This is a genomic window from Aliiroseovarius sp. Z3, assembly GCF_029105185.1.
In the GTDB taxonomy this organism is placed as follows: Bacteria; Pseudomonadota; Alphaproteobacteria; order Rhodobacterales; family Rhodobacteraceae; genus Aliiroseovarius.
The window spans coordinates 1-110,152 of the sequence record NZ_JAFMZK010000002.1 but is presented as its reverse complement, the minus strand read 5'-3'; the positions used below and the strand labels follow the sequence as shown (position 1 = coordinate 110,152).

The window sequence follows — 110,152 nt, the reverse complement described above, 5'->3', positions numbered from 1 at the left end:
GGCGGGGATGCTGGCGCAAGTGGTGGTGGCGACGAACGCTATCTGGGTGCGCGTGGACTACCGCCTGAGTTCATTGCTGAGTTGGAGAAAGAATTTGGCTTCGACAAACCGCCCGTCGAACGGTTCTTCAACATGCTTTGGAACTATATCCGGTTCGACTTCGGTGAAAGCTATTTCCGATCTATCGGTGTGTTCGAGCTGGTGGCAGAGAAGCTGCCCGTGTCGATCACGCTGGGGCTTTGGTCCACAGTGATCGCCTATATCATCTCGATCCCGCTGGGGGTGCGCAAAGCGGTGCGTGACGGATCAAAATTCGACACCTGGACCTCGGGCGTGATCATCGTGGCCTATGCGATACCGGGCTTCCTGTTCGCCATCCTTCTGTTGGTGGTGTTCGCGGGCGGGTCATACCTGCAATGGTTCCCGCTGCGCGGCCTGACGTCAGACAATTGGAGCGAGCTGAGCCTTTGGGGCAAGATCATCGACTATTTCTGGCACATCACTCTGCCAGTTTTCGCTTCAACCATCGCCAGCTTTGCGACGCTGACCCTTTTGACCAAGAACAGCTTTCTGGACGAGATCAAGAAGCAATATGTCGTCACTGCCCGCGCCAAGGGGTTGGCCGAGCACCGCGTCTTGTATGGTCACGTCTTCCGCAACGCGATGTTGATCGTGATCGCGGGCTTTCCCGCCGTGTTCCTTGGCGTCTTCTTTGGCGGCTCCGTGATCATCGAAACGCTGTTCTCGCTGGACGGTTTGGGCCGTCTGGGGTTCGAGGCTGCATTGCAGCGCGACTACCCCGTCATTTTCGGCACCCTGTTCGTCTTTGGCCTGATCGGCCTTCTGATCGGCATCCTGTCTGACCTCATGTATGTCTTTGTCGATCCGCGCATCGACTTTGAAGGGCGCGAGGTCTGATCATGGCGCTTTCCCCCCTGAACCAGCGCCGCTGGCGCAACTTCCGCCGCAACGGCCGGGCGTTCTGGTCGCTGATCCTGTTCTGCATCCTGTTTGGCCTGTCGCTTCTGGCCGAGTTCATCGCCAACGACAAACCTATCCTCGTCAGCTATCAGGGCGAACTCTATGCGCCTATTTTTAAGTTCTACCCAGAAACCACCTTCGGCGGCGATTTCAGAACCGAGGCGAATTACAACGATATCGAGGTCCAATGCCTGATCACATCCGGCGGGCTCGAGGATTGCTGGGACGAACCAGAGGACGTGATCGCGCAGGCTGGAACGGGCATGGTGAACGGGACCGAAATCGACAAAGGCTGGCTGCTCTGGCCACCGATCCCCTATAGCTACACCACCATTGTGGACACGGGCGGGGCCGTGCCATCCGCCCCCACCAGCCAGAACATTCTGGGCACTGACGACACGTCGCGTGATGTAGCCGCACGGGTCATCTACGGTTTTCGGTTGTCGGTGTTCTTCACCATCGTCGTCACCGTCCTGACCTCGCTGATCGGCATTGCCGCCGGGGCGGTGCAAGGCTATTTCGGCGGTTGGGTGGATCTTATTTTCCAACGGATACTGGAAATCTGGAGCTCAACGCCCTCGCTCTACGTGATCATCATCCTGTTCGCGATCCTCGGGCGAAGTTTCTGGCTTTTGGTCTTTGTGACCGTTCTGTTCGGCTGGCCCGCGCTGGTGGGCGTGGTGCGCGCCGAATTCCTGCGCGCCCGGAACTTCGAATATGTCCGTGCTGCCCGCGCGCTGGGTGTGTCGAACCGGGTGATCATGTTCCGGCATGTGCTGCCCAACGCGATGGTCGCCACGCTGACCATGCTGCCGTTCATCATCACCGGCACGATCTCGACCCTTGCCACGCTGGACTTTCTGGGCTTCGGCCTGCCATCGTCGGCCCCGTCATTGGGCGAGCTGACCCGGCAGGCCAAGGCCAACCTGCAAGCGCCGTGGTTGGGCTTTACCGCCTTCCTGACCTTCTCGATCCTGTTGTCGCTGCTTGTCTTCATCTTCGAAGGCGTGCGCGATGCGTTTGACCCGCGAAAGACTTTCCAATGAGCGTTCTGCACGTCAAAGACCTGAATGTCGGCTTTCGTCAGGATGGCAAGCTCCACCCTGCCGTGCGGGGCGTGAGCTTTGAGGTTGGCAAGGGCGAAACCGTCGCCATCGTGGGTGAAAGCGGGTCCGGTAAGTCGGTCACGGCTTTGTCCACAGTCTCGCTTCTGCCAGACAGCGCCCAGATCAGTGGGTCGATCACCTATGACGGGCGCGAGATGATCGGCGCATCGCCCTCAGAACTTCGCGACGTGCGTGGCAATGACATCAGCTTCATTTTTCAAGAGCCTATGACGTCGCTGAACCCACTGCACACGATCGAAAAACAATTGACCGAGTCGATTGAATTGCATCAGGGGCTGAAAGGCGACGCGGTGCGCGCCCGTATTCTTGAGCTTCTGAACAAGGTCGGCATCCGCGACGCGGAAACACGCTTGGCACATTATCCGCACCAGCTGTCTGGTGGGCAGCGCCAACGCGTGATGATCGCCATGGCGCTGGCCAACGGGCCGGAGCTTCTGATCGCAGATGAACCCACCACCGCGCTGGATGTGACCATTCAGGCGCAGATTCTTGACCTGCTGTCGGATCTGAAAGACAGCGAGGGGATGAGCCTTCTGTTCATCACCCACGACCTGGGGATCGTGCGCAAAATCGCCGATCGGGTTTGCGTGATGAAGGACGGCGTGATCGTCGAGGAAGGGCCGACAGCTGACCTGTTCGCCAATCCCCGCCACGACTATACCCGCACCCTGATCAATGCCGAGGCACAGGGCCGCCCCGATCCCGTTCCCGAGGACGCGCCCGAGATCGCCCACACCAAGGACCTGCGTATCTGGTTCCCCATTCAACGTGGTCTGCTACGCCGCACGGTCGGGCATGTGAAGGCGGTGAATGCGGCCAGTTTTGCGGTTCGGGCGGGGGAAACCGTCGGGATCGTTGGCGAAAGCGGGTCTGGCAAGACCACTTTGGCGCTGGCCGTGATGCGGCTGATCAGCTCGGACGGACCCGTGGTGTTTCTGGGCGAGGATATTCAGGGCCGCAAATCACGCCAGTTACAGCCTTTGCGTCGCGATATGCAGATCGTTTTTCAGGATCCGTATGGCTCGCTTTCTCCGCGCATGACCGCTGAGGAAATCATCGCGGAAGGCCTGTCCGTTCATGGGCTGGAGCCAGGACGTGATCGGCGCGAGATGGTCGCCGAGATCATGATCGAGGTTGGGTTGGACCCCGCCACGATGGACCGCTACCCGCACGAGTTTTCGGGCGGGCAACGTCAGCGCATCGCGATTGCACGGGCGATGATCCTGCGCCCCAAACTTCTGGTTCTGGACGAGCCGACATCAGCGCTGGATATGACCGTGCAGGTGCAGATTGTCGATTTGCTGCGCGAGTTGCAGAAGAAGCACGGGCTGGCCTATCTGTTTATCTCGCACGATCTGCGCGTGGTGCGCGCGCTTTCGCACAAGGTGCTGGTCATGCGCGCAGGTGATGTGGTGGAAAGCGGGCCGGCAGATCAAATCTTTGACGCCCCGCAAACCGACTATACCCGCGCCCTGATGGCCGCAGCCTTCGACATCGAAGCAGTGGCAGGAGCGTCGGACTAGCGCCGAAGCCGCAATTTAGGACGGCCCCAGAACTTTGCAGCGCGTGTTGCGGGCGTTCAACCGACGACAGGCCAGATCAGCCTGAGCCTCGGACATGCCCACGAAGTTTGCGTGCCAACCGTTGGACCGGCGCACAACTTTACGCAGGGCTTCGTCCAGCGTGTCGATCTCTTTCAACGCGGTTTTCAGCAATGTGCGCTCGGCCTGATAGCGGGAACCAAGAACACCCACATTGATTGCCCAGTGGCGACCGCCCGAGGTGGACATCCGGGTGACAACTTCCGGCTCGGCAGCCGTATCGGTCTGGGGTTGCAGCGACGTCAGAACAATTGCCGCCGGACGCGCAGGCGGCGGCGCAACTGTTACCGGAGCAGCGACAGACACAGCTTGCGCGGTCACAGGTGCAGCAGTCGACGTGATCACGGGCTGCGTGGTCACTGGTTTGACTGGCGGCGCTGGTACGGCGGCCACAACGATTTCGGCAGCAGGCTCAGATGTCTCGGTCGGCTGTTCGGGGGTCACTTCCGCCACCACTGCCGGCTCTTCCTCTGGCTCGGCGATTGCGGTTACAACGGCGTCCTTGATGCTTTCGGTCAAAGCCGCAAGCTGCGCCTGCGCTGCGGGATCCTGTGTGATCGGGCGCGGCGTCGGGCGTGGGCTGTGCTTGACCGCCCTAACCAGACGAATGGTTTTGCCTGCCCCGCCTGGTTCGGCGGTTTCTGGATCGACACTGGCGTAAACAGGCAAGGACGGTTTGCGTATCGGCGCACGGCTCGGTGCACGCCGGAAACCAAGATCCATCAGTTCAGCGACTTTCGCATTGCGCGATGCTGTGGAACTGCCCCCAAACACTGTTGTGATGATCCGCTCGGACCCGCGTTCGGCAGATGCGACAAGGTTGAACCCTGCCGCACGAGTATAGCCGGTCTTGATCCCGTCAGCGCCCTTGTAGCTGCTCAGAAAACGGCGGTTGGTGTTCGACACCGCCCGCATCCCCGCATCGGTCGTGATGCGTGAGAACAGGTTGTAGTATTGAGGGTGATCGAAAAACAGGTGACGCCCCAGCGTGGTCATGTCACGCGCGGTGGACAGGTGGCCGCTTTCGGTCAGACCATGGGCGTTCTTGAAATGCGTCCGCGTCATGCCCAGTGCTTTTGCGGTCCGGTTCATCCGACGGGCAAATGCTGCTTCGGACCCTGAAATCGCGATGCCAATGGCGGTGGCCGCGTCATTGGCCGACTTCACTGCCGCCGCACGGATCAGGTACCGGAACTTGATTTTCTGGCCTGTACGCAATCCCAGTTTTGACGGTGGCTCGGCAGCCGCTTTACCGGTGATCGTCACCACCGTGTCGGGCGAGATCTCACCGCGCTTGATCGCTTCGAACGCGATGTAAAGCGTCATCATCTTGGTCAGGGATGCGGGATGAAGCTGTGTATCTGCATTGCGCGAATGAAGCACCTCGCCGGTGCGCGCATCAATTACCATCGCCGCATAGGGCGCGGCTTGCGCACGACTGGGCGCAAATTGCACGATACAGATAGTCACTGCAAGAAACAGCCCATAACGGGCCCACTGCCACGGACGTAGTTGCACGTCGTCCACCTTTTCTGCCTCAATCGCCTGGATCTTTTGTCCGGCTGATTTGTTTTTTTCAGCGTAACACGAAGATCGCGCGCGAGAAAACACCTTATTTTCAATGCGCTACTTCGTGGCTCATGGGACACGGACCGCAGATGTTGTGTCGGGCACTGATTTCGCGCCTATATCTGGGATCAGACAGCCCAATGCGAACCAGAACCCCTGTGTGTTTTTTCTTGCAACGCAGCGTTGTGTCACAGTGCATCGTCGACATCGAAACCAATTGTTGTGACTTTGCCGTCCATTTTGTATGTGGCTTTACCTAGACCCGGCGCCTTGCCCCTTTTCTTTGGCGGTAACGGCAATATATTCTGTGTGCCAAGCGGCCCAATCATAGCAATCGGAGCAACGCCCACATGGCCAAACTGCCCTTCATCATGTCTCAAGGCGACGATGCCGATGACGGCGATGCAGGCCTTGCGGTGGTCACGAAACCGAAGACCAAGCGGCCACCGATGTATAAGGTTTTGATTTTGAACGACGACTTCACGCCGATGGAGTTTGTCGTCATGATACTTGAACGGTTCTTCGGGATGAACCACGCACAAGCGTTCGAGCTTATGTTGACCGTGCATAAGAAAGGGCTGGCGGTGGTCGGTGTTTTCTCGCACGAGGTTGCGGAAACCAAGGTAACGCAGGTGATGCATCTGGCCCGCGAACATCAACACCCGCTTCAGTGCACCATGGAAAAGGAGTAGCCGCGCCAGCGGCAACCGCCATGCTTCACACAAGATTGACCCTTGCCCTGCGCGATGGCGCTATGTCGCTACCGCAGGATGGCCGGCTTCTGGTGATTGGCCCCGGCGCGCAACATGATCTGTCGGCTTTGCCGAAGGACCGCGTGACCGTCTACAGCCACTTTTTTCCGGATCATGCCCACTGGACATCTCGGGGATTCGATACGGTTTCCCTCATGCCCAACCACGGATTTGCCGCCGCACTGGTCTGCGCCCCACGATCAAAACCACAGGCCCAAGCGTGGATCGCTGCGGCTTCGAAAGCGACGGGCGACGGGTTGGTTCTGCTTGACGGGCAAAAGACCGACGGCATGGACAGCCTGCTAAAAGCGATCAGGAAAAAGGCAAACCTGCTTGGGACGCTGTCCAAGGCACATGGCAAACTGGTCTGGTTCGACGCCGCCGACGTCACCGATTGGACCGCCGCCGACACGCGGCTGGAGGGCGGCTTCATCACCCGTCCCGGTGTGTTTTCCGCCGATGGGATCGACAAGGGTTCGGCTGCTCTGGCCGAAGCCATGCCGGAGACCATTTCGGGACGTGTGGCCGATCTGGGCGCTGGCTGGGGATATCTGTCGCGACATATTCTTCAACGATCAGGCGTCACATCGCTTGATCTGATCGAAGCGGATCTGGTCGCGCTGGACTGCGCCAGACTGAACCTTGACGATGCGCGCGCCAATTTTGTCTGGGGTGATGCCACGCAGTTTCAACCGCCTCAACCCTATGACGTGGTTATTTCGAACCCGCCATTTCACACCGGACGCGCTGGCGACCCGAACCTCGGGCGGGCTTTCATCCGATCCGCTGCCACGATGCTGACCCCATCAGGGCGCTTCGTCATGGTTGCCAACCGCCACCTGCCCTATGAAGACACGCTGGCCGAACAATTCAACACCGTCGAAGATCTGGGCGGCACGCCGGGGTTCAAGCTGCTCAGCGGCGTAAAGCCCCGTCGCACACGGCGCTAGGATCAGTTAGGTTCACCGGGAATCAGGAGGCACATATGTCCTTTTCCATCGCTGGCAAGACTGCCATCATCACAGGTGCCGCCAATGGCATCGGCTTGTCGATCGCTCGCCATTTTGCCGACAACGGCGCCAATGTCATCTGCGCCGACATCGACGAGGCGCGGCTGCTGGACGAATGGGGGCCGAACCCCGACAGTGACACGGACGAACCGTCGAACACGCGTATCTTCGCGGGTGATTTGCGCGAGAAACTGACCATCGCCAATCTTCTTTCGGCCACCATCGACGCGTTCGAACGCGTCGACATCTTGGTGAATGCCTCGCGGCAGGTCATGTTGACCGATCCGCTGGACGCCGACAACAAGGCGGTGCAAATCCTGTTGGATCAGAACCTGATGACCAGCCTGAGGTTAAGTCAACTGGTCGCCAAACGGATGATACAGCAGGGTGACGATCTGGGGGATAGCGAACAGGGTGCACCGCTTGGGGCGATTGTGAACCTTTCGTCCATCGCCGCCAGCCGCACGCAGCCGGGGCTGATGGCCTATTCGATTGCCAGCGCCGCGCTGGATCAGATGACCCGTTCGCTTGCGGTCGCGCTGGCCTCTAATCGCATACGCGTGAACGCCGTTGCCTTCGGTTCGGTGATGAGCGCCAGTTTGCGCGACACGATCCGCGAAGCGGGTGAGACGCGTGCGGATATCATCGAAGGCACGCCCCTGGGCCGGATCGCATCGGCAAACGAAGTGGCAGAAGCGGTGCAATTCCTGTCCTCCGAAGGGGCCGGGTTCATGACCGGACACATCCTGACCGTCGATGGCGGGCGCAGCCTGCTGGACGCCGTCGGCAACCCGGCCCACTAAGTCCAGATCACTTGGCGCAGGCCGACAGCGCCGCCTTGCGTGACTTCAGGGTTTTCATCTCTTTTTTCATAGCCTGATGTTCCTGATAGGTCGGCAGCGTGGATTTCGGCTTGGGTGTGGGCAGGCAAACCGACACAAGCGGCACGACGCCTTTACACAGTTTCAACGGGTTGGCGACGCGGACGACGGTTGAACTGGTGCGATATCCACGCGCCGTTTGCCGGTTCAGAACAGCAATTCTCTGATCAATCTGTGCATATTCCCTTGCCTCGCTTTCAGAACAACCGGCCTGAGGCAAGGCTTTGGCGGGTCCAGCCTGCGTCACCGGTGCCGTGGTGGTCTGGCACGCGGTCACAAGCACTATCACAGCAGCAATGGGAAACAGGCGCATGGTCCCTCGTTCTTAGCGGCGAAACATCGGCATGGTCCGTATCATAGCAAAAACGCGACTTTGCGGCAGGGGGAATTCCTGATAGCCCCTCCCCAGATGAAGATCACTAGGAAAGGCCTTCAATATGACCGACAAGATGGAAGATCAAAAAGCCCGCGCCAGTGCCTGGTTTCGCGACCTTCGCGACCAGATCGTCACCGCCTTCGAAGGTCTGGAAGACACGCAAACCACCGGGCCTTTTGCCAACCAGCCTGCCGGACGGTTCGAGGTCAGCGAAACAACCCGCAACTCGGACGATGGTGCCGATGCCGGCGGCGGGTTGATGAGCGTCCTGCGCGGCGGTCGCGTCTTTGAAAAGGTCGGCGTCAACATTTCGACCGTCTATGGCACCTTGGGCAAATCAGCCCAGAAAGCCATGGCAGCCCGTGGCGTGCCGGGAATGGAGGACGATCCGCGGTTCTGGGCCTCTGGCATCAGTCTTGTGGCGCATATGCAAAACCCCCACACCCCTGCCGTTCACATGAATACCCGCATGTTCTGGACGCCGAACGCCTGGTGGTTCGGGGGTGGGGCAGACCTGAACCCCTGCATTGAATATGCCGAAGACACCGCACATTTTCACAGCCAGTTGGAAGCTGCCTGTCAGCGCCATGACCTGAGCTATTACGACAAGTTCAAAGCCTGGGCGGACGAATATTTCTTTATCCCGCACCGGGGCCGCGCGCGCGGTGTTGGTGGGATATTCTACGACGATCTGAACACCGGCGACTGGGAGGCCGACTTTGCCTTTACCAAGGATGTTGGCCGCGCCTTCCTGCCCGCCTTCGTGCCGGTGACGGAAGCCCGCTGTGACACGCCATGGAACAATGCTGACAAGGACAAGCAGTTGATCCATCGCGGCCTCTATGCCGAATATAATCTGGTGTATGACCGGGGCACAAAGTTCGGCCTGACCACTGGACACGACGCCAATGCCGTCTTGATGAGCCTTCCACCCCTGGCGAAATGGACCTGATCTGCGTGACTTGCCTTGCGTTGCAGATAAGGGCAACCTGCTGGGAACAAGACGAAAGGTGCGCGCGTGACCTCATTTAAACTTGACGATTTCCTGCCTTATCAGTTGGCGGTACTGTCCAGCCGGGTCAGTGCCGGATTTTCCAGCCATTACCGGAAAGCCTATGGGATTTCTGTATCGGAATGGCGTGTGGTGGCCCATCTTAGCCAGGCTGACAGCGTCAGCGTGCGCGAAATTCACGAACGCGTGGACATGGACAAACCGAAGGTCAGCCGCGCCGCTTCGCGGCTTGAGGCGGCGGGTTACGTCACCAAAACGGTCAATCCGCAGGATCGGCGCTTGGTTGAACTAAGCCTGACCCCCAAAGGGCGCGAGATGATCGAGGTGCTGACACCGATAGCCCATGCCTATGAGGCACAATTGTCGGCGCTTCTGGGCGACGATGATACAGCATTTCGCCAGCGCGTCGTCGCGCTGATTGCCAAATTGGAGCGCGAGACGCCCGGGAACGATCCCGAGCACACCGACTAACACGCCCGTCTGACGGTCTGACGGAGCGTCAGAGGCGACAATAGCGTCCCAACCGTGCGATCCTTACCCCGGAACCAATCAATCAGGGGGATTCTCATGTCCGATATCGTAATTCTTGGCGGCGCACGCACAGCCATCGGCACGTTTGGCGGTAGCCTTGCCGCCACCCCGCCCAGCGCCCTTGGCGCGCATGTGACACGCGAGGCAATGACTCGCGCAGGCGTCGAACCCGGTCAGATCGGCCATGTTGCCTTTGGGCATGTGATCAATACTGAACCACGCGACATGTATCTGTCGCGGGTCGCGATGATCGAAGCGGGCATTCCCGACACCACGCCTGCAATGAACGTGAACCGGCTGTGCGGGTCGGGGCTGCAAGCCGTGGTCTCGGTCGCGCAATCCCTGATGCTGGGTGATGCCGATTACGGGGTGGCCGGTGGTGCCGAAAGCATGAGCCGCGCCCCTTATATCCTGCCGCAAGCACGCTGGGGGCAGAAGATGGGCGACACCGGCGCGCAGGACATGATGCTGGGCGCGCTGAACTGCCCATTTGGCACTGGACACATGGGTGTGACTGCGGAAAACGTCGCGGCCGAACATGGCGTCAGCCGCGCCGATCAGGATGCCTTCGCTCTTGAAAGCCAGAAACGCGCTGCTGCTGCCATCGAGGCTGGCCATTTCGACAGCCAGATCGTCCCGATCGAGGTCAAGCAGCGCCGCGAAACGGTCGAATTTGCCCGTGACGAACATCCGAAACCCACAACTGCCGAAGCCCTGGCCGGTCTGCGCACCGTGTTCCAGAAGGATGGCACCGTCACTGCAGGCAACGCGTCAGGCATCAATGACGGGGCGGGTGCGCTGGTACTGGCCCGTGCCGACGCCGCAGAGAAAGCGGGGCTGAAACCCATGGCACGGATCATCGGCTATGGCCATGCAGGCGTGCGGCCCGAGGTGATGGGCATCGGCCCCGTCCCGGCGGTTGAAAACCTGTTGGCAAAAACCGGGCTGACGGTGGCGGATTTCGACGTGATCGAATCGAACGAGGCCTTCGCCGCGCAAGCAATCGCCGTGAACAAGGGGTTGGGACTGGACCCGGCCCGCGTGAACCCGAACGGTGGCGCGATTGCCCTTGGGCACCCGGTGGGGGCGACCGGCGCGATCATCACCATTAAGGCGCTGTATGAACTGGAGCGGATCGGCGGATCGAAAGCCCTGATCACCATGTGCATTGGCGGCGGTCAGGGTATCGCGCTGGCCATCGAACGCCTTTGAAGCAGGACTGAAACAGGCCCGGTCAATCGGCCGGGCCTTTTCTTATCTCCAGTCGAAGAAATCGTCACCGACACGCGACAGCAAATCCTCGGCCAGTTTGCGGCCCAGCGCCGGACCCTCCGCGATCGGACCGGAAATCTGATCCGATACGGCCTCGGACCCATCGGTGCGCAGGATTTCCCCACGCAGGGTCAGCGTGCCATTCTCCAGCGTGGCAAGCGCGGCAATCGGGGTTTCGCACGACCCATCCAACGCCCCAAGGAACGCACGCTCGGCCGCCAGCCGTTGTCCCGTTTCGACGTCGTGGATCGCATCCAGCATGTCTTTGACGCGCATATCATCCGCACGCCGTTCGATGCCAATCGCACCTTGGGCGACCGCGTTCAGCATCTCGTCCGTCGGAATAGCTGTCTTCGGCACACCATCCATCCCCAGCCGGTTCAGGCCCGCCATGGCAAGAAATGTCGCCTCGGCCACGCCGTCTTCCAGTTTTTTCAGGCGGGTCTGAACGTTCCCACGAAATTCGACAATCTCAAGATCGGGACGACGGTTCAGCAACTGGGCTTTGCGGCGCAAGGACGAGGTACCGACCACGGCCCCCTTCGGAAGGTCGCTGATCGCCCGGTAATTGAGCGATACGAAAGCATCGCGCGTATCCTCGCGCGGCAGGTTGCAGTCCAGAACAAGCCCCTCGGGCTGTTCGGTGGGCATGTCCTTCATCGAATGCACCGCGATGTCGATACGACCATCCAGCATCGCCTCTTCGATTTCCTTGGTGAACAGACCCTTGTTGCCCACTTCTTTCAACGGACGGTCGGCGTCGATCAGCGCACGGTCATCGCCAGTGGTATGAATCACCACCACCTCAAACGCAGCTTCGGGCAGGTCAAAGGCAGCCATCAAACGGCGGCGGGTCTCATGCGCCTGCGCCAGCGCAAGCGGGCTGCCACGTGTGCCGATTTTCAGGGGGGCGTCGGGGGTCGGATAAGCATGTGTCATGCCCCTCGTTTACGATGGAAGATGGGGGCTGTCCATGCCTGCGGCACCCGTGCGCTTGACATCCTGCCGCCTGTGAGGGACCACGCTTGAAACGCCGACAGGAAAGGCCCGCACACATGACCCAGCAAAAGACCATTCTACGCGCACTTGCGGGCGAAACCTTGCCCACACCACCCATCTGGATGATGCGCCAGGCGGGACGGTATCTGCCTGAGTATCGCGCCACACGGGCCGAGGCCGGGGATTTTCTGAAGCTGTGCTATAACCCCGAACTGGCCGCCGAAGTGACCTTGCAACCCATCCGCCGTTACGGGTTTGACGCTGCTATCCTGTTTGCTGACATCCTGCTTGTCCCACAGGCCCTTGGGGCGGATCTGTGGTTTGTCACCGGTGAAGGTCCGCGCCTGTCGACGATCAGCAGCCAGTCGGATTTCGACAAGCTGGTGGGCAAGGATGATATTCACGAAACGCTGAACCCGATTTACGAGACCGTGCGCATTCTGCGCCGCGAATTGCCGGACGAAACCACGCTGATCGGATTTGCCGGAATGCCGTGGACGGTGGCGACCTATATGATCGCGGGGCAAGGCACCAAGGATCAGGGGCCGGCCCATGCGCTGAAGACTGAGAACCGGCCGCTGTTCGAGGCGGTGATGGACCGGCTGACCGAGGCGACCATTGAATACCTGTCCAAGCAGATCGAAGCGGGCGCCGAGGTGGTCAAGCTGTTCGACAGCTGGGCGGGGTCGCTAAACGGCGAGGATTTCCAAAAATACGCGGTCGAACCGGCGCGCGTGATCACACAGGCGTTGAAAAAGCGTCACCCTGGCATTCCGGTGATCGGCTTCCCGCGCGAGGCAGGCGACGGCTATACCGGCTTTGCCAAGGCCACGGGTGTGGATTGTGTGGCGCTGGACAATTCGGTCAGCCCGGATTGGGCGGCCAAACATGTTCAGGTCGACGGATGCGTGCAGGGCAATCTGGCCTCCAGCCACATGGTGACGGGCGGTCAGGCGTTGGTTGATGAGACCCGCAAGGTGGTCGAAGCGTTCAAGAACGGCCCGCACATCTTCAACCTGGGTCACGGGATCACGCCGGATGCGGACCCGGAAAACGTGCAGTTGATGATCGACACGGTTCGGGGCGGTTAAGTCGGATGGGGGCGTTGCCCCCGTGCGAAAGCCTAACGGCTTTCACCCTCCCCCAGGATATTTTCAGCCAGAAGAAGCGGGTGGGCTTGCCAAGTCTGCTGGCCCCGTGTCTTCTGCGCGGGTTGTCGAAAGGATGCCGGAATGCGGCTTGGTATTGCCACCCTGATCATCGCCTATGTGCTCAGCCAGTTCTATCGCGCTTTTCTGGCGGTGATGACGCCTGCGTTGAAAGCTGATCTGGGCGCGACTCCCGAGGATTTGGCGCGCGCCTCTGGCGCTTGGTTTCTGGTGTTTGCGCTGATGCAAATTCCGGTCGGTTGGGGATTGGATAATATCGGCCCGCGTAAGGTGGCCGCTGGGTTGTTGGCGCTTGGCGGGGCTGGAGGGGCCGCGTTATTTGCTGTCGCCAGCACGCCAGATCACATTCTTTATGCGATGGTTCTGATCGGGATCGGGTGTTCTCCGGTCCTGATGGCCAGTTATTTCATCTTCGCGCGCATGTATTCACCGGCAGTCTTTGGCACTTTGGCCGGGATGGTGATCGGCTTTGGGTCGCTGGGCAATATCGCGGGTGCATTGCCCATGGCGCTGGCCGTCGAGCAGTTTGGCTGGCGCGCGTGCCTGTGGGCCTTGGCGGCTGTGACGCTGGTGGTCGCGGCGCTGATCATGGTGACGGTCGATAATCCGCCCAAGGTCACAGCAGAAGACGGCGCAAAGAAAGGGTCTGTGCTTGACCTTTTGAAGATGCCCGCGCTTTGGGCGATCTTTCCGATCATGTTCGTGAACTACACCGCTGCCGCAGGCCTGCGCGGCAGTTGGGCCGGACCTTATTTGCGCGATGTCTACGGGCTGGACACGACCGGGATTGGCTGGGCCACAATGGCCATTGCCTTGGCGATGGTGATCGGCAGCTTTGCCTATGGCCCTCTGGATCGAATTTTCAAAACACGTAAATGGGTGATCTTTCCGGGCAACCTGATTGCCGTGGCATTGGTCTTCCTGCTTTGGGCGGCCCCGGATGCAGGCGTTTGGCGCGTATCACTGACCATGGCAGCCATTGGCCTTTTTGCGGCAAGCTTCCCATTGATCATGGCGCATGGGCGCAGCTTCTATCCGCCCCATCTTGTCGGGCGGGGCGTCACGCTGATGAATATGTTCGGGATCGGCGGCGTGGGAATATTCCAGTACGCTTCGGCCAGCGTCTTCAAATCCGCGCAAGGCCCCGATGTGTCGGTCACGGCCCCCTATCAGGCCGTGTTCCTGTTCTTCGCGGTGCCGGGATTGATCGGCTGTCTGCTGTATCTGTTCAGCCAGGACCGCACAGACTAGGCGGATTTGCGAGGCCGGCGACGGCGGCGCTTTCCGGCGCCTGCGTTCGGATTGGCCGAGGGCTTCGGCCCCTGCTGCGAAGCGCCGCGCGGTTTGCGACCGCCGCCAGCACCGCGACGTCCTCCGCCTTGACTGCGCTGCGGGCGTTTCTCTTCGGCGGGGCGTTTGCCGCCAAGGACCGGAATCTCGATCTTCATGACTTTCTCGATGTCACGCAGCAATCCAAGTTCGACGCCCGAAACGAAGGAAATCGCATCCCCATCCGCGCCAGCACGCGCGGTACGGCCAATGCGGTGCACATAGTTATCGGCGACCTCGGGCAGGTCGAAATTGTAGACGTGGCTGACGCCCGGAATGTCGATGCCACGGGCGGCCACATCGGTGGCGACCAGAATACGCGCCTCGCCCGACCGGAAGGCGGCAAGAGCGCGGTCACGTTGGCCCTGGCTTTTGTTGCCGTGAATGGACACGGCCTTGAACCCTTCGGCCACCAACTGTTTCATCAACTTCTCGGCCCCGTGCTTGGTGCGTGAAAACACCAATGACAACGCGTCCTTATCATGGCCCAGCAGATCAATCAGAAGCGAGATCTTTTCGTTGCGACCGGGGACATAATATAGTCCTTGTGTCACCTTGTCGGCCGCCTTGCCCGGAGGCGAAACCTGCACCTTGGCCGGGTCGGTCAGATAGGCGCGCGACAACTCCTCCATCTGCTTCGGCATGGTGGCGGAAAACAGCATAGTCTGGCGCGGCGTGCCCAGTTCGGGCGCAATCCGGCGCAGCGCATGAATGAACCCCATGTCGAGCATCTGGTCCGCTTCATCGAGCACGAGGAAGGTCGCGGTGTCCAAGCGGATCGCCCTACGATCCAACAAGTCGATCAAGCGGCCCGGCGTCGCCACCAGAATGTCGATCCCCGGCGCCAACATGCTGATCTGTTTGTTGATCGACATGCCGCCGACAACGGTGCGCACCTTCAGATGTGTGCCCTGCACATAGGCGCGCAAGTTTTCGGCGATCTGGTTCACCAGCTCGCGGGTTGGCGCAAGGATCAGCGCCTTGACCGATTTGGGTTGCCGCTTGTCATGGTTGCGCAAAAGCTGATGGATCAGGGGAAGCCCGAAGGCGGCGGTCTTGCCGGTGCCGGTTTGGGCAAGACCCATCACGTCCCGGCCCTCAAGCACCAGCGGGATGGCTTTGATCTGGATCGGGGTCGGTGTTTGATAACCGGCGTCGGTCACGGTCGTGACCAGCTTCGGGTCAAGCCCGAGCTCTGCAAATTTTGTCATAATCGTCTTTCTGGCGCGCATAGCCGCACGCCGCTGTCACACGGGTCGGGGCTTGATGCCCATCGCATTGGTTGCGGCAAGTGCTCGCGCCGGACCGATTGCCCACTGCGCCGACTGGCCGTCAGAACCCCGCGTGATTTGGGAACTTGTGGAAAGGGGCATATCGCCCGAACTCTGCCTGCCTCACTACTCTGGGGCGGGTCGCTCACGCGTCGACCGGACAGATTGCGCCCGTATCACAGCGAAAAGCACACAAGTCAACGACAAAACATGGCAGATCGCGCGTATGACGCTTTCGCGCACGCGGCAATTGCGCTATGGACGCCCTCGGTCTGACCAGACTCACAAGGGGTTTGGCGGGGCCGAATGACATATAGGAGGCCGTGATGGGCTATAAAATCGCTGTCGTTGGTGCCACGGGGAACGTGGGCCGCGAGATGCTGAACATTCTGGCAGAACGCCAGTTTCCTGTGGACGAGATTGTTGCGCTTGCGTCGCGCCGGTCGCTCGGCACCGAGGTCAGCTTTGGCGATACCACCCTGACCACCAAGGACCTGGACGCGTTCGATTTCACGGGCTGGGACATGGCGCTGTTCGCCGTAGGGTCCGAGGCCACCAAGAAATACGCCCCCAAGGCGGCCGCTGCAGGGTGTGTCGTGATCGACAACTCGTCGCTCTATCGCTACGATCCCGACATCCCGCTGATCGTGCCCGAGGTGAACCCGCAGGCGATCCACGACTACAAGAACAAGAACATCATCGCGAACCCCAACTGCTCGACCGCACAGATGGTTGTGGCGCTGAAGCCCCTGCATGACCGCGCGAAGATCAAGCGCGTTGTCGTGTCGACCTATCAGTCGGTGTCGGGCTCGGGCAAGGACGCGATTGATGAGCTGTGGAACCAGACCAAGGGCATGTACGTGCCGGGTCAGGAAGTCGAGCCGAAGGTTTACCCCAAGCAGATCGCCTTCAACGTGATCCCGCATATCGACGTCTTCATGGATTCGGGTGACACCAAGGAAGAATGGAAGATGATCGCCGAGACGAAGAAAATCGTCGATCCGTCGATCAAGGTCACCGCGACCTGTGTGCGGGTGCCGGTGTTCGTGGGCCATTCGGAATCGGTGAACATCGAAACCGAGGAGTTTCTGGACGAGGATGAAGCCCGCGACATCCTGCGCGAAGCGCCCGGTATCCTGGTCGTCGACAAGCGTGAAAGCGGCGGCTATGTGACGCCTGTGGAATGCGTTGGCGATTTCGCCACCTTCATCAGCCGCATCCGTCAGGACGTGACCGTCGACAACGGTCTGAACTTCTGGTGCGTGTCGGACAACCTGCGCAAAGGCGCGGCCCTGAACGCCGTGCAGATCGCCGAACTTCTGGGCCGTGAGGTCCTGAAAAAGGGCTGAATGCTCATAACGAGGTTACTGTGAAAGCCCTGCCTTTGGTGGGGCTTTCTTATGTTGGGGTACGGCTGCTCTGAGGCCAAAGGGGCTGCCACGATTACTTTCTCTCTGCGTTTTCAGATCTTGATAATATGAGTGGCGTTTTCTTCATCTGTACGACTGAATCCTAGCGCTTCATAAAACTTGTCTGCGTTCCGATCAGATGTGCGAAGCCTGATGCTGCTAAATGCGGGTTTGCTGCGCTCCAAGAGGTTATGAACAAGCGCGCTGGCTACTCCTGCTCTCCTGTTGCGCTTCAAAATATAAACGTGCCTAAGACGTCCAACCTTTTGATCTATGTAAGGATCGACGTTGATCCCCCCGCATCCCACAAGCTCTCCGTCAAGAAATACACCACAAAAACATTCACCTTTTTCATTGAAGCCATTTTCACCAGATTTGGCTTCTTGAATCAGTCGATCAACGAACGCATAGCCCTGCTCTTCAGCTTCTACAGCAAGCTTCACAAGCTGTTTCGCTTCTGGGTCGATAGGAATAATTCTTCTCTTACTAGGCATGACTTGATCATATCGTTGACAACTGGCGACTGTCAGCTAACTGCCGCCAAGCAGTCTTAGACACCCTTCTCTCACCCGCCCTCGACCAAGCCCTTCAGATTGGCCAAGCCTTTTTCGTAATCGGCACCGATCCACCCGTCGAACATCAACCCCATCCAACGCGCAAGCGGGTTCATGCCCAGTTTCGTATGGAACCCCCATGTCACCGCCGTCCCGCCTTCGGCGGGTTCCAAATCGAAATAGGCGTTTGCGAGTCCTTGAGGGCCAAAATCAAGCGCGGTTTCAACCCGTTCGTTGGGAATGCTGGCGGTGATGACCTGCATACCTTTTCCCACGCTCGGTTCATCAGAAGCCCAACGCAGTGTATTGCCCACGCCTTCTTCTGGCCCGTCATAGCTCAGCTCGACGTTTGGATCGCGCGACAACCAAGGCGACCATGCCTCGGTGGCTTGCATCGAGTTGACATGCGGGAACACATCTTCTGCCGGGGCCGATATGACCGTTGAACGACTGACCGTCACCTCGGACGGCAGCAGATATGCAATCGCGATAAGGGCGACCACAACAATGGCGAACCCTTTCAACAAGCCAATTACGAGTTTCATGGGCAATCCTCTCCATACAATGGGTGAAGGATAGCACGGTTTGAGGTTTAACGCGATTTCAGCTCAGCAATCATGCGTTTGCCACGCCGAAGTGCTGTAAACGCGGTGCCCAGAAAAATGACCCATAGCGCAAGCTCCAGAGTATTTAATCCGAAAACAACAGGTGCAAACACCGCGATGATCGCGGCCAGCGTCGCCAGCGCCATCCGGTGCTGTTTCGCCATCGGCCCCGCGAAATCCGCTTCCAACCCCTGCGCAACACCCGCCTCGCGGGTATAGGCCGTCAGCACAGCCATCGTGGCGGCCGCCCAGCCCAGCGCAGGCGCTCCAACGCCAAGCCCGATGCCCACAAGGATCAGAATGTCTGCATAGCGGTCCGGTGCCTCGTTCCAAAATGGACCATCTGGTTCAGCACGCCCCCCTTCGACGGCAACCATCCCGTCAAACAGGTTGCACAACAGGCGCCCCTGCACCGACAGCGCGGCGATGATCAGCCAGACTGCCGATGCCCCGCCCGACAGCCAGAAGGCCACCCCTGCAAACATCGCGCACAGGATAGACGCCTGGCTGATCTGGTTCGGCGTGATATCTTTCTGCGCAAGCCAGGCGGCGGCGCGTTGCGCCCATTTGCGGTCGCGGGTTGCGATGGGACGACGTTGTGCCATGAGACCTCGAACTAACTCAGACGACGGACCAGAAATAGCGCGTCAGGTGGAAAAAGATGGGGGCGGAAAAGACAACGCTGTCCAATCGGTCGATGAAGCCGCCATGACCTGCGATCAGATGCCCCCAGTCCTTCACCCCTTTGTCGCGCTTGATCGCGGACATCACAAGACCTCCGAAAAAGCCCATCAGCGTGATGATCAGCGACAGGCCTGCTGCCTCAAGCGGGGTGAACGGCGTCATCCACCAAAGTCCGGCACCAACCAACGAGGCGCTGAGGACGCCGCCCACAAACCCCTCCCACGTCTTCGAGGGCGACAAGCGCGGCGCGATCTTGTGACGTCCAATCAGCTTGCCCCAGACATATTGCAGCACATCCGACAACTGAACCACGACCACAAGAAACGCGACCAGCAGCACATTCTTGCCCTCGTATCCGGGGATGTTCAGCGACAGAAGTGCCGGAACATGGCTGGCGGCAAAGACGCAGATCATCAGGCCCCACTGGGTTTCTGCAACGCGGGTTAGAAACCCATCCGTGTCGCCATGAACAGCCATGATTATCGGCAACAAAAGGAAGGCATAGACCGGGATGAACACCGAAAACATGCCATACCAGTCCGCCCAGATCAGGATGTACTGCACCGGCAGGATCACGAAAAAGCTGACCACCAAAGCCCAATGGTCGGCGCGTCGCTTGGCGGTCAGGGTCAGAAACTCGCGCAGTCCCGCGAAGCTGAGCAGCGCGAACAGGATAACGACACCCGCCTGTCCCCCCAGCATCGCCAGCGCCAGCAAGACAACCATGCCCCACCAAGCGTTGATCCGCGCCACAAGGTTGTCGATCACCTCGTTATCCGGCCCCATCCGTGCTTTCAGCACCTGCCCAATGACCGAGGCAATGATCAAGATGGCAAGCACCCCACCGATCAGGGTGGTAAATTCAGCCGGAGCACTCATCGGGCGACCTCTTCTGCAACAGCGATCAGGGCAGCTTCGGCGCGCGCCAGAAAGGCTGCCTTGTCCTCATTCTCGATAACGGAAAGCGGCTCACCAAATGTGACCGAGCACAAAAGCGGCACCGGGATCACCTTGCCCTTCGGCATGACCGAGGTCAGGTTATCAATCCATGTCGGCACAAGCTCCACATCGGGTCGCGCTTGGGACAGGTGGTAAAGCCCCGGTTTGAAAGGCAAAAGCGTGTCATCCGTCATGTTACGCGTGCCTTCGGGAAACAGGATCAGGCTGGCGTTGTCATCCAATGCAGCAACCATTTGGCTGATGGGGTCTTCGCGGCGGGTGTTCGGGTTGCGATCGATCAGAACCGCATTGAAAACTTCGCGCCCGATAAAGGTCTTCGACCGACCCTTCAGCCAGTAATCCGCTGCCGCGACCGGTCGCGTGCGCGCGCGGAGCGCGGGCGGCAGCACCGTCCAGATCAGCACGAAATCACCGTTCGAGCTGTGATTGGCAAAATAGATGCGCTGGCGTGGCGCGGGTTCGACCCCCTGCCACACCCCGCGAACAGCCGTTACCAGACGCGCAAAAAGCGCGATGGCATTGCCGACCAGCAGGGGGAAAGCATCACGAAGCATCGGCCCGGTAGGCGGATCAGACGGGTCGGAAAGACTTGGCCTTGGCGTCGTAATACTCCAACCCGCCTTCGCCAATGTCATTCCACAACCCGTGCAGCGTCAGCTTGCCCTCGGCCACCGCGTCCTGAACGAATGGGAAGGTCAGCAGGTTCTCCAACGAGACGAGCACGGCTTCTTTTTCAAGTGTCGCACTGTCAATCTCGGCGTCATTGCCCCCAAGGCGTTCATATCCGGGCTTCAGAATATCGATCCAGCGCCCGACAAAGGACGTTTTCTCGGCCAATTCCGGCGCGCGCCCATGACAACGTTCGTGAAACCCTTTCACGCCGCCGCAGCTGGAATGACCAAGCACGATCAGGTGGGCGACCTTCAGGGCGGTCACGGCATATTCGATCGCCGCCGATGTGCCGTGATAATCGCCATCCGGCGCATAAGGTGGAACAAGGTTGGCGATGTTGCGGTGAATGAAGAACTCACCCTGATCCGCGCCGAAAATGGCAGTGACGTGAACCCGGGAATCACAGCAGGAAATCACCATGGCGCGTGGATGCTGCCCTTGGTCGGCCAGTTGACGATACCAGGATTGATTATCGGCATAACCCGTGGCTTTCCAGCCTTGATAGCGTTGCACAAGGTATGATGGCAGTGGTTGCGCGCGTTCCATGGTGTCCTCCGATTTCAGTTGCCCAGTGTTTAAGTGGCAATCGTATGTAATTCGAGGAAATTTTGCAGCATCCATATACGATTTCTTGAGGCCGTTACGTCACAATCGCCACGAGAGGGAACTATTATCAGGGGTGAACAGGTGACTGTCGTTGTTAAGTTATGCCATCGGGAAACCGTGCGGCTGGATCGCGCGCAATTGGAACGCATGTATGTGCAATGGGGTCCGGTGCGGGCCGACAAAGAAGTCAATCAGGCGCTTGAGGATCTGGCGATCGGCATGGCCGATGTGCAAAAAGCGCACCGGCAGGGGCGCCTTGAGGATTTGCGCGAACAGGTGCGCAACCTGATCGGGATTGCCAACAAAATCGGCATGACAAGCCTTGGCCGGGTCGCCCGCGATGTGCTCGATCTGTCCGCGACATCGGACGTCGCGGCGTTCAATGCAACGATCGCCCGGCTGGGCAGGATCAGCGAACGAAGTCTGATCGCCGTATGGGATATTCAGGACATGTCGCTCTAAGCGGTTCCCAGCCGGCGTGCGGCTTTGCCTTGCGGTGCGGTACAGGGGCGTTAAGTTGGCGTCGCAACAACATCGCCGAGGCAAAGATGACGCTTACATTCGCCCCCGAAACCCCTGACGCCATCCCTTTGATTGCAATCGAAAAAGGCGATGAAACCGTTCTGAGCGCCCTGCCGGAACCCGCACGGGTCTGGGCCCGTGCAAATGGCTTTCAGGGTGCATTGGGTGAGGTTCTTGTCGTCCCGGACGAGGAAGGCGTACCTGCACTGGCCCTGGTCGGGAACGGAGACGAAGCGTCGCGCGCGCGCAGCCGCTTTGGCATGGCGGCGGCGCGCGCCAAGCTGCCCAAAGGCACCTATCGCCTGCAACACGCACTGGAGCCAACGGCACTGGAAGAAGCGGCGCTTGGTTGGCTTCTTGAAGGGTATCGGTTCGATAAATATGCCGATCAGAAACGACCCGAGGCAATGATCGTCGCGCCTGATGGGATCGACGCAAAGCGACTGGAGGTGATCGCCGCAGGTGAAGCGTTAACCCGCGACCTGATCAACACCCCGACCGAGGATATGGGGCCGGATCAACTGGAACAGGCCATCGCTACGCTTGCCAGGGATCACGGTGCCAAGGTGGCTGTTACCAAGGGTGACGCACTGCTGACCGACAATTTCCCGATGATCCACGCCGTGGGCCGCGCGGCGGAGCGTGCACCGCGGTTGATTGATTTGCGCTGGGGGGACGCTGGCCCAAATCTGACCCTCGTTGGCAAGGGCGTGTGTTTCGACACGGGTGGCCTGAACTTGAAACCCGGCGCATCCATGGGCCTGATGAAGAAGGACATGGGCGGCGCAGCCACCGTGTTGGGTCTGGCACAGATGATCATGGCGCTTGGGCTGAAGATACAGCTTCGGGTTTTGATCCCGGCGGTTGAAAACGCCGTCGCGGGCAATGCGTTTCGCCCGGGGGACATCCTGACCTCGCGCAAGGGCCTGACGGTTGAGGTGAACAACACGGACGCCGAAGGGCGTCTGGTTCTGGCTGACGCGTTGGCGCTGGCGGATGAAGAAACACCTGATCTGATCATCTCGATGGCGACCTTGACCGGCGCTGCGCGGGTCGCCGTTGGCCCGGACCTGTCGCCCTTTTATGCGACCCGACCAGAGGATGCTGATGCGTTGCGCAAAGGGGCCGCTGCTGCCGCTGACCCGGTGTGGGAGATGCCTTTCTGGAAGCCCTATGAGGCCATGATCGAACCCGGCATCGCCGATCTGGACAACGCACCCAAGGGGGGATTTGCAGGCTCGATCACCGCGGCACTGTTTCTGAACCGGTTTGTCACCGACACCCAGCGTTATATGCATTTCGACATTTATGGCTGGAACCCGACCGCCGCCCCTGCCCGCCCGAAAGGCGGGGTGGGAATGGGCGCCCGCGCGCTTTTGGCGGCCTTACCTGATATGTTGGAGCTGTAATGGACCCGCGTCTGACCCCCGCCAATTCCCGCATCGCGCATGAAAGCCTGCGCGGTCAAATCGATGCCCCCGCATATACGCAAGGCAAATGGCGACGTGTGGCCGCTGGTGTCGTCGATATCCTGAAAGCCCCCAACGGCCCGCGCAACCGTCAGACTTTGTGGGGCGAACGTGTGCTGGAGCTGGAAAACCACGACGGGTTCGCTTTCGTTCAGGCCGAAAAGGATGGCTATGTCGGGTATATCGCCTCGGCCTGCCTGATGGACGACGCACAGGCAACGCATTGGGTCAGCAGTCTTGGCACGCACCTGTATCCCGCCCCCGATATGAAGCAACACGAGGTTGATACGTTGTCGTTCGGTGCGCGCCTGACGATCGTGGGCGCGGTCAACCGGTTCTTGGAAACCGACACCGGGCAATTCGTTCCGACATCGCATCTCAGCCCCGTAGGGGCGCGTTGTGAGGACACGGTCGCGAACGCGGAGTTATTTTTAGGCACGCCCTACTTATGGGGGGGCAACTCGCGCGCAGGCATCGACTGTTCGGGGCTGGTTCAGGCCGCGCTTTTGGCAGTTGGCCATGATTGCCCCGGCGACAGCGATATGCAGGAAGGTCTGGGCAGCGCGATTGCTGATGACACGCCGCTTGAGCGCGGGGATCTGCTGTTTTGGAAAGGTCATGTTGCTCTGGTGGTCGATCAGGCCCGAATGATCCACGCCAACGCCTTTCACATGGCCGTTGCCTATGAAGAGATTGACGCCGGTATCGCCCGGATTGAGACCCAGGGCGACGGGCCGGTTACAGCACGCCGACGGCTTTGACGCCTTTAGTCGACAGCGCGGATCAGCTTGCGTTCCAGCACCCTAAGGACGGCCTGTAAATCGCTGCCACGTTTCAGGATGCGCCCATCCATGCCGATCACCGCATATTGCCCCTGCCGGTTGCGCAGCTTGGGGCGCTTTTCGATCCGGTACAGGGGGGTTTCTGCTGTGCGCCGAAAGACCGAGAAAACTGCGACCTCGCGCAGAAAGCTCATTCCATAGTCGCGCCATTCACCAGCGGCGACCATGCGACCATACAGGCCCATGATGATGCCAAGTTCCCTACGGTGAAAGACAACTTGGTCGGCTGGCTGGCCTTGCCCGGGAAAGGGCGTCAGGTTTTGCATGTTCATACGCTCAGCTTGCCGATCAATGGTAAACAAATCAATCCCTGCCCAGATTTGGTCGCGTTTTCGTGCGGAAGAAACCACAACGCTTCCTTTTTGACGCCGCGTTAACCCGCGATAACAAAACCCGTAGAGAGAGCGAAAGCTCAACCCGGTGCCGTGGTAACAGCCCCCACCCAGTTTGCGGCACCGGGCCTACGTTTCAGGTCTTCCCGATTTGTCGTAGCGTGTTGCCGTGCATATTCATGTGTCCGGCTGCCTCACAACACTATTGACCGAACGGTCGGCTTTGTGCATCCTCAGGCAAGCAGACCCGGGGGGAACATGACACCACAAGACCGTGCAGAACGCGCCGCCAAGGTGATGTGGGATGATGATCCCGCTTCGCAAGGTCTGGGCATGTCATTGGACCAGATTGGCCCCGGCACCGCCGTGATCTCGATGACGGTGCGCGCTGATATGGCCAATGGGCATGGGATTTGCCATGGCGGGTTCATTTTCGCCCTGGCCGACAGCGCCTTTGCCTTTGCCTGCAACAGCTATAACCATCGCGTGGTCGCCCAGCACAATTCGATCACTTATCTGGCACCGGGAAAACTGGGCGAACGTCTGGTGGCCACGGCTCGCGAAGCAAGCCGCGCCGGTCGATCCGGCATCTATGACGTGACCGTGACCGGAGAAGACGGGCGCAACGTGGCCCTGTTCCGCGGCCACTCGCGCCAGATCAGCGGCACACATTTCGACGAGAACGATTGACATGACGCGGGACACCGTCCCGCCGGAGGAGAGATATGAAAGACCTGACGCCCCGCAAGGAAGATCTGGATCCGATCGAAATCGCATCCCGAGACGAGATCGCCGCCACCCAACTTGAGCGCATGAAATGGTCATTGAAACACGCCTATGACAATGTGCCGTTCTATCGCAAAAGTTTCGATGACGCGGGTGTGCATCCTGACGATCTGAAGACGCTGGCGGATCTGGCCAAGTTCCCCTTCACCGTCAAGCAGGACCTGCGCGACAACTATCCCTTTGGCCTGTTCGCTGTCCCACGCCAGCAAATCGCACGCGTTCATGCAAGCTCGGGCACCACGGGGCAGCCAACCGTTGTGGGCTACACCGCGAATGACCTGAAAATGTGGTCGGGCGTGGTTGCCCGCTGCATGCGCGCCTCGGGCCTGCGTCCGGGGGATGTGCTGCACAACGCCTATGGCTATGGGTTGTTCACCGGCGGTCTGGGCGTGCATGGCGGTGCGGAAGCGGCTGGCCTGACCGTTGTGCCCGTGTCTGGCGGTATGACTCAGCGCCAGGTACGTCTGATTGAGGACTTCCGCGCCGATGGCATCACCGTGACGCCATCCTACGCGCTGTCCATTCTGGACGAATATGCCAAACAAGGACTGGATCCGCGCAAAAGCCCGCTGAAGGTCGGCATATTTGGCGCTGAACCCTGGACCAACAACATGCGCCGCGAGATCGAAGACGCGTTCGACATGCACGCGGTCGACATTTACGGCCTGTCGGAAGTCATCGGGCCGGGCGTGGCCAATGAATGTGTGGAGACCAAAGACGGGTTGCACATCTGGGAAGACCACTTCTATCCTGAGATCATCAACCCCGAGACCGGCGAGGTCTGCGAGGATGGTGAACTGGGCGAGCTGGTGTTCACCTCGTTGACCAAAGAAGGTTTCCCGATCATCCGCTATCGCACCCGCGACCTGACGCGTCTGTTGCCGGGCACCGCGCGCTCGATGCGCCGGATGGAGAAGATCACCGGCCGCTCGGATGACATGATCATCCTGCGCGGCGTCAATGTCTTCCCGACACAGATCGAAGAACAGCTGATGGACGTGCCTGCGCTCAGCCCGCATTTCCAGATCGAACTGACCCGCCCGGGCCGCATGGACGAGATGCATGTCCATGTCGAAATGGCCGAAGGTATGCCGCAAGAAGGGGCCGAAGCTGCCGCCCGCGCATTGTCGGCCAAGATCAAATCCAACGTTGGCGTCAGTGCCAAGGTGCATGTCGCCGAGGGCGGCAAGGTTGCACGAAGCGAGGGTAAGGCTGTAAGGGTCGTTGATAAACGCCCGAAGGAGTAATCCATGCCACGTGGGATCGCCCGTGATCACGAAGAAAAGCGCGCTGCCATTCGCAAGGGGGCAGCGGCCTATTTCGCCGAGCATGGGTTCGACCGGGCCTCTATGACGGCCGCCGCAAAGCACTGTGGGGTCTCGAAGGCGCTGATCTATCACTACTACGACAGCAAAGAGGCGCTGCTTTTCGATATTCTTGACACCCATCTATCCGGTCTTGTGGCCAAGGTTGAAGCTGCCCCCCGGACCGACGGGTTGCGCGGGCTTGTGCGGGCCATCCTTCACGCTTATCGCGGCGCCGATGCCGAACACAAACTGCAACTGGACAGTCTTTCGGTTTTGGAACCGGATCAGCAGGCTCCTTTGATCGACCTTCAGCGCCGTTTGATCGACATGATGGGTGCCGCCCTGCAAAACGAAGCACCCGATGCGTTTATCGGCAACGGTAATCTGCGCGCCGTGACGATGTCGGTTTTTGGTATTCTGAACTGGTATTACATGTGGAACCGACCCGGAAAAGGATTGGACCGCGACGAATATGCCGACCTTGTCACCGACTTGGTTATGGGTGGCATCCACGCGTTGTAACGCGAAGCATGATCCAGAAAGCCGCGTTCACGACCCTGTCATTTTCCTTTTTCAATTCAGGGCATAAGATTGCCGCACACTGACAACCCGAAAGGCCTTCCATGACGTTTCTCAAGCCCGCTTTACTTGCCCTGACAATCAGCATTCCGTTCTCGTCCCCGCTGTTTGCCCATTCCGATGTTAAGAACCCGGTCGTGATGGAGCGTATGAAAACGATGGAGGCCATCAGAGACGGGATGAAAACGCTGGGCGACATGGCAAAGGGCAAGGTCATGTTTGATGCCGACAAGGCCACCGCCGCAGCAGCCACGATAGCCGAGCATGGCGAACTGGTTCCCGGGAAGTTTGAAGCCGAAGAGATGGATCCGGCCTCGGAAGCTCTGCCTGCGATCTGGGACAACTTCGATGATTTCGTGCAAAGATCCGAAGATATGGTGCAGGCCGCAAAATCCGTCGGCACGATTGGCGACGAGGCCGCCCTAGGGGCTGCACTGGGGCAGATCGGTGGCACCTGCCAGGCCTGTCATCGTGACTATCGTCAGCAAAATTGAACGCGCGGCGCTCGGCATACCGGCGCCTTTGAGTTTATGAACACCAGACCCGATTGATGATCCCATCCTCATCAATCGAGATGTTCAGCCGATCGGGCCGATAGTCCTGCGTCAGGGCCATACCCGGTTTCACCACACGGGTCGCAGCCGGCAGATTCACTGTGCGCAGTGTTGCGGCATCCTGACCAACCAGCTCGCGGAATTGGTCCTGGCCACAGCTGGGAATAAACGTGTCCGGCGCTGGGGCTGGCGGGGCTGCCGCCAGACATCCAGCCAACGCCAAGGTTACAGTGAAGATCGCGACTAACTTCATATGCCTATTTGCGCCGCAATGTCGTGACATGGCAAGAGGGGGTCGCACCAAGGTTGAAAAACCCGCGCCGTTCCCGCAACCTGCCACCAACACAAAACAGGAGAGACGCCATGCGCACCCGTGCCGCCGTAGCCGTTGAAGCCGGCAAACCGCTTGAGATCATGGAGGTGAACCTTGACGGCCCGAAAGCGGGCGAGGTTCTGGTCGAGATCAAGGCAACAGGCATTTGCCATACTGACGAGTTTACCTTGTCCGGCGCGGATCCCGAAGGGTTGTTCCCCGCGATCCTGGGCCATGAAGGCGCAGGCGTGGTGGTCGAGGTCGGTCCCGGTGTCACCTCGCTTGAGGTCGGCGATCACGTGATTCCGCTTTACACCCCCGAATGTCGTGAATGCGAATACTGTCTGAACCCCAAGACCAACCTGTGTCAGTCGATCCGCTCGACCCAGGGTCAGGGGCTGATGCCTGACGGGACCAGCCGTTTCTCGATGCTGGATGGCACACCGATCCTGCATTACATGGGTTGCTCGACCTTCGCCAATCACACGGTCCTGCCCGAGATTGCACTGGCCAAAGTGCGCAAGGACGCGCCCTTCGACAAGATTTGTTATATCGGTTGCGGCGTGACCACAGGCATTGGCGCGGTGATCAACACCGCAAAGGTCGAGATCGGATCAACAGCGATCGTGTTCGGTCTGGGCGGCATTGGTCTGAACGTGTTGCAGGGCTTGCGTCTGGCCGGGGCGGACCAGATCGTCGGTGTGGACCTGAACGATTCCAAGGTCGATATGGCCAAACGGTTTGGCATGACCCATTTCGTGAACCCATCGAAGGTCGACGGTGATCTGGTTGCCCACTTGGTCGAGCTGACCGGCGGCGGCGCGGATTACACCTTTGACGCCACCGGCAATGTGGGCGTGATGCGCACTGCACTTGAAAGCGCACATAAGGGTTGGGGCGAAAGCGTCATCATCGGCGTGGCCCCAGCAGGCGCCGAGATTTCCACCCGCCCCTTCCAGCTGGTCACAGGGCGCGTCTGGCGCGGAACCGCCTTTGGTGGCGCGCGCGGGCGCACCGACGTGCCGCAGATCGTCGACTGGTACATGGACGGCAAGATCGAGATCGACCCGATGATCACCCACACCATGGGGTTGGACGACATCAACAAAGGGTTCGACCTGATGCATGAGGGCAAAAGCATCCGCAGCGTTGTTCTTTACTGACGCGCGTTTTCCCCACACGGTGAACAGCGGGGCAGGTGGTGCAAAATCACCTGCCCCGCGCCAATTTGCAGGCTTGCGCTGACATCGAAAATCCCTAGATTAGAACCATTCTAAAACAGGAGCTTTCCATGCTGTCCGGCACCCTTAACCGTCGTCGCTTCTCGGATTTGTCCGAACAGGAGATACTTGCCCTTGCGATTTCGAACGAGGAAGACGATGCGCGCATTTATCGCCAGTATGCCGAAATTCTGCGAATAGACTTCCCTGCCTCGGCCAAGGTGTTCGATGGCATGGCAGAAGAAGAAGACGGGCATCGAAGGTTGCTGATCGACGCGCACAAGGCACGGTTCGGGGATGTGATCCCGTTGATCCGCCGCGAACATGTCGCGGGGTTCTATGCCCGCCGCCCGGTCTGGCTGGTCGAGAACCTTGGCCTTGAAACCATCCGTGGTGAGGCGCGCGAAATGGAGCGTCAGGCCGAGCAGTTCTATCGCAAGGCCGCCGATCGCACCGCTGACGCGAACATCCGAAAGCTCTTGGGTGATCTGGCCGCCGCCGAGGCCGATCACGGCAATGCTGCGGGTCAGCTGGAAGCAGATCACCTGAGCGGTGACGCCCGGTCGGAAGAGGATGCAGACGCACACCGCCAGTTTGTTCTGACATGGGTGCAACCGGGCCTTGCGGGCCTGATGGACGGATCGGTCTCGACCCTGGCGCCGATCTTTGCCACCGCCTTTGCCACGCAGGACACGCATACGACCTTCCTTGTCGGTCTGGCCGCCAGCGTCGGCGCAGGCATCTCGATGGGCTTTACAGAAGCCGCATCAGATGATGGTGAATTGTCAGGGCGCGGCAGCCCGGTCAAACGCGGTTTTGCCTCGGGCATCATGACCATGCTGGGCGGGTTGGGGCACGCCCTGCCCTATCTGATCACCGATTTCTGGACCGCGACCACCATCGCCATTCTGGTCGTCTTCGTCGAGCTTTGGGCGATTGTCTGGATACAGAACCGCTTTATGCAAACCCCGTTCATGCGGGCGACTTTGCAGGTGGTCGTTGGCGGCGCGCTGGTCTTTGCCGCAGGCGCCATCATCGGCGGCGGATAAGCTGGCCTGACCCGGGCCGCGCGTCTGGAGATACGCAAACCGCAAAGCCCCGGGCAGTCTGCCACCCAAAAAAAAGAGGCCGACATGTGCAGCACATCAAGCGGAACTGCGACCGGAACCGTTCTTCTGGAAAACGCCCGGATGCGGGTCACCGAATGGCGTTTTGCAGCACGCGGCGACAATACTGGATGGCATCGGCACGCGTATGACTATCTTGTCATCCCGCTGTTTGACGGTGTGCTGGACATCGACCTGCCCGATGGAACACGGGTGCAGGCAAACCTGAAAAACGGCATCCCCTATGACAGGCAAGCAGGCGTCGAACATGACGTGATCAGCGCCAATGATTTCGAATGCGCGTTTATCGAGGTCGAGTTGCTGGAGCCTGCCCAAACGCTTTAAGCAACGCATGGTCATGGCAAAACCCGCGTGCTAAAGCGTTTGCAAAACGCTTTGGGGATTGGCGCATGATCGACGTTCTGTTGCAGACACTGCCCTTCTTTGCCGTCATCGGATTGGGGTTCGGGGCAGCGGCGCGCGGCTTTTTCCCGCCCGAGGCCACGGCCTATCTGACGCGTTTTGTGTTCTACTTCGCGCTTTCCGCCATGCTCTTCCGGTTCTCGGCCAATCTTGGTCTGTCCGAAGTCGTCAGTTGGCCGTTCATCTGGGCCTACGCAATAGGCGGCGGGGTGGTTTATCTGCTTGCAACCGCCGTTGCTTTGTTTCGCAAGCGCGGGTTGGAGGAGGCTGCCGTCGAAGCGCAATGCGCCGTCATTGGCAATACGGGGTTTCTGGGGGTGCCAATGCTGGCGCTTCTGATGGGCGAAGCGGCTGTAGGGCCGGTAATGCTGGTCTTGGCGGTCGATCTATTCCTGTTCGGCAGCCTGATCGTCATCCTGATCACCGGATCGCGTGATGGGCGGATCAGCCCGGCGGTATTGGGCACGGTGGGCAAGGGGTTGATCACCAACCCGATGATTGTCTCGATGGCGCTTGGATTTGCGTGGGCGGCATCTGGCTGGCCCCTACCCGAGCCGTTTAGCCGGTTTCTGGACCTTTTGGCGGGTGCTTCGACCCCCGGCGCCCTGTTCGCCATTGGCGCCTCGCTTGCCGCCAAATCCGCCGAACGGATCAGCGTCGCAACGTGGTTGTCATTCGCAAAGCTGATCCTGCACCCGCTTGCGGTCGGCGTTCTGGCATTTCTTGTGTTTCCCGTTGACCGGTTCTCGGCCAGTGTGATGGTCGCCGCTGCGGGGCTTCCGGTTGCGGGCAATGTCTATATTCTGGCCCAGCACTACGGCGTTGCGCCGCAGCGCGTCTCGGCAGCAATCCTGATATCGACAAGCGCATCGATTCTGACCGTTTCTGCCATTCTCGCCTGGTTGTCCCCATGATCCTTCTTACCGGCGCTTATCGCCCTTTCTTTCCCTTCGCGGCGCTGTTCGCCGGAACCGCCATTCCGATCTGGCTGATCTATCATGCCGGAGTGGTTGACCGCATGAACGATCCGCTCTTGTGGCACCAGCACGAGATGCTGTGGGGCTATGTGCCAGCCGCAATCGCGGGGTTCCTGTTTACCGCGATCCCGAACTGGACGGGTCGTCCGGCCTTGGGGCCGAAATCCGTGGCCGGGCTGTTTGCCCTGTGGCTGACCGCGCGGATTGCCTTGTTCGCCGCGCCAGAAGGCGCGTTGTCGCACACCGTGGCCTTAGCGTTTCTGCCGATTGTTGCGCTGCTGGCACTGCGTGATCTGATTGCCGCACGAAATCGGCGCAACTATGTCGTTGCTGGTGTCGTGCTTGCCCTTGGCTTGGCACAAGCCGTGTTTCTGATGTCAGATGCTCAGCTTGGTCTGACCATGGGATTTGCGTTGACCTTTGTCCTGATGGTTCATATCGGCGGGCGCGTGACCCCGGCGTTCAGCCGCAATTGGCTGAAAAAACGTGGGGACGCGAACCTGCCCGCTCCATTCGGCCCTGTTGATCAAGCCGCGATCGGCCTTGGGGTGATAACGGCGGCCAGCTGGATCGTGTTCGACACGGGTGCAGTCACCGGCCTATTGGCGGCCTTGGCTGCTGTTGCTCTTGGGGTGCGCCTGTCGCGCTGGCGGGGCTTTGCCGTCACGCAGGAGCCGCTTTTGTTCGCGCAACATGCCGGATACGCATGGCTTCCACTGTCGATGGCTTTGCTGGCGCTGACCTCGCTGACCGATCTTGCCAATATCGGTCAGGTGCATCACGCGCTCGGGGCCGGAGCCATCGGCTCGATCACCATGATCGTAATGCTGCGCGCCATATTGGGCCATTCGGGCCGCCCGATCGAAGGCACCCGCTTTGACCGCACCTACCTGAACTTTGTGCATATCGGCGCGGTGCTTCGTGTCACCGCCGACTGGACCGGCGATCCCACACATTTCTATCATCTAGGGGGCGTATTCTGGTCGGTTGCAATGATCTGCTTTTTCATCCGCGTATTCCCCATTGCGCTGGCACCGCGTGTCTAGTTAGCTCGGACCACAGATCAGGAAGGAGAGACAGATGGAAACGTTATCGGAAAACGCTTGTTTCGGAGGGACGCAAGGCGTCTACAAACATGCGTCGAAGGCGACCGGCACGGATATGACCTTTGGTCTGTTCACTCCCGTTGAGGCGCAGGATGGCCCTGTCCCCATCCTGTGGTATCTGTCGGGCCTGACCTGCACCCACGAAAACGCCATGACCAAGGCGGGCGCGCAATGCTGGGCGGCTGAGCATGGGATCGCCCTGATCTTTCCCGACACCAGCCCGCGTGGCGATCATGTGGCGGATGACGACGCTTATGATCTGGGCAAGGGCGCAGGCTTCTACCTGAACGCCACGCAAGACCCTTGGGCCGCGAACTTCCAGATGTGGGATTACATCACCGAAGACCTGCCCGGGCTGGTCTTCGATCACTTCGCGCTGGACCCGGAACGTCAGGGCATCACCGGGCATTCGATGGGCGGGCATGGAGCATTGACCATCGCAATGACCCTGCCCGAGCAGTTTCGGTCTGTCTCGGCTTTCTCGCCGATCTGCAATCCAACCGCGTCCGACTGGGGCCGCAAGCAGCTTGAGGCCTATTTGGGCGACGAAGAAGATGCCGGTTGGCTGGCCCATGACGCAAGTCACTTGATGAGCCAGCGCGGATTTGACGGACCGATGCTGATCGACACCGGCACGAAGGATCAGTTCATCGACCTTCTGCGCCCCGAAACGCTGGCCTATGCCATTGCCAGTCAGCGCCAACAGGCCGTGTTCCGTATGCAGCCGGGATATGACCACAGCTATTTCTTCGTGTCGACATTCATGGAAGAGCATATCGGTTTCCACGCCGAAGCGCTCTGGGCCTGATCTGGCATGGTGGTCTATGTCGATGCCGACGCCTGTCCGGTGAAAGCCGAAGCAGAAGCCGTGGCGACCCGGCACAAGACCAAGATTCTTTTTGTCTCCAATGGTGGTTTGCGCCCGTCGCAGAACCCACTGGTTGAGATGATCTATGTCCCCGATGGCCCCGACGTGGCCGATATGTGGATCGCCGAGCGCGCGGGGCCATCGGATGTGGTCGTGACAGACGACATCCCCCTTGCCGCCAAATGTGTCGAAGCCGGGGCGCAGGTCTTGCGTCATTCCGGCGAAAGGTTCACCGAAAGCAATGTCCGAGAACAACTGGCGATGCGGGACCTGATGTCAGACCTGCGCGCTGCCGATCCGTTTCGACAAGGTGGCGGGAAAGCCTTCTCAAAAACTGATCGCGCACGGTTTCGCGAGGCTTTGGACATGGCGTTGCGCCGCGTTTCTTCTACTTAGGCGATAGACGAATTTAGAAACAATACCAGACGGTAAGGGGAGTCGCAGACTGCGTTTCCCCTTATGTCCCCCCCACAAGTGATGTTTCATGAACATGACCAAAGGCGCTGTCCGATGGGGCGATCCAACGCACCCCGCCGGCACATTTGCCAACTGGCCTGACTAGAACGCGAGATAAGGCAAGAAGACATTTTGTATAACGAGTGACAGGGAAGGCTTCGGCCTTCCCTTTTTTCATATGCTTCCACCATGTTTGCGCGCTCAGTCTTGCGTATCCACGCCCTGCACACTAGGCAGTTATGGCAAACTGACCGGAGGGAAAGTCATGCCGCATAGCGACCCGAAAACGCTGGTTTCAACCGACTGGCTTGCCAGGCATCTAAAAGACCCGGACCTGCGCGTCATCGACGCCAGCTGGTATATGCCGGATATGAACCGCGACGCGCGGGCCGAATATGATGCGGCCCACATCCCCGGCGCACGTTACTTCGACATCGACGAAATCGCAGACCTGCGGTCCGACCTGCCACACATGATGCCCCCCGTTGAAAAATTCATGTCCCGCGTCCGCGCCATGGGCATTGGCGATGGCCACCAGATTGTCGTTTATGACGGGATGGGACTGTTCTCTGCGGCGCGCGTCTGGTGGATGTTCCGGCTGATGGGACACAAAGATATTGCCGTTTTGGACGGTGGTTTCCCGAAATGGCAGGCCGAGGGACACCCGATCGAAGATCTGCCCCCGGTCGTCCGTGACCGCCACATGACCGTTACGCGGCAGGCGCATATGGTGAAAGATGTCACGCAGGTCGCCGCTGCGTCGAAATTGGGCGATCACCAGATCATCGACGCCCGGTCTGCCGAACGGTTCCGCGGTGACGCGCCAGAACCGCGCGAAGGGCTGCGGTCGGGCCATATCCCGAACTCCAGGAACGTGCCGTTCGGCACCTTGCTGAACGATGACGGAACCATGAAATCCCCGGATGAGATGCGCAGCATCTTTGAAACATCGGGGGTGGATTTGCAAAAGCCCGCAATCCTGAGCTGTGGATCAGGGGTAACCGCTGCGATCCTTGCGCTGGCGCTGGAGCGAATGGGCCATGACCGCCATGCCGTTTACGACGGCAGCTGGGCCGAATGGGGCATGTATAACGACCTGAAAGTCGAAACCGGAGAGTAAAAGATGTTCAACAATTTGAACCCTCAGCCCAAAGACAAGATCATCGCATTGATGAGCCAATTCCGCGAAGACCCGCGGGAAGGTAAAATCGACCTTGGTGTGGGTGTTTACAAAAATGCGCAAGGCGTCACACCAGTCATGCGCGCTGTGAAAGCGGCGGAAAAGGTCTTGTGGGATCTTGAAAGCACGAAATCCTATACGGGGCTGGCCGGTGATCCGGCCTATGGTCGCGCCCTGTCCAGTTTGGTGTTGGGCGACAGCGTTGCAACGGACCGGCTTGCCATGGCCGCCCAACCCGGCGGCACCGGCGCGATCCACCAGGCGGTCGAGCTGATCAAGATGGCCTCGCCCGACGCGACGATCTGGCTGTCGGCACCCACGTGGCCAAACCACCCGTCGATCATCAAGCATTTTGGCATGAACATGGCCGAGTACCGCTATTTCGACAACGAAAGCCGAGCGGTCGATTTCGACGGGATGATGGAAGACCTGAAGGGCATCAAGGCGGGCGACGCGGTGCTGCTGCACGGCTGCTGCCACAACCCGACCGGCGCGAACCTGACCCTGCCGCAGTGGAAAGAGGTCGCCGCCCTGATCGTTGAGAAAGGCGCGACCCCACTGATCGACATCGCCTATCAGGGCTTTGGCGACGGTCTGGAAGAAGACGCCGCGGGCGTGCGCCTGATCGCGCAATCTGTGCCCGAGGCGCTGATCGCCGCAAGTTGTTCGAAAAACTTCGGCATCTACCGCGAACGCACGGGCCTTCTGGTGGGTATCTCGGAAACAGCCGAACAGGCGGACATCACCCAGCAGAACCTGACCCACCTGAACCGCCAGAACTTCAGCTTCCCGCCCGATCACGGCGCGCGTCTTGTGACCATGATCCTTGAGGATGAAGGCTTGAAGGCCGACTGGATGGCCGAGTTGGAAGAGGTCCGGTCAGGCATGTTGAACCTGCGTGAACAACTGGCTGGAGAGCTACGCGCCCGCACGGGCTCGGACCGCTTCGGCTTCATCGCCGACCATCGCGGCATGTTCTCGCGCCTCGGCGCCACGCCCGAACAGGTCGAGGCCCTGCGCGTGGATCACGGCATCTACATGGTCGGAGACTCGCGCATGAACATCGCAGGTCTGAACGAAGAGACCGTGCCGATCTTGGCAAAAGCGATTGCGAAGGTTGGGGTTTAGGCCCTCAAAAGGCCCCGGCCTGAGCGCCGGGGCGTCTAGTGCTCAGACGCTTCAACGAAGCGTTTAAAATTATCCAGAATCGCCTGCCAACCGGCGCGCTGCATATCGACAGAATTGGACTCTTCAGCCTCGAACGTTTCGCGTATATGGGTGTTCTGACCATTCTGGGAAAACTCTACACGCAGTTTGCGCCCACCAAATTCCGCCTCTAGCAATGTCGGTTTTTCGACGCATGTGTAGACGCCGGCGAAGTCGAAACCCATCGATCCATCTTTGGCTTCCATCCGGCTGCTAAACTCTCCGCCCTCGCGTAAGTCGACACGGGAGGTTGTAGTGTGCCAATCCTCCGATGCGGTGTTCCACTGCATAATCGCATCCGGTGTGGTCCAGGCCACCCAGACTACGTCGATGGGAGCGTTGATCGTAGTTTCAATGGTGATGTCCATTGTGGACCTCTCCTTGGCAGACGTCGCATATCGGCCCGGCTAGACCAATCGCTCCAACCGCCCCTTTCGCCTCACGATGTTTTTGTAATCCCATTGGATCGCCCGCGACTCGGTCAGCCAATTTTCCAGCAATGCGTCATCTATTTGATCTGGGGCCGTGTATCGCATTTCTGCAGCCTTGAACGAGCCTTCCGGGTGCAGTCCAGCCGTGTCAAATGACTGACCGCTCCAGAACAGCAAGCGCACACAATTCTTCAGCTTGCTATAGCCAACAATTGGGTTGCTGTTTAGAAACCATACGGGATGGGCGTGCCAAATTTTGCTTTCTGCTTCAGGCAGATACCGGTCAATTGCATCGCGAAGCACTGTACAGATCCGGGCATCTGTTTCATCGAACGGGCTGCTATAAGCTTCAATTGGATCTTGTTCCATTTGTTTCAGGATATCACAGGTCCTCCCCCAGACAAACATCCGCCACCAATGCAAAGAAAAAGGGAGCCTTCCAGCCCCCTTTTCCACCCTGTTGGCCTTGGCATTTGCGCGGCCAGCGTGTGCCGGGGGTTTGTCCCCCGGCGGTTATTTTCTTACCCGTTGGTGAATTCGGGATAGGCTTCCATCCCCAGTTCAGCCATGTCGAGGCCGTTGACTTCTTCCTCTTCGCCGACCCGCAGGCCCATAGTGGCCTTGATGACCGAGAAGACGATGAAGCTGACCACGAAGACGAAGATGCCGATGGCCAGGAAGCCCATGATCTGGGTGCCAAAGCTGGCGTCAGTGTTGGTCCATGCGACGATGAACGTCCCCCAGAAGCCTGCAACCAAGTGAACCGGGATGGCACCAACCACGTCGTCGATCTTCAGCTTGTCCAGCAGCGGAACCACGAAGACCACGATTGCGCCACCGATGCCGCCGATGATCAGCGATTGGAACAGCGAGGGTGCCAGCGGTTCAGCAGTGATCGAGACCAGACCAGCCAGTGCGCCGTTCAGGGTCATCGTCAGGTCGACCTTTTTGAACATCAGCTGCGTCATGATCATCGCAACAACGGCACCTGCAGCAGCAGCCATGTTGGTGTTGGCGAAGATACGTGCCACGTCCGAAACGTCCGAGATGGTGCCCATAGCCAGCTGCGATCCGCCATTGAAGCCGAACCAACCCAGCCACAGGATGAACGTACCCAGCGTCGCCAGCGGCAGGTTCGAACCCGGCATGGGAACGGTGCGGCCGTCTTTATACTTGCCGATACGCGGTCCCAGGATCAGAGCACCCGCCAGGGCAGCGAAGCCACCCGCAGCGTGCACCAGCGTCGAACCCGCAAAGTCCGAGAAGCCAGCTTCCGACAACCAGCCGCCGCCCCACTGCCAGCTTGCCTCAATGGGATAAATGAAGCCGGTCAGGACAACAACGAAGGCCAGGAAGGGCCACAGTTTGATACGTTCAGCCAGCGTACCCGATACGATCGAGGCGGTGGTGGCACAGAACATCAGCTGGAAGAAAAAGTCCGATGCGCCCGAGGCATAGCCGACGTCTACGGCATCAGCAGCAACGCCAACCGGATCAAGCGAGGTCACGGCGAAGAACGGACCCAGCCAACCTTCGATCAGCCAGTCGCTGGGATACATTATCCCGTAGCCTGCCAACCAGTACATGATCGCGGCGATGGAAAACAGCGCGATGTTCTTGGTCAGCTGCATGGTCACGTTCTTGGAACGTACAAGACCAGCTTCCAGCATGGCAAAGCCTGCGGCCATCCAGAACACCAGGAAGCCACCCACAAGGAACAGAACCGAGGTCAGAATAAAGCCCGTGTGCGGCGCAGCTTCGCCGGTTGCTTCTTGCGCCAGGGCCAGCCCCGGCAATGCGGCCAACAGGGCCGTCGAAATCAACAGTTTGCGTGTCATCATCTGTCCTTTCACGCTTATACGGCGTCTGCGCCGGTTTCGCCGGTGCGCACGCGCATGGCGTCCGACACGTCGAGGGTGAAGATCTTGCCGTCCCCGATTTTCCCGGTATGCGCAGCCTTCGCGATGGTCTCGACGACATCTGCCGCCAGATCATCTGCGACAACGACTTCGATTTTTACTTTCGGCAGGAAGTTCACGGCGTATTCCGCGCCACGGTAAATCTCGGTATGGCCTGACTGCGCGCCGAAGCCCTTGATTTCGGAAACCATCATGCCGGTCACCCCCACCGAGGTCAGCGCCTCGCGGACCTCTTCGAGCTTGAACGGCTTGATCGCTGCTATGATCAGTTTCACGATCTTGTCCTTTCTTAATCGCTGCGGAACCTTGCGTGGTGCAAATCCGCTCGACTCAATTCAAAGAAGGAACAGCACCGGAAGGACAGGTGTGGCAGAGCTCCGCCGACCTTCAAAACAGCGGTTGCGCAAAAATTGCTGCACTTGCACAATGATGTGCCTAAATTTTGGACATTGCGAAAAGTCGCAGGCGCCGGAGGAACCGGCTACACTCTAGGAAAACGATTCGTTAAGTTGGATCGACCGAGCAGACGCGGAACCAGTATCATGAGCCCAACCGGACCAAAGCGCCCCAAACTGGTGGCAGACAAGCGGTATTCGAAAACAAAGCCCGCGGCCAAGAAGCCGGCGCGGCGCAAATCCCGCAAACCCGCGACCAAACGCACTGCGCGAACCAACCGGCCCAAGGGCATTCTTGGCTGGCCTATGTTCCTGATCGGTTGGGTTGTTCGGCTTATCTGGCGGCTGACTTGGAAAAGCGCGGCAGTTGTCACGCTGATTGTTGCGGCTGCGGTGTTTTACTTCGCTTCGACCATCCCGGATCTGAATGCCCTTTTGGATGGTCGGGCAAAGGGATCGGTCACAATTCTGGACCGTTACAGCGCCGTCTACGCGTGGCGCGGCGATCAACGTGGTCGCACCATCACCACCGAAACCGTCAGCCCCTATCTTCGCGATGCGGTGGTTGCCAGTGAAGACAAACGCTTTTACGGCCACTTGGGCCTGAGCCCGCGCGGCATCGCCAGCGCCATCCGTATCAACCTGAGCGAAGGGCGTGGTCCCTTGTCCGGTCACGGCGGGTCGACCCTGACCCAACAGGTGGCGAAACTGCTGTGTTTGGGCGTTCCGTTCGATCCGGATCAGTGGAAGAACGAAGCCGCTTACGAGGCAGATTGCCGCCAAGGCTCGCTGCGCCGGAAAATCAAGGAAGCGGTCTATGCCCTGGCGCTTGAGACCAAGTTCTCGAAAGATGAAATTCTGACCATCTATCTGAACCGTGCCTATCTTGGCGCCGGTTCACACGGATTTGATGCTGCTGCGCAGCGATACTTTGCGATCCCGGCATCGGATCTGAACCCCGCTCAGGCAGCGATGCTGGCTGGCATGTTGCCGAAACCGTCGGTCTATGCCCCCACCGCCAACCTGGAACGATCACAAGATCGAGCGGCAACAGTGCTGCGCCTGATGAACGAGCAGGGCTATCTGAGCGACGCAGAAACAGCAAAATACCAATCTAATCCCGCGACATTGTCCAACGCCGCCAAGGCCCAGGCGGGTGGATACTTTGCCGACTGGATCATGGGCGACCTGCCCGCCTTCCTGACGCGTAAGACGACCGAAGACGTGATCATCAAAACCACGCTGGACCCACGCATTCAGACCGCCGCAGAAGAGGCCATGGCAGAAATCTTCGCCACCAAGGTCTCAGACGGGTCCAAAGCCGAAGCCGCAATTGTGGTCATGAGCTCGGACGGTGCGGTGCGTGGCATGGTTGGCGGGCGCGAAACCAAGGTAACGGGTGCGTTCAACCGGGCCACGCAGGCGAAACGGCAAACCGGATCCGCCTTCAAACCCTTTGTCTATGCCGCCGCGCTGGATATGGGCTATCGCTGGGACGACTTCATCGTCGATGAACCCTATTGCGTGAACATCGCAGGCTCGGGCGAGTGGTGCCCGAAGAACTATACCCGCAAACATTACGGCACCGTCAGCCTGACCGAGGCTCTGGCCCGATCGCTGAACATCCCGGCGGTGAAAGTCGCCGAAGATGTGGGGCTTGAGGCGGTGCGCAGCGTTGCTTCCATGTTCGGCATTGAAAGCGATCTTGCGGCGGGCCCTGCATTGGCATTGGGCGCGTCGGAAAGCACGTTGCTGGAAACCACCGGGGCCTTTGCCGGCATCCTGAACGGCGGGTCGGCGGTGATCCCCTATGGTTTGACAGAACTGAGCCTTGTTGGTGAAAGCGATCCCCTGATGACGCAAACGGGTGGAATCGGCGAGCGCGTGATCTCACAGCAAGCGGCCCAACAGCTTGTCTATATGATGAGCCGCGTCATCGAAGCGGGCACCGGCAGTCGTGCCAAAATTGATGGGCTTGAAATCGCAGGCAAGACCGGCACCACAAACTCGGCGCGCGATGCGTGGTTCATCGGGTTCACCGCTGAATATGTGATGGGTGTCTGGATGGGCTATGACGACAACACACCCCTGAAGGGTGTCACCGGTGGCGGCCTTCCCGCCGAGATGTGGCGCGAAGCCATGGTGCGCATCCAGTCAGAGCTTGTTCCCACACCACTTCCGATGATCCGACCGGGCAGCGCCCCGCAGTTCAATGGGCAGGTCATTACGTCAGATGGCCGCGTCATTCAGGGTCAGGGGAATCGGCCACAAGGCGGGCAAAATGTCGGCCAAGCGGTCGAAGATGCGTTGATTGGTGTGCTTCGGTCCATTTTCGGCAAGAACTAAGGTCTTGGCGGAACCTTCAGGCTTGGTCCGTCACGGACAGTATCCGTTGCAGCATATCGATCAGCACGACCCGCTCATCCTGCGACAAAGCACTAAGAAAGCCATCATTCAACTGGTGGATCAACGGCGGCAGCGTTTGAGCCAGTTCGCGACCTTTCGCCGTCAGAAACACCAGCGTCGTGCGTCGGCTGGACGGGTCGGTCTGCCGTTCGATCAGTCCATCTGCAGCCATAGCGTCCAGATTTCGGCTCACCTGATATTCCCGCAAAGACAGCCTGGACCCCAGTTCACGCTGGCTTTGACCGTCCTCGGCAAGCAGCTGCATCAGGGTCATGAAGAACCGGAAGTCCAGGTTTCGATCAGCCAGTTGCTTTTTCATGGCTTCATCCACGCGACGTGCCAACACCTGCGACAGGAAGCCAAAGCTCTCGTTCTGCGTTCCTTTGGGCCAGTTTGCACCGGTCATTGCATGTCTCCCTTCACGCGACTTTCCCGAGATACTTGCGATTGCAATCTTTTTCAACCCGCCGGGCGAAGGGCGCCAGCAACGAAAAACGCCTTCGCGACGATGCGAAGGCGTTTCTATTCGGAACGGTTAGGCGGCCGGATCAGCCTGCCTTCAGGTCCGCAATCAGCTTGTTCAGATCACCGCCGCGGCGATCCAGCATTGCGCCGATTTCCTTGCGTTCAGATTTAACGATGGAGATGCCTTCAACAACCATGTCAATGAACTTGCCATCGCGTTTCGCAACGATGAAAATGACGTCAAAAGGTGACTTTCCTTTCAACGTTGTCTGCGTCAGCACTTCATAGACATTCTTGCTCTCGGATGTGCCGACAACATCAATGCGACCGCCCTGAAACTCGCGGAAACGGCTTCCGTATCGCTGGGCGATATACCCCTGAAAGGCTTTCGAAAACTCGCGTTTCTGCGATGCGCTGGCGGATCGACCGTCCACACCAAGAGCACTCTGAGCGATGTAGTCCACCGCAGCGTATTTCGTGAAGACACGTTCAAACCGCTTGATCATCGTCGATTCAGACGCCCCGGAATTGATGATTCCGTTGATGTCGCTGACAACCTGGCCAATCAGGCTTTCCGCCTTCGCGGCGCTGATTGCAGCCATGGCTCGACCCGGCAGCAGCGCCAGGACGCCCAAGCCGGCCAGTCCGCCCAGAACGGCGCGGCGTGTCAGTGAGGTTTCGTTACCCATCATACGCATCATAAATATCCTCAAGTTCATCGTCCTCGACCTCGATCCCAAGCTCGTATCGGCGCGAATCGAGATAATAGAGCCGCATCAGCTCATATCCCTCTTCACTATTATAGAACTCTTCAATCGTATCTCCGAACGTGTAGCGATCACCGAATTTTGACAGAACCCATGTGGCTTTGGGAAGGTGTTTTACTTCGGTCGGCAAAGCCAAGCTCAATGGGTTCAAAACGAAATCGACAAGGATGCCGAATCCGTCACGCTCGGTTGACGGTCCGAAGAACGGCAGCACGACATAATCGCCTTCCGGTGCGCCCCAGACGTGAAGTGTTTCGCCGAAATCACTGTCCCGTTCTTCCAGACCGATGTCGGTTGCAACATCTACCATACCCAGAAGCCCGAAGGTCGAGTTGAACAGGAACCGAACGGTATTGTGAACCGCGTCCTCGACATTGCCTTGCAGGATGTTGTTGACCACGACGCCCGGCAGACCGGCATTGTCTGAAAACAGCGCAATCGTGTCACGTACACCGCGCGGCAGAACCTCGCCATAGGCGGTCGAGGCTGGCGATACGAACACCTGATCCAGCTTGATGTTGGCCCCATGGGTGCGACGGTTCTGAACCTCATGTGGGTCATCATAACCCGACGGGACTGGTGCCTTCGCACACGCCCCAAGCGCCAGAAGCAGCAGGCCAGCCATCGCCGGTAAGGTCTTCGAAATGGGTTTGGTCACAGTGATATCTTTATTTTGGCAGCAATCTGAAGTGTTGGCGTCACACATAGTGCGAAGCGTTTCATTGCAAAGCCGTTAAGGGATTTGCAGCTTTTTATGTGTCTATTTGGCGACAGTTTACAAGCCGAATCCCGCCAACACCAGCGCGCCCTGCCTGCGCGCCGCATCAGGCGGCCATTTTCAGGTCCGATTGTTATGAGGCACCATGAACACTCTTACGGCCATGAGGAACTGCGCAAAATTTGCGGCAGAATGCGGGGGACACTGATCAGTGCTGCGATCTTTTCCTTTTTTGTGAATCTTCTGATGCTGACCGCGCCGATCTACATGTTGCAGATCTATGATCGCGTCCTGACCAGCGGGTCAGAGGCAACTCTCGTCACGCTGTCGCTGCTGATGGCGTTCCTGTTTCTTATGATGGGTAGCCTCGATTATGCGCGCGGGCGGTTGCTGGCCCGCGTCGGTGCCCGGTTTCAGACCGATTTGGATGAGCATGTTTTTCTGCTGGATCTGAACATGGATCAGATACATCGGAACCGCCCAACCACCGCAAGTGCCGTGCGCGATGTTGACGCCATACGACGACTGTTTTCCAGCCCGGTTGTGACCGCCGTTTTTGACCTTCCCTGGACGCCGGTTTTTCTGCTCGCAATCACGGTTTTTCATCCATGGTTGGGGATATTGGCGGTGACGGGCGGCGCTGCCTTGGTGACGGTGGCGTTACTTGCCCAGTGGCTCACCCGTGGCCCGATGGCGACGTTAAGGGCGCAGATCACACACACCGACAAGGTCGCAGGGCGCTTGCAGACCGAAAGACAGTTGGTTCAGGCGCTCGGCCTGGCAGAAACGACAACGCAACAATGGAAGCAGCTTCGTAACACCGCGTTGAGCACTGGGTTGTGGATGTCGGACCGGCAAAGCCTGTTTGCCGTGACGAGCAAGACATTTCGACAGTTCCTTCAGTCGGCAATGCTGGGTCTGGGGGCTTACCTGGCATTGCAGGGTGCAATGTCGCCGGGGGCCATGATTGCCGGTTCCATCCTGCTGTCCCGTGCGCTTGGACCAGTCGACATTGTTGTTAGCCATTGGCCTACCGTCCAACAGGCAAAGGCAGCATGGCATTCTCTGTCTCAACGCCTGTCCGAGGCTCCGCCCGAGGTCAAAAGAACAACATTACCCACCCCCGAAGCCGATGTGACAGTCAGCAACGTTACCGTAATACCCACCGGCCAGAGCTTCGCGGTCTTGCAGAACATATCCTTTGCCCTGTCGCCAGGCACCGCGCTGGGGGTGATTGGTCCGTCAGGTGCCGGAAAATCCACACTCGCTCAGGTTATGACAGGTGCGCTGCCCCCGACAGCTGGAGTGGTGAGGCTGGGCGGCGCGGCGCTCCACCATTACATGCCAGAGGTTCTTGGCAGGCATATTGGCTATCTGCCACAACGTGTGGCGCTGTTTGATGGCACGATCGCCGAAAACATCGCGGGATTTCAAACCGATGCTGATGATACAGATATCGTGAATGCGGCCTTAGCTGCCGGTGCGCATGAGGTGATCCTGTCTCTGCCAGACGGCTATGACACAGTTGTCGCGCCGGGCGGCGGCCCAATGTCCGGCGGCCAAATGCAGCGCATCTGCCTGGCACGCGCGCTGTTTGGTGCACCGCCATTGGTGGTGCTGGACGAACCGAACTCCAATCTGGACCATGATGGCTCGGTCGCGCTGAGTGCGGCCATACAAGGGGTAAAAGCGCGCGGCGGCGCGGTCGTGATCATGGCGCACCGACCATCGGTCATTCAGCATTGCGACCAGTTGATGGTTCTGGATCGTGGCCACATCACCGACATTGGACCGCGCGAAGACATCCTTCGCAAGACCGTTCGAAGCGCGCATCAACCACACCCACTGCACAGCGTCGAGCGAGGTGGCGATGGCCAATCCTGACCTGTCTTCCCGCGGTATTACGCTGTTCGGCTTCCTGGCACTGACCGTTCTACTCGTCGGATTTGGCACATGGTCTGTCAAAGCACGAATTGCCGGGGCTGTGGTGGCCGATGGCATCATCCGTCCGGATGGCGCACACCATATCGTCCGCCACCCGGACGGCGGCGTGGTAAAATCGATCAAGGTGAACAACGGCGCGCGGGTAAACGAAGGCGATGATCTTCTGAACCTTGATGATACGCGCCTCAGATCACGGCGCATGGTGCTGGAGGGTCAGCTGGCCGAGATTCTGGCCCGGATTGCACGTTTGGAAGCGGAACGGGACAGTGCGGCAAACCTTATCTTTCCGGCCAAGCTCCATCTGTTGATACAAGATCGCCCGGATCTTGCTGAGGTCATAGAAGGGCAAACACGCTATTTTCTATCGCGCCGAGAGCTGGTTCAATCACGGTCGGCCCAGTTGGATCAGCGCGCTTTGCAGATTAGCCAGCAAAGAAGCGGGCTGGATGCGCAGGCAGCGGCTTTGACCCGTCAGATCGTGCTGCTGCGGGATGATTTGCAAAGGCAACGCGAATTGCTGACGCAAGGTTTGGCGCAATATCCGCGGGTCGCCGCCCTTGAACGTGAAGAGGCTGTGCTTGCGGGCCGTTTGGCCGAAATCTCGGCCGCTAAAGCCGAGGCGGATGTTCGACTGACTGAAACTCATCTGCAAAAACTGTCGATCGCTGCTGAGAACCGCGAACAGGTCATCGCGGAACTGCGGGATGTTCAGCCAACAGCAACCGAGTTGACCGAGAACCTTCGCGCCATTGACTTCGAGCTTGAGCAACTGATCCTTCGTGCACCCGTTTCCGGTTTGGTTCATCAGATGATGATCCACACACCGCGATCCGTGGTCCAGCCCGGCCAACCCATTCTGACAATCATCCCCCAAGACGACGCACTGCGTGTCGAGGCGCGGATTAGCCCGCAGGATGTTGACCAGTTGTTTATCGGCCAAAAGGTCACGTTGGCCTTCCCTGCCCTTGCCCGCAAGAATGACCCGGATGTGATCGCGCGGATCGACAATATATCAGCGGATGCCGTGACAGATGAACAAACCGGGCAACGCTTTTACGCGGTCGAGATGGGCATGAATCGCACGCAACGCGCCCGCTTGCCGGACGATATCGTTCTGCTTCCGGGGATGCCGGTCACCGCATTCATCCAGACGGCAGATCGCAGCCCGATATCCTATCTGTTGCAGCCTTTTGCGGAATTCTTCCGCACCGCCCTGCGGGAAAAATGACGCGCTCAAAGCGATCGGCCCGAGCTTATGATCGCTTTCACCCTTTTCAGCAACCAGATGGCAAGCTAGCGTCCCCGCACCCGCCCCGCGCAATGCGTAGGACCAATCAAGAAGGACGCAAAATGAGCAAATTTGAAACCCGACTTGCAGAATTGGGTGTCACACTGCCCGACGCACCGGCGCCGGCTGCAAACTATGTACCCTATGTCAGAATTGGCGATCTGGTACATGTCTCTGGTCAGATCTCGATGAAAGATGGCGCGTTTTTGACGGGCAAGCTGGGGCAGACCATGACCGCCGAAGAAGGTGCCTTGGCAGCGCGCAGCTGCGCTATCGCTTTGTTGGCGCAGGTTAAAGCAGCCTGTGACGGTGATCTGGACCGTCTTCAACGGGTGGTCAAATTGGTGGGCTTCGTCAACTCGACCGACGCTTTTGGCGATCAGCCGAAGGTGATCAACGGGGCGTCGGATTTTATGGTCGAAGCATTGGGAGAGGCCGGACGGCACGCGCGTTCTGCCGTCTCGGCAGCCAGCCTGCCTTTTGGCGTTGCGGTTGAAATCGAAGGCATATTCCAGATCAAATGACACGGTCCCCGATTCCTTTGCCGGAAAGTTTTCTGACCCGCCCGATTGCCCACCGTGCGCTGCACGACCTGACGGCGGGTCGCCCTGAAAACTCGCGCGCCGCCATTTATGCCGCCATGGAGGCAGGTTATGGCATCGAAGTTGATCTGCAGCTGTCGAAAGATGCGCAGGCGATGGTGTTTCACGACTATGACTTGCGACGTTTGACCGATCAGAAAGGGCCAATCCAGCAACGCACGTCGGTCGAACTGGGCGGGATTGCGTTGGCGCATGGTGACGAAGGCATTCCAACCTTTGAAGAGGTGCTTCAGATCGTGTCGGGCCGTGTGCCATTGCTGGTCGAGATGAAGGATCAGGATGGCGCGATGGGGCCACGCACCGGGCCGCTTGAAAAGGCGGTGGCCAAAGCCCTGTCGGGCTACCAGGGCGACGTGGCTATCATGTCGTTCAATCCGCATTCGGTCGCAACGCTTGGCACGCTTGTTTCCGACCGCACCCTTGGCCTGACCACCGAAGCATTCCTTGAAAAGGACAATCCGCTTCTTCCCGCTGCCACGCGCCGTTACCTTCGCGACATCCCTGATTTTGACCGCGTGAACGCAAGTTTCATCAGCCATGACATCCATGATCTTCGAAGCCCGGCGGTTGCGAAACTCAAGGCAAGGAACGTGCCCGTTCTGTGCTGGACCGTGAAATCGAAAGCGGACGAGATCGAAGCGCGCAAGATTGCCGACAACATCACGTTTGAAGGCTATGCGGCTTGACCGCATTGGTCGGGTTGGGCCCAATGTCACGGTGACAGATACTCAGATCGAAATCCGCACCCATCAGCATCTTTCCAGTATTGCGGCGAGCGACTGGGACGCCTGCGCTTGCCCTGAAACGGCGGATGGTGGACGCGCCATCGACCCATTCACCACCCATCGTTTTCTGACCGCGCTTGAGGTTTCTGGCAGTGTCGGCGAGGGAACCGGCTGGCAGCCACATTACCTTAGCGTTCATGCTGATGGGCAGGTCATCGCCGTGGCGCCGGTCTATGCGAAAACCCACAGTCAGGGCGAATATGTATTCGACTACAGCTGGGCGGATGCCTATGAGCGCGCGGGCGGGCGATACTATCCGAAGCTACAGGTCGCTGTTCCATTTACACCCGTCACGGGCCGCCGTTTCCTGACACGCCCCGGATACGAAACCGTTGGTCAGGCCGGATTGGTGCAAGGGCTTGTACAAATTGCCGCAAATAACGGTCTGAGTTCGGCACATGTCACTTTCTGCACAAGCGAAGAGGCCCGGGTGGGCGAGCAAATGGGCCTTCTGCACCGGATCGGGCAACAGTTTCATTGGGAAAACGACGACTATCAGACCTTCGATGCGTTTCTGGAAAGCCTGAGCTCGCGCAAGCGCAAACAAATCCGGAAAGAACGACGGCAGGCGCAGGGTTTTGGCGGAAAGATCGTCGCGCTGACCGGAGACGCGATCGAAACACATCACTGGGACACGTTCTGGCAATTTTATCAGGATACGGGCGCACGCAAATGGGGCCGCCCCTATCTGACACGCGCCTTCTTTGACGAGTTACATCAAACGATGCGCGATGACGTTCTGTTGGTCTTGGCCATGGACAATCAGCACCCTGTTGCCGGGGCGTTGAACATGATCGGGCGCGACACGCTATTCGGACGCTATTGGGGGGCGTTGGAACACCACCCCTGTCTTCATTTCGAGCTTTGCTATTATCAGGCCATCGACTTTGCAATTTCGCACCGCATGCGCCGGGTTGAAGCCGGGGCGCAAGGCGAACACAAGCTGGCGCGTGGCTATCTGCCCGTGGCAACCCATTCGTTGCATTGGATCGCCGAACCCGGATTTCGCGACGCCGTCGAACAATTCGTGACGGCCGAGAAAGAGGCCGTTGAGGGGGACATTGATATCCTCACCTCATACGGCCCCTTTCGAAAAACGAATATGCGCGAGCGTGATTAGCCTGACATGTCCGCCAGCAGCGCCTCACCGCCCGATGTTTCACAAACGCCGGGGTTTTCTTCGGCGTTCAGCACTTTGACCACACCGTCTTCGGCATAAAGCGCATAGCGGCGCGAACGGTTGATCAGCCCCGCGGGTGGGGCGTCAAAGCTCATCCCGACGGCCCTTGTGAATGTGCCTTCGGCATCGCCCAGCATGGTGATGCCCGCCGCAGCTGCACCTGTGCTTTCGCCCCAAGCGTCCATGACAAACGGGTCGTTGACGGAAATGCAAACAACAGAATCGACACCCTTTTTATCGAACTCTGGCTTGGTCCGCATGAAGCTGGGCACGTGCGCTGTGGTACAAGTGCCGGTATAGGCACCCGGCAACGCAAAGATCACAGCCTTCTTCCCCTTCGTCAGTGACGAAAGTTCAACCGATTCCGGTCCGTCCGCGCCCATCCGCAGTAAGGTTGCATCTGGCAGTTTGTCACCTACTGAAAGAGTCATTTTTCAACATCCCTGATTGTGTTTCTGGTTCCTCTAGTCATAGTCTGCAAACCGCGTCAGGTCAGCAAGAATGGAAACCCCGTATGTCTCACATTGTTGTCATCGGTGCCGGACAAGCCGGTGCGTCATTGGTTGCGAAGCTGCGAAACTCTGGATTTGACGGCGACATCACATTGATCGGGGCCGAACCGGCACCGCCCTATCAACGCCCACCTCTGTCTAAGGCGTATCTGTTGGGCGAGATGGAGTTGGAACGCCTGTATCTGCGCCCGGAAAGCTTCTATTCGGATAATAACATCACCCTGCGGCTGAACACGCATGTGGACGCAATTGATGCCAGCGCGCGTGAGGTGGTGATCGGTGACGAACGCATATCTTATGACCAGCTCGCCCTGACCACCGGGTCGGTGCCGCGACGCTTGCCAGCCGCAATAGGCGGAACGCTTGAGGGCGTGCATGTGGTACGCACACTTGAAGATGTCGACCAGATGGCCACCGAAATTGAAAAAGACCGCCGTGTCTTGATCATCGGTGGCGGCTATATCGGGTTAGAGGCCGCCGCTGTTGCGGCCAAGAAGGGGCTGAACGTCACCTTGGTTGAAATGGCCGACCGTATCCTGCAACGGGTCGCCGCCCCCGAGACTTCGGATTACTTTCGTGCACTGCATCACGCCCACGGCGTTGATATTCGTGAAGGGGTCGGGTTGGACCGTCTGACAGGTGAGGGCCGCGTGACCGGGGCCGTCCTGTCGGATGGCAGCACGCTTGACGTGGACTTTGCGGTTATCGGTGTCGGGATCGCCCCGGACACCGGGCTGGCTGAAGCCGCCGGGCTTGAGATCGAGAACGGTATCAAGACCGATGCCCATGGGCGCACATCGGACTCGGCGATCTGGGCGGCGGGCGATTGTGCGTCTTTCCCCTATCGCGGCACCCGGATCCGGCTGGAAAGCGTGCCAAACGCCATTGATCAGGCCGAGATCGTCGCCCGCAACATGATGGGCGAAAATGTCGATTATATCGCCAAACCGTGGTTCTGGTCAGATCAATATGACGTAAAACTGCAAATCGCGGGCCTGAACGCCGGGTATGACAACGTCGTGGCGCGACCGGGCGAACATGACGGCAGCATGAGCTTCTGGTATTATCAGGGCGATACCCTGCTGGCGGTGGACGCGATGAACGACCCCCGCGCCTATATGATCGGCAAGCGGCTGATCGAAGCGGGAAAATCCGCTGACAAGACGGTCATTTCAGACCCATCGGCGGACCTGAAACCGCTCTTGAAATGAGGATTATCGCAGGTCGGTTTCGTGGGTTAGCTTTGGCCAATGTCGGCAAAGGGGATGCCGGTGCACATCTGCGCCCCACCACCGACCGCGTGCGCGAAAGCCTGTTTTCGATGCTGACCGGAGGTCGGTTCGGCGATCCCGTTACCGGTGCGCGGGTGCTCGACCTGTTTGCAGGCACCGGCGCCTTGGGGCTTGAGGCCCTGTCGCGTGGGGCGGCGCATGTGACATTTATCGACGATGGTCGCAAAGCACAGGCCCTGATCCGCGAAAACATCGCCAAATGCCGCTGCACTGGCGAAACCACCATCATCAAGCGCGACGCTACACGTTTGGGCGACGGCCAGCCACATGACCTGATCTTCCTCGACCCGCCCTATGGCAAGGGTTTGGGGGAAAAGGCGTTGGCCGCAGCCATCAAAGGCGGCTGGGTGGCTGACGACGCGCTGATCGTGTGGGAGGACGACACCGCCCTGACCCTGCCCGACGGTGTGACGCAGCTGGACGCCCGCCGTTACGGCGCGACGACCATCACGATCTGCATCTTCTCGGCGGGTCAGCCCCAGGTCGGGTGAAACTTGCCCGCGGGCGACAGGGTGAAGATATCGCACCCGTCTGCCGTCACCCCGACCGAGTGTTCGAACTGCGCCGACAGCGACTTGTCGCGGGTGATTGCCGTCCAGTCATCGGCAAGGATCTTTGTCTCGGGGCGACCCAGATTGACCATCGGTTCGATGGTGAAGAACATACCTTCTTCCAGCACCGGGCCGGTGCCGGGGCGGCCATAATGCAGCACGTTGGGCGGGGCGTGAAACACCTGGCCAAGGCCATGACCGCAAAAATCGCGGACAACCGACATGCGCTGACTTTCCACATAGGTTTGAATGGCGTGGCCAATATCGCCGAAGGTGTTTCCGGGGCGCACGGCCTCGATCCCTTTCATCAGCGCATCGTGAGTCACCTGGATCAAGCGGTCGGCAAAGGGCTTGATCGTGCCAGCTTTGTACATGCGACTCGTGTCGCCGTACCAGCCGTCCACGATCACCGTCACATCAACATTCAGAATGTCACCGTCGATCAGTTCATCATGTTTGCGCGCCGATTTCTCGTTCTTGCCCTTGGGGGTTTTCGATCCGGGGATGCCGTGACACACCACGTGGTTCAACGATATGCAGGACGCATGCCGATAACCCTTGTATCCGATCGTGGCCGATACGGCGCCAGCTTCGTCGATCATCGCCTCGATCGCGGCGTCAAGTTCTGCCGTCGTCACGCCCGGCTTCACCATCGGCGCAATCCGGTCCAGAATATCGGCCGCCAAACGGCCTGCCGCTTGCATCCCGGCGAAATCGGAAGTGTCGTAAAGGCGGATGCCCTCTTTGGTCACGCGCATGGTGTCGTCCATGGATTTATCCTCTTGCTTCGCCTCTAAATAGGGTGTTCAGGCCAAAGACTCCAGAGGGCCTGCAATTTCGATGCCCTCGGGGCTGATGCGAGTGCCAAGCACGATGGCCTCTACCCCCGCCGCGCGGGCTGCATCGAATGCCGCGCCATAGGCCGGATCGATGTCCCGCGCCAGATCGAACCGATCGCAATCGGTGCGTTGCACCAAGTATATCATCACCGCGCGATGACCTTGTGCAACCATTTGTACAAGTTCGCCCAAATGCTTGGTGCCGCGCGCCGTCACACTGTCAGGAAACTCGGCCAGACCGGGTTGACGGCTCAGGGTCACGGATTTCACCTCGACATAGGTCAGCCCGTCACCTTCCAGCAGGAAATCAATACGGCTGTTTTCGCCATATTTCACCTCGGAACGGACGGCGTGATAATGGGGCAGCCCCGGCACGGACTGGGCCTGAAGCGCCGCGCGCAAGGCCCGGTTCGGCACCGAGGTATCGACCCCCGTCAAATGCCCGTTCTCGTGATCCACCAACCGCCAGCCAAACTTTAACTTCTTCTTGGGGTCGTCATTCGGCTCCAGCCAGATCTTTGTGCCCGGTTCGGCCAGACCCATCATCGAGCCGGGGTTGGCACAATGGGCCACAACTTCGCGACCGTCCTCCAACAGGCAATCGGCCAAAAACCGTTTGTAGCGTCGAATAAGTCTGGCAGGCACAAGAGGGCTGGGAAATTGCATAGAGCGGGCCTATACCGGAAGTAGGATAGGAGCAAGCTATGCCAAACCCAACCGCTGCCATGTTGGTCATTGGTGACGAGATTTTGTCAGGCCGGACAAGGGATGCGAACATGCATCACCTGGCGGGCAAACTGACCGAGCATGGCATTGATCTGAAAGAAGTGCGCGTTGTATCCGACGATGCCGCCGCGATCGAAGCGGCGGTGAAAACCCTTTCCGACAGCTTTGACCATGTGTTCACTTCGGGCGGCATCGGCCCCACCCATGACGACATCACAGCCGATTGCATCGCGCGCGCTTTCGATGATCACATCGACATCCGCGACGATGCGTATGCCCTTCTGGCCGCCCACTATGCACGGCAAGGGCATGAGTTCAACGCATCGCGCCAACGAATGGCACGCATTCCGGACCGCGCGACGTTGATTGACAACCCAATCTCGGTCGCACCCGGTTTCACGCTGGAGAATGTGCATGTGATGGCGGGTGTTCCATCCGTCTTCAAAGCCATGGTTGACAGCGTCCTGCCCCGCCTGACCGGTGGCGCACCCCTGCTTTCCCGCTCGATCAGGATCAATCGCGGGGAAGGTGACATCGCCGGTCCGCTGGGGCAATTGGCAAACGAGAACACGGACCTGAGTTTCGGGTCATACCCATTCATTCAAAACGGCATTTTCGGCGCGAACATCGTGATCCGGGGCACCGATGCCGCCCGGCTTGATGCGGCCGCCAAATCCTTGTCCCAGTTGTTTTCGGAGGACGCATGAAACATCACCTTCCAAGTGTCGATCAGGTCATTGAGGCCTGCGAAGTAACCTGGCCCCCGGCCAAGACAGAGCGCATTGGTGCCTGGGTCATCCGCGATGGTGCCGGTGGTGGAAAACGTGTTTCGGCGGCAACCGAAAACTGGCCGACCACCGAAGCCGACCTGCCGGTCGCGGAAAAGGCGATGCGTGATCTCGGGATGGACCCGCTGTTCCAGATCCGTCATGGGGACGAACACCTGGACGATATGCTGGAAAAGCATGGCTATCAGATCGTCGACCCCGTCAATTTCTGGGCGATTGAAGTCGAGGAACTGACCAAGGACGCACCACCGCCGGTTTCGGCGTTTTCCATATGGCCGACGCTGTCGATCATGCACGAGCTGTGGGAAGCGGGCGGCATTGGCGCGGCGCGACGAGCCGTGATGGAGCGCGCGAACTGTCCGAAAACGGGCCTGCTGGCGCGCACGGATGATGCGCCGGCAGGTGTCGGTTTTGTCGGTCTGCACAACGAGATTGCGATGGTCCACGCGTTACATGTGGACAAGGAAATGCGCCGGATGGGCACAGGTGCGAACCTGCTCAAACAGGCGGCAATCTGGGCCAAGGCGCAGAAGGCCAAGTATATTGCTCTGATCGTGACCCAGGGAAACCACGCAGCCAATCCCCTTTATGCCAATATCGGGATGCACCTGGTCGGGCATTACCATTACCGCACCAAACCGCAATAAGGGGACCCATCATGCCGGACAAAAACAATGGCGTGACCGCGCTTGACCTGCCGATGGTCGATCCGCTGCCCGACGACATTCAGAAATATTTTGACATCTGTGACGAGAAACTTGGCCTCGTGCCGAACGTGCTGAAAGCCTATGCATTCGACATGGAAAAGCTGCGCGCGTTTTCCGCGATGTATAATGAGCTGATGCTGGGCGACAGTGGCCTGTCGAAGCTGGAGCGTGAGATGATCGCCGTTGTCGTCAGCTCGATCAATCGCTGCTGGTATTGCCAGGTCGCCCATGGTGCCGCGGTGCGCGCCTTGTCTGGCAACCCACAGCTGGGTGAATCGATGGTCATGAACTGGCGGATGGCTGACCTGGATGAACGCCAACACGCAATGCTGGAATTTGCAGAGAAAGTCACCAAGACCTCGTCCGAGACCTCCGAAGCAGACCGCGAAACGTTGCGGCAAGCCGGGTTTTCGGATCGGGACATCTGGGATATCGCAGCCACAGTCGGGTTTTTCTCGATGTCCAACCGCATGGCCTCGGCTGTTGGTATGCAGCCAAACAACGAATATCACGCCCAAAACCGATGATCGGTCCGTCACGACACCTGTGGCTGGTCGCCTTGCTGGTGTTTGCGACCAGCCTGGCGCACCCCGTCCGCGCCTTTGACCTGCCCGCAGGGGCAAAACTGCGCGCAGAAGAGCGGGACGATGCCGGTCGCGCATCTTTGGCGACAGCGCGCTATGATGGTGAAGCCGTTCCATCCATCGTCGCCGAAGGTCATATCGTCCGGCAGGCATGGAAAGTGGATGGCACCAGTCAGACCAGCTTTCAGATCCTGAACGGTTTGCGGGATCAGTTGGTTCAGGATGGGTTCGACATTGTGTTTCAATGTCAGTCCGTCTCATGCGGTGGTTATGACTTCCGCTTTGGCATCGGACATTTCAAAGCGCCGGATATGTTCGTAGACCTTGGCGATTATCATTACCTGAGCGCGCGGAATAGCGATCAACTGACCAGCGTTCTGGTCAGTCGTTCGAAAGAAGCCGCATTCATCGAAACGCTGCAGGTCAGCCCGGAAGGCAGCGCCCCGGCCAAGGTCACTGCATCGGCAGCCACAGCCCGCACACCAGCGTTCGCATCAGCGTCAGGACCGGTTGGCGCACAGTTGGAAAACAACGGGCGTATCGTCCTTGACGGGCTGAGCTTTGCGACGGGATCGTCCGAACTGACCGATGACGACGTGCCTGTTCTGAACGAACTTGCGACTTATCTGAACAAGAATCCCGACCGGAAGATCACTTTGGTGGGCCATACGGATGCAGAAGGCAGCCTTGCAGGCAATGTCGCCCTGTCCCGAAAACGGGCCACCGCAGTGATGAACAGTCTGATCCGACTTTATGAGGTCAGCCCGTCACAACTATCTGCGGAAGGCGTCGGTTATCTGATGCCGCTTGCCCCGAACCTGACGCCACAGGGGCGCGAGACCAATCGCAGGGTTGAAGCGGTATTGATCAACACCAACTAGGCGCTGATCAGATCACCAGTTGTCTGGCCCCTTGTCAGCAAAGGCATGCACCAGAAAATCTATGAAGGCGCGCACTTTGGGTTGGGTGAACCGACCCGGAGGGTAAACCGCATAAATGCCTTGCACATCTTGCGGCAGATCGGGGATCGCATCAATGACCAGACCTTGCTCTAGCGCGTCAGCATAAAGGAAGCTGGGCAAGTAGGCGATGCCAAGGCCGGAAATGGCCGCATTCAGAAGCGATTGGCCGTCATTCACACTCAGCCAGCCAGCTGATCGAACCTGCCGCACCTCGCCCGACGGGGCCGGAACCTTCCAGACATTGCCCGAGCTTTGGTTCGAGTAATGCAGAAGTTTGTGTTCGTTCAGGTCGTCAATGCGGGTGGGGCGCCCATATTGCTCGAAATATTCTGGGCTTCCAACCATCCGGCGGGTTGTTGTGGAAATCTTTCGGGCACGCAGCGAACTGTCTTCAAGCTCGCCCACGCGGATGGCCATATCGAACCCTTCGGAAATCAGTTCAACGTAGCGGTTGGCCAGATCCATATTCACGTGCACGTCGGGGAAATCATGCAGAAACTCGCCCAGAACAGGGCTAAGGTGATTGACGCCAAAATCAGTGGCAACCGAAATTCGCAGAATGCCAGAAGGTGCGGATTGCATCGACGTGACCAATGCGTCAGCTTCGCCTGCATCGTTCAGGACGCGGCGCGCGCGGTCATAGTAAGCAAGACCGATCTCGGTCGGGCTAACACGCCGTGTCGTCCGGTTCAGAAGCCGGGCACCAAGTCGGGCCTCAAGGCTGGACACATGTTTGGACACCGCAGATTTCGAGATCCCCATCTTCTTAGCAGCATCCGTGAAACCACCTTGGTCCACAACGGTGGCGAAGGCTTCCATTTCGGTCAGTCGATCCATTTCACTCTTTCCACAAGTTCACCCCAGTGCTCCGTTTATCCGGACCAATTGGGGCAAGACTGTGAAGAACAACCGACAATACGGGGGTAATTGCAGGGATCGTTATAGCCCTGGAAACGGTCACTACCGGCTATCGTGTTGAAAAGACTAGCTCTACGATGCTGATCCAAATCGGCAGGGTTATCGCGGACAATAAAGTTGTCTGGGCAATCAAAGTTGCAACCAGATTTCGGTTCGCTCCGAAAGCCGATGCCAGCACATGCGCCGCCGAAGCGGTGGGCAGGGCAGCAAAGACCACCAACACCGATCCGATGGCTGGATCGGGTTTAAGCAACATCGCAACGATCATCGCAAACAACGGCAGCGCGCCCAGCTTGATGGCACAGATCGCCCCGCTGAAACGGTCCAACCGCGCCAATGCGCCCCAGTTCATGGTCGCACCAATCGAAAGCAGCGCGATCGGGATGGCTGCCCTTGCCAGCATCTCGACCGGCATCATGATTGGCGCAGGCAAGTGCCAGCTCATCAGGCCGAATATGACACCGCCAAGGCTGGCCAGCAGAAATGGGTTCAGGGCAACCTTGGTCACTGTTGTCCAAAAGCCCAGCGCCCCGCCACGCGACAGCGCTGAAACTGCAAAAAGATTGGCGACCGGAACGCCCATACCAACCGCCACAGCCATTTCTCCGACCCCGCCATGGGTCAGCAGCCCAACTGCGACCAGCCCAAGCGCCGTGTTGAAGCGCCAGCACACCTGCCAAGCACCCGCGAAGTCCAGAAACCGGTCGGGCCCGGCACGGCGCACAACCCAGCCCAGCACCAACCCTACGGATAGGATGGCCCAGACAATGGGCGCCATCACGAACAGCTTTTCAGGATCAATGGGGCGACTTGCGGCCGCAACGAACAGAAGGGCGGGAAACAGAATCTCGAAGTTCAGGCGATCCAAACCCTGCCACGCATTCTCGGACAGCCGCTGGCGCAGAAGCCCACCCAGCCCCACAAGAAGGAAGCTGGGTACGAGGCCGACAAAGACAGCGAAGAAAACCATGAGACCTCCGAGGCGATTGCCCCGGGATCACTGGATCAGATCAGAGTGAGGCCGCCAAGCGCGATCCTTGGTCGATTGCCCGTTTGGCGTCAAGCTCTGCCGCAACATCCGCGCCGCCAATCACATGCACAGACTTGCCGCGCGCTTCAAGCGCATCTGCGAGGCTTCGCTCGCTGATCTGGCCTGCACACAGGATAATGTTGTCGACCTCGACCAGACGCGGATTTTCCCGCGCCTCGCCCGTTGAAACCATCAGGCCTTCCTCAGAAATGCGCTCGTAGTTTACGCCGCCGACCATCTCGACCCCTTTCATTTTCAGGGTCGCACGGTGAATCCAGCCGGTCGTCTTGCCCAGCCCTTTGCCCAACGCCTTGGCCTTGCGCTGCATCAAGGTCACGTGGCGGGCAGGCGCTTCTGGTTTCGGACCGTCTGGCGCCAATCCGCCGCGCGCGTCAGCGGGATCCGTCACGCCCCATTCAGCCAGCCACTCATCCAGATTCTCGGTCGGGCTATCGCCCGCTTGCGTCAGGTACTCGGCCACATCGAAGCCGATACCACCCGCCCCGATGATGGCCACACGGTCGCCCACGGGCACTTCGTGACGAAGCACGTCGATATAGGACAGCACGTTGCCACCCGCCTGCCCGTCAATCCCCGGATCGCGGGGCACAACGCCAGTGGCAATGATCACCTCGTCAAAACCATCCAGATCGTCCGCTGTCACCTCTTTCCCGAGGTGCAAGTCGATGCCAGATGCCGCAACCTGCCGTTCGTACCAGTCCACCAGCCCGATGAATTCTTCTTTGCCGGGAATCTTCTTCGCCATGTTCAGCTGACCACCCACTTGGTCGGCGCGGTCGAACAGCGTCACCTTATGGCCGCGCTCGTCCGCGACCAGCGCCGTCGACAGTCCCGCAGGTCCAGCGCCAACGATGGCAATCGATTTTGGCGCGTCCGTCCTATCATAACGCAGCTCGGTCTCGTAACAGGCACGCGGGTTCACAAGACAGGTCGAAATCTTGCCGCTGAACGTATGGTCCAGACAGGCCTGATTGCAGGCAATGCAGGGGGCGATGTCGTCCGCGCGCCCATCGGCGGCCTTGGCCACGAAATCGGGATCGGCGAGGAACGGTCGCGCCATCGACACCATGTCGGCTGCGCCGCCGGCCAACACCTCCTCGGCCACATCCGGGTGGTTGATCCGGTTTGACGTAATGATCGGCAGCGACACCTGCCCCATCAGTTTTTTCGTCACCCACGTGAACGCGGCACGGGGGACAGAGGTCGCGATGGTTGGGATGCGTGCCTCGTGCCAGCCGATACCAGTGTTGATGATGGTTGCGCCCGCTTTCTCAATCTCTTTTGCCAGCAGGACAACCTCGTCGAAACTTGAACCATTGGGCACGAGGTCGATCATTGACAGGCGATAGATGATGATGAAGTCCGGCCCCACGGCGGCGCGCACGGCTTTCACCACCTCGATTGGCAAGCGCATCCGGTTTTCATATGTCCCACCCCAGCGATCCTCGCGCTTGTTCGTATGAGCGACAAGGAATTGGTTCAGAAAGTAACCCTCGGATCCCATCACCTCGACACCGTCATAGCCTGCTTCTTTTGCGCGGGCGGCGGCTGTCGCAAAATCACCGATCTGTTTCTGAATGCCGTCTTCGTCCAGCTCTTTCGGCGGGAAAGGCGAAATGGGCGACTTGATCGGGCTGGCCGACACGCAGTCCGGCCCATAGGCATAGCGCCCGGCGTGCAAGATCTGCATTGCGATCTTGCCACCTTCGGCATGAACGCGGTCGGTAACGACACGGTGATTGGCGATATCTTCATCGGTATAAAGACCCGCCGCACCGGGATACACACCGCCTTCGGGGTTCGGAGCCATGCCGCCGGTCACGATCAACGCCGCGCCACCACGGGCGCGTTCGGCATAGAACTCGGCCACGCGCGGCCAGTCGCCGCGTTCCTCAAGACCAGTGTGCATGGATCCCATCAGCACGCGGTTCTTCAGGGTCGTGAAGCCCAGATCAAGGGGGGCGAGTAGGGTCGGATAGCTGGTCATGCTGGCGGTCTCCTGTCAGTTGCGGCGAACTTGGACGAGGGGCTGCGCGCTGTCATTCAAAACGCTGCGTAACCGACCGGGTTTACCACGCGCAATCCAAGGCCAAGGCGTCGATCTGATGCGGAGCATAAACGGCCAGACCTGCCGCCTGCAACGCAGCCGTGGTCACACCGAACCCCGCCCGCCGCGTGCCATCGTGATGGCCGCTGTAAAGAAGTGTCGATCCGCAAGACGGGCTGGCCTCGGTCAGTAAAGCGTGGGTGCAACCCTGGGTCTGGGCCATTTTCACTGCCATCCGGGCACCCGCAACGAAGGCCGCTGTGACATCCACCCCCGCACTGTCGACAACCTTTGCCCGACCAGCCAGAACATCGGCACCGTCTCGTTCCGGCTCTATCTCGGCGGGCAGACGTGGCACCGCCAAACCACCTGCCAGTTCCGGGCAAAACGGCACCACGCGGCCATCAGCGTCCCAGCGGGTCAAACAGGTGTGAAGAAAGGTCTTGGCTTGCCCGTCATATCGCACCTTCTGTCCCATCAGGCATGCGCTGACCAACAAACGGGACATGATCAACTGGTTTCCATGCAGTGCCGCCGAAACGCACGTTTAAGCATATCCAGCTCTTCACGCAGTAAATCGACCTCGGCGCGGATGTCGGTCTCAAGCGGTTGCCCGGTCACAATCGAAAAGGAATTCAGGGTCACACCCCTGCTTTTGTCGGTGATCAGGAAAGTTTGAACGCCGTCAGTCAGCAATTCCGCCGGGATCGGCACTTTGACGATATATGTGCCGGGCTGATCCGGCTGCGGCGCCACGGTCGAACCATCAATCTTCTGGGAAAGATGTGTTATCTGAAGCTCGGGGGGTGTGTCCTGCGCATCTGCAACTGTCAGAACGCCTTCCCATACACCCGCTTGAATGCGTGCCTTTACCAACTGGGGTTTTGTCACTTCACGCTCCTATCAAACTTCTGCCCGCGGGCGACGGCTCAACGTCACGTCGCGCAGGATCACTTGACTCATCTCGGGGTTTTCAAACACCAGATCAATCCACATCCGGTCGACCCGTTTTTCATTCAGGTTCGTATAGGCAAGATCGAACTCGACAATCGCCTCGGTTTCCTCGACCGGCAGCGCGCGGACGATTTGTTCCGTGTTCGGCCCGTGTTGGATGTTCAGGCGCGCATACACTTCAAGTGGCTTTTCCATTTCAACCAAAGCTGTCAGACGCACAAGGTGGTTGCGCTTCAACCCATCGACAGCAGTTTGAGGAAGCTCGACAACAAGCGACAGAAAAGACCCGTCGAACCCAAACACATCCATCCTGAGACCAAACGGCGCAAGGTCACTTTCACGGGTATTGCGGATCTGCCGGACCGTCAGCTCCGAAACCCTGCAGTCATGAAAGATGGCCGCCTCGCTACCGAAATTCGACTTGCTTTCGACCGCAGCTTGCCCCGGCGGCGACAACGGGCCGCGCCACAGTTCCGGCCGATAGGCCCAATCGCTGTGCAGCGGCTTTTGGATCGCGTCCGAGCCGATCAGCGGCAGTGTCAGCCGACCATCTGCCACATGCAGCACCCGATCCAGCGCCTGCCGCAGCGCGCGCGCGCGCGTGCGAACGCTGCGCAAGGCGGCAAGATCAAGTGTTTCGGCACGCTGCAATACAGAACTCCACCGTCGCAATGACCGTCGTTGAAGCCAGTGATCAAGGATGCCGTTCACACGTCGCGCCATGATGTGATGTTGCCCTGCTTAGATTCGTCCGCTGCCCGCACTCATTCTTAGAACAGAAAGGCTTCAGTTGCGCAAACCGCCGAACCAGCTTTTGACGTTTCCGACACCTTTGCTGTCTTTGTTTGCCTTGCGGATCTGGGCTACGAAATCGCGCAGCAGCCCATATCCTTTGCCTTCGCCAAAGGGCTGATCCGCAAATGCCGTGGCGCTGGCGGTGACGAGCCGTCCGTTCACCTCGAAAAACGCCCGCCATGTGGTGTTCGCAAGTGCCGCTGGAAGGCCGTCCGACGTATCCCTGAGCCGCACATACAGCACACCGGAGGCCGATTTGACATCCAGCAGTTCGACGGTATCCGCCTTGCCCACCCGGCTCAGCGCTGCACGGCCGGCGTCGCTTTGCACAAAGCCGCGCGCTTCGCGCAGTCGGGCATCCGGGTCGTTAGACATCGCCGCAGCCTGAACAGGCATTGGCAGCACGGTCGCTGTCAGAAAGGCTGGCTTTGGCGGTTTGGGGTCCGCTGGATTCTTTGTCATGGCTGCACAGGCCCCGATGGGAATGAATGCGCCCGCCTCGGTGTCCTGATGGGACGAGGTGTCGACACAGAACCCTTTCGGCGCTGCAATCGTCACGGCCCCACCCATGACCGTTTTTTGACGCACCAAGCCTTCGCTCGGCGTCGCACGCTCGTTCGAAAATATCGGGCTTTCCGACAGGTTGGGGCCGGATTTTCCGCCGCCGCCGAAGCAGCCTGTCAGGCCGAGCGTGAAACTCAGCACCATACCGACGCGCAACGCAGCACTGCCGCAACCCTTCCAATCCTTAACCATTACTTCCCCCCACCCGACGCACCACAGTACGGGCACTTACGCGACACATACAGATTTCCACCAACTTTTCCCGGTTGTCCATCCGTCCGATCACCCCCATCATACCGCAAATGAGTTAATATCGTCAGGTATCCAAGTGTCTGTTTCCCTCAATCAAAACGACCTGATCGCCAAGCAGGCGTTCTGGTCCCCCGCTTTTCCTCGTATTCAGATATGGCGCACCATCCTTGGTGTATTTGTCATCCACGCCGTATTCTTTGCCGCCACCTTTGTGATCTTCATTATCGGTGCCCGTTTGCTCGGCACCGATCCGGGTCAAATGCTCGGAGCATCAACCCCGGCCGAGGCGGCGGTGTTCTTCCTGACCTTTCTTGGGTATCACCTTGGGCTTTGGTTGACGGTCAGGCTGCTGCACAAGCGCGGATTTCGCAGCCTGTTCGGTCCTGCCCTTCGCGTGAATTGGCGTCATTTCAGGCGGGGCCTGTTGGTTGCCATCGGGGTCAGCATCGCAGCCATCCTGTTACAACTCGTTCAATCCCTGTTCTTGCCAGCGGCGCCTGAATCCACCGCCCAGCAATCCATGCCCTTCGTCAATTGGGCGCTTCTGGTGGTGCCAGCGCTGATCCTAGTGCTGATGCAGATATTTGCCGAAGAGCTGGTGTTTCGGGGCTATCTACTGCAGCAACTCCGCGCGCGGTTCGGGTCAATCTGGCTTTGGGCGATCTTGCCTTCGCTCGCCTTTGGCATCTTGCACTATGATCCCGTCACCTATGGCATCAACGGTGTTTTCTACGTTACACACACGACCGTCATTGGAATATTGTTGGCAGTCGTCACCTTGCGCACCGGCAATATTGGTGCCGCCGCCGGTCTGCATTTTGGCAACAATGCCATGCTGATCTTTTCCGGAACCAAGGGCACGTTGGATGGCTTTTCGCTGTTCCTGACGGAAATGGATCTGACCAGCACCCAAATGACGTGGTCCATCCTGACCCAAACCTTCACGATCCTGGCCGCTTTTGCCCTGTGGTGGAAGTTGACCCAACGCAACCAGCCAATTGCAAATACCGCACAGGCGGACTAGTTAAAGCGAAACGACCAAGGAAGACAGGCGATGAACTGGATATCGAACTACGTCCGCCCCCGCATCAACTCGCTGTTCTCACGCCGCGAGGTGCCCGAGAATTTGTGGACCAAATGCTCGGAATGCGGCACGATGCTGTTTCATCGCGAATTTGCCGAAAACCTGAATGTCTGCACCAACTGCGATCACCACATGGCGATCACCCCGCGCGAACGATTCCAGGCGCTGTTTGACGGAGGCGTGTTCTCCGAGGTGAACGTTCCGGCCCCGGTCGACGATCCGCTTCATTTCAAGGACCAGAAAAAATACCCCGAGCGCATGAAAGCCGCCCGCAAGGACACCGGCGAGCGTGAGGCGATGCTGGTTGCCGAGGGCGAGATCGGGCGCACTCCGATCGTGGCCGCGGCGCAGGATTTCAGCTTCATGGCGGGGTCGATGGGAATGTATGTGGGCAACGCGATCATTGCCGCGGCAGAACGCGCGGTTAAGGCGAAGCGCCCGCTTGTCCTGTTTTCTGCCGCGGGTGGCGCACGGATGCAGGAAGGCATCCTGAGCCTGATGCAAATGCCGCGCACCACGGTTGCGGTCCAAATGTTGAAAGAGGCGGGGCTGCCCTACATCGTCGTTCTGACCCACCCCACCACGGGCGGTGTCACAGCGTCCTATGCGATGCTGGGTGACGTTCATATCGCTGAGCCCAACGCGCTGATCTGTTTTGCTGGTCCGCGCGTGATTGAACAGACGATCCGCGAGAAGCTGCCTGACGGGTTTCAGCGCGCCGAATACCTTCTGGATCACGGGATGCTGGACCGTGTGACCCATCGCAAGGATATGAAAGACGAGCTTGTCACGATCCTGCGTATGCTGACAGGACAGGGCCCGGCAATCAAAGGCGACCTGCCGAAGCCCGAGGATGTGGCCACCCCGCAGGTCGATGCCAAGGCCACGCCCGCCGAACCCAAGGCCAAGGCTGAGACCAAGGCGGCGAAAGGGTGAGCGAAAACGGTTCGGACATCATCCTTGAGCGGATGATGTCCCTTCACCCAAAGATCATTGATCTGACGCTGGACCGTGTTTGGCGCCTGTTACATGCGGTTGACGACCCGCAGGACAGGCTACCACCGGTCATCCATTTAGCAGGCACCAATGGCAAAGGTTCCACCCTCGCGATGTTGCGCGCGGGGTTGGAAGGTGCGGGAAAACGGGTACACGCCTATACGTCACCGCATCTGGCCCGTTTCCATGAGCGTATCCGACTGGCCGGCGAATTGATCAGCGAAGACGCCCTGTCCGAAGTGCTGGACCGCGCCTATACCGCCAATGGCGGCGACACGATTACATATTTCGAGATCACCACCGTTGCCGCCCTGATGGCATTTGTGGAAACGGCTGCCGACTACACGTTGCTGGAAACGGGGCTGGGTGGCCGCCTTGATGCCACCAATGTGGTCGCGAAACCTGAACTGACAATTATCACCCCGATCTCGATCGACCACACGCAGTTTCTGGGCGAGACCCTGACCGCCATTGCGGGCGAAAAGGCGGGCATACTGAAACGCGGCGTGCCTTGCATCGTCGGCCCGCAACCGGATGAAGCGCTTGAGGTGATCGAGGCACAGGCTGCCCGTCTGGGCTGCCCTTTGTTCGCCCATGGGCAGCATTGGCATATTGATCAAGAGCGGGGACGGTTCATCTTTCAGGATGAAACCGGATTGCTGGACCTTCCGATGCCCGCCCTGATCGGGCCCCATCAGCTGGAAAACGCAGGTGCGGCCATCGCCGCCCTGCGTCAACTGGGGTTTGGTGAAACGGCCTGCGAAACTGCGATGCGCAACGTGACCTGGCCCGCGCGGATGCAGCGCCTGCACCATGGCCCACTTGTCGACGCTGCCGGGGATGCAGAGCTGTGGCTGGACGGGGGCCACAATCCCGCGGCAGGGAAAATGCTGGCGACAGTGCTGGCGAGCCTGCCTGCACGCCCCACCCATCTGATCTGCGGCATGCTGAACACCAAGGACATCGCCGGGTATCTGCGCCCATTGGCGCAAGTGGCCGACAGTTTGACGGCTGTGTCGATCCCCGGAGAGGCCAATACGTTGCCCGCCGACGTCACGGCCCGAGAGGCACGCAGTGTGGGTTTCAGCGCGTCCGAGGCACCCTCTGTCGCAGATGCTATTGCGGCGATCCGAAAAGATGACCCTGAATGCCGCATCCTGATCTGCGGATCGCTGTATCTGGCAGGGTCGGTTTTGAAACGGAGCGGATAGTCCGCAACAGTCCCGAACCCCTTCGTGATCACAAATAAAATTTCACGAAATTCACGCAACAGGATTCACTTCGACCACCAACCCCCCGAAAAGAATCACTTTTTTACGCTTCGGCGAATCGGCATATGATTCGCCACAATATGTTGACAAAATAAGCAGTTAGCCTCTACTAATAGAGTATTCTTCAGGTAAAGTTCACAACAAGTGAACGGCTTGTCGAGCAGTACTTTGACCAGGGGGTCTTATGTTTCGGTTGGCGCGGAAAAGGATGGATCATATTGTGATCACAAATCCGCCCGCGATTGTGATTGAAGCGAAGACCGCCCTTGCCTCCCCCGCTTCCGGCACAGGTTCCCGGCACTAGGCGTTCGTAGCGCCCCGAAGTGTTGGTCCTGAACGCGGGTGGCTGAGTTCGGGTTTTGGTCGCGATGCGCTAAGTTAAGCGGGCAGGACAAGACCTTGGGGTCGCCAATGGCGGCCCCGTTTCATTCACGCCCCCAATCCTTATCCTGCATTTCGCGCAAGCGGCTGGCGGTGCGTTCGAACTCGAACGAGCCTTCGCCTTCGACATACAGCATCTCGGGCTGGGCGGCAGCCGAGGCGATCAGCCGGACTTTCGCTTCGTAAAGCGCGTCGATCAGGGTGACGAAGCGCTTTGCCTCGTTGAAGTTCGACCGACCAAGCTGCGGAATATTTTCCAACACCAGCAGCTTCACGTGTTTTGCAATCGTCAGATAATCACCCGGCCCCAGCATGGCGCCGCACAGATCATGGAACCCGGCCCGCGCCGCGCCATTGCGATAGGCGGGCAGGATCACATCCCGCCCCTTGACGGTCAGGGTCAACGGCTCAGCCTCACCGCCCGTCAAATCGCGCCAGATCGCATCAATCGCCTTGCGTGCATCAGCATTTGCCGGGGTAAAGTAAACCTGTTCGCCCGCTAGACGGTCCTGGCGGTAGTCATTCGGACTGACCAGCTCGTGCACGACCATCTGTTCTTTGATCAGTTCGATGAAGGGCAGGAAAAGCTGCCTGTTCAATCCGTCCTTATATAACTCGTCCGGGTGACGGTTTGACGTGGTCACAACAACGACGCCTGCATCAAACAGCTTTTCGAACAGGCGCCCCACAAGCATCGCATCGGTGATGTCGGTGATTTGCATTTCATCAAATGCGAACAGGCGGACATCTGCAGCGATTTGTTGCGCCACCGGAGCAAGCGGGTCATCGACGCCGGATTTACGTGCTGCCGCCATACCCTCGTGAACTTCCTGCATGAAGGCGTGAAAGTGCACACGGCGCTTGGCTGGAATGTCCAAACTGTCGACGAACAGGTCCATCAGCATGGACTTGCCACGCCCTACACCGCCCCACAGATACATCCCCTGCGGCACGTCCTCGGGTTTGGAATGAAACAGGCCACCCAGTATCCCCCGCTTGCGGGCCGGTGCGGTGTCCAGATGGGCGCGGATGTCTTCCAACGCAGGCAAACATGCCTGTTGCGCCGGGTCTCGGGTAATCTCGCCATTTTGGGCAAGAGTTTCATAAATCTCGATCAGGTTTGCCATGGCCGAGGAATAAATCGCTTCCACACATAAGGAAAGGTGAAGTGACAGATCAGAAACGAAGAATTGACCAGTTGGTCGAATTCGCGGAACGTATGCAAATGACTGAAACACGCACGCCCCTTATCACGCCCGTCCTTGTGGCAGGTTGTCTGATCATCCTCGTCAGCTTCGCGATTCGTGCAAGCTTTGGCGTGTTTCAAATCCCGATTGCGGCCGAGTTCAACTGGCCCCGCGCCGAGTTCTCGCTGGCCATCGCCATACAAAACCTGGCCTGGGGGATCGGGCAGCCCATATTTGGGGCCATCGCCGAAAAGATCGGGGATCGCAAAGCCATCATCATGGGGGCTTTGATCTATGCGGTCGGCCTTGTGGCGTCCTCGAACGCCGTGACACCCGGCGCGCATCAGCTTCTTGAAATCGCCGTTGGTTTCGGGATCGCAGGGACGGGCTTTGGCGTGATCCTTGCCGTTGTTGGGCGCGCGGCGAGCGATGAAAACCGGTCCATGTCGCTGGCCATTGCAACCGCCGCAGGGTCGGCCGGGCAGGTGTTCGGCGCACCGCTGGCGGAATACCTGTTGGGCTTCATGTCCTGGCAGAACGTGTTCATCGTGTTCGCGGCCGCGATCCTTGCGACGCTGGCCTTGCTGCCCCTGATGAAAACACAACCCATGGCCTCACGATCAGAGCTTGAGGACAGCATGGGGCAAATACTTCTCAAGGCCTTGCGCGACCCAAGTTATTCGCTGATCTTTCTGGGGTTCTTCTCGTGCGGTTATCAGTTGGCTTTCATCACCGCCCACTTCCCCGCCTTCGTGACCGAGATGTGCGGCGCGATTGATCCCTCTGGCACATTGGCAACCATCGGCGTTTCGACAACCTCTGCGCTCGGAGCGATCTCGATCTCGTTGATCGGGCTGGCCAACATCGGGGGGACGCTATTGGCCGGCTATCTGGGCAAGACCTATTCCAAGAAATACTTGCTGGCGGGCATCTATGCGGCACGGACCGTGGTGGCCGCAGTGTTCATCCTGATGCCCATCACGCCGACATCCGTCATCATCTTTTCCATTGCGATGGGGTCATTGTGGTTGGCAACCGTGCCGCTGACTTCAGGTTTGGTCGCACATATCTATGGCCTGCGTTATATGGGCACGCTTTACGGGATCGTTTTCTTCTCGCACCAGCTGGGCAGTTTCCTGGGCGTGTGGCTTGGCGGGCGGATGTATGATGCCTTTGGCGATTACACCGTGGTGTGGTGGATCGGCGTTGGCGTCGGCGCCTTCTCGGCGATCGTCCATCTGCCGGTGAAAGAGCAACCGCTGGCCGCGCGCACCGCCTAAACCGGCAGAGCGGTCGTCTTGAACACGGTGCGCAGCGCGAACGAGCTTTGCATCCCCTGCACACCCGGCAGGCGCGATAAATGTTGGCGGTGGATGCGGGCGAAATCCTCGGTATCCGCCGCGACGACCTTCAGAATGTAATCTGCCGATCCCGCCATCAGGTGACATTCCAGCACATCGGGGATCAATGCGACCTCGCGTTCGAACGCATCCAGCAATTCATCGGCCTGACCGGACAATGTGATTTCGACGAATATGGTTGAAGGACAGCCCATCTTGCGCGCGTCCAGCAGGGCCACATAGTCGCGAATGTAACCTTCGGCCTCGAGCCGTTGAACCCGGCGATGGCAGGCCGAGGGTGACAAATTGATCTTCTCGGACAAGTCCGAGTTGGACATACGCCCGGTGCGTTGAAGCACCCCAAGGATACGACGGTCTATACTGTCTAGTTCCATTATCTCACAAATTTCTTGCGCAAATTTCGAATTCTTCGATGTATTCTTCGATACTTTCTAGCAGGAACAACACTTCTTTTCAAAGCAATTGCGTTTGATTTCGGGCAGACTTCTATCCCTGAGATACCGAACTAACCGACAACAGGGAATGAGGAGGATACCCCATGCTGATCGGATGCCCGAAAGAAATCAAACCGCAGGAGTTTCGCGTTGGTCTGACACCAGCCGCGGCTGGCGAGGCTATTGCTCGCGGTCACAGCGTCATTGTCGAGACCAACGCTGGTATTGGCGCAGGCTTCACGGATGAAGATTATGTTGCCATTGGCGCAACCGTTTTGGACACGGCTGACGAGGTGTTCGCCAAGGCTGACATGATCGTTAAAGTCAAAGAGCCGCAGGCGGTTGAACGCAAGATGCTACGCGAAGGTCAGTTGCTGTTCACCTATCTGCACCTCGCACCCGATCCCGAACAGACCAAGGATCTGCTGGACAGCGGTTGCACAGCCATCGCTTATGAAACCGTCACCGATCGCAACGGCGGTCTTCCCTTGCTGGCCCCGATGTCCGAAGTCGCAGGACGTCTTGCACCACAAGTCGGCTCGTGGACCCTGCAAAAGGCTAACGGCGGCCGTGGCGTTCTGATGGGCGGCGTGCCCGGTGTCGGCCCGGCAAAGGTCGTGGTCATCGGCGGCGGCGTCGTGGGCACCCACGCGGCCAAGATCGCGGCGGGCATGGGCGCTGATGTAACCGTGCTTGATCGCTCGCTGCCGCGTCTTCGCTATCTGGACGATGTCTTTGGTGGCACCTTCAAGAACCAGTATTCGACCGCCGCGGCCACAGCCGAGCTGATCACGACTGCTGACATGGTGATTGGTGCGGTTCTGATCCCGGGCGCTGCTGCCCCGAAGCTGATCAGCCGCGAGCAGCTGTCAACGATGAAACCTGGTGCCGTCCTGGTGGACGTGGCCATTGACCAGGGTGGGTGCTTTGAGACGTCAAAAGCCACCACCCATGCCGACCCGATCTATGAGGTGGATGGTGTGATGCATTACTGCGTGGCGAACATGCCGGGTGCCGTCGCCCGCACCTCGACCATCGCTCTTGGCAACGCAACGATGCCATTCATGCTGGCGCTGGCTGGCAAAGGCTGGAAGCAAGCCTGCGCGGATGACGAACACCTGCTGAACGGGTTGAACGTGCATGCAGGCAAGCTGACCTACGCCGCTGTCGGCGAGGCGCTTGGCCTTGATTATATCTCGGCGCAGGACGCCCTGAAAATCTGATCACCACTCACGATCTGGGAAAGCCCCGCCCTTCGGTGGGGCTTTTTCTTTGACACCTGCACTTGTGCGCAGCACCTTGCTGTCATGTCTGATACATCTCCTCCGTTCCAAAGCTCAGCCGTTGCTGGCGTGTTCGCCAACCTTCCAGCCGACGCGCATCGCGGTCTTTTGACGCTGCGCGAACTGATCTTCACCACCGCGAAAGAAACGCCCGGCGTTGGTCGAATTGATGAGACCTTGAAATGGGGTCAGCCAGCCTATCTGACGCCTGACAGCAAGTCAGGCACCACGATCCGGTTGGGGACGCCCAAGACCGGTGGCTTTGCGATTTACGTCCATTGCCAGACAACGCTGATCTCTGACTTTCGCAGCCTGTTTCCCGATGGCTTCGCGTTTGATGGAAATCGCGCAATCTTGTTTGAGGATGGACAGACCTTGCCAATCGACGCGTTGCGCTTGTTTGTCAAAAACGCGCTGATCTATCATCTGAAGCAACCCTGAAACGAAAGAAGCCCCGCACGCGGCGGGGCTTTTCTTCGCGGTCGAACCAGACCGTTTGATGGAGATGGTAGCGTGGGGCGGACTTGAACCGCCGACCCCAGCATTATGAGTGCTGTGCTCTAACCAGCTGAGCTACCACGCCATCTCACATCGGAGGTCGAGATATTCCGGCCCGCCCCCGGTGTCAAACGAAAAACATAGAATTTTGCGCCTGCGTTGGAAAAAGGCCAAAGAAAAAGGGTGCCCACTTCGGGGCACCCTTAAAAGCATGTCACCGGCGCGTTTACTTCTTTAGCGCGTCGCGGATTTCGACCAGCAGGTCGACCTCGCTCGGGCCTGCCGGTTCCTCGGCGGCGGCCTCTTCTTCCTTCATCGCGGCGTCCTTGGCCTTGTTGACGAAGCGCACCAGCATGAACACCACGAAGGCAATGATCAGGAAATTGATGATCGCCATGATGAACGAGCCATAGGCGAAGACCGCCGCACCGCTTTCACGCGCGGCTTCCAGCGATGCCCCTTCAGGCACCGTCCCCGACAAAACGCCATACATGTTGGTGAAATCAATGCCCCCCATGAACAGCCCGATGATCGGATTGATCAGGTCCGCCACAAGCGAGCTGACGATTGCCGTGAAGGCCGCACCGATGATGATACCAACGGCCATGTCCATGACATTGCCCTTGGCGATGAAGTCTTTGAATTCTTGAAGCATACTGTCCTCACTACACTTAGACGCCGACGTGTTTCCGCCAGCCTGCGGGCAGGTTAGCGCAAAACGTTCTGCCTTGCATATTGTTTCGTGGGGAAAAACAGTCGGGCGACAGCCCAAGATTGTTCAGTGCGCCCTAGCTGCCCAAACCACCGGTCAGAACATAGCGCAGAATTTCCACAACCTGATGCGGTTCGCGCGCGACGGCAAGGGCGGCGGCGTTGACTTCCTTCAGCGGGTGGTCGTGCTCGGGTTGCTGCAAGACGATCAGGGATTTGCCCTTCGCGGCGGCATAGCCTGCGTCGAAGGCCGCATTCCACTGGCGATATTTCTCGCCAAACCGAACGACAACCACGTCGGCATCTTCGATCGCCTTGCGGGTGCGGATCGCATTGATCATCGCGCCCTTGTGGTCGTGCCAATACTTGTTGTCCTCAGCCCCAAGAATGGCGACGCCACAATCATCGGACGCGTCATGGTCGGTAACCGGGGCAGAGAATGTAATGTCCAAGCCCTTCGCACCGTCGATGATCTGCTCGCGCCAATCGGTGTGGATTTCGCCGGATAGATAGACGTTCAGGGTCATGGTTTCCTCCAAATGAAACAGCGGCCCCGAAGGGCCGCGTTGTTGATTAACCGCGCAGGGTGCCGCCGGTTGCCTTGCCGACCTTCTCGACGATCTTGGCGCTGACCGCCTCGATATCCTTGTCGGTCAGGGTGGCGTCGCGCGGTTGCAGGCGCACGGTGATGGCAAGGGATTTCTTGCCCTCGCCCAGCGATCCGCCGATGAATTCGTCAAAGACATTCACATCGGTGATCAGCGCCTTGTCGGCCCCTGCCGCGGCGTTCACCAGATTGATCGCTTCCACATCGGCATCCACCACGAAGGCGAAGTCGCGCTCGACCGGCTGCAGATCGCTGGCCCCCAGCGCCCCGCGTCCGGTGCCCTTGGCTTTCGGGAAGGGCACCTTGGCCAGATGCACCGCAAACGCCACAACCGGGCCTTTCACGTCCATCTCGGCAATCGCTTTCGGGTGCAATTCGCCAAACGCGCCAAGGATGTTTTTCGGCCCCAGCCCCAGCTTGGCCGAGCGTCCGGGATGCCACCACGCGTTCATGTCGCGCACATATGTCAGCTTGGCCGGGGCACCGATGGCGTTCAGCACGGCTTCGACATCCGCCTTGGCATCATAGGTATCCACCGGGCGACGCGCCCCGAACCGGTCGCGCGGGCCGGTATGGCCGACCAGAATGCCGGTGATCATCTGTTCATATTCTTCCGGCTCACCGCCATGGAAGACAGGGCCAACCTCGAACAGTGCCAGATCCATGAAGCCGCGCGCCTGATTGCGGGCCGCCGCTTGCAGAAGACCGGGCAGCAGGGACGGGCGCATATGGCTCATCTCGGACGAGATCGGGTTTTGCAACCGCGTCACATCGGCCCCACCGCCGAACCGCTGGGCGCTGGCTTCGTCAATAAAGCTGTAAGTCACGCATTCGTTGTAGCCCAGCGCGGCGACCGTGCGCCGCGCCATGCCTTCACGTTTCTGCATGGGGGTCAGGATCGCCTTGGGCACACCCACATGGGCGCGGGCCATCGGCTTGCCAACCAGCTTGGTCAGGGACGCGACGCGCGCGACCTCTTCCACCAAATCGGCCGAGCCTTGCACGTCAGGACGCCAGCTTGGCACATGGGCCATGCCGTCCTTGATGGTGAAGCCCAGCGCGGTCAGGGTCTTCACTTGCTCATCTGCCGGAATGTCCATGCCGACCAGCGATTGCACCCGGTCGGTGTCAAGTTTGTAAGCCCGGCTTGTATCCGGCACCTCACCCGCCACCACGACCTCCGACGGCTCACCGCCACAGAGATCAAGGATCATCTGCGTCGCGGCCTCGATCGCCTGCGCGTTATACTCCGGGTCGATGCCGCGTTCGTTGCGATAGCGCGCGTCGGAGTTGATTTTCAGCGCGCGGCCCGTGCGGGCGATCTGGATCGTGTCCCAGAACGCTGCCTCAAGAAAGACATTGGTGGTTTCTTCCGTGCAGCCGGTTGGCAGACCGCCCATGATGCCGCCAATGGACTCGATGCCTTCGTCGTCCGAGATCACCACCATTCCGGGGTCGAAAGTATATTCCTTCTCGTCCAGCCCGATCAGGGTTTCACCGCCCTTGGCGCGGTGCACCCGCAGGTCGCCCTTGACCTTGTCGGCATCAAACACGTGCAGCGGGCGGTTCATGTCATAGGTGAAGAAGTTGGTGATATCGACAAGGGCCGAAATCGGGCGCAGCCCGACCGCACGCAGGCGCGCTTGTAGCCACGCAGGCGACGGGCCGTTCTTCACACCCTTGATCAGACGGCCCATGAACAGCGGGTTGTCGCCCTTGGTGTCGTCATCAATCGTCACATTGATCGGGCAAGGGCCAGTGCCGGGCACCTTGTGCTCTTTCAACGGCTTCAACGTGCCAAGCCCCCGCGCCGCCAGATCGCGCGCAATGCCGCGCACGCCCAGCGCATCGGGGCGGTTGGGGGTGATCGCAATCTCGATCACCGGGTCCACCTTGGTCGGGTCATTGGCGGCCAGCCAGTCGACAAACCGCTCGCCCACCTCGCCCGAGGGCAGCTCAATAATGCCGTCATGCTCGTCCGACAGCTCCAGCTCGCGCTCGGACGCCATCATGCCGTGGCTTTCGACGCCCCGGATTTTGCCGACCGAGAGCGTCACGTCGATGCCGGGCACATAATCGCCGGGCTTGGCAAGGACCACGGTGATCCCTTCGCGCGCATTCGGTGCGCCGCACACGATGGTCTTGTCACCTTCGTTGGTTTCCACCGTGCAGACACGCAGACGGTCGGCGTCTGGGTGTTTTTCGGCCGACTTGACCTTGGCGAGGGTGAACGCGCCCAGACGGTCGAGGGGGTTGAAGATGCCCTCAACCTCGAGCCCCAGATCGGTGCAGGCCTCGGCGATTTCATCCACGGAGGCCGTGGTGTCGAGGTGGTCTTTCAGCCAGGAGATGGTGAATTTCATTTGAACCTCTTAGTTCCAGTCTGGGGTAGCTTGAACTGCAGACTCCTCGTCATGCGCAGCGCATCCCGGATTCATTTTTCTAGCCAACACATCTAAGGCGGCTTCATTGGTAGCTAGCGATCCCGTATCCCAATTGACGTCGGTTTCTCCCGCGACCCGGATTATTCCCTCACCCACGGCAGCGCAAAGCGTTTCAAATAGCGCGCTAATGCTTGTCGACCAACGCAACAGCGGATCACTATTCACGAAACGCACATAGACACTCTCAAACGTTGGCGAGTCTGGCCTACAATTCACCCAGAACCCGTTTGAATCCTCGCCAGCAAACTTGATCATTCCGGCTGGCCAAAACTGATCGGAAAACTCCTGATCCTCCAAAGGGTTTTCGCGACGCAACTGTTCCGCCAAACGAAAGTCTTCGAGTGATTCCTGTACAGAGACTGGTGCAAACAGATATCCGGCAAACGCTGCATTGTGGTAGGTTAACCCTTGTTGGATACCTCCGACTCGTTGCCAAAATGCACGCAAAGATGACGGGATGCTTAATCCTGTCTCTTGCACCAACATTTGTATCTCACTCTCACTCGCAGGTGGCAGCAAGCACTCGAGCACCGGCGCTTTGATTGCGGCCAAACTTTCTAAGTATCTATTTAGCCAATCCGTTGAACTCACCTACTCAACCCCCCACGCATCGTCGGCACGTCCAGCGCAGCGAAGCCGTAATGCCACAGCCAGCGCAGGTCTGAATCAAAGAACGCGCGCAGGTCGGGGATGCCGTATTTCAGCATGGCCAGACGGTCGATGCCCATGCCGAAGGCGAAGCCTTGCCATTCGTCCGGGTCCACGCCTGCCGATTTCAGCACATGCGGGTGCACCATGCCCGAGCCGAGGATTTCCATCCAGTCGTCGCCCTCGCCCAGTTTCAATGTGCCGCCTTCCCATGAACAGCGGATATCAACCTCGGCCGACGGTTCGGTGAAGGGGAAGTGCGAGGCGCGGAAGCGCAGTTCGATGCCGTCGATTTCGAAAAACGCGCGGCAGAACTCCTCCAGCACCCATTTCAGGTTCGCCATCGAGATATCTTTGTCGATCGCCAGCCCTTCAACCTGATGGAACATCGGCGTGTGGGTCTGGTCGTAATCGGCGCGGTAAACGCGGCCCGGCGCAATCACGCGGATGGGGGCGCCCTGATCCATCATCGCACGGATCTGCACGGGGCTGGTATGGGTACGCAACACATGCGGCGGGCGGTTGTCGCCCTCGGGCATGGTCATATAGAACGTGTCCATCTCGGTCCGGGTCGGGTGCTCGGCGGGGATGTTCAGCGCGTCGAAATTATACCAGTCGCTTTCAACCTGCGGCCCTTCGGCGACCGCGAAACCCATGTCCCCGAAGATCGCGGAAATCTCTTCGGTCACTTGGCTGATCGGGTGGATGCTGCCCTGACGCTGCGGGCGGCCCGGCAGGGTCACGTCCAGCCATTCGGTGCGCAGGCGTTCGTCCAAGGCAGCATCGGCCAGCGCAGATTTCTTGGCGGCGATGGCCGAGTTGATCTCGTCCTTCAGGGCATTCAGCTTGGGACCTGCGACCTGCCGTTCCTCGGGCGTCATCTTGCCCAGTTCGCGCATTTTCAGGGCCACTTCGCCCTTCTTGCCGACCGCCTGAACGCGGATGTCTTCCAATGCGGCCTCGTCCGCGGCACCGGCCACGGCGTCGATATATTTTTGCCTCAGATCGTCCATCCCGGACCCCTTTTCTTACGTCATGCCCCTGCTACGAAACGGGGCGTCAGAAAGCAAGAAGCCGCGAGACCTGAAAAGGTCCGCGGCTTCCAAAATTGTCTCTCCGATATGGAGTTACGCGAGCGCGGCCTTCGCCTTTTCGACGATGGCACCAAAAGCGTCAGGCTCGTGCACGGCCAGATCGGCCAGAACCTTGCGGTCCACTTCAACGCCGGCCAGGTTCAGGCCGTTGATGAAGCGCGAGTATGTCAGAGCTTCGTCATGCGAGCGGACGGCAGCGTTGATCCGCTGGATCCACAGGGCGCGGAAATTGCGCTTGCGGTTCTTGCGGTCGCGGGTTGCGTATTGGTTCGCCTTGTCGACGGCCTGACGCGCCACCTTGAAGGTGTTCTTGCGGCGACCGTAATAGCCTTTCGCGGCCTTGACGACTTTCTTGTGACGGGCGTGGGTTGTGGTTCCACCTTTAACGCGGGACATATCCGTATCTCCTCTTAGCGGTCGTAGGGCATGAAGCCCTTGACGATCTTGGCGTCGGGGGCGGACAGGGTCGTGGTGCCGCGGGCATCACGAATGAATTTCTTGTGACGTTTGATCATGCCGTGGCGCTTGCCGGCCTGACCTGCCAGGACCTTACCGGTCGCGGTCACCTTAAAGCGCTTCTTGGCGCTCGATTTGGTCTTCATCTTGGGCATTTCCGTCTCCTTCGTAGGTTCGGTATTTTTACACGACTCGGCATGCCACTTGAGCCGGTCGCGCATGAAGTGCGGCGTATAGGCGGAATCTTTCAGGCTGGCAAGTGCTTTCTGCCCGTCTCAGTGGGCAACCCGGTCAGGCGGCCAGCAACACCTTCAATCGGCTGAAAACCGTTCGAAATGCCGTGAATATATCTTCGATCTGATATCCACCCGGGCGGTTCATCATCGCAAGCGCGATAAGGGCACCCCCGATCATGAACATGATGGCCGGCACCCGTGGCGCCCGGCCATCCCGGATTGCGGACAGGAACGATGGGATCGACAGCGCAAGCACTATGATCCCGACAACCAGAAACGTGTCTTCCCTCATTACTCTCTCCTCCACACCCACCCCGGTGCGATGAAGACAGGTTACTCGTGATCTGTGGCAAAAATTTGCCGTTCATCGCAGGGTGCCACACGAAGGATATTCGTTGTGCCCGGCACATTAAAGGGCACGCCAGCGGTGACGACGATTTGGTCGGCTTCCGTGGCGAAACCGGCACTGCGCGCCGCCCTCGCGGCCGAAACCACAGCAGCCTTGAACCGCAAGACTTCGTCCGGCGTCACAAAACAATTGGTGCCCCAAGACAGGCACAACCGCCGCGCGGTGTCTCGTAGCGGGGTCAGCGCGATGATTGGCACACGCGGCCGTTCCCGCGCGGTCAGAAGGGCGGTGGTGCCCGACTGCGTGAAGCAGCAGATCGCTTTGATATCCGTCGTTTCCGCGATCTCGCGCGCGGCGGCGACGATCCCGTCGGCAACCCCGCTTCTGGTTGCGACCCGCTGGGCATCGACCTGATCCAGATAGGTCTGGTCGTGTTCAACTTCGATCGCCACGGCGTTCATCGTCGCGACGGCGTCAATGGGATACTGTCCCGCGGCACTTTCCGCCGACAGCATGACCGCATCCGTGCCATCATAAATAGCGTTGGCGACGTCCGACACCTCGGCCCGCGTCGGCATCGGGCTTTCGATCATGCTTTCCAACATCTGCGTTGCGACAATCACCGGCTTGCCAGCACGGCGACATAGTTGGATCAGGCGTTTCTGGATCGGGGGCACCGCGTGAACGGGCAATTCGACGCCCAGATCGCCCCGCGCAACCATGATGCCATCGGATGCTTCCAAAATGGCCTCAAACGCATCCACCGCAGCCGGTTTTTCGATTTTCGACAGGATCGCTGCGCGTCCTTGCGCCAGATCGCGGGCTTCTTCAACGTCGGCGGCGCGTTGCACGAAGCTCAGCGCCAGCCAATCGACGCCCAGTTGGCAGGCGAATTCCAGATCGGCACGGTCCTTATCCGACAGGGCGGCCAGAGGCAGCACCACATCCGGCACATTCACACCCTTGCGATCAGAGATTGTTCCGCCAACCTCGACCACACAATCCGCGAAATCTTCGCCGCAATCCTTGACCCTCAAGCGTAGCTTACCGTCGTTTACAAGCAACGAGGATCCGGGTTTCAGGGCCGCAAAAATCTCGGGATGTGGCAGGCACACGCGATGGCTTTCGCCGGGCGTCTCATCCAGATCAAAACGGAAGTCCTGACCTTCTTCGATTTCAGTGGCACCCGCAGAAAAGACACCGCAGCGCAGCTTTGGCCCCTGCAAATCCGCAAGGATCGCGATCGGGCGCTCCATATCCTTTTCAACACGTCGCACAAGGGCATGACGCTCGCGTTGTTCATCATGGGTGCCGTGCGACATGTTCATGCGGAACACATCTGCACCCGCTTCGAACAGCGCCCGAATCGTATCGTAATCGCTGGAGGCGGGGCCGAGAGTGGCGACAATCTTTACATTCCGGTGGCGTCTCACGGGGCACCTCTCCTTATTATTGCTCTTTTTAGCGGGTTGATTGCTCTATGCCCGAAAATGTTAGCGCTGACAACTGGCGCTTGCCTGACACCTCGCATAAACGGGTCTGGCAAACATGAATGACACACGTATGACATACCATCCCTACTTTATCCTTGGCGAAGATCGGCCCTCGCGCTGGCTGATCACATGTGATCATGCCGCCAACACCGTACCGCCCTGCGTGGCAAATGGCGACCTGGGTGTCGCACCCGGGGACATGGCCCGACACATCGCATATGATGTCGGCGCGGCGGGCGTCTCGCGCCATTTGTCCGATCTGCTTGATGCCCCGGCCATCCTGTCAAATTTCTCGCGGCTCGTGATTGATCCCAACCGGGGCGAAGATGATCCGACGCTTGTGATGAAACTCTACGACGGCACCGTCGTTCCCGCAAACCGCCATGTTGATCAGGTGGAACGCGACCGCAGACTGAACGCATTTCATCGCCCCTATCACCGGGCCGTCGCGCGTCTTGCCGCGCGGCAAAACAACAGCGTGATCCTTGCGATGCATTCCTATACGCCGCAGCTGAATGGGCGCGAAAAACGCCCGTGGCACATTGCGATCCTGCATGACCGCGACAGCCGGCTGGCCACCCCCCTGATTGCACGGCTCCGAGAAGAACCCGACCTCTGCGTTGGTGAAAATGAACCCTATGGCGGCCATCTGGATGGTGACAGCATTGATCGCCACGCGGTTTTGACCGGGCGGGTCAATGTTTTGATCGAAATCCGTAATGATCTGATCGAAACCGAAGACCAACAGCGCGGCTGGGCAGAGCGTCTGGCCCCAATCCTGACGGAAACCTTGGCAAAAACCGGGTTGTAGCCACAATGGGCGGCCACGTGGTCGATCGTTTGCTTGACCTTGCAGCTTTCGCCCCCACCTGATGAAGTGACCTTATCGACCGAAAGGACCCGCCATGGATGACCAAACCCGCATCGAGATCGAGGCAGCCGCGTTTCGCCGGTTACAAAAGCACCTGATGGAAGATCGTCAGGATGTTCAGAACATCGACATGATGAACCTGGCCGGGTTTTGCAGAAACTGCCTGTCGCGCTGGTATCAGGAAGCAGCAAACGCGCGGGGCTTCGACATGTCGAAAGAAGAAGGGCGCGCGGTCTTTTATGGGATGCCTTATGACGACTGGAAAGCCAAATTTCAGTCTGATGCCAGCCCAGAAAAGCAGGCCGCATTCGAAGTGGCCTTCAAAGAAAACGTGCTGGGCGAGAAAGACTGATGCGTCCGTCCGACCAACTTGCCGAGTTTACCCGCGATGCGTTGGCGGCAGGCAAAAGCCGCGACGACATTCGCGCGGCGTTGACGCAGTCCGGCTGGGCGCCGAACGAAATTGCCGAGGCGCTGGACGCCTGGGCCGACATCAGCTTTCCAACACCCGTGCCGCGTCCCCGCCCCTATGTTTCGGCGCGCGAGGCCTTTTTCTATGGCATCATGTTCGTGGCACTGGCGATGACCGCATGGCACTTGGTGGCGTTGTTGCACAATCTGATTGACCATTGGGTTGCCGATCCGCTGGACGAATATTCGGGTCGTTCTGCACTGAGCTCGACCCGCTGGTCCATTGCGGCGTTGATCGTGTTTGCGCCGACTTTTCTGGTGTTGAACCGGCGAACAGTTCAGGCAACCAAGGCAGACCCCGGAAAGCGCCGATCCGGCGTACGCAAGTGGTTTGGCTATGTCACCCTGTTCCTGGCCTCTATCTCGCTTCTGGGTGACTTGATGGCAGTGATCTATGCGCTGCTCAGCGGAGACCTGACCCTGCGTTTCATCTTGAAAGCACTGGTTGTTGCTGGCGTTGCAGGTGCAATCTTCACCTATTTCCGTCAAGAAGCTGACGAGGCGCGGGATGGAGCGTGACGCCCTTGCTCCTGTTATCATCGGCGCGGTTGTCGTTTTGGCGATTGCTGCGGGCCTGACGATCACCGGCGGTCCCACGTCCGCCCGTGCCGAGAAACGTGATCTTGCACGACTGGCTGATCTGCGTGTTTTGGCAAGTTTTGCACGATGTGTCGCTGACATTACTGGAAGCGCGCCAACCAAGCTGGCACCTATGGGTGACTGTGGGACCGACCTGCCCCTGACCGATCGCACGACGGATGCGCCATATCGGTATGAAGCGCTGACCGCGAAGGGCTTTTTGCTCTGCGCCGATTTCGAACGCCCGGGCTTGATCACGAACTTCGACATTGCGGGCGCTGTCTGGCAACATGACCAAGGGTGTTTTGCCTTCACCCAGCCCTGAGTTCTGTGCATTTTTGCTAAGTGCCTGTTCGGCTTTTGTCGTTTTCTGCAAGGCCTGCACCGATTAGCTGTTCAGCATCGGAAAGGAATACACATGCCCAAAATGCCCACATACTTCATATCCCATGGCGGTGGCCCGTGGCCGTGGATACCCAACATGCGCCGAATGTTTGCCAGGTTGGAAACATCGTTAGCCGCAATGCCCGCCGAGCTTCCCGAAGTGCCGAAGGCGGTTCTGATGATCTCGGGCCATTGGGAGGACGCGCAGTTCGCCGTCATGTCCTCCGCCAACCCGCCAATGGTTTACGACTATACCGGGTTCCCGCCGGAAACCTATGAGATCCAGTATCCTGCCCCCGGCGCACCGGATCTTGCCCAGCGCACCCACGATTTGCTTCAGGCCGCAGGCTTGCCAACGACGCTGAACCCGACGCAGGGGTTTGATCATGGCGTTTTCGCGCCCATGGCCGTCATGTATCCCGATGCGAACATGCCGACCTATCAGGTCTCGCTTCAACACGGATATGACCCTGCCACGCATTTTGCCTTGGGGCGCGCGCTTGCCCCGCTGCGGGACGAGGGCGTACTGATTGTCGGATCAGGTCTGAGCTATCACAACCTGCGCCTGATGGGGCCAGAGGCACGGGTGCCATCGACCGAATTTGACGCATGGCTGAACGAGGCTTTGATGCTTCCCGCGAAAGACCGCACTCGGGCTCTTCTAGATTGGGAACAGGCCCCATCCGCCCGTATCGCCCATAAAGAGGAAGATCATCTTGTGCCGCTGTTTGCGGCCTTGGGCGCGGCGGAAGGCGAACCTGCGACCGTGACCTATCACGAAGAAGGGATATTTGGCGGCGTCACCGCCACCAGCTTCCGTTTTGGATAAGTGAACGCCCCGCACCTGTTGGGCGGGGCGCTTTTCGATCACATCGCTGTTTTCAGGCTTTCATCCAAATAAATCTCGCGCAGGCGCAGCGCCACACGGCCCGGATTGCCATCGCCCAGCGCCTTGTCGTCGATCTGCACCACCGGCATTACGAAGGCCGAAGCCGAGGTAAAGAACGCTTCATCCGCGTTCTGCGCTTCCTCAATGGTGAAGTTACGCTCCTCGACTTCCATCTGTGCTTCCTCGGCATAGCGCAACACGGCGGCGCGGGTGATCCCGTGCAGGATGTCGTTGGACAAGCCGCGCGTGATGATCTTGCCGTCCTTCACAATATAGACATTGTTCGATGTGCCTTCGGTAACATAGCCATCTTCGACCATCCATGCGTCGTCCGCCCCTGCCGCCTTGGCCATCATCTTGCCCATCGACGGATAGAGCAGTTGCACGGTTTTGATGTCGCGACGGCCCCAGCGGATATCGTCGATCGAGATGACTTTCATCGGCTTCACGGTTTCAGCCAGACCGGGCTTCGACTGAGTGAACAGGACCACGGTCGGCTTCACCTCTGCCGGGTCGGGGAAGGCGAAATCGCGATCCGACGCCGCCCCGCGTGAGATTTGCAGATAGATCAGACCCTCGTCGATCTCGTTCAGGCGGACCAGTTCGCGATGAACCTCCAGCAGGTCTTCGGTCGAAATCGGGTTGTCCATGTCCAACTCGCTCAGCGACCGCTTCAGCCGTTCGGCATGGCCGTCAAAGGCGATCAGTTTGCCGTTCAGAACGCTCGTCACCTCGTAAACGGCATCGGCAAACAGAAAGCCACGGTCAAAGATCGAAATTTTCGCCTCGGTCTCGGGCAAATAGTCTCCGTTCACGTAAACGGTGCGGGTCATGTCGGGTCTCCTTGGTATGACGTTACGGGTGCGTTGACCCGCGCGGCGTTTCCTGTTCTGGCTGTTGATACTCGGGTCCGTGAAAGATGCAAAAGGGAAATCCAATGCCAACTGCGACACAATCTGCCGCCGTCATGCTGACCGCCGGGATTGGCATCCCTGTTCTGGCCGCCCTGAATGCCGCCTTGGGGCAGCGGATGGGGTCGCCTGTCGCCGCCGGGGTGATCCTTTTTCTGGTGGCCCTTCTAACCACGTTGGTTGTGTTCCTTCTGTCCGGCGGGTCGCTGAAAGGGGCCGTCGGGTCGCCCCCACATTTGTTTTTTGCAGGCTGCCTTGTCGCCTTCTATGTGCTGACGATCACATGGGTGGCGCCCAGTTTCGGGATCGGCAACGCTGTGTTCTTCGTCCTTCTAGGCCAGTTGATCTCGGCTGCAGCCATCGACCATTTCGGCCTGTTCGGTGCGCAACCCAGCCCGCTGACCTTCTGGCGGATATCCGGCATCGCGGTCATGGGGCTTGGCGTGTTCCTGACCCAGATCGCCGGGCGCAGCTAGACCGTCACCCCCAGAGTGCTGCCGCAGGTGGGTGAACCCCCTTTTCGTCGAACAAAAGCGGCGTGTCGCGATCTTCGGCCAGCAACAGCGGCCCGTCCAGATCCGTGACCATCGCCCTTTGCGCCACTAGCGTTGCCGGTGCCATCGCCAGCGATGACCCAACCATGCAGCCCACCATGACCTTGTAGCCCTCCGCCAAGGCCGCGTCGCGCAGCGCCAAAGCCTCGGTCAGCCCGCCGGTCTTGTCCAGCTTGATGTTCACCACATCATACTTGCCCTTCAGCTTGGGCAGGCTCGCGCGGTCATGGCAGCTTTCATCGGCACAGACCGGCACCGGGCGGTCCATCCCGATCAACGCCTCGTCTTCGCCAGCGGGCAGGGGTTGTTCGACAAGGCTCACCCCCAACCGCACCAGATGCGGGGCAAGGTCGGCATAAACCTCGGCCGACCAGCCTTCGTTGGCGTCGATGATGATGCGGGCGTCAGGCGCACCGGCACGCACGGCTTCCAGCCGGGGCATATCGTCCGGCGTGCCCAGCTTGATTTTCAGAAGCGGGCGATGGGCGTGTTTGGCCGCCTGTGCCTGCATCTGGGCAGGTTCGGCCAAGGATAGGGTGTAGGCCGTAATTTCGGGCCTTGGGGCAGGCAAGCCGGCCAGCTCCCACACCCGTTTGCCTGCGCGCTTGGCTTCCATATCCCACAAGGCGCAATCGACCGCATTCCGGGCGGCTCCTGCGGGCAGAAGATCGTAAAGCGCCGCGCGGGTCACGTCGGAAGGCAACCCCATGATCTGCTCGGTCACGCTGTCCAACGTTTCATCATAGCGCGCATAGGGCACACATTCGCCCCACCCCTGATGATCGCCATCCTGCACCCGAACCGTCAGCACCTTCGCTTCTGTTCGCGACCCGCGCGAGATGGTAAACACTTCCGCCAGTTTGAAGACGTCTGCCGTGGTTGAAATCTTCATCGCTACTTCCTCACATCCGAACCGGCAGACTAAACCAAGGCCAACGCATCCACCAGCTTGCCCGCCCCGAAACGGAACGGATCGGTGGCAGGCAGACCCATCTTGGCCTCAAGCTCCGCCAAATAGGATGCAGCGTCATCCTCGGACATATGTTGCGTGTTGACCGAAATGCCGATGACCTGACAGGCCGGGTTCACCACCTTGGCCATCGTCAGCGCGACATCGCACAGCTCTTCCAGCGTTGGCAGCTTATAGTCCGGCAGGCCACGCATATGCTCGCGCGTCGGCTCGTGGCACAGGATCAGCGCGTCGGGTTGACCGCCATGGATCAGCGCCATGGTGACACCGGAATACGAGGCATGGAAAAGCGATCCCTGCCCCTCGATCAAATCCCAATGATCTGCGTCATTGTCGGGCGAGATGTATTCAACCGATCCCGCCATGAAATCCGCAACCACGGCGTCCAAGGGGGCACCGTCGCCGGTGATCAGGATACCCGTTTGCCCGGTGGCACGGAAAGTGCAGTTCATGTCACGTGCCCGCATTTCCTTGTCCATCGCCAGCGCCGTGTACATCTTGCCGACCGAACAATCGGTGCCCACCGCCAGACAGCGTTTGCCGGTGCGTTTCTTGCCATTGGCGATCGGATACTGCACTTCGGGCAGGCGTACATCATGCAAGGCGCGCCCGGTGGCTTCTGCCACGGCAGCCAAATCAGGTTCGTCGCGCAACAGGTTGTGCAGGCCCGAAGCCAAGTCAAACCCTTCCTCAAGCGCCATCACCAGCACCTTTTTCCAGGCTTGCGAGATCACGCCGCCCCGGTTGGCCACACCAATCACCAGCGTCTTGGCCCCAGCCGCCTTGGCTTCGCGCAAGGTCATGTCCGTCAAACCCAGATCAGCCTTGCAACCGTCCATGCGATACTGACCCACAGCGTTTTCGGGTCGCCAGTCCTTGATGCCCTGTGCAACCTTTGCCGCCAGTTGATCGGGCGCATCGCCCAGAAACAGAAGATATGGTGTCTTGATCATGATCGCGCCCTCATGGAAGTTTAACGGCGGAATAATTCACGAATTTTGCATCAAATATCTTGCGAACTCGGCGGGAAATTGAAAGAGTTTCGAATATTATTTCGTGAACTTGTGCAATCCTCGGACAATCTTCTCTGAAAACCGTGCACGCGCAAGAATCCCTGCTTTCTGCACCGCCGCAAATCAAAGATTCTGCGCTTGCAAAATGATCTTGCGGATAGCGCGGTAATTTAATAACGATTGCGGTCAAGAAATCGCAACTTCATTACCGAAAGGCGCCACATGTCCTTCCGCATCCAACCTGCCGCCCCTGCCCGCCCGAACCGCTGTCAGCTGTTTGGCCCCGCCTCGAACACCAAGCTGTTTGCCAAGATGGCCACCTCAGCCGCTGATGTGATCAACATCGACCTTGAGGACAGCGTCGCCCCTTCGGACAAGGACGTGGCTCGTGCCAACGCGATCGAGGCGATCAATACCGTCGATTGGGGCAACAAGTATCTGTCGGTGCGGATCAACGGGCTGGACACGCCTTATTGGTATCGCGACGTGGTCGACCTGCTGGAACAAGCGGGCGACCGACTGGACCAGATCATGATCCCGAAAGTGGGCTGTGCCGAGGATATCTATGCCGTGGACGCCCTGGTCACGGCCATCGAACGCGCGAAAGGACGCACCAAACCGATCAGCTTCGAGGTGATCATCGAAAGCGCCGCAGGCATCGCGCATGTCGAAGCGATTGCCGCTGCCAGCCCGCGGCTGCAAGCCATGTCTCTGGGGGCCGCCGACTTCGCTGCCTCGATGGGGATGCAGACCACAGGCATTGGTGGGACACAGGAAAACTATTACATGCTGCGCGAGGGCGAAAAGCACTGGTCCGATCCGTGGCATTGGGCACAGGCCGCCATCGTCGCCGCCTGCCGCACCCATGGCATCCTGCCGGTTGACGGCCCGTTTGGCGACTTCTCGGACGACGAAGGATATATCGCACAGGCCAGACGCTCGGCCACGCTCGGGATGGTGGGCAAATGGGCGATCCACCCCAAGCAGATCGCATTGGCGAACGAGGTGTTCACCCCGTCCGACGAGGCCGTGTCCGAAGCGCGCGAAATCCTTGCAGCGATGGAGCAGGCAAAAGCCAACGGCGAAGGCGCCACGGTCTATAAAGGCCGCTTGGTGGATATTGCTTCGATCAAACAGGCTGAAGTTATCGTGGCCCAAGCCGAGCTGATTGCAAACAGCTGACCGCGACACTGGGCAAGGTGGCGGCTTCACACCGCCACCTTGCTGGCCTATGCCAAAGGCATGCAAAGGTCAGTCAGCAAGTCCTCCGGCGCGGTCTCGCGTGGGTCGTTCAAATAAACCTCGTAGCAGGGCAAGTCCGCCGGGGTTTCGCCTGATTGGGGCAGCCAGACACCATAAAGCGCGTCATATCCGGATTTCAGCGTGGCATAGGGGCCTTTGTAGGTCATGACCGCTGTGCGACCGCCTCTTATGTCAACGCTTTCGAACCCGTCCGGTTCCTGATCCCCGCGCCATTCCACCCCGGCAAAACTGCGCAGGTCGCTTTCGTCGACGGCGTCTGGGTCGTCGAAATAAACCCCGATCATCGGTCCGCACTGATCCCACAGATTGCGCGCTGCGATCATTGCGGCCGCAGACTCGAATTTCTCGCCGATCGCCATGTAGGCACCTTTGTGCGGCAAACCGATGAGTCGTCGTGGTTTGTGATTGCGAATTTCCACGGGATGCATGGCTATGTCTCCTTTTCGTTGTAACAGCGCCGGCGCGTCCAGCTGACCGGTCTTGCGAAAGGCAATAGGCGACACGCCGTACGAGGCACGAAACGCCTGGGCAAAACTGCGCGGGTTGGGATAACCGCAATTCTGCGCAATCTCGTCCACAGCCGTTTGCTCGCGAACCAATCGCCCCGCCGCCCGATGCAGACGCATCCGACGCACAACCTGTGCACATGTCTCACCCGTCATTGCATGAAACACGCGGTGCCAGTGAAACCGCGACATGGCGGCGACATCCGCCAACTGATCCAGCGACAAGTCCCCATCAGGGTTGTCATGGATATAGGTCAGCACCCGCAGCAAACGGTCTTCGTAACGCATGGCGGCTTCCTCTTGCTCTTTCCCGTTATTCTTACTTTGCCGACACTGCATAAATCTTGCCCATTTGCGGGGCGGACGACGTGGGCAACAGTTGTATTGCCGCGCGGCAAGCGGCATATAGGCATGAACATTATGCAATTGGGCAGGGCCATGACCAACTATCTTGAGTTTGAAAAACCGCTGGCTGAAATCGAAGGCAAGGCCGAGGAGCTTCGCGCCCTTGCCCGTTCAAACGAAGAGATGGATGTGGAAGGTGAGGCCAAGGCGTTGGATGCCAAGGCGGACACCCTTCTCAAGGAGCTTTATAAAGACCTGTCGCCTTGGCGGAAATGTCTGGTTGCGCGCCACCCGGACCGGCCGCATTGCAGAGACTATATCGAAGCCTTGTTCTCCGAATACACGCCTCTGGCCGGTGATCGTAACTTTGCGGACGACCACGCGGTGATGGGTGGGCTTGCCCGTTTGGGCGACATCCCGGTCGTCGTGATGGGGCAGGAAAAGGGCAATGACACGAAATCGCGGATCGAACGCAATTTCGGTATGGCGCGACCCGAAGGTTATCGCAAGGCAATCCGCCTGATGGATTTGGCCGACCGGTTCGGCCTTCCCATCGTGATGCTGGTCGACACCCCCGGCGCCTATCCCGGCAAAGGTGCGGAAGAACGCGGCCAATCCGAGGCCATCGCCCGGTCAACCGAACGCAGCCTGAATGTCAAATCGCCCGTGATCTCGGTGATCATCGGTGAAGGCGGTTCGGGTGGGGCTGTGGCTTTGGCAACCGCCAACACGGTGATGATGCTGGAGCACTCGATCTATTCGGTGATCAGCCCCGAAGGCTGCGCGTCGATCCTGTGGAAAGATGCCGAGAAGATGCGCGAAGCCGCTGAAGCCCTGCGCCTGACCGCGCAAGACCTGAAACAACTGGGTGTGATCGACCAGATTATCCCCGAACCTCTGGGCGGTGCGCAGCGTGGGCGCAGTGAAGCCATTGAAGCGGTCGGCAAAGCAATCCAGGCCGAGTTGAAAGCCCTGAAAAAGCGCCAGAAGGGTGACGCGCTGAAGAAAGAACGCCGCGAGAAGTTCCTGAAAATGGGGTCCAAGGGTCTGACCGCTTAACAACACCCTGGAAGGAGACGCCTGTGGACTGGAAAGCATTCTTGGCCGAGGTCGAAGGCAACATCCATCATCTTGCGAAGGACACGCCTGCCACGATGAAAGGCTTCGCCCAAATGGGCTCTGCCGCCAAGACCAACGGCGCACTGAGCGAAAAGACCAAGGAGTTCATCGCGCTTGGCATCGCCATTTCGACACGCTGTGACAGTTGCATCGGCTTTCATGTGCGATCATTGGTGCGTCTTGGCGCAACACTGGACGAATTGAACGAGGCGCTTGCGATGGCGTCCTACATGGGCGGCGGCCCGTCCATCGCCTATAGCGCAAAGGCGCGTGAGGCGTTCGAGCAGTTCACCGGCTTGCAAGACGGCTGACAACATCCCGCAAGCGTTCGTCCCCTGTCCAATGATATGCGCGCCATCCACTGGCCAAAGCTGCGTCTACGTTTTCAGCACTGTCAACATCCATCATCAGGTGGCTGATCACAGGATCACCACAAAGTGGACTTAGCGCGCTCTGGCCATTCCTTGTCATAGGTTTCACCATCGAACGCGCCGGACGTCAGGTCCGTCATCATCTCGCCGATTGTTGGCAACCCGACAGTGTCACCCCCGGATGACCACAACCCTGATCGCACGATGGCACGCGCGCATTGGGGATAGACCTCGTGAATACGGATCACGATCACCACGCGGGGTTGCTTGCCGCCCTTGTCGAACCTGGCCCGCAGATCGGCATCAGCCGTCAGCCGAGCGTCGCCATTCACACGCATCACGTTGTTTGATCCCGGCACCATGAACATCAGCGAGACACGTGAATCTCGGACGATGTTGCGCAGGCTGTCGATACGTTCGTTCCCACGCCAGTCCGGCAGCGCAAGAGTTTGCGGATCAAGGATCGCCACGACAGACCCATCATCACCCCGCGGGCTGCCATCTGTGCCTTCCGGCCCCACTGTCGTCAGAACGCAAAACCGCGACGCCTCGATCCAGGTGCGATAGGCGGATGTGAGGTGATCGGTCACTTTTCTAACTGACATCTCGACCGGGGTGCCATAGAGCGCCTCGAGGTCTTCAACCGTATTCAGGAAATCCATCATTCCACCACCTTCATACCCGCCTCGCGCATCAGGACGTTCGAGCCGGATTCGACGGTTTCTTCCAACTGTTCCATGAACTCCTCCAATTCCAGTCCCGGCTCGATCCTTGGGTGAAATTCGACCACAGCCAGACCCGGATAGCGCATGATGCCATGGCGCTTCCAAAACACGCCTACATTGGTTGAAGCCGGCACGCAGGGTTGCCCGGTTTCCCGGTACAGAACTCCAGTTCCGATCTTGTATGGCTTGGTTTCACCCGCCCCGACCCGCGTGCCTTGAGGAAAGATAATCAACTGCCCCGGCAAAGCCGTCCCTGACTTCACATCCGCCAACATCTGTTTAATCGCCGCGCCGCGCTTGCCGCGATCAACCGCCACACAGCCGATGCGATAGGCATAATAGCCCAGGATCGGTGCCCATTTGAGTTGCTTTTTCATGATGAATTTTGGGCGCGGCACCGCCGAGGTGATCATGATGATGTCCAGAAAGCTCTGATGCTTTGACGCGATCACCACCTCGTCCGTTGGCACCTTGCCACGGATTTCTGTTTTCAATCCGACCATCCAACCTGCGGTCCAGCGCACCCAACGACAATATGTGTGGATCGCAGAAAAGGCATAGTCGCGATTGAAAAACGCCAGCGGTGTGAAGAAAACAGCCAACACCGCCATCATCAGATACATCTGAACAATGAACACAAGCGATCGAAGCCATTGAATAGCGTGGCGCATCATCGTTTCTCCTGCAATACAGTCTGGGCTGTCTGCCGCGTCGCAACAAAGGCGACCAGGGCGGCGAGGGGTGGGATCAGCAATGGCCACAACCATTGCCAGCCTTCGAACCCTAAACCCGTGAGGAAATTCCCTTGGTCACCCGCCGACGGCATCAAAAGGATTGCCAATCCGCCCAACACCGTGCCGACGGATGCACCGCCCAGCGCCCGGAGTGTATAGCGGCGCACAAACGCGTGGGCGATATATTTGTCCCGTGCGCCGACAAGACGCAAAACCCGGATCACCTGTTCGTTCGCTGCCAGCGCCGCCGAAGCGGCCAAGGTAATCACCACACCAGACAAAGCCGCGATCAGGACAATGGCTACGAAGCCCAGCGCCCGCAGTCGTTTTGCTGCCCGCACCAACGGCTCGCGCCACCGCGTGTGGTCGTCAAGGATCGCGCCCGGCGCTTCACCTGCAAGACGTGCCCGCAGCCCATCGGCATCGAACCCGTCGCTGTCTTCGACCACTTCGATAAGCTTTGGGATGGGCAGTTGGTCCAGCGGCAAGTCAGGGCCGAACCACGGCTCTAACAAGGCGCGTTGTTCGTCGTCGCCGAGCGGGCGGGCGTCCTTGATCCCCGGCGTTGTTGCCAGGATTTCCATCACCGCCAGCACCTGCGCATCCATCTGGTCGACCGGCGCATTGATGCGGATGGTCGAGCTTTTCGCAAGCGCCTCGCCCCACCGATCTGCCACACGGCCCGTGGCCAGGGACAGCGCCAGCGCAAACACAGCCAGAAACGCCATCGACGCGGCCGCAAATACCGTCAATCGCGCGGTGTAGCCTGTTGGCGGCACCACGCGATCCGCCTGGGCATCACCTGCAATGAAATGCATCAGCGTGTTCAACCGCACGTTCATAAGTCTGCTCCTGCAAGCTGAAGCTGCCTGTTCGAAATGCGCAACACCCGGGCCTGGATTTGTGCTTTGGCGGATCGGATCAAGTTCATGTCATGGGTGGCAATCAGCACCGTCTTACCCATCTTGTTCAGCTCGACCAGCAGTTTGAGCAGCCTGAGCGACATGTCCCAATCGATGTTTCCCGTAGGCTCATCTGCCAAAATAACATCGGGCGACATCACCACGGCACGGGCCAGGGCGGCCCTTTGGCGTTCTCCACCCGACAGTTCCGGAGGTTTGGCGTCGCTTTGCCCCGTCAGTCCCACCCAGGCAAGCAGGTCATCAAGCTCGGACGGGTTTTCAAGGCTGCGCCCGGACACCGTCAACGGCAGCGATACATTTTCGGCAACGCTCAAATGGTCCAGAAACTGACAGTCCTGATGCACCACGCCGATGCGCCTGCGCGCCTTCGCAACATCATCCCGCGTCATCCGCTGGGCATCCTGATCAAACAATGACACGCGCCCCTGGGATGCGATCAACTCTGCATAACACAGTTTGATCAGCGTCGTTTTCCCTGCCCCCGAGGGACCGGTCAGGAAGTGAAACGAACCCGGCGCAAGTTTCATGGAAATATCGGATAAAAGAGTGCGGTCCCCATATCCGTAGGACACTTGTTCCAGCTCGATCACTTGATGCCCTCGTCATTGTTTGGCGACAGTTTTGCCTCAGCTATGCATTTGTTTCAATGCACAGCTTGCAAAGGTTTGATTTTCGCCGTGAAACAGGCATATTGAAGCTGAAATGGCAGGGAAAACCCGGGTCGAATGCCGGGGATCGGGGAAAGCATATGCGTCTGGTTTGTCCAAGTTGCGGCGCGCAGTACGAAGTAGATGACCGTGTAATGCCCGAGAACGGGCGCGACGTTCAGTGTTCCAACTGTGGGCATGGGTGGTTCCAGTTGCCACCCAGCGCAGAAGCGGGCACAACACAATCCCCCTTCGACAACATTGATGATCTTGACGATGAGGTGATGGCGGACACCGACGAAATGTCGGCCGACGCATCGGCCCAGCCCTCTGCCGAAGACGCTGCTGTTAGCGACGGTCCCGTGGCGGGCACGCCAGCGCGGCAGTTGGATGACGGCGTCCGCAGCATCCTGCAAGAAGAAGCCGAGCGGGAGCTCAAAGCCCGCGAGAGCGAGCGGGAGGGGCTGGAAACTCAGCCCGACCTTGGACTGGACGACGCCCCGGCTTCAACCGCCGACAACATCAGCAAGACAATGGCGGATGAACAGGCGGCGATTGAAGACGAAACCGCCCCCACATCCGATGACATCAAAGCGCGGAATGTTCTTCCCGATATAGAAGAGATCAACTCGACGCTTGATGCGCCAGCGGACGAGACAGGCGACGTCGTCATCGACCCTGCCGACGGTGCCGAAGTCGCAGCAGGCGGGTTTCGCCGAGGATTTATTCTTGTCGTGGTTCTGGCGTGTTTGCTGGCCATTCTCTACATCTTCGCGCCGACCATCGGCGAACGCTTCCCCGCCGTCCAACCTGCGATGGAGCAGTTTGTTGCGTTTGCAGACAAAGTGCGGATTGGGCTTGAAGACATTATGCGCGCGGCGATTGGCAAGATGCAGGGCCTGATCGACAAGCCTGAAACCAACTGAATCATCACCTGATTGCCAGCACGCCGGCAAGGCATCAGTTGCTGCGGAATATTCGAGATTCGCCAATCATGTCCTCCAGGGCCGCAATCCGGTCCGCACTGTCACTACGGCTTTGGATTTCAGCAACCAGCGCCTCGATCAGGAAGTTGATGGCGAGCGTGGAATCCCAGCTTGATGGCACTTCGACCATGCTGCGAAAACAGAAGGTCGCGTAGCGTTCAATCGGCGACCCCCATTGGTCCGTGAACAGCACAATGTTCGCGCCTTGATCGACCACAAGCTTGGCCAGACGCTCCAGTTCTTTTTCATATCGCCGGATGTCAAATACGATCAGCGTCGAGTTTTCATCCATGTCCAGCAGCGATTGCGGCCAAACGCTGGGCGAAAAATCCAGCTGCGTTACACCGGGCCGGATAATCTGAAGGTGGTTGAAAAAATAATGGGCATTGGATCGGGTGATCCGACCTCCCAGCAGGTATAGCCGTCGGTTCAAATCGGACAAAAGGGCCGCTGCCTTGTCGAATTCTTCCAGATCCAGACGCTCTAAACTGCGATTGATGTTACGCGATACGGCTTCTGCAAACCGGCTGATGATGTGATCTTTGCCCGCCGACAGCTCTGCCGTTTCCAGCTTGGCCAGTGGTTCTTTCATCTGCGCGGCGATCTCTTCGCGGATGGCGTCTTGCAGGTCTGGGAAGCCCTGATAGCCAAGCTTGCGGGCCAAGCGGATAATTGTCGGGGTCGAAACCTCGGCGCTTTCGGCCAGCTTGGTGATCGACTGCAACCCCGCCACCAGAGAATCATCCAGAAGCGTAGCCGTCAGACGCCGTTCAGCCGCGGTCAGCTCATCCTGCTTTTCGCGGATTTGATCTTTGACGAGAGGCTTCTTTCCCATTTGTCACCATTTCAATCAGCAAAAATCGTACTGTAATAATATCTACAGAATACTTCTTGACACAAGCGGACTTGTTGTAGTGATAATTACACAACGCGAAACGGGGGGGCAAGAAATATGCTCAGAGAGGTTTGGCCAGCGGCTGCGCTGATAGGGGCTGCGGGAACAGCTCCCGTCGTGCTTGTTTGCGAACACGCATCCCAATTCATCCCGCCAGAACTTGAAAGCCTTGGGTTGGCGGACGATGCGCTGAACTCTCATGCCGCTTGGGATATTGGCGCCTTGGATGTCGCCAAGCGTCTAAGCGCCTTGCTTGATGCGCCCCTGGTTGCGGGGCAGATTTCGCGGTTGGTCTACGATTGCAATCGCCCTTTGGAAGCCCCCGACTGCATTCCGGCCCGCAGCGAAGTGTTCGACATTCCCGGCAATGCGAACCTGAGCCCCGCCGCGAAACAGCATCGGTTCAATGTGGTCCATACGCCGTTTCACGCCGTCGTCGATCAGGCGATTGACCAACAAAGCAGCCGCACTGAGACACCTGTTCTGCTGATTACGATTCACAGCTTCACACCAGTTTACCACGGTCAGCGCCGGACTTTGGACATCGGATATCTGCACGACAGGAACAGCAAAGTCGCCACAGCCGCTGTCGAAATTGAGCAGACCCGGGGCGCTTATCGCACTGCTATCAATGAACCTTACGCCGCCCGCGACGGTGTGACCTATACGCTGGCCAAACATGCCGAGGCGCGTGGGCTGGACAATGTCATGATCGAAATTCGCAACGATCTGATCGACACGCCCGCAACTGCCGAAGCCATGGCCGATCACCTCGCAAAAACACTGACACAGGTCATGGCACACCTAACCTCATCGGAATCTGTCAAAACATGACTGCACTTCGCAAATTCATCAGTATTGTTGACCAGATCAACTATCGCATCGGGCGCGTGACCATGTATGGCATCTTCGCCATGATGGCGATCCTGTTGTGGTCGTCGATCTCGAAGACCTTTTTCAACCCATCGCTCTGGACGCTGGAAATGGCGCAGTTCGCCATGGTCGCCTATTACATCCTCGGCGGCCCCTACTCGATCCAGATGGGATCGAATGTGCGGATGGACCTTCTGTATGGTGGGTGGAGCACCCGTCGCAAAGCCGCCGTCGACACGATCACGGTGATGTTCCTGATCTTCTATCTGGGTGTGCTTTTGTGGGGCGGGATCGACAGCACAGCCTATTCCTTCAAATACGGGGGCGAGCGCAGCCCAACCGCGTGGCGCCCATACCTTTGGCCGATCAAGGTGATCATGTGCACCGGCATCGCGCTGATGCTGCTGCAAGCCCTTTCCGAGCTGTTCAAAGACATACTGCGCCTGCGCGGCGAGGAGATCGACAATGTCGTATGAGATGATTGCGATCTTCATGTTCGCGACCATGATGGCGATGCTTCTGACCGGGCAGCGCGTGTTTGGCGCCATCGGGTTTGTGGCCGTCATCGCCGCGCTGGTGCTGTGGGGAGACCGGGGCGGCTATGACATCGCGTTCTCATCCGCGATGAAGCTGATGAAATGGTATCCGCTGCTGACCCTGCCAATGTTCATCTTCATGGGCTACGTGCTGTCGGAATCGAAGATTGCGGATGACCTCTACAAGATGTTCCACGTCTGGATGGGCGGGCTGAAAGGCGGGCTGGCTATCGGGACCATCGGGTTGATGGTGCTGATCTCGGCCATGAACGGGCTAAGCGTCGCGGGCATGGCCATTGGCGCGACGATTGCCCTGCCTGAACTTTTGAAACGGAACTACGACAAGAAAATGGTGACGGGGGTCATTCAGGCCGGATCGTCGCTGGGCATCCTTGTGCCCCCGTCGGTGGTGCTTGTGCTCTATGCCATGATCGCACGTCAACCGGTGGGGCAGTTGTGGCTGGCAGGCGTCTTGCCCGGCCTGATGATGGCGACGATGTTCATCATCTATATCGCCGTGCGTTGTCACCTGAACCCGTCCCTTGGCCCGGCGCTTCCGAAGGAAGAACGCGACATCCCCATGTCCGAAAAGCTGGCGCTGTTGCGGGCCGGAATGTTGCCGCTGGTGATCTTCGCCGCGATGATGGTGCCTTTCGTCAATGGCTGGACATCGCTGGTGGAAAGCTCGGCCATCGGGGCGTTGACCGCGTTCATGGCGGCCGTTCTGAAAGGCCGCATGACGCGCGAGGTGTTTGAAACGTCCGTGCGAATGACCCTTGGCATCAGCTGCATGTTCATGTGGATCATCCTTGCCGCACTGGCCTTCGGGGCTGTGTTTGACGGGCTGGGCGCAGTCAAGGCGATTGAGACCCTATTCACCGAACGGCTGGGCCTGAACCCATGGGTGATCCTGATCCTGATGCAACTGAGCTTCATCCTGATGGGCACATTTCTGGACGACACGGCGATGCTGGTCATCGTTGCCCCCCTTTACGTGCCGTTGGTTTCTGCGCTGGGGTTCGATCTGATCTGGTATGGTGTGCTCTATACGATCACGACTCAGATTGCCTATATGACGCCCCCCTTCGGCTATAACCTGTTTTTGATGCGCGCGATGGCGCCACCAGAAATCACACTGCGCGATATCTATGGTTCGATCCTGCCCTTCGTGCTGGTGATGGTATTGGCTCTGACAATGGTCATCCTGTTCCCCGAGATTGCACTGTGGCTACCGGGCTGGGTTTACGGAAACTAGAGGAAAGAGCCTGAGAAACAGGCCATGATTTTACAACAAGGAGAAAGAGAAATGACGACAAGACGTAAGTTTATCGCCGGTGCCGGTGTCGGTGCGCTGGCCGCGCCGCTTGCCACGCCCGCGCTTGGGCAGTCCACGATCACGTGGCGGATGCAAACCTATGCTGGTCCTGCACTGGCCGAGCATGTCATCAAGCCCGCCATCGATATGTTTAACCAGATCGCTGGCGACCGGATGCAGATCGAACTGTTCTTCGCCGACCAGCTTGTGCCCACGGGCGAGCTGTTTCAGGCCATGCAGCGCGGCACGATTGATGCGGTCCAGTCGGATGACGACTCGATGGCGTCACCGACAGAAGTCACCGTGTTCGGCGGGTATTTCCCGTTCGCCTCGCGCTATTCGCTGGATGTGCCGGTTCTGTTCAACCAATACGGCCTGAACGAAATCTGGGACGCCGAATACTCCAAGGTCGGGGTGAAACACATCAGCGCGGGCGCATGGGATCCCTGCCACTTCGCTACCAAGGATCCGATCAACTCGCTTGAGGATCTGAAAGGCAAACGCGTATTTACCTTCCCGACCGCTGGCCGGTTCCTGAGCCAGTTTGGCGTCGTGCCTGTCACCCTGCCATGGGAAGACATCGAAGTCGCGGTGCAGACCGGCGAGCTTGACGGCATCGCGTGGTCGGGCATCACCGAAGACTACACGGTTGGCTGGGCAGACGTGACCAACTATTTCCTGACCAACAATATCTCGGGCGCATGGGCAGGGTCGTTCTTTGCCAATATGGACCGGTGGAACGAGCTGCCGGACGACCTGAAAACCCTGTTCCGGGTGTGCTGCGACCAATCACACTATTACCGCCAGTGGTGGTATTGGGGCGGCGAAGCCAGCCTGCGTGTAAACGGGCCGAAGATGGAACTGACAACCATCCCGGATGCCGAATGGGCACAGGTCGAAGAGGCCGCCGTGAAGTTCTGGGACGAGATCGCCGCGGAAAGCGAAACCAAGGCGAAGGTCGTGGAGATCATCAAGAAATACAATGCAGACATGCAGAAAGCTGGCCGTCCGTATCGCTACGGCTAAGCCTTGCAGCACGCATATCGCCGGGCGGGGTTCCGCCCGGCACACATACAGAAGGTTCTTTCACAATGTCGCCAACACTTTCGTTCGATGACCTTAAATCCCAAATCGCCACCGGCGATGTCGACACCGTTCTGGTATGCTTTGTCGACATGCAGGGCCGACTGATGGGCAAACGCTTCCACGCGGGGCATTTCGTGGCGGGCGCATGGGAGGAAACCCATTGCTGCAACTACCTGCTGGCCACCGATCTGGAAATGGCAACGCCGGACGGATACGCGTCGACCAGTTGGGAACGGGGCTATGGCGACTATGTCATGAAGCCCGATCTAGACACGCTGCGCCCGGTGCCATGGCTTGAGGGCACAGTAATGGTGCTGTGCGATGTGCTGGATCACCACACCCACGAAGACGTGCCCCATTCGCCCCGTGCCATCCTGAAGAAACAGGTCGCCCGTCTGGCCGAGATGGGCTTTGACGCGATGTGCGCGACCGAGCTGGAGTTTTTCCTGTTCGAAAAGAGTTTCGAGGACATCCGCAAAGGCGGGTTCCGCGATCTGGCCCCCATCTCGGGCTACAACGAAGATTACCACATCCTGCAAACCACCAAGGAAGAGCACGTGATGCGGCCGATCCGCAATCACCTGTGGAACGCCGGTTTGCCGATTGAGAATTCCAAGGGCGAGGCCGAGGCCGGTCAGGAAGAGCTGAACATCAAATACGCCCCCGCGATGGATACGGCAGCCTTTCACACCATCGCCAAACACGCGGTGAAGGAAATCGCGTGGCAACAGGGCCATGCGGCCAGCTTCTTGCCGAAATGGCACCATGACAAGGTCGGATCCTCCAGCCACGTGCACCAATCGCTGTGGAAGGACGGCAAACCCGCCTTCGCGGATGCCGACGACAAGCTGGGCATGTCGGCCCTGATGAAAAACTACATGGCCGGGCTTCTGAAATATGCGCCGGATTACACCTATTTCATGGCGCCCTATATCAACAGCTACAAACGGTTCATGAAGGGCACCTTTGCACCTACGCGGATCATCTGGTCCGTCGACAATCGCACGGCTGGCTTCCGGTTATGCGGAGAAGGCACCAAAGCGGTGCGCGTGGAATGCCGCATCCCCGGATCGGACATGAACCCTTATCTGGCCATTGCAGGAATGCTGGCCGCCGGGATCGCCGGGATCGAGGAAGGGTTGGAGCTTCAGGAGCCAACCGTAGGCGATGTTTATCAGGGCGACACGGGGATGATCCCGGGCAACCTGCAAGCGGCACGCGACGCCCTGCATGGATCGGCCATGTTGCGGGCTGCAATGGGTGATGATGTCGTTGATCACTATACCCGTGCCGCAGAAGTCGAGATTGAAGAATTCGAGCGTGTGGTCACCGATTGGGAGATTGCACGCGGGTTTGAGAGGGCATAAGGGGGCGCTGCCCCCCGCCTTCGGCGTCCCCCGGGATATTTTCAACAAGAAAATGCAGGGGTGTTTCAGAAATGAGGACAGAATGAAGCAGATATTGGAATGTATCTCTCCGATTGATGGATCGGTATTTGCAACGCGAGAGGTGCTTTCGCTTGATGAGGCCAAAGACGTTGTAGCTTCGTCACGCGCGGCGCAACCTGAATGGGCGGCGCGCCCGTTGGCGGAACGGATCGAGTTGGTCATGGCTGGTGTTGCCGCCGTGGGGGCGATGAATGACGACATCGTGCCAGAGCTGGCCCATATGATGGGTCGCCCCGTGCGCTATGGCGGTGAGTTTGGCGGCTTCAATGAACGTGCTGGCCATATGGCTTCGATTGCGGCAGATGCGTTGGCCGACATCGAGGTTGGTGAAGATGAAACGTTCAAGCGTTACATCAAACGTGTGCCGCATGGCGTCGTGTTTGTGGTTGCGCCTTGGAACTATCCTTACATGACCGCGATTAACACGGTCGCGCCTGCGCTGATCGCGGGCAACACCGTCGTCTTGAAGCACGCCACCCAAACCTTGTTGGTCGGAGAGCGCATGGAAGCCGCTTTCCGCTCGGCCGGTTTGCCCGAGGGCGTGTTTCAGAACGTGTTTCTATCGCATGATGTGACCAACGATCTTATCGCGGGCAACGCGTTTGATTTTGTCAACTTCACCGGCTCGGTCGGCGGCGGGCAGGCGATGGAGCGCGCCGCGGCAGGTACGTTCACCGGTGTTGGAACCGAGTTGGGTGGCAAAGACCCCGGATATGTCATGGATGACGCCGATCTGGATGCCGCTGTTGAAACTTTGATCGACGGTGCGATGTTCAATGCGGGCCAATGCTGTTGCGGGATCGAACGGATTTACGTGCATGAAAGCCTGTTTGATACGTTCGTCGCAAAGGCTGTCGAGATCGTGAAAGGCTATAAGCTGGGAAATCCGCTGAATGTGGAAACAACGCTTGGCCCAATGGCAAATGTTCGTTTTGCCGATGAAGTCCGCGCCCAGATCAGCGAAGCAATAGCCGACGGTGCGACGGCCCATATCGACACCTTCCCCGAAGATGACGGCGGCGCATACCTCACGCCGCAGATCCTGACCAATGTCACCCACGATATGCGTGTGATGCGGGATGAAAGTTTTGGCCCGGTGGTCGGCATCATGCCGGTGAAAGACGACTCTGAGGCGATCCGTCTGATGAATGACAGCGAGTTCGGACTGACAGCGTCACTTTGGACGCGTGATGTTGAGCGCGCACAATCCGTGGGCGATCAGATTGAAACCGGAACGGTATTCATGAACCGTGCAGATTATCTTGATCCGGGCCTGTGCTGGACCGGCTGCAAAAACACCGGTCGTGGTGGGGGATTGTCGGTGATCGGCTATCAGAACCTGACGCGCCCGAAATCCTATCATTTGAAGAAGGTGACGTCATGAGCCTGCAAGGAAACTGGTCCTATCCGACCGCAATCAAGTTTGGTGCCGGCCGCATCAAAGAACTTCCCGAAGCATGCGCGCAAGCGGGTATCAAGCGGCCATTGTTGGTGACAGACAAAGGGTTGGCCGATCTGCCGATCACCAAGGACACGCTGGATATCATGGAGGCCGCAGGGCTGGGCCGCGGTCTGTTTTCAGATGTGGATCCGAACCCGAACGAGGTGAACCTGACCGCCGGTGTCGAAGCCTATAAGGCTGGCGGGCATGATGGTGTGATCGCTTTTGGCGGCGGATCTGGGCTGGATCTGGGCAAAATGGTTGCCTTCATGGCTGGCCAATCGCGCCCCGTTTGGGATTTTGAGGACGTTGGCGATTGGTGGACCCGTGCCGACGCGGCCGCCATCGCGCCTATCGTTGCGGTTCCGACCACTGCCGGAACAGGATCCGAAGTCGGGCGCGCCAGCGTGATCACCAATTCGCAAACACACGAAAAGAAGATCATTTTCCACCCCAAAGTTCTGCCCAGCGTGGTGATCTGCGATCCGGAGCTGACTGTGGGGATGCCGAAATTCATCACGGCGGGCACGGGTCTGGATGCGTTCGCCCATTGTGTCGAAGCGTATTCCAGCCCGCATTATCACCCCATGAGCCAGGGCATCGCGCTTGAAGGGATGAAACTGGTCATCGACAACCTGCCCCGCGCCTATGCTGACGGGACCGATATCGAGGCACGCGCCAACATGATGAGCGCCGCCGCGATGGGGGCCACCGCCTTTCAAAAAGGGCTGGGCGCGATCCATGCGCTGAGCCATCCGATTGGCGCGATGTATCATACCCACCATGGCACGACGAACGCGATCTGTATGCCTGCGGTGCTGCGCTTCAATGCACCGGCGATCAAGGATCGGTTTGATCTGGCCGCTGGTTATCTGGGCATCACAGGTGGGTTCGAAGGCTTCCAATCCTTCGTTCAGGATTTCAATGACAGCATGGCGATCCCGAAGCGCGTCAGCGATCTGGGCATCAGCAATCCTGAGATTGACACGTTGGTGAAAGGCGCATTGATCGACCCCTCATGCGGTGGCAACCCGATTGAACTGACCAAAGAGAACCTGACGCAGCTTTTTAACGAGGTGCTTTGAACCTCTCTTTCCTAATTGCCCGGTGGTTTATCCCCCGGGCAGTTACGCTGTCAGTTCTGCGTTCGTTGAACATGCACTGCACATCGACAATGCCGCACCACCCGCGCCGCGGTTGACCCCAGGAAAAAGTCGCTGAGGCCCGGTCTATGCGACCCAATCACCACGCAGTCAAAGTCGTGTTTGTGCGCATAGTCAATAATCGTGCGTGCCGTGTGTCCGGTCAGAAGCACGGGCGTTACCCCCTCTAACCCCTCTGTTTTTTTCATCAGAGTGTTATGGGCATGATCGCGACCGGCCTTCACGATATCATCGTTCAGATATGCACTCACAGAGGCTTGCGGAGCCTCATGGACATGCAGCGCCGTGATATCGCCACCTTCCGCCAGAAGGTTTCTGGCGATCTCAAGCGTCTCGGGCGAGATACCGTGATCCAGCGCCATGGGGACAAGAATTTTCTTATACATTTGATCCTCTTTCAGACGGGTTTGGGCGTTCAATGACTGCCCGGTCAGGTCCGATCCATTGCACTGAACTGGTGGGCGCGCGCAATGACACAAATCATGTTCGCAAAATTTCTCGGACGCTTATCGAAGAGCGCCACCCAGATGAACGGCAATATGTGACAATCGAGTCGAAAGGGGAAACAGGCAAGCCTGCACGGCATGATAGATGTCGGGCTTTCCGTTGAATTGCGTAACGGTTGGATGACCGGCCTGATCAATTTCGGGATACCAGCCACCGCGCTCGTGGTCGATGAAATGGGTGTCCGCGAATTGCCAAAGTCGCGCGTACCAGTCGCCTTGTTCCTTGGTGCCGCCGAGCTTTAGGAAACTTGCAAGCACACCGATGGCCTCGGTCACCGGCCACCAGTAGCGGTCGCGGATCGCAGGAGCACCACCAAAATCCAGTGTGTAATACAGCCCCCCGCTTTCGGCGTTCCACGCATCTGTCAACGCGCGTTCGGTCAACGCCCACGCGGCGTCGCGCGACCCTTCTTCGGGGCGGCCGCGCAGATCCCAGTATTGCAACAACAGCCGCGCAAATTCGAAGGAATGACCCGGCGTTGTTCCTGCCGGACGGAACATAGGGTTGCCGGAATAGTCCCGATCAGTCTGCCAAGTCTCGGTATAGTGCTCGGGCAATCTCCAGTTCTCCGCAGGACCAATCCTGCCGGTAAAGAATTCGAGTATGCGACCGGCCTTCTCAAGATACCCATCCCGCCCCGTTGCCTCGTATGCGGTCAACAAAGCTTCGACACCATGCATGTTTGCGTTCATGCCGCGATAGGTCGAAAACGGTGACCAGTCGCGGTTCCATTCATCCGCAAACAGCCCTGCGTCGTCTTCCCAAAACTTCTGGTCAAGGACAGCGCTCACATCGTCGATCAAACGATCTGCATCCGGGTGTCCCGCGAGCTTGGCGCTGGCCCCGGCCAGAAGCACGAACATATGACCATAAGCCAGCTTGCGATCATCATGCACGGCGTCGCGGTCCAGTGCCCAGAAGTATCCGCCATGATCTGCATCGCGATGATGGTTCCAGAGATAGTCCATCCCGGCATCAATCACCGCATCACACCCCGGTGACCCGGCCAGTTTTCCCAACGCATAAGAATGCACCAAGCGCGTGGTTGTGTGAAGCTCTTGCACGGTGTCTGCAAGGGGCGCCCCTTCGTGGCCAAGCACGTAGAACCCACCGTCTGGGCGCAGGCTTTCGTTGAAAAACGAAAACTGGCGCCGCGCATCAGAACTCAAGAATTCACGATGTTCCGGCGTACCAAATCGGTGCCGGGGTTTGGGCGCACATGGATGATAATCTGTCATGAAAACCTCTGTTTATTATCGCTGGAACTACGGCTGGCTAATCCGCGGCAATGGGCGCGTGATCCGGCGTGGTCAGCACAGGAAGAACGCGCTGTAGATCCCCTGCAGGCACGCCGTTGATCCGATCAACAATTATCTGGGCCAACGACCGTCCGGCTGCCGACAGGTCTTCGTGCAGGCTGTCCACACACGGCCGCACAAGGTCAAACACCCCAGAAGTCTGCTTGACCATGACGTGCACATCGCGACCCACAGTCAGACCACGGTCCTGAATGGCCGCCAGCCCGGCCAAGGCCGAGACATCACCTGGAAAGATCAACCCGTCCGGCGGGTTGGCCTTGCTTAACCGGTTGCGTAACTGATCCGATATCTCATGCCCCCCGCTATCCAGCGATATCCCGTCAAGAACTTCATAGTCGACGCCGGCGGCCCGCACCGCTGCCATAAACCCATGCAGAAGATGATGATGAAACATGAACCGATCATCAGGCAGAAGGATCGCCAGCCGCTTCGCCCCACGCTCGATCATCTTCTCGGCTGCCTGCTTGCCGAACGCATGATTGTCATAATCGACAAACGCATGCGGCGTCGCAAATTCAGACCGCCCATGTGTTGCAAAGGGGAACCCAGCCTCAGAAAGAAACCGGATGCGGCTGTCATCCGGGCTTGTGCGCGAAAAAATGATACCATCCGCCAGATTGCAGCGAACGATCCGTTCGATCCGGTCCAGCGATTGTTCGTTCCCATGATCAGGCCAAACCAGCAAATCAAAGGGCGTGTCGACCAAACCAGCGCTGATGCCACCTACAAGAAGGTTTCCGAACCCAAGAATTTCATTATGCGGCGGCAGGATGAGATGGATGACATATGTCCGCCCAGTACGCAGGCGTTGCGCGGCACGGTCAGGCGTATATCCCAGCTCTTCGGCAGTTTTTCGGACCGAGGCACGCGTTTCTTCAGACATCTGTGCATCGTTTGCCAACGCCCGCGAGACCGCGCCAACCGAAATGCCTAACCGATCAGCGATTGTGCGTTGTGTGGGTCTGATATTCTGTTTTGGCATCGACCTTACCTGACTGCGCGGTGTTCGGTGTATTTTTTAACGATTTAAATACTGCAGGCTAACCCGGAGTACGTAAAATGAAGCTTTGGCCTGCGCAGCATAGCTTCAATTCAGAGCATCCTTTTGTTGACTCGTGTCAAGTTTATATCGTTATAACTAGAAAAGTAAACCAATCACCCGAGGGACCGGAACATGATTCTCTGCTGCGGCGAAGCTCTGATTGATATGATCCCTACCCCAACTGAGACGGGGCAAGAGGGCTTTACACCGCATTCGGGTGGGGCAGTGTTCAACACAGCCATCGCCTTGGGGCGGCTGGGCGTGAGAACAGGAATGCTAACCGGGCTGTCGACTGACATGTTTGGCGCACAGTTGGAACAGGCGCTACACGCCAGTAATGTGAACACATCCTTGACGATAAGGTCAGACCGTCACACAACGCTGGCCTTCGTCAGGCTGTCCGATGGCCAGGCAACCTATACTTTCTTCGATGAAAACTCTGCAGGGCGCATGCTTTTGCCAGGTGACTTGCCTACCGTTCCGGACAATGTCGCTGCGCTCTATTTTGGCGGCATCAGCCTTGCGTGCGAACCGGGCGCTGACACCTATGCTTATCTGGCAGAACAGGGCGCGGCGGGCCGAATGGTTATGCTGGACCCGAATATTCGCCCCAACTTTATCGAGGACGTCGATCGTTACAGGAACCGTCTAGACCGTATGCTGTCTGTGTCGGACATCGTGAAAGTGTCCGACGAGGATCTGGACTGGATCCAGCCCGGCACTGGCGATCTTGCCGACAAAGCCCGGCGACTGCTGCAGGCTGGTCCCTCCGTTGTCATTGTGACGAAAGGCTCAGAAGGGGCTTCTGCCTTCACCTCAAACGGGCTTGAAGTGTCCGCACCCAGTCAGCGGGCCACGGTTGTTGATACCGTCGGCGCGGGTGACACGTTCAACGCAGGTGTGTTGGCGAAATTATCCGAGTTGGATCTTCTGAACAAAGACGCCATCCGCAACATTTCCGCAAACCACCTGCAGGCGGCGCTGACCTTTGGCGCACGCATCGCAGCCATCACGGTGTCACGCGCTGGGGCAAACCCACCTTGGGTTGACGAACTACAGACCTGATGCATTCATTAATGGCCGGGCTTGTCCGACCAAATTCTGATCGTCAGGTCCGAAAACGACAAACCCCACCGTATTAAGGGTGGGGTGTCATTAGATTTTGGTTGCGGGAGCAGGATTTGAACCTGCGACCTTCAGGTTATGAGCCTGACGAGCTACCGGGCTGCTCCATCCCGCGCCAATGCGGTGTATATAGGCCGCTGATTCCGGGACTACAAGCGCATTCGGTAAAAAATCTGTAACAAAAACGCACGGGAATCCGGTCGCGTGACATTGCGCGCCAATTTGGTTAGCTATCTGAAAATACGGAAGGATACATGGATGGACGGCACACTGGCGGTCTTGTTTCTGCTCACCGGATTGATCGACATGTGGGTCAATCACTGTGGCTCTGGCTGTGTGAAACCGGCGGCCACCGTGGCCCGCCATGTGATCTCTGCGGGCGATCTGATTTTCGAAGCCGATTCCATCGGGACTGAGGCGTATTATCGCCACGATCTTCCCATCAGCTATGGCCCGTTCCAGCCGACAATCGGCGTTTCGGTGGACAGCCTTGGCGATGTCTGGATCGGTCTGGGCGCGGTGAACGCCTTCCACCTCTGGGGCGGACGATCCTTCGCGCAGCTGTCGTTCATGCCCGGTCTCTGGCTGCGCGGCAACGGTCCCGTCATGGGCCACCCGATCGAATTCCGCTCGGGCATCGACGCAGGATACGAACGGCCGGACGGTATGCGCTACAGCATATCGCTGGATCACCGGTCGAACGGGGACATCGTGCCCGTCAATCCGGGGCTAGAGAGCCTGCAGATGCGCGTTTCCGTGCCGGCAGAGTAAACGCACGAACACGCAAGATTTGCTGAAACGACGCAACGGGCGCATAGTCGAAGCGTGAAACCATTTGGCGCCCTGTTCATCTCTGGCCTCATCGCGCTTGCCACCGCATTGCCCGCGCGCGCGATCAGCTATGATGCACTTCTGAACACCCCAAAAGCGGACCCTTGCCACCTGTTCACCGCAGATGTCGACATGGTGGTGCTGTATCTTGATATGGGGGTCGAAGGTGAGGTCCAACTCTCTCTGCCCAGCCCCTATCTGGAGCATCGGGCCGATCAGCAAAGTGGTCTGCGGCATGGATCACTTCTGTTGCGGATGATGGTGTCGAACTTCCTGCCCGTCAGCAGCGCACAGGCGCTTCGTCTATCGGCCACCCAGCAAGGAAACGACGCCCAGACCGCGTTCATCACCATGCTGATCAGCGATTTGCCCGACATTTCCGAACGGCTGGAAACCTTGTCGATGACAGCAACACCAAACGACGTTGGATTGGTTCCCCTTGTTGGCACGACCCCGGCACCACGCACCAGCTTTGCCGCCTTGCACCCCGACCAAAGCCCCCACGCCTTCATCGAGTGCATGACACCTGAAACCACACCCCGCCCGACCTGCACCCATCAACTGCGCACCAGCGGTGTTGACGTGGTGCTGGATTACAACGCCGACCTGCTGCCGATCTGGGCGGATGTTCAAACACGTGTAGAGCGGTTTCTGGGGTGTGCGGCGGCGGAGTGACGGGCGCCTTTTGCTTAGGCCTCCGTTTTCCAAGATTCAGGGACCGCTCGTTGGCCAACTATCAAAGGTTAGGACTTGTTAGCCAATCAGCTCTTCCGGAAGCTGAATGTCCCGCACAAACATACCCAACCGTCGGCGAACCTTGGATCTCATTCGGGCCGGTGCTCGCGCCAGCAGTTGCTCGGTAATCTGCCTGCAGGCCGCATATTTTCTGTAATGCGCGGGCATGCGGTAGTGGAACAATTTTACGTTGGACAACTCTGCTCCGTCCTTAAGACGGTAGGGTGAGTAGTTATGCAGGTCGGACAGAACCTCCACTCTCCCACCCATCCGGGCAGCAGCGACGGGCAATGCAATCTGATCAAGCCAGGGCCGTTTGTTGTTAATGACGGGATTTGCGTCAATCGCCATTGCCGTCTCAAGCCAAAGATCAGGCAATCGTTGGCCAGAGGGATTGCCGCGCTCGACGAATCCCACGACTCCGGCATTGAAGTAAGGTAAAACCACCAGGCGACGCCCCTTGACCAGCTTTACCCGCCAGTCCGGCATCTCAAGCCCGAACATGTCGTAGACCGGTGTCCAATCGGCGTCATCTCGTCCCCAAGTTGGAACACCTTCCGGTGTCGCGAACAACGGGGTTGTTGGAGTGACCACAGAAAAATCAGGCGCGCCCAAACACACAACATCTGTATCGAGGAACACAGACAGATCAGTATCGCGTCGCTCTGCTGCCGCAAGTATTTTATTGCCATGTGGATAACTCGGCGACCAGTTTACGTGCTGGTCATCAAACCCGCAAACATCCACGCGCAACAGATCCATCATTCGCCGTGTCACCGGCCGAATGGATGCAATCTTCGAATGGGGCGTATATGCTACGATATCAGGGCCATCACCGAGCACGCCACGAAGCGATTCAGCCAACAGCAGACCAGGGGTTTCGAATTTAGCACCGTCCATCACAAAGAAATATGTGATGGAATTGTGAGCGAGGCGCTGATTGATCATGTCTGATCCGACCCTTTCCTGCGGTCTAAACGCCGAAGAGTGTTTCGATCGTTTGAGCTTTGACTTCGCGCAACAATCATTCGTTCAACCATCAGGTGTCAATCGGTTTGAATGGAAGGATTTACCGCGATCCACCCACGATCATCTTCATGCGGTTGCTGTTTGCGCTATGACCTTGGTGCTCAGGTCAGCTGGCCGGGCGGATGGTTGATGGGGTGGGGGCATTATCTCCCCTTCCGAACACAAGACCGCCCCGGCATTTCTGCACGGGGCGGTTTTGTGTTTTTGTTGATCGTATTGAGAGAATGTTGGCTTTTTTCTAGGTTTGGCGGTGACCTACTCTCCCACGTCTTAAGACGCAGTACCATTGGCGCGACAGTGCTTAACTTCCGAGTTCGGGATGGGATCGGGTGTTTCACTTGTGCTGTGACCACCAAACCGAGGAAAAAGCCAAAATATCTGGTTGACCGTTCCGGGCTGATTGCGCCTTGGTTTGGTTTTCCAGATCTCCAAGTCAGTACACTTGTGTGTATGCTTTTGAGTGATCAGTAGGATTGTCTTCTACTGGATCAAATCAAGCCTATTGGACAATTAGTACCGGTCAACTGAACACATTGCTGTGCTTACATCTCCGGCCTATCGACGTGGTGGTCTTCCACGGTCCTCAGGGATACCTTGTTTTGAGGGGGGCTTCCCGCTTAGATGCCTTCAGCGGTTATCCTGTCCGTTCATAGCTACCCAGCACTGCCGTTGGCACGACAACTGGTCCACCAGTGGAACGTTCACCCCGGTCCTCTCGTACTAGGGGCAACTCCTCTCAAGTATCCTACACCCACGGCAGATAGGGACCGAACTGTCTCACGACGTTCTAAACCCAGCTCACGTACCTCTTTAAACGGCGAACAGCCGTACCCTTGGGACCTGCTCCAGCCCCAGGATGAGATGAGCCGACATCGAGGTGCCAAACACTGCCGTCGATATGGACTCTTGGGCAGTATCAGCCTGTTATCCCCGGCGTACCTTTTATCCGTTGAGC

At 58.7% G+C, this 110,152-nt stretch carries 119 protein-coding genes, 2 tRNA genes and 2 rRNA genes (1 of these 123 cut by a window edge); 66 read left to right on the top strand and 57 right to left on the bottom strand.

Annotated features, from left to right (window positions below):
• The 3 genes in view from yejB to J3R80_RS03505 are tightly spaced (at most 2 nt apart) and all read left to right on the top strand, a layout consistent with a single transcriptional unit that may run on beyond the window.
• Positions 1-918: the 3' portion of a microcin C ABC transporter permease YejB gene (gene yejB, locus J3R80_RS03515; RefSeq protein ID WP_275392375.1), read on the top strand. It extends 165 nt beyond the left edge of the window; 918 of the gene's 1,083 nt are visible here — the last part of the coding sequence; the start codon falls outside the window, past its left edge; it ends in the stop codon at positions 916-918.
• Between the two features lie 2 nt (positions 919-920).
• The gene (locus J3R80_RS03510) at positions 921-2,027 is read left to right on the top strand and encodes an ABC transporter permease (RefSeq protein WP_275392374.1); all 1,107 of its coding nucleotides are present in this window, start codon (positions 921-923) and stop codon (positions 2,025-2,027) included.
• Positions 2,024-3,631 carry an ABC transporter ATP-binding protein gene (locus J3R80_RS03505; protein ID WP_275392373.1) on the top strand — a complete coding sequence of 536 codons (1,608 nt, stop codon included), beginning with the start codon at positions 2,024-2,026 and terminating at the stop codon, positions 3,629-3,631. The genes J3R80_RS03510 and J3R80_RS03505 overlap by 4 nt, the downstream gene beginning before the upstream one ends.
• A gap of 15 nt (positions 3,632-3,646) precedes the next feature.
• Here the strand turns inward: J3R80_RS03505 and J3R80_RS03500 are convergent, their stop codons facing one another.
• On the bottom strand, positions 3,647-5,167 hold the full coding sequence (locus tag J3R80_RS03500; protein WP_275392770.1) for a serine hydrolase: 1,521 nt from the start codon (positions 5,165-5,167) through the stop codon (positions 3,647-3,649).
• 461 nt (positions 5,168-5,628) lie between these two features.
• Here J3R80_RS03500 and clpS point away from each other — a divergent pair, with 461 nt between their 5' ends.
• Genes clpS through J3R80_RS03485 form a run of 3 tightly spaced genes read left to right on the top strand, consistent with a single transcriptional unit; the run spans position 5,629 to position 7,843 of the window.
• Entirely contained in the window at positions 5,629-5,970 is a 342-nt protein-coding gene (gene clpS, locus J3R80_RS03495; protein WP_247037413.1) for an ATP-dependent Clp protease adapter ClpS, read from the top strand.
• 20 nt (positions 5,971-5,990) lie between these two features.
• Entirely contained in the window at positions 5,991-6,980 is a 990-nt protein-coding gene (locus J3R80_RS03490) for a class I SAM-dependent methyltransferase (RefSeq protein WP_275392372.1), read from the top strand.
• A gap of 35 nt (positions 6,981-7,015) precedes the next feature.
• Complete coding sequence (locus tag J3R80_RS03485) at positions 7,016-7,843, top strand: SDR family oxidoreductase (RefSeq protein WP_275392371.1); 828 nt, start codon at positions 7,016-7,018, stop codon at positions 7,841-7,843.
• A gap of 7 nt (positions 7,844-7,850) precedes the next feature.
• Here the strand turns inward: J3R80_RS03485 and J3R80_RS03480 are convergent, their stop codons facing one another.
• A complete protein-coding gene (locus tag J3R80_RS03480) occupies positions 7,851-8,234 on the bottom strand; it encodes a hypothetical protein (RefSeq protein WP_275392370.1) in 384 nt (127 codons plus the stop codon).
• A 124-nt stretch (positions 8,235-8,358) separates the two neighbouring features.
• Here J3R80_RS03480 and hemF point away from each other — a divergent pair, with 124 nt between their 5' ends.
• The 3 genes from hemF (at position 8,359) to J3R80_RS03465 (ending at position 11,052) form a co-directional block, all read left to right on the top strand.
• Complete coding sequence (gene hemF, locus J3R80_RS03475; RefSeq protein WP_275392369.1) at positions 8,359-9,249, top strand: oxygen-dependent coproporphyrinogen oxidase; 891 nt, start codon at positions 8,359-8,361, stop codon at positions 9,247-9,249.
• A 66-nt stretch (positions 9,250-9,315) separates the two neighbouring features.
• Entirely contained in the window at positions 9,316-9,780 is a 465-nt protein-coding gene (locus tag J3R80_RS03470) for a MarR family transcriptional regulator (protein ID WP_275392368.1), read from the top strand.
• Between the two features lie 96 nt (positions 9,781-9,876).
• Positions 9,877-11,052 (top strand): acetyl-CoA C-acyltransferase family protein, encoded by a 1,176-nt coding sequence (locus tag J3R80_RS03465; RefSeq protein ID WP_275392367.1) that lies wholly within the window; start codon positions 9,877-9,879, stop codon positions 11,050-11,052.
• A gap of 42 nt (positions 11,053-11,094) precedes the next feature.
• Here J3R80_RS03465 and hemC read toward each other — a convergent pair whose 3' ends face one another.
• Positions 11,095-12,051: a hydroxymethylbilane synthase gene (gene hemC, locus J3R80_RS03460; RefSeq protein WP_275392366.1), complete on the bottom strand. Its 957-nt coding sequence runs from the start codon at positions 12,049-12,051 to the stop codon at positions 11,095-11,097.
• A gap of 116 nt (positions 12,052-12,167) precedes the next feature.
• Between hemC and hemE the strand changes: the two genes are divergently transcribed.
• A complete protein-coding gene (gene hemE, locus J3R80_RS03455) occupies positions 12,168-13,202 on the top strand; it encodes a uroporphyrinogen decarboxylase (protein WP_275392365.1) in 1,035 nt (344 codons plus the stop codon).
• Between the two features lie 141 nt (positions 13,203-13,343).
• Complete coding sequence (locus tag J3R80_RS03450) at positions 13,344-14,531, top strand: MFS transporter (protein ID WP_275392364.1); 1,188 nt, start codon at positions 13,344-13,346, stop codon at positions 14,529-14,531.
• Here the strand turns inward: J3R80_RS03450 and J3R80_RS03445 are convergent.
• Positions 14,528-15,820 carry a DEAD/DEAH box helicase gene (locus J3R80_RS03445; RefSeq protein WP_275392363.1) on the bottom strand — a complete coding sequence of 431 codons (1,293 nt, stop codon included), beginning with the start codon at positions 15,818-15,820 and terminating at the stop codon, positions 14,528-14,530. The two genes, J3R80_RS03450 and J3R80_RS03445, sit on opposite strands and share 4 nt — an antisense overlap.
• A gap of 386 nt (positions 15,821-16,206) precedes the next feature.
• On the opposite strand from J3R80_RS03445, the gene J3R80_RS03440 reads away from it, so the two are divergent.
• Positions 16,207-17,229 (top strand): aspartate-semialdehyde dehydrogenase, encoded by a 1,023-nt coding sequence (locus J3R80_RS03440; RefSeq protein WP_275392362.1) that lies wholly within the window; start codon positions 16,207-16,209, stop codon positions 17,227-17,229.
• A gap of 113 nt (positions 17,230-17,342) precedes the next feature.
• Here J3R80_RS03440 and J3R80_RS03435 read toward each other — a convergent pair whose 3' ends face one another.
• From J3R80_RS03435 to J3R80_RS03410, 6 genes are all read right to left on the bottom strand, one after another.
• A complete protein-coding gene (locus J3R80_RS03435; RefSeq protein WP_275392361.1) occupies positions 17,343-17,783 on the bottom strand; it encodes a GNAT family N-acetyltransferase in 441 nt (146 codons plus the stop codon).
• Between the two features lie 71 nt (positions 17,784-17,854).
• Complete coding sequence (locus tag J3R80_RS03430) at positions 17,855-18,388, bottom strand: SRPBCC family protein (RefSeq protein ID WP_275392360.1); 534 nt, start codon at positions 18,386-18,388, stop codon at positions 17,855-17,857.
• A 47-nt stretch (positions 18,389-18,435) separates the two neighbouring features.
• On the bottom strand, positions 18,436-19,053 hold the full coding sequence (locus tag J3R80_RS03425) for a CDP-alcohol phosphatidyltransferase family protein (RefSeq protein ID WP_275392359.1): 618 nt from the start codon (positions 19,051-19,053) through the stop codon (positions 18,436-18,438).
• Between the two features lie 16 nt (positions 19,054-19,069).
• Positions 19,070-20,011: a phosphatidate cytidylyltransferase gene (locus J3R80_RS03420; protein ID WP_275392358.1), complete on the bottom strand. Its 942-nt coding sequence runs from the start codon at positions 20,009-20,011 to the stop codon at positions 19,070-19,072.
• Positions 20,008-20,646: a lysophospholipid acyltransferase family protein gene (locus tag J3R80_RS03415; RefSeq protein ID WP_275392357.1), complete on the bottom strand. Its 639-nt coding sequence runs from the start codon at positions 20,644-20,646 to the stop codon at positions 20,008-20,010. Before J3R80_RS03415 ends, J3R80_RS03420 begins: the two co-directional genes overlap by 4 nt.
• A 16-nt stretch (positions 20,647-20,662) precedes the next feature.
• Complete coding sequence (locus tag J3R80_RS03410) at positions 20,663-21,310, bottom strand: carbonic anhydrase (RefSeq protein ID WP_275392356.1); 648 nt, start codon at positions 21,308-21,310, stop codon at positions 20,663-20,665.
• A gap of 141 nt (positions 21,311-21,451) precedes the next feature.
• Here J3R80_RS03410 and J3R80_RS03405 point away from each other — a divergent pair, with 141 nt between their 5' ends.
• The 3 genes from J3R80_RS03405 to J3R80_RS03395 all read left to right on the top strand — a co-directional run bounded on the left by J3R80_RS03405 (position 21,452) and on the right by J3R80_RS03395 (position 24,122).
• On the top strand, positions 21,452-21,832 hold the full coding sequence (locus tag J3R80_RS03405; protein ID WP_275392355.1) for a hypothetical protein: 381 nt from the start codon (positions 21,452-21,454) through the stop codon (positions 21,830-21,832).
• Between the two features lie 86 nt (positions 21,833-21,918).
• Positions 21,919-23,301, top strand: a complete 1,383-nt coding sequence (locus J3R80_RS03400) for a leucyl aminopeptidase family protein (RefSeq protein WP_275392354.1) — start codon at positions 21,919-21,921, stop codon at positions 23,299-23,301.
• Positions 23,301-24,122 carry a C40 family peptidase gene (locus tag J3R80_RS03395; RefSeq protein WP_275392353.1) on the top strand — a complete coding sequence of 274 codons (822 nt, stop codon included), beginning with the start codon at positions 23,301-23,303 and terminating at the stop codon, positions 24,120-24,122. Before J3R80_RS03400 ends, J3R80_RS03395 begins: the two co-directional genes overlap by 1 nt.
• A 5-nt stretch (positions 24,123-24,127) precedes the next feature.
• Here J3R80_RS03395 and J3R80_RS03390 read toward each other — a convergent pair whose 3' ends face one another.
• A complete protein-coding gene (locus J3R80_RS03390; RefSeq protein WP_275392769.1) occupies positions 24,128-24,475 on the bottom strand; it encodes a DUF2794 domain-containing protein in 348 nt (115 codons plus the stop codon).
• A gap of 318 nt (positions 24,476-24,793) precedes the next feature.
• On the opposite strand from J3R80_RS03390, the gene paaI reads away from it, so the two are divergent.
• The 4 genes from paaI to J3R80_RS03370 all read left to right on the top strand — a co-directional run bounded on the left by paaI (position 24,794) and on the right by J3R80_RS03370 (position 27,701).
• Positions 24,794-25,225: a hydroxyphenylacetyl-CoA thioesterase PaaI gene (gene paaI, locus J3R80_RS03385; RefSeq protein ID WP_275392352.1), complete on the top strand. Its 432-nt coding sequence runs from the start codon at positions 24,794-24,796 to the stop codon at positions 25,223-25,225.
• Positions 25,226-25,260: 35 nt separating this feature from the next.
• Entirely contained in the window at positions 25,261-26,568 is a 1,308-nt protein-coding gene (gene paaK, locus J3R80_RS03380; protein ID WP_275392351.1) for a phenylacetate--CoA ligase PaaK, read from the top strand.
• 3 nt (positions 26,569-26,571) lie between these two features.
• Positions 26,572-27,150, top strand: a complete 579-nt coding sequence (locus tag J3R80_RS03375; protein WP_275392350.1) for a TetR/AcrR family transcriptional regulator — start codon at positions 26,572-26,574, stop codon at positions 27,148-27,150.
• A 101-nt stretch (positions 27,151-27,251) separates the two neighbouring features.
• A complete protein-coding gene (locus J3R80_RS03370; RefSeq protein ID WP_275392349.1) occupies positions 27,252-27,701 on the top strand; it encodes a cytochrome c in 450 nt (149 codons plus the stop codon).
• 34 nt (positions 27,702-27,735) lie between these two features.
• Here the strand turns inward: J3R80_RS03370 and J3R80_RS03365 are convergent, their stop codons facing one another.
• A complete protein-coding gene (locus J3R80_RS03365; RefSeq protein ID WP_275392348.1) occupies positions 27,736-28,014 on the bottom strand; it encodes an I78 family peptidase inhibitor in 279 nt (92 codons plus the stop codon).
• A gap of 110 nt (positions 28,015-28,124) precedes the next feature.
• On the opposite strand from J3R80_RS03365, the gene J3R80_RS03360 reads away from it, so the two are divergent.
• From J3R80_RS03360 to J3R80_RS03320, 9 genes are all read left to right on the top strand, one after another.
• Positions 28,125-29,237, top strand: coding sequence for an S-(hydroxymethyl)glutathione dehydrogenase/class III alcohol dehydrogenase (locus tag J3R80_RS03360; protein WP_275392347.1), 1,113 nt, complete (start codon positions 28,125-28,127; stop codon positions 29,235-29,237).
• Positions 29,238-29,365: 128 nt separating this feature from the next.
• On the top strand, positions 29,366-30,343 hold the full coding sequence (mbfA, locus tag J3R80_RS03355) for an iron exporter MbfA (protein ID WP_275392346.1): 978 nt from the start codon (positions 29,366-29,368) through the stop codon (positions 30,341-30,343).
• Positions 30,344-30,427: 84 nt separating this feature from the next.
• The gene (locus tag J3R80_RS03350) at positions 30,428-30,745 is read left to right on the top strand and encodes a cupin domain-containing protein (RefSeq protein ID WP_275392345.1); all 318 of its coding nucleotides are present in this window, start codon (positions 30,428-30,430) and stop codon (positions 30,743-30,745) included.
• A gap of 65 nt (positions 30,746-30,810) precedes the next feature.
• Positions 30,811-31,737, top strand: a complete 927-nt coding sequence (locus J3R80_RS03345; RefSeq protein ID WP_275392344.1) for an AEC family transporter — start codon at positions 30,811-30,813, stop codon at positions 31,735-31,737.
• Positions 31,734-32,846, top strand: a complete 1,113-nt coding sequence (locus J3R80_RS03340; RefSeq protein WP_275392343.1) for an NnrS family protein — start codon at positions 31,734-31,736, stop codon at positions 32,844-32,846. Before J3R80_RS03345 ends, J3R80_RS03340 begins: the two co-directional genes overlap by 4 nt.
• Before the next feature lie 34 nt (positions 32,847-32,880).
• Complete coding sequence (gene fghA / locus J3R80_RS03335; RefSeq protein ID WP_275392342.1) at positions 32,881-33,714, top strand: S-formylglutathione hydrolase; 834 nt, start codon at positions 32,881-32,883, stop codon at positions 33,712-33,714.
• 6 nt (positions 33,715-33,720) lie between these two features.
• Positions 33,721-34,170 carry a YaiI/YqxD family protein gene (locus J3R80_RS03330; protein ID WP_275392341.1) on the top strand — a complete coding sequence of 150 codons (450 nt, stop codon included), beginning with the start codon at positions 33,721-33,723 and terminating at the stop codon, positions 34,168-34,170.
• Positions 34,171-34,495: 325 nt separating this feature from the next.
• Complete coding sequence (gene sseA / locus J3R80_RS03325) at positions 34,496-35,350, top strand: 3-mercaptopyruvate sulfurtransferase (protein ID WP_275392340.1); 855 nt, start codon at positions 34,496-34,498, stop codon at positions 35,348-35,350.
• Positions 35,351-35,353: 3 nt separating this feature from the next.
• Positions 35,354-36,538 (top strand): amino acid aminotransferase, encoded by a 1,185-nt coding sequence (locus J3R80_RS03320; protein WP_275392339.1) that lies wholly within the window; start codon positions 35,354-35,356, stop codon positions 36,536-36,538.
• 35 nt (positions 36,539-36,573) lie between these two features.
• Here the strand turns inward: J3R80_RS03320 and J3R80_RS03315 are convergent, their stop codons facing one another.
• The 4 genes from J3R80_RS03315 to J3R80_RS03300 form a co-directional block, all read right to left on the bottom strand.
• Positions 36,574-36,984, bottom strand: a complete 411-nt coding sequence (locus J3R80_RS03315; protein ID WP_275392338.1) for an SRPBCC domain-containing protein — start codon at positions 36,982-36,984, stop codon at positions 36,574-36,576.
• A gap of 39 nt (positions 36,985-37,023) precedes the next feature.
• Positions 37,024-37,416, bottom strand: coding sequence for a DUF1801 domain-containing protein (locus J3R80_RS03310; RefSeq protein ID WP_275392337.1), 393 nt, complete (start codon positions 37,414-37,416; stop codon positions 37,024-37,026).
• Between the two features lie 152 nt (positions 37,417-37,568).
• Positions 37,569-38,888, bottom strand: coding sequence for an ammonium transporter (amt, locus tag J3R80_RS03305; RefSeq protein WP_275392336.1), 1,320 nt, complete (start codon positions 38,886-38,888; stop codon positions 37,569-37,571).
• 14 nt (positions 38,889-38,902) lie between these two features.
• Positions 38,903-39,241, bottom strand: a complete 339-nt coding sequence (locus J3R80_RS03300; RefSeq protein WP_275392335.1) for a P-II family nitrogen regulator — start codon at positions 39,239-39,241, stop codon at positions 38,903-38,905.
• 267 nt (positions 39,242-39,508) lie between these two features.
• Here J3R80_RS03300 and J3R80_RS03295 point away from each other — a divergent pair, with 267 nt between their 5' ends.
• Positions 39,509-41,707: a transglycosylase domain-containing protein gene (locus J3R80_RS03295; protein WP_275392334.1), complete on the top strand. Its 2,199-nt coding sequence runs from the start codon at positions 39,509-39,511 to the stop codon at positions 41,705-41,707.
• A gap of 16 nt (positions 41,708-41,723) precedes the next feature.
• Here J3R80_RS03295 and J3R80_RS03290 read toward each other — a convergent pair whose 3' ends face one another.
• The 3 genes from J3R80_RS03290 to J3R80_RS03280 all read right to left on the bottom strand — a co-directional run bounded on the left by J3R80_RS03290 (position 41,724) and on the right by J3R80_RS03280 (position 43,657).
• Entirely contained in the window at positions 41,724-42,173 is a 450-nt protein-coding gene (locus J3R80_RS03290; RefSeq protein ID WP_275392333.1) for a MarR family winged helix-turn-helix transcriptional regulator, read from the bottom strand.
• 142 nt (positions 42,174-42,315) lie between these two features.
• Positions 42,316-42,933 (bottom strand): ABC transporter substrate-binding protein, encoded by a 618-nt coding sequence (locus J3R80_RS03285; RefSeq protein WP_275392332.1) that lies wholly within the window; start codon positions 42,931-42,933, stop codon positions 42,316-42,318.
• Positions 42,914-43,657 (bottom strand): VacJ family lipoprotein, encoded by a 744-nt coding sequence (locus tag J3R80_RS03280; protein ID WP_275392331.1) that lies wholly within the window; start codon positions 43,655-43,657, stop codon positions 42,914-42,916. The genes J3R80_RS03285 and J3R80_RS03280 overlap by 20 nt, the downstream gene beginning before the upstream one ends.
• 252 nt (positions 43,658-43,909) lie before the next feature.
• Between J3R80_RS03280 and J3R80_RS03275 the strand changes: the two genes are divergently transcribed.
• The 5 genes from J3R80_RS03275 (at position 43,910) to J3R80_RS03255 (ending at position 49,456) form a co-directional block, all read left to right on the top strand.
• Positions 43,910-45,601, top strand: a complete 1,692-nt coding sequence (locus tag J3R80_RS03275) for a type I secretion system permease/ATPase (protein ID WP_275392330.1) — start codon at positions 43,910-43,912, stop codon at positions 45,599-45,601.
• Positions 45,588-46,889, top strand: a complete 1,302-nt coding sequence (locus tag J3R80_RS03270) for an HlyD family type I secretion periplasmic adaptor subunit (protein WP_275392329.1) — start codon at positions 45,588-45,590, stop codon at positions 46,887-46,889. The genes J3R80_RS03275 and J3R80_RS03270 overlap by 14 nt, the downstream gene beginning before the upstream one ends.
• A gap of 122 nt (positions 46,890-47,011) precedes the next feature.
• Positions 47,012-47,473 carry a RidA family protein gene (locus tag J3R80_RS03265; RefSeq protein WP_275392328.1) on the top strand — a complete coding sequence of 154 codons (462 nt, stop codon included), beginning with the start codon at positions 47,012-47,014 and terminating at the stop codon, positions 47,471-47,473.
• A complete protein-coding gene (locus J3R80_RS03260) occupies positions 47,470-48,237 on the top strand; it encodes a glycerophosphodiester phosphodiesterase family protein (protein WP_275392327.1) in 768 nt (255 codons plus the stop codon). Before J3R80_RS03265 ends, J3R80_RS03260 begins: the two co-directional genes overlap by 4 nt.
• 31 nt (positions 48,238-48,268) lie before the next feature.
• Positions 48,269-49,456 carry a GNAT family N-acetyltransferase gene (locus J3R80_RS03255; RefSeq protein ID WP_275392768.1) on the top strand — a complete coding sequence of 396 codons (1,188 nt, stop codon included), beginning with the start codon at positions 48,269-48,271 and terminating at the stop codon, positions 49,454-49,456.
• Here the strand turns inward: J3R80_RS03255 and J3R80_RS03250 are convergent.
• Positions 49,453-49,947 carry a peroxiredoxin gene (locus tag J3R80_RS03250; protein ID WP_275392326.1) on the bottom strand — a complete coding sequence of 165 codons (495 nt, stop codon included), beginning with the start codon at positions 49,945-49,947 and terminating at the stop codon, positions 49,453-49,455. The genes J3R80_RS03255 and J3R80_RS03250 overlap by 4 nt on opposite strands.
• An 83-nt stretch (positions 49,948-50,030) precedes the next feature.
• On the opposite strand from J3R80_RS03250, the gene J3R80_RS03245 reads away from it, so the two are divergent.
• Together J3R80_RS03245 and rsmD are read left to right on the top strand one after the other, a co-directional pair.
• The gene (locus J3R80_RS03245; RefSeq protein ID WP_275392325.1) at positions 50,031-51,239 is read left to right on the top strand and encodes an FAD-dependent oxidoreductase; all 1,209 of its coding nucleotides are present in this window, start codon (positions 50,031-50,033) and stop codon (positions 51,237-51,239) included.
• A complete protein-coding gene (gene rsmD, locus J3R80_RS03240) occupies positions 51,236-51,811 on the top strand; it encodes a 16S rRNA (guanine(966)-N(2))-methyltransferase RsmD (RefSeq protein WP_275392324.1) in 576 nt (191 codons plus the stop codon). Before J3R80_RS03245 ends, rsmD begins: the two co-directional genes overlap by 4 nt.
• On the opposite strand, the gene map is transcribed toward rsmD, so the two are convergent.
• Both map and sfsA read right to left on the bottom strand, forming a co-directional pair.
• Entirely contained in the window at positions 51,793-52,641 is an 849-nt protein-coding gene (map, locus tag J3R80_RS03235) for a type I methionyl aminopeptidase (protein WP_275392323.1), read from the bottom strand. The genes rsmD and map overlap by 19 nt on opposite strands.
• Before the next feature lie 36 nt (positions 52,642-52,677).
• Positions 52,678-53,376 carry a DNA/RNA nuclease SfsA gene (gene sfsA, locus J3R80_RS03230; protein WP_275392322.1) on the bottom strand — a complete coding sequence of 233 codons (699 nt, stop codon included), beginning with the start codon at positions 53,374-53,376 and terminating at the stop codon, positions 52,678-52,680.
• A gap of 38 nt (positions 53,377-53,414) precedes the next feature.
• On the opposite strand from sfsA, the gene J3R80_RS03225 reads away from it, so the two are divergent.
• From J3R80_RS03225 to J3R80_RS03210, 4 genes are read left to right on the top strand one after another with little or no spacing between them, the layout of a single operon-like run.
• Positions 53,415-54,143: a molybdopterin-binding protein gene (locus J3R80_RS03225; protein ID WP_275392321.1), complete on the top strand. Its 729-nt coding sequence runs from the start codon at positions 53,415-53,417 to the stop codon at positions 54,141-54,143.
• A complete protein-coding gene (locus J3R80_RS03220) occupies positions 54,140-54,871 on the top strand; it encodes a GNAT family N-acetyltransferase (protein ID WP_275392320.1) in 732 nt (243 codons plus the stop codon). The genes J3R80_RS03225 and J3R80_RS03220 overlap by 4 nt, the downstream gene beginning before the upstream one ends.
• An 11-nt stretch (positions 54,872-54,882) precedes the next feature.
• Positions 54,883-55,458, top strand: coding sequence for a peroxidase-related enzyme (locus J3R80_RS03215; RefSeq protein WP_275392319.1), 576 nt, complete (start codon positions 54,883-54,885; stop codon positions 55,456-55,458).
• Positions 55,455-56,396 carry an OmpA family protein gene (locus J3R80_RS03210; RefSeq protein ID WP_275392318.1) on the top strand — a complete coding sequence of 314 codons (942 nt, stop codon included), beginning with the start codon at positions 55,455-55,457 and terminating at the stop codon, positions 56,394-56,396. Before J3R80_RS03215 ends, J3R80_RS03210 begins: the two co-directional genes overlap by 4 nt.
• Before the next feature lie 12 nt (positions 56,397-56,408).
• Here the strand turns inward: J3R80_RS03210 and J3R80_RS03205 are convergent, their stop codons facing one another.
• The 7 genes from J3R80_RS03205 to J3R80_RS03175 all read right to left on the bottom strand — a co-directional run bounded on the left by J3R80_RS03205 (position 56,409) and on the right by J3R80_RS03175 (position 62,998).
• Positions 56,409-57,314: a LysR family transcriptional regulator gene (locus J3R80_RS03205; RefSeq protein ID WP_275392317.1), complete on the bottom strand. Its 906-nt coding sequence runs from the start codon at positions 57,312-57,314 to the stop codon at positions 56,409-56,411.
• Between the two features lie 130 nt (positions 57,315-57,444).
• The gene (locus J3R80_RS03200) at positions 57,445-58,365 is read right to left on the bottom strand and encodes an AEC family transporter (protein ID WP_275392316.1); all 921 of its coding nucleotides are present in this window, start codon (positions 58,363-58,365) and stop codon (positions 57,445-57,447) included.
• A gap of 40 nt (positions 58,366-58,405) precedes the next feature.
• Entirely contained in the window at positions 58,406-60,433 is a 2,028-nt protein-coding gene (locus J3R80_RS03195) for an NADPH-dependent 2,4-dienoyl-CoA reductase (protein ID WP_275392315.1), read from the bottom strand.
• Between the two features lie 82 nt (positions 60,434-60,515).
• The gene (locus J3R80_RS03190; RefSeq protein ID WP_275392314.1) at positions 60,516-61,001 is read right to left on the bottom strand and encodes a DUF523 domain-containing protein; all 486 of its coding nucleotides are present in this window, start codon (positions 60,999-61,001) and stop codon (positions 60,516-60,518) included.
• Positions 61,002-61,003: 2 nt separating this feature from the next.
• Complete coding sequence (locus J3R80_RS03185; protein ID WP_275392313.1) at positions 61,004-61,384, bottom strand: hypothetical protein; 381 nt, start codon at positions 61,382-61,384, stop codon at positions 61,004-61,006.
• 12 nt (positions 61,385-61,396) lie between these two features.
• Complete coding sequence (locus J3R80_RS03180; RefSeq protein WP_275392312.1) at positions 61,397-62,170, bottom strand: DUF6478 family protein; 774 nt, start codon at positions 62,168-62,170, stop codon at positions 61,397-61,399.
• 63 nt (positions 62,171-62,233) lie between these two features.
• A complete protein-coding gene (locus J3R80_RS03175) occupies positions 62,234-62,998 on the bottom strand; it encodes a hypothetical protein (RefSeq protein WP_275392311.1) in 765 nt (254 codons plus the stop codon).
• Between the two features lie 136 nt (positions 62,999-63,134).
• On the opposite strand from J3R80_RS03175, the gene J3R80_RS03170 reads away from it, so the two are divergent.
• From J3R80_RS03170 to J3R80_RS03160, 3 genes are read left to right on the top strand one after another with little or no spacing between them, the layout of a single operon-like run.
• Entirely contained in the window at positions 63,135-64,082 is a 948-nt protein-coding gene (locus J3R80_RS03170; RefSeq protein WP_275392310.1) for a type II CAAX endopeptidase family protein, read from the top strand.
• A 30-nt stretch (positions 64,083-64,112) separates the two neighbouring features.
• Positions 64,113-65,078 carry an acetyl-CoA carboxylase, carboxyltransferase subunit beta gene (gene accD / locus J3R80_RS03165; protein WP_275392309.1) on the top strand — a complete coding sequence of 322 codons (966 nt, stop codon included), beginning with the start codon at positions 64,113-64,115 and terminating at the stop codon, positions 65,076-65,078.
• Positions 65,075-66,349: a folylpolyglutamate synthase/dihydrofolate synthase family protein gene (locus J3R80_RS03160; protein WP_275392308.1), complete on the top strand. Its 1,275-nt coding sequence runs from the start codon at positions 65,075-65,077 to the stop codon at positions 66,347-66,349. The genes accD and J3R80_RS03160 overlap by 4 nt, the downstream gene beginning before the upstream one ends.
• A 485-nt stretch (positions 66,350-66,834) precedes the next feature.
• Here the strand turns inward: J3R80_RS03160 and zapE are convergent, their stop codons facing one another.
• A complete protein-coding gene (gene zapE, locus J3R80_RS03155) occupies positions 66,835-67,917 on the bottom strand; it encodes a cell division protein ZapE (protein ID WP_275392307.1) in 1,083 nt (360 codons plus the stop codon).
• A gap of 98 nt (positions 67,918-68,015) precedes the next feature.
• Between zapE and J3R80_RS03150 the strand changes: the two genes are divergently transcribed.
• Positions 68,016-69,257, top strand: coding sequence for an MFS transporter (locus tag J3R80_RS03150; RefSeq protein WP_275392306.1), 1,242 nt, complete (start codon positions 68,016-68,018; stop codon positions 69,255-69,257).
• On the opposite strand, the gene J3R80_RS03145 is transcribed toward J3R80_RS03150, so the two are convergent.
• On the bottom strand, positions 69,254-69,712 hold the full coding sequence (locus J3R80_RS03145) for an Lrp/AsnC family transcriptional regulator (protein ID WP_275392305.1): 459 nt from the start codon (positions 69,710-69,712) through the stop codon (positions 69,254-69,256). The two genes, J3R80_RS03150 and J3R80_RS03145, sit on opposite strands and share 4 nt — an antisense overlap.
• A gap of 164 nt (positions 69,713-69,876) precedes the next feature.
• Here J3R80_RS03145 and ald point away from each other — a divergent pair, with 164 nt between their 5' ends.
• Both ald and J3R80_RS03135 read left to right on the top strand, forming a co-directional pair.
• The gene (ald, locus tag J3R80_RS03140) at positions 69,877-70,995 is read left to right on the top strand and encodes an alanine dehydrogenase (protein WP_275392304.1); all 1,119 of its coding nucleotides are present in this window, start codon (positions 69,877-69,879) and stop codon (positions 70,993-70,995) included.
• A gap of 84 nt (positions 70,996-71,079) precedes the next feature.
• A complete protein-coding gene (locus tag J3R80_RS03135) occupies positions 71,080-71,496 on the top strand; it encodes a DUF1801 domain-containing protein (RefSeq protein WP_275392303.1) in 417 nt (138 codons plus the stop codon).
• A 65-nt stretch (positions 71,497-71,561) separates the two neighbouring features.
• On the opposite strand, the gene J3R80_RS03130 is transcribed toward J3R80_RS03135, so the two are convergent.
• The 10 genes from J3R80_RS03130 to pyk form a co-directional block, all read right to left on the bottom strand.
• Positions 71,562-71,638, bottom strand: a tRNA-Met gene (locus J3R80_RS03130).
• Positions 71,639-71,779: 141 nt separating this feature from the next.
• Positions 71,780-72,208 (bottom strand): large conductance mechanosensitive channel protein MscL, encoded by a 429-nt coding sequence (mscL, locus tag J3R80_RS03125; protein WP_275392302.1) that lies wholly within the window; start codon positions 72,206-72,208, stop codon positions 71,780-71,782.
• Positions 72,209-72,341: 133 nt separating this feature from the next.
• Complete coding sequence (locus tag J3R80_RS03120; RefSeq protein WP_275392301.1) at positions 72,342-72,791, bottom strand: YtoQ family protein; 450 nt, start codon at positions 72,789-72,791, stop codon at positions 72,342-72,344.
• A gap of 46 nt (positions 72,792-72,837) precedes the next feature.
• Entirely contained in the window at positions 72,838-75,234 is a 2,397-nt protein-coding gene (gene pheT, locus J3R80_RS03115; RefSeq protein ID WP_275392300.1) for a phenylalanine--tRNA ligase subunit beta, read from the bottom strand.
• A 9-nt stretch (positions 75,235-75,243) separates the two neighbouring features.
• Entirely contained in the window at positions 75,244-75,846 is a 603-nt protein-coding gene (locus J3R80_RS03110) for an SMI1/KNR4 family protein (RefSeq protein ID WP_275392767.1), read from the bottom strand.
• A 56-nt stretch (positions 75,847-75,902) separates the two neighbouring features.
• Complete coding sequence (gene pheS / locus J3R80_RS03105) at positions 75,903-76,976, bottom strand: phenylalanine--tRNA ligase subunit alpha (protein ID WP_275392299.1); 1,074 nt, start codon at positions 76,974-76,976, stop codon at positions 75,903-75,905.
• A gap of 114 nt (positions 76,977-77,090) precedes the next feature.
• Positions 77,091-77,453, bottom strand: coding sequence for a 50S ribosomal protein L20 (rplT, locus tag J3R80_RS03100; RefSeq protein WP_191287591.1), 363 nt, complete (start codon positions 77,451-77,453; stop codon positions 77,091-77,093).
• A gap of 14 nt (positions 77,454-77,467) precedes the next feature.
• Positions 77,468-77,668, bottom strand: a complete 201-nt coding sequence (rpmI, locus tag J3R80_RS03095; RefSeq protein WP_008560811.1) for a 50S ribosomal protein L35 — start codon at positions 77,666-77,668, stop codon at positions 77,468-77,470.
• Between the two features lie 136 nt (positions 77,669-77,804).
• Entirely contained in the window at positions 77,805-78,041 is a 237-nt protein-coding gene (locus J3R80_RS03090) for a hypothetical protein (protein WP_275392298.1), read from the bottom strand.
• A gap of 41 nt (positions 78,042-78,082) precedes the next feature.
• Positions 78,083-79,531, bottom strand: coding sequence for a pyruvate kinase (gene pyk / locus J3R80_RS03085; RefSeq protein WP_275392297.1), 1,449 nt, complete (start codon positions 79,529-79,531; stop codon positions 78,083-78,085).
• A 130-nt stretch (positions 79,532-79,661) separates the two neighbouring features.
• On the opposite strand from pyk, the gene J3R80_RS03080 reads away from it, so the two are divergent.
• From J3R80_RS03080 to J3R80_RS03060, 5 genes are all read left to right on the top strand, one after another.
• Positions 79,662-80,402, top strand: coding sequence for an N-formylglutamate amidohydrolase (locus tag J3R80_RS03080; RefSeq protein WP_275392766.1), 741 nt, complete (start codon positions 79,662-79,664; stop codon positions 80,400-80,402).
• Positions 80,403-80,496: 94 nt separating this feature from the next.
• Entirely contained in the window at positions 80,497-80,814 is a 318-nt protein-coding gene (locus J3R80_RS03075; RefSeq protein WP_275392296.1) for a DUF1244 domain-containing protein, read from the top strand.
• On the top strand, positions 80,814-81,452 hold the full coding sequence (locus tag J3R80_RS03070; protein WP_275392295.1) for a DUF5671 domain-containing protein: 639 nt from the start codon (positions 80,814-80,816) through the stop codon (positions 81,450-81,452). Before J3R80_RS03075 ends, J3R80_RS03070 begins: the two co-directional genes overlap by 1 nt.
• Positions 81,442-81,837, top strand: a complete 396-nt coding sequence (locus tag J3R80_RS03065) for a hypothetical protein (protein ID WP_275392294.1) — start codon at positions 81,442-81,444, stop codon at positions 81,835-81,837. The genes J3R80_RS03070 and J3R80_RS03065 overlap by 11 nt, the downstream gene beginning before the upstream one ends.
• A gap of 93 nt (positions 81,838-81,930) precedes the next feature.
• Positions 81,931-82,725 carry a class III extradiol ring-cleavage dioxygenase gene (locus tag J3R80_RS03060; protein WP_275392293.1) on the top strand — a complete coding sequence of 265 codons (795 nt, stop codon included), beginning with the start codon at positions 81,931-81,933 and terminating at the stop codon, positions 82,723-82,725.
• 38 nt (positions 82,726-82,763) lie between these two features.
• Here the strand turns inward: J3R80_RS03060 and J3R80_RS03055 are convergent, their stop codons facing one another.
• Positions 82,764-83,618 carry a D-amino-acid transaminase gene (locus J3R80_RS03055; RefSeq protein WP_275392292.1) on the bottom strand — a complete coding sequence of 285 codons (855 nt, stop codon included), beginning with the start codon at positions 83,616-83,618 and terminating at the stop codon, positions 82,764-82,766.
• Between the two features lie 104 nt (positions 83,619-83,722).
• On the opposite strand from J3R80_RS03055, the gene J3R80_RS03050 reads away from it, so the two are divergent.
• Positions 83,723-84,172 carry a DMT family transporter gene (locus J3R80_RS03050; protein WP_275392291.1) on the top strand — a complete coding sequence of 150 codons (450 nt, stop codon included), beginning with the start codon at positions 83,723-83,725 and terminating at the stop codon, positions 84,170-84,172.
• 4 nt (positions 84,173-84,176) lie between these two features.
• Here J3R80_RS03050 and dgcA read toward each other — a convergent pair whose 3' ends face one another.
• Together dgcA and dgcN are read right to left on the bottom strand one after the other, a co-directional pair.
• On the bottom strand, positions 84,177-85,142 hold the full coding sequence (gene dgcA, locus J3R80_RS03045) for an N-acetyl-D-Glu racemase DgcA (RefSeq protein ID WP_275392290.1): 966 nt from the start codon (positions 85,140-85,142) through the stop codon (positions 84,177-84,179).
• Between the two features lie 29 nt (positions 85,143-85,171).
• Complete coding sequence (gene dgcN, locus J3R80_RS03040) at positions 85,172-86,173, bottom strand: N-acetyltransferase DgcN (protein ID WP_275392289.1); 1,002 nt, start codon at positions 86,171-86,173, stop codon at positions 85,172-85,174.
• A gap of 282 nt (positions 86,174-86,455) precedes the next feature.
• Between dgcN and J3R80_RS03035 the strand changes: the two genes are divergently transcribed.
• Positions 86,456-87,415 carry an L-malyl-CoA/beta-methylmalyl-CoA lyase gene (locus J3R80_RS03035; protein ID WP_275392288.1) on the top strand — a complete coding sequence of 320 codons (960 nt, stop codon included), beginning with the start codon at positions 86,456-86,458 and terminating at the stop codon, positions 87,413-87,415.
• Between the two features lie 47 nt (positions 87,416-87,462).
• Here the strand turns inward: J3R80_RS03035 and J3R80_RS03030 are convergent, their stop codons facing one another.
• Entirely contained in the window at positions 87,463-88,290 is an 828-nt protein-coding gene (locus tag J3R80_RS03030) for an AraC family transcriptional regulator (protein WP_275392287.1), read from the bottom strand.
• A gap of 150 nt (positions 88,291-88,440) precedes the next feature.
• Here J3R80_RS03030 and J3R80_RS03025 point away from each other — a divergent pair, with 150 nt between their 5' ends.
• Entirely contained in the window at positions 88,441-89,406 is a 966-nt protein-coding gene (locus J3R80_RS03025; RefSeq protein WP_275392765.1) for an acetyl-CoA carboxylase carboxyltransferase subunit alpha, read from the top strand.
• A 23-nt stretch (positions 89,407-89,429) separates the two neighbouring features.
• Positions 89,430-89,777: a carboxymuconolactone decarboxylase family protein gene (locus tag J3R80_RS03020; protein WP_275392286.1), complete on the top strand. Its 348-nt coding sequence runs from the start codon at positions 89,430-89,432 to the stop codon at positions 89,775-89,777.
• A gap of 116 nt (positions 89,778-89,893) precedes the next feature.
• Here the strand turns inward: J3R80_RS03020 and J3R80_RS03015 are convergent, their stop codons facing one another.
• The 4 genes from J3R80_RS03015 to J3R80_RS03000 are packed head-to-tail and all read right to left on the bottom strand — an operon-like array spanning position 89,894 to position 92,809.
• On the bottom strand, positions 89,894-90,499 hold the full coding sequence (locus J3R80_RS03015) for a pyridoxamine 5'-phosphate oxidase family protein (protein WP_275392764.1): 606 nt from the start codon (positions 90,497-90,499) through the stop codon (positions 89,894-89,896).
• Complete coding sequence (locus tag J3R80_RS03010; RefSeq protein ID WP_275392763.1) at positions 90,499-91,233, bottom strand: lysophospholipid acyltransferase family protein; 735 nt, start codon at positions 91,231-91,233, stop codon at positions 90,499-90,501. Before J3R80_RS03010 ends, J3R80_RS03015 begins: the two co-directional genes overlap by 1 nt.
• Positions 91,233-92,138: an FtsX-like permease family protein gene (locus J3R80_RS03005; protein WP_275392285.1), complete on the bottom strand. Its 906-nt coding sequence runs from the start codon at positions 92,136-92,138 to the stop codon at positions 91,233-91,235. The genes J3R80_RS03010 and J3R80_RS03005 overlap by 1 nt, the downstream gene beginning before the upstream one ends.
• The gene (locus J3R80_RS03000) at positions 92,135-92,809 is read right to left on the bottom strand and encodes an ATP-binding cassette domain-containing protein (protein WP_275392284.1); all 675 of its coding nucleotides are present in this window, start codon (positions 92,807-92,809) and stop codon (positions 92,135-92,137) included. Before J3R80_RS03000 ends, J3R80_RS03005 begins: the two co-directional genes overlap by 4 nt.
• Before the next feature lie 56 nt (positions 92,810-92,865).
• Between J3R80_RS03000 and J3R80_RS02995 the strand changes: the two genes are divergently transcribed.
• Positions 92,866-93,792 (top strand): zinc-ribbon domain-containing protein, encoded by a 927-nt coding sequence (locus J3R80_RS02995; RefSeq protein WP_343075811.1) that lies wholly within the window; start codon positions 92,866-92,868, stop codon positions 93,790-93,792.
• 34 nt (positions 93,793-93,826) lie between these two features.
• Here J3R80_RS02995 and J3R80_RS02990 read toward each other — a convergent pair whose 3' ends face one another.
• Positions 93,827-94,687: a MurR/RpiR family transcriptional regulator gene (locus tag J3R80_RS02990; RefSeq protein ID WP_275392282.1), complete on the bottom strand. Its 861-nt coding sequence runs from the start codon at positions 94,685-94,687 to the stop codon at positions 93,827-93,829.
• A 117-nt stretch (positions 94,688-94,804) separates the two neighbouring features.
• Here J3R80_RS02990 and J3R80_RS02985 point away from each other — a divergent pair, with 117 nt between their 5' ends.
• The 7 genes from J3R80_RS02985 (at position 94,805) to J3R80_RS02955 (ending at position 102,531) form a co-directional block, all read left to right on the top strand.
• A complete protein-coding gene (locus tag J3R80_RS02985; RefSeq protein ID WP_275392281.1) occupies positions 94,805-95,581 on the top strand; it encodes an N-formylglutamate amidohydrolase in 777 nt (258 codons plus the stop codon).
• Entirely contained in the window at positions 95,578-96,096 is a 519-nt protein-coding gene (locus tag J3R80_RS02980; RefSeq protein WP_275392280.1) for a TRAP transporter small permease subunit, read from the top strand. Before J3R80_RS02985 ends, J3R80_RS02980 begins: the two co-directional genes overlap by 4 nt.
• The gene (locus J3R80_RS02975) at positions 96,086-97,411 is read left to right on the top strand and encodes a TRAP transporter large permease subunit (RefSeq protein WP_275392279.1); all 1,326 of its coding nucleotides are present in this window, start codon (positions 96,086-96,088) and stop codon (positions 97,409-97,411) included. The genes J3R80_RS02980 and J3R80_RS02975 overlap by 11 nt, the downstream gene beginning before the upstream one ends.
• A gap of 51 nt (positions 97,412-97,462) precedes the next feature.
• Positions 97,463-98,497 carry a TRAP transporter substrate-binding protein gene (locus J3R80_RS02970; protein ID WP_275392278.1) on the top strand — a complete coding sequence of 345 codons (1,035 nt, stop codon included), beginning with the start codon at positions 97,463-97,465 and terminating at the stop codon, positions 98,495-98,497.
• A 65-nt stretch (positions 98,498-98,562) separates the two neighbouring features.
• Positions 98,563-99,924: a glutamine synthetase family protein gene (locus J3R80_RS02965; protein ID WP_275392277.1), complete on the top strand. Its 1,362-nt coding sequence runs from the start codon at positions 98,563-98,565 to the stop codon at positions 99,922-99,924.
• Positions 99,925-100,006: 82 nt separating this feature from the next.
• Positions 100,007-101,389 (top strand): aldehyde dehydrogenase family protein, encoded by a 1,383-nt coding sequence (locus tag J3R80_RS02960; protein ID WP_275392276.1) that lies wholly within the window; start codon positions 100,007-100,009, stop codon positions 101,387-101,389.
• The gene (locus J3R80_RS02955; RefSeq protein WP_275392275.1) at positions 101,386-102,531 is read left to right on the top strand and encodes an iron-containing alcohol dehydrogenase; all 1,146 of its coding nucleotides are present in this window, start codon (positions 101,386-101,388) and stop codon (positions 102,529-102,531) included. Before J3R80_RS02960 ends, J3R80_RS02955 begins: the two co-directional genes overlap by 4 nt.
• A gap of 50 nt (positions 102,532-102,581) precedes the next feature.
• Here the strand turns inward: J3R80_RS02955 and J3R80_RS02950 are convergent, their stop codons facing one another.
• The 3 genes from J3R80_RS02950 to J3R80_RS02940 all read right to left on the bottom strand — a co-directional run bounded on the left by J3R80_RS02950 (position 102,582) and on the right by J3R80_RS02940 (position 105,417).
• On the bottom strand, positions 102,582-102,995 hold the full coding sequence (locus J3R80_RS02950) for a universal stress protein (RefSeq protein ID WP_275392274.1): 414 nt from the start codon (positions 102,993-102,995) through the stop codon (positions 102,582-102,584).
• A gap of 120 nt (positions 102,996-103,115) precedes the next feature.
• Positions 103,116-104,354, bottom strand: coding sequence for an AGE family epimerase/isomerase (locus tag J3R80_RS02945; RefSeq protein ID WP_275392273.1), 1,239 nt, complete (start codon positions 104,352-104,354; stop codon positions 103,116-103,118).
• 37 nt (positions 104,355-104,391) lie between these two features.
• Positions 104,392-105,417, bottom strand: coding sequence for a LacI family DNA-binding transcriptional regulator (locus J3R80_RS02940; RefSeq protein WP_275392272.1), 1,026 nt, complete (start codon positions 105,415-105,417; stop codon positions 104,392-104,394).
• A 192-nt stretch (positions 105,418-105,609) separates the two neighbouring features.
• Here J3R80_RS02940 and J3R80_RS02935 point away from each other — a divergent pair, with 192 nt between their 5' ends.
• Positions 105,610-106,542 (top strand): carbohydrate kinase, encoded by a 933-nt coding sequence (locus J3R80_RS02935; RefSeq protein WP_275392271.1) that lies wholly within the window; start codon positions 105,610-105,612, stop codon positions 106,540-106,542.
• Positions 106,543-106,640: 98 nt separating this feature from the next.
• On the opposite strand, the gene J3R80_RS02930 is transcribed toward J3R80_RS02935, so the two are convergent.
• A tRNA-Met gene (locus J3R80_RS02930) sits at positions 106,641-106,717 on the bottom strand.
• Positions 106,718-106,860: 143 nt separating this feature from the next.
• Here J3R80_RS02930 and J3R80_RS02925 point away from each other — a divergent pair.
• Positions 106,861-107,373, top strand: a complete 513-nt coding sequence (locus J3R80_RS02925; protein ID WP_275392270.1) for an acyloxyacyl hydrolase — start codon at positions 106,861-106,863, stop codon at positions 107,371-107,373.
• A gap of 54 nt (positions 107,374-107,427) precedes the next feature.
• A complete protein-coding gene (locus tag J3R80_RS02920) occupies positions 107,428-108,108 on the top strand; it encodes a hypothetical protein (protein WP_275392269.1) in 681 nt (226 codons plus the stop codon).
• Positions 108,109-108,186: 78 nt separating this feature from the next.
• On the opposite strand, the gene J3R80_RS02915 is transcribed toward J3R80_RS02920, so the two are convergent.
• From J3R80_RS02915 to J3R80_RS02905, 3 genes are all read right to left on the bottom strand, one after another.
• Positions 108,187-109,116 (bottom strand): hypothetical protein, encoded by a 930-nt coding sequence (locus tag J3R80_RS02915; RefSeq protein WP_275392268.1) that lies wholly within the window; start codon positions 109,114-109,116, stop codon positions 108,187-108,189.
• A gap of 323 nt (positions 109,117-109,439) precedes the next feature.
• Positions 109,440-109,554 (bottom strand): 5S ribosomal RNA (gene rrf, locus J3R80_RS02910).
• A gap of 132 nt (positions 109,555-109,686) precedes the next feature.
• A 23S ribosomal RNA gene (locus tag J3R80_RS02905) occupies positions 109,687-110,152 on the bottom strand; the annotation flags it as partial.

What these genes read in the sequence shown, in the direction of transcription:
- J3R80_RS02990 (WP_275392282.1), bottom strand. Translation starts at nt 94,687, where the DNA reads ATGGGAAAGAAGCCTCTCGTCAAAGATCAAATCCGCGAAAAGCAGGAT.
- J3R80_RS03390 (WP_275392769.1), bottom strand. Translation starts at nt 24,475, where the DNA reads ATGAACATGCAAAACCTGACGCCCTTTCCCGGGCAAGGCCAGCCAGCC.
- hemC (WP_275392366.1), bottom strand. Translation starts at nt 12,051, where the DNA reads ATGACACATGCTTATCCGACCCCCGACGCCCCCCTGAAAATCGGCACA.
- J3R80_RS03400 (WP_275392354.1), top strand. Translation starts at nt 21,919, where the DNA reads ATGACGCTTACATTCGCCCCCGAAACCCCTGACGCCATCCCTTTGATT.
- zapE (WP_275392307.1), bottom strand. Translation starts at nt 67,917, where the DNA reads ATGGCAAACCTGATCGAGATTTATGAAACTCTTGCCCAAAATGGCGAG.
- J3R80_RS03215 (WP_275392319.1), top strand. Translation starts at nt 54,883, where the DNA reads ATGCCGGACAAAAACAATGGCGTGACCGCGCTTGACCTGCCGATGGTC.
- ald (WP_275392304.1), top strand. Translation starts at nt 69,877, where the DNA reads ATGCTGATCGGATGCCCGAAAGAAATCAAACCGCAGGAGTTTCGCGTT.
- J3R80_RS03505 (WP_275392373.1), top strand. Translation starts at nt 2,024, where the DNA reads ATGAGCGTTCTGCACGTCAAAGACCTGAATGTCGGCTTTCGTCAGGAT.
- J3R80_RS03180 (WP_275392312.1), bottom strand. Translation starts at nt 62,170, where the DNA reads ATGGCGCGACGTGTGAACGGCATCCTTGATCACTGGCTTCAACGACGG.
- J3R80_RS03050 (WP_275392291.1), top strand. Translation starts at nt 83,723, where the DNA reads ATGCCAACTGCGACACAATCTGCCGCCGTCATGCTGACCGCCGGGATT.
- J3R80_RS02965 (WP_275392277.1), top strand. Translation starts at nt 98,563, where the DNA reads ATGTCGCCAACACTTTCGTTCGATGACCTTAAATCCCAAATCGCCACC.
- J3R80_RS02950 (WP_275392274.1), bottom strand. Translation starts at nt 102,995, where the DNA reads ATGTATAAGAAAATTCTTGTCCCCATGGCGCTGGATCACGGTATCTCG.
- J3R80_RS03175 (WP_275392311.1), bottom strand. Translation starts at nt 62,998, where the DNA reads ATGGTTAAGGATTGGAAGGGTTGCGGCAGTGCTGCGTTGCGCGTCGGT.
- sfsA (WP_275392322.1), bottom strand. Translation starts at nt 53,376, where the DNA reads ATGCAATTTCCCAGCCCTCTTGTGCCTGCCAGACTTATTCGACGCTAC.
- dgcA (WP_275392290.1), bottom strand. Translation starts at nt 85,142, where the DNA reads ATGAAGATTTCAACCACGGCAGACGTCTTCAAACTGGCGGAAGTGTTT.
- J3R80_RS03075 (WP_275392296.1), top strand. Translation starts at nt 80,497, where the DNA reads ATGGATGACCAAACCCGCATCGAGATCGAGGCAGCCGCGTTTCGCCGG.
- J3R80_RS03190 (WP_275392314.1), bottom strand. Translation starts at nt 61,001, where the DNA reads ATGTCCCGTTTGTTGGTCAGCGCATGCCTGATGGGACAGAAGGTGCGA.
- J3R80_RS03260 (WP_275392327.1), top strand. Translation starts at nt 47,470, where the DNA reads ATGACACGGTCCCCGATTCCTTTGCCGGAAAGTTTTCTGACCCGCCCG.
- J3R80_RS03310 (WP_275392337.1), bottom strand. Translation starts at nt 37,416, where the DNA reads ATGGAACAAGATCCAATTGAAGCTTATAGCAGCCCGTTCGATGAAACA.
- accD (WP_275392309.1), top strand. Translation starts at nt 64,113, where the DNA reads ATGAACTGGATATCGAACTACGTCCGCCCCCGCATCAACTCGCTGTTC.
- J3R80_RS02955 (WP_275392275.1), top strand. Translation starts at nt 101,386, where the DNA reads ATGAGCCTGCAAGGAAACTGGTCCTATCCGACCGCAATCAAGTTTGGT.
- J3R80_RS03480 (WP_275392370.1), bottom strand. Translation starts at nt 8,234, where the DNA reads ATGCGCCTGTTTCCCATTGCTGCTGTGATAGTGCTTGTGACCGCGTGC.
- fghA (WP_275392342.1), top strand. Translation starts at nt 32,881, where the DNA reads ATGGAAACGTTATCGGAAAACGCTTGTTTCGGAGGGACGCAAGGCGTC.
- J3R80_RS03135 (WP_275392303.1), top strand. Translation starts at nt 71,080, where the DNA reads ATGTCTGATACATCTCCTCCGTTCCAAAGCTCAGCCGTTGCTGGCGTG.
- J3R80_RS03445 (WP_275392363.1), bottom strand. Translation starts at nt 15,820, where the DNA reads ATGACAAAATTTGCAGAGCTCGGGCTTGACCCGAAGCTGGTCACGACC.
- J3R80_RS03010 (WP_275392763.1), bottom strand. Translation starts at nt 91,233, where the DNA reads ATGCGCCACGCTATTCAATGGCTTCGATCGCTTGTGTTCATTGTTCAG.
- J3R80_RS03290 (WP_275392333.1), bottom strand. Translation starts at nt 42,173, where the DNA reads ATGACCGGTGCAAACTGGCCCAAAGGAACGCAGAACGAGAGCTTTGGC.
- J3R80_RS03060 (WP_275392293.1), top strand. Translation starts at nt 81,931, where the DNA reads ATGCCCAAAATGCCCACATACTTCATATCCCATGGCGGTGGCCCGTGG.
- J3R80_RS03065 (WP_275392294.1), top strand. Translation starts at nt 81,442, where the DNA reads ATGGAGCGTGACGCCCTTGCTCCTGTTATCATCGGCGCGGTTGTCGTT.
- J3R80_RS02995 (WP_343075811.1), top strand. Translation starts at nt 92,866, where the DNA reads ATGCACAGCTTGCAAAGGTTTGATTTTCGCCGTGAAACAGGCATATTG.
- mbfA (WP_275392346.1), top strand. Translation starts at nt 29,366, where the DNA reads ATGCTGTCCGGCACCCTTAACCGTCGTCGCTTCTCGGATTTGTCCGAA.
- J3R80_RS03210 (WP_275392318.1), top strand. Translation starts at nt 55,455, where the DNA reads ATGATCGGTCCGTCACGACACCTGTGGCTGGTCGCCTTGCTGGTGTTT.
- J3R80_RS03465 (WP_275392367.1), top strand. Translation starts at nt 9,877, where the DNA reads ATGTCCGATATCGTAATTCTTGGCGGCGCACGCACAGCCATCGGCACG.
- J3R80_RS03250 (WP_275392326.1), bottom strand. Translation starts at nt 49,947, where the DNA reads ATGACTCTTTCAGTAGGTGACAAACTGCCAGATGCAACCTTACTGCGG.
- J3R80_RS03315 (WP_275392338.1), bottom strand. Translation starts at nt 36,984, where the DNA reads ATGGACATCACCATTGAAACTACGATCAACGCTCCCATCGACGTAGTC.
- clpS (WP_247037413.1), top strand. Translation starts at nt 5,629, where the DNA reads ATGGCCAAACTGCCCTTCATCATGTCTCAAGGCGACGATGCCGATGAC.
- J3R80_RS03295 (WP_275392334.1), top strand. Translation starts at nt 39,509, where the DNA reads ATGAGCCCAACCGGACCAAAGCGCCCCAAACTGGTGGCAGACAAGCGG.
- J3R80_RS03345 (WP_275392344.1), top strand. Translation starts at nt 30,811, where the DNA reads ATGATCGACGTTCTGTTGCAGACACTGCCCTTCTTTGCCGTCATCGGA.
- J3R80_RS03035 (WP_275392288.1), top strand. Translation starts at nt 86,456, where the DNA reads ATGTCCTTCCGCATCCAACCTGCCGCCCCTGCCCGCCCGAACCGCTGT.
- J3R80_RS03225 (WP_275392321.1), top strand. Translation starts at nt 53,415, where the DNA reads ATGCCAAACCCAACCGCTGCCATGTTGGTCATTGGTGACGAGATTTTG.
- J3R80_RS03005 (WP_275392285.1), bottom strand. Translation starts at nt 92,138, where the DNA reads ATGAACGTGCGGTTGAACACGCTGATGCATTTCATTGCAGGTGATGCC.
- J3R80_RS03275 (WP_275392330.1), top strand. Translation starts at nt 43,910, where the DNA reads ATGCGGGGGACACTGATCAGTGCTGCGATCTTTTCCTTTTTTGTGAAT.
- J3R80_RS03145 (WP_275392305.1), bottom strand. Translation starts at nt 69,712, where the DNA reads ATGGAACTAGACAGTATAGACCGTCGTATCCTTGGGGTGCTTCAACGC.
- J3R80_RS03030 (WP_275392287.1), bottom strand. Translation starts at nt 88,290, where the DNA reads ATGCGTTACGAAGACCGTTTGCTGCGGGTGCTGACCTATATCCATGAC.
- J3R80_RS03205 (WP_275392317.1), bottom strand. Translation starts at nt 57,314, where the DNA reads ATGGATCGACTGACCGAAATGGAAGCCTTCGCCACCGTTGTGGACCAA.
- J3R80_RS03490 (WP_275392372.1), top strand. Translation starts at nt 5,991, where the DNA reads ATGCTTCACACAAGATTGACCCTTGCCCTGCGCGATGGCGCTATGTCG.
- hemF (WP_275392369.1), top strand. Translation starts at nt 8,359, where the DNA reads ATGACCGACAAGATGGAAGATCAAAAAGCCCGCGCCAGTGCCTGGTTT.
- J3R80_RS03350 (WP_275392345.1), top strand. Translation starts at nt 30,428, where the DNA reads ATGTGCAGCACATCAAGCGGAACTGCGACCGGAACCGTTCTTCTGGAA.
- J3R80_RS03375 (WP_275392350.1), top strand. Translation starts at nt 26,572, where the DNA reads ATGCCACGTGGGATCGCCCGTGATCACGAAGAAAAGCGCGCTGCCATT.
- J3R80_RS02970 (WP_275392278.1), top strand. Translation starts at nt 97,463, where the DNA reads ATGACGACAAGACGTAAGTTTATCGCCGGTGCCGGTGTCGGTGCGCTG.
- J3R80_RS03025 (WP_275392765.1), top strand. Translation starts at nt 88,441, where the DNA reads ATGACCAACTATCTTGAGTTTGAAAAACCGCTGGCTGAAATCGAAGGC.
- J3R80_RS03200 (WP_275392316.1), bottom strand. Translation starts at nt 58,365, where the DNA reads ATGGTTTTCTTCGCTGTCTTTGTCGGCCTCGTACCCAGCTTCCTTCTT.
- J3R80_RS03415 (WP_275392357.1), bottom strand. Translation starts at nt 20,646, where the DNA reads ATGCTTCGTGATGCTTTCCCCCTGCTGGTCGGCAATGCCATCGCGCTT.
- J3R80_RS03410 (WP_275392356.1), bottom strand. Translation starts at nt 21,310, where the DNA reads ATGGAACGCGCGCAACCACTGCCATCATACCTTGTGCAACGCTATCAA.
- rsmD (WP_275392324.1), top strand. Translation starts at nt 51,236, where the DNA reads ATGAGGATTATCGCAGGTCGGTTTCGTGGGTTAGCTTTGGCCAATGTC.
- paaK (WP_275392351.1), top strand. Translation starts at nt 25,261, where the DNA reads ATGAAAGACCTGACGCCCCGCAAGGAAGATCTGGATCCGATCGAAATC.
- J3R80_RS03080 (WP_275392766.1), top strand. Translation starts at nt 79,662, where the DNA reads ATGACATACCATCCCTACTTTATCCTTGGCGAAGATCGGCCCTCGCGC.
- J3R80_RS03270 (WP_275392329.1), top strand. Translation starts at nt 45,588, where the DNA reads ATGGCCAATCCTGACCTGTCTTCCCGCGGTATTACGCTGTTCGGCTTC.
- J3R80_RS03435 (WP_275392361.1), bottom strand. Translation starts at nt 17,783, where the DNA reads ATGCCTAGTAAGAGAAGAATTATTCCTATCGACCCAGAAGCGAAACAG.
- J3R80_RS03420 (WP_275392358.1), bottom strand. Translation starts at nt 20,011, where the DNA reads ATGAGTGCTCCGGCTGAATTTACCACCCTGATCGGTGGGGTGCTTGCC.
- J3R80_RS03330 (WP_275392341.1), top strand. Translation starts at nt 33,721, where the DNA reads ATGGTGGTCTATGTCGATGCCGACGCCTGTCCGGTGAAAGCCGAAGCA.
- J3R80_RS03120 (WP_275392301.1), bottom strand. Translation starts at nt 72,791, where the DNA reads ATGACCCTGAACGTCTATCTATCCGGCGAAATCCACACCGATTGGCGC.
- J3R80_RS03285 (WP_275392332.1), bottom strand. Translation starts at nt 42,933, where the DNA reads ATGATGCGTATGATGGGTAACGAAACCTCACTGACACGCCGCGCCGTT.
- J3R80_RS03485 (WP_275392371.1), top strand. Translation starts at nt 7,016, where the DNA reads ATGTCCTTTTCCATCGCTGGCAAGACTGCCATCATCACAGGTGCCGCC.
- pheT (WP_275392300.1), bottom strand. Translation starts at nt 75,234, where the DNA reads ATGAAATTCACCATCTCCTGGCTGAAAGACCACCTCGACACCACGGCC.
- J3R80_RS03195 (WP_275392315.1), bottom strand. Translation starts at nt 60,433, where the DNA reads ATGACCAGCTATCCGACCCTACTCGCCCCCCTTGATCTGGGCTTCACG.
- J3R80_RS03510 (WP_275392374.1), top strand. Translation starts at nt 921, where the DNA reads ATGGCGCTTTCCCCCCTGAACCAGCGCCGCTGGCGCAACTTCCGCCGC.
- J3R80_RS03450 (WP_275392364.1), top strand. Translation starts at nt 13,344, where the DNA reads ATGCGGCTTGGTATTGCCACCCTGATCATCGCCTATGTGCTCAGCCAG.
- J3R80_RS03015 (WP_275392764.1), bottom strand. Translation starts at nt 90,499, where the DNA reads ATGGATTTCCTGAATACGGTTGAAGACCTCGAGGCGCTCTATGGCACC.
- J3R80_RS03090 (WP_275392298.1), bottom strand. Translation starts at nt 78,041, where the DNA reads ATGAGGGAAGACACGTTTCTGGTTGTCGGGATCATAGTGCTTGCGCTG.
- J3R80_RS03440 (WP_275392362.1), top strand. Translation starts at nt 16,207, where the DNA reads ATGGGCTATAAAATCGCTGTCGTTGGTGCCACGGGGAACGTGGGCCGC.
- J3R80_RS03265 (WP_275392328.1), top strand. Translation starts at nt 47,012, where the DNA reads ATGAGCAAATTTGAAACCCGACTTGCAGAATTGGGTGTCACACTGCCC.
- J3R80_RS02940 (WP_275392272.1), bottom strand. Translation starts at nt 105,417, where the DNA reads ATGCCAAAACAGAATATCAGACCCACACAACGCACAATCGCTGATCGG.
- J3R80_RS03360 (WP_275392347.1), top strand. Translation starts at nt 28,125, where the DNA reads ATGCGCACCCGTGCCGCCGTAGCCGTTGAAGCCGGCAAACCGCTTGAG.
- J3R80_RS03220 (WP_275392320.1), top strand. Translation starts at nt 54,140, where the DNA reads ATGAAACATCACCTTCCAAGTGTCGATCAGGTCATTGAGGCCTGCGAA.
- J3R80_RS03320 (WP_275392339.1), top strand. Translation starts at nt 35,354, where the DNA reads ATGTTCAACAATTTGAACCCTCAGCCCAAAGACAAGATCATCGCATTG.
- J3R80_RS03340 (WP_275392343.1), top strand. Translation starts at nt 31,734, where the DNA reads ATGATCCTTCTTACCGGCGCTTATCGCCCTTTCTTTCCCTTCGCGGCG.
- J3R80_RS02945 (WP_275392273.1), bottom strand. Translation starts at nt 104,354, where the DNA reads ATGACAGATTATCATCCATGTGCGCCCAAACCCCGGCACCGATTTGGT.
- sseA (WP_275392340.1), top strand. Translation starts at nt 34,496, where the DNA reads ATGCCGCATAGCGACCCGAAAACGCTGGTTTCAACCGACTGGCTTGCC.
- rplT (WP_191287591.1), bottom strand. Translation starts at nt 77,453, where the DNA reads ATGTCCCGCGTTAAAGGTGGAACCACAACCCACGCCCGTCACAAGAAA.
- J3R80_RS03395 (WP_275392353.1), top strand. Translation starts at nt 23,301, where the DNA reads ATGGACCCGCGTCTGACCCCCGCCAATTCCCGCATCGCGCATGAAAGC.
- J3R80_RS02980 (WP_275392280.1), top strand. Translation starts at nt 95,578, where the DNA reads ATGACTGCACTTCGCAAATTCATCAGTATTGTTGACCAGATCAACTAT.
- dgcN (WP_275392289.1), bottom strand. Translation starts at nt 86,173, where the DNA reads ATGATCAAGACACCATATCTTCTGTTTCTGGGCGATGCGCCCGATCAA.
- J3R80_RS02960 (WP_275392276.1), top strand. Translation starts at nt 100,007, where the DNA reads ATGAAGCAGATATTGGAATGTATCTCTCCGATTGATGGATCGGTATTT.
- rpmI (WP_008560811.1), bottom strand. Translation starts at nt 77,668, where the DNA reads ATGCCCAAGATGAAGACCAAATCGAGCGCCAAGAAGCGCTTTAAGGTG.
- mscL (WP_275392302.1), bottom strand. Translation starts at nt 72,208, where the DNA reads ATGCTTCAAGAATTCAAAGACTTCATCGCCAAGGGCAATGTCATGGAC.
- J3R80_RS02915 (WP_275392268.1), bottom strand. Translation starts at nt 109,116, where the DNA reads ATGATCAATCAGCGCCTCGCTCACAATTCCATCACATATTTCTTTGTG.
- J3R80_RS02975 (WP_275392279.1), top strand. Translation starts at nt 96,086, where the DNA reads ATGTCGTATGAGATGATTGCGATCTTCATGTTCGCGACCATGATGGCG.
- J3R80_RS03430 (WP_275392360.1), bottom strand. Translation starts at nt 18,388, where the DNA reads ATGAAACTCGTAATTGGCTTGTTGAAAGGGTTCGCCATTGTTGTGGTC.
- J3R80_RS03365 (WP_275392348.1), bottom strand. Translation starts at nt 28,014, where the DNA reads ATGAAGTTAGTCGCGATCTTCACTGTAACCTTGGCGTTGGCTGGATGT.
- J3R80_RS03425 (WP_275392359.1), bottom strand. Translation starts at nt 19,053, where the DNA reads ATGGCACAACGTCGTCCCATCGCAACCCGCGACCGCAAATGGGCGCAA.
- J3R80_RS02935 (WP_275392271.1), top strand. Translation starts at nt 105,610, where the DNA reads ATGATTCTCTGCTGCGGCGAAGCTCTGATTGATATGATCCCTACCCCA.
- hemE (WP_275392365.1), top strand. Translation starts at nt 12,168, where the DNA reads ATGACCCAGCAAAAGACCATTCTACGCGCACTTGCGGGCGAAACCTTG.
- J3R80_RS03150 (WP_275392306.1), top strand. Translation starts at nt 68,016, where the DNA reads ATGACTGAAACACGCACGCCCCTTATCACGCCCGTCCTTGTGGCAGGT.
- J3R80_RS03055 (WP_275392292.1), bottom strand. Translation starts at nt 83,618, where the DNA reads ATGACCCGCACCGTTTACGTGAACGGAGACTATTTGCCCGAGACCGAG.
- J3R80_RS03370 (WP_275392349.1), top strand. Translation starts at nt 27,252, where the DNA reads ATGACGTTTCTCAAGCCCGCTTTACTTGCCCTGACAATCAGCATTCCG.
- map (WP_275392323.1), bottom strand. Translation starts at nt 52,641, where the DNA reads ATGGACGACACCATGCGCGTGACCAAAGAGGGCATCCGCCTTTACGAC.
- paaI (WP_275392352.1), top strand. Translation starts at nt 24,794, where the DNA reads ATGACACCACAAGACCGTGCAGAACGCGCCGCCAAGGTGATGTGGGAT.
- J3R80_RS03245 (WP_275392325.1), top strand. Translation starts at nt 50,031, where the DNA reads ATGTCTCACATTGTTGTCATCGGTGCCGGACAAGCCGGTGCGTCATTG.
- J3R80_RS02925 (WP_275392270.1), top strand. Translation starts at nt 106,861, where the DNA reads ATGGACGGCACACTGGCGGTCTTGTTTCTGCTCACCGGATTGATCGAC.
- amt (WP_275392336.1), bottom strand. Translation starts at nt 38,888, where the DNA reads ATGATGACACGCAAACTGTTGATTTCGACGGCCCTGTTGGCCGCATTG.
- pheS (WP_275392299.1), bottom strand. Translation starts at nt 76,976, where the DNA reads ATGGACGATCTGAGGCAAAAATATATCGACGCCGTGGCCGGTGCCGCG.
- J3R80_RS02985 (WP_275392281.1), top strand. Translation starts at nt 94,805, where the DNA reads ATGCTCAGAGAGGTTTGGCCAGCGGCTGCGCTGATAGGGGCTGCGGGA.
- J3R80_RS03070 (WP_275392295.1), top strand. Translation starts at nt 80,814, where the DNA reads ATGCGTCCGTCCGACCAACTTGCCGAGTTTACCCGCGATGCGTTGGCG.